General features: G+C 64.6%; 109 protein-coding genes, 1 tRNA gene and 2 riboswitches (1 of these 112 cut by a window edge). Of the genes, 37 read left to right on the top strand and 73 right to left on the bottom strand.

The window, feature by feature from the left end:
- The 3 genes from E1809_RS13915 to E1809_RS13905 form a co-directional block, all read right to left on the bottom strand.
- Nucleotides 1-41: the 5' portion of an AEC family transporter gene (locus E1809_RS13915; RefSeq protein WP_133204831.1), read on the bottom strand. The gene continues 886 nt to the left of window position 1, outside the view; only the first 41 of its 927 coding nucleotides appear in the window; its start codon is at nt 39-41; its stop codon lies off the left edge, out of view.
- 147 nt (nt 42-188) lie between these two features.
- Complete coding sequence (panD, locus tag E1809_RS13910) at nt 189-617, bottom strand: aspartate 1-decarboxylase (protein WP_205754191.1); 429 nt, start codon at nt 615-617, stop codon at nt 189-191.
- A gap of 55 nt (nt 618-672) precedes the next feature.
- The gene (locus E1809_RS13905) at nt 673-1,029 is read right to left on the bottom strand and encodes a hypothetical protein (protein WP_165962316.1); all 357 of its coding nucleotides are present in this window, start codon (nt 1,027-1,029) and stop codon (nt 673-675) included.
- A 99-nt stretch (nt 1,030-1,128) separates the two neighbouring features.
- Here E1809_RS13905 and E1809_RS13900 point away from each other — a divergent pair, with 99 nt between their 5' ends.
- Nucleotides 1,129-1,725 carry a TetR/AcrR family transcriptional regulator gene (locus E1809_RS13900; protein WP_133204829.1) on the top strand — a complete coding sequence of 199 codons (597 nt, stop codon included), beginning with the start codon at nt 1,129-1,131 and terminating at the stop codon, nt 1,723-1,725.
- Between the two features lie 30 nt (nt 1,726-1,755).
- Here E1809_RS13900 and E1809_RS13895 read toward each other — a convergent pair whose 3' ends face one another.
- Entirely contained in the window at nt 1,756-2,610 is an 855-nt protein-coding gene (locus E1809_RS13895; protein WP_133204828.1) for a LysR substrate-binding domain-containing protein, read from the bottom strand.
- Between the two features lie 151 nt (nt 2,611-2,761).
- Between E1809_RS13895 and E1809_RS13890 the strand changes: the two genes are divergently transcribed.
- Entirely contained in the window at nt 2,762-4,162 is a 1,401-nt protein-coding gene (locus E1809_RS13890) for an MFS transporter (protein WP_133204827.1), read from the top strand.
- Nucleotides 4,163-4,229: 67 nt separating this feature from the next.
- On the opposite strand, the gene E1809_RS13885 is transcribed toward E1809_RS13890, so the two are convergent.
- A tRNA-Gly gene (locus E1809_RS13885) sits at nt 4,230-4,300 on the bottom strand.
- Between the two features lie 260 nt (nt 4,301-4,560).
- On the opposite strand from E1809_RS13885, the gene E1809_RS13880 reads away from it, so the two are divergent.
- Nucleotides 4,561-5,007: an SRPBCC family protein gene (locus E1809_RS13880; RefSeq protein WP_133204826.1), complete on the top strand. Its 447-nt coding sequence runs from the start codon at nt 4,561-4,563 to the stop codon at nt 5,005-5,007.
- Between the two features lie 3 nt (nt 5,008-5,010).
- On the opposite strand, the gene E1809_RS13875 is transcribed toward E1809_RS13880, so the two are convergent.
- Complete coding sequence (locus tag E1809_RS13875; protein ID WP_235835594.1) at nt 5,011-6,786, bottom strand: CAP domain-containing protein; 1,776 nt, start codon at nt 6,784-6,786, stop codon at nt 5,011-5,013.
- A 147-nt stretch (nt 6,787-6,933) separates the two neighbouring features.
- Here E1809_RS13875 and dcd point away from each other — a divergent pair, with 147 nt between their 5' ends.
- A complete protein-coding gene (gene dcd, locus E1809_RS13870; RefSeq protein WP_133204824.1) occupies nt 6,934-7,509 on the top strand; it encodes a dCTP deaminase in 576 nt (191 codons plus the stop codon).
- 67 nt (nt 7,510-7,576) lie between these two features.
- Here the strand turns inward: dcd and E1809_RS13865 are convergent, their stop codons facing one another.
- The 7 genes from E1809_RS13865 to E1809_RS13835 form a co-directional block, all read right to left on the bottom strand.
- A complete protein-coding gene (locus E1809_RS13865) occupies nt 7,577-8,782 on the bottom strand; it encodes a cation:proton antiporter (protein WP_133204823.1) in 1,206 nt (401 codons plus the stop codon).
- A 5-nt stretch (nt 8,783-8,787) separates the two neighbouring features.
- Nucleotides 8,788-9,270 (bottom strand): cation:proton antiporter regulatory subunit, encoded by a 483-nt coding sequence (locus E1809_RS13860; RefSeq protein ID WP_133204822.1) that lies wholly within the window; start codon nt 9,268-9,270, stop codon nt 8,788-8,790.
- A 125-nt stretch (nt 9,271-9,395) separates the two neighbouring features.
- Complete coding sequence (locus E1809_RS13855) at nt 9,396-10,181, bottom strand: glucosamine-6-phosphate deaminase (protein ID WP_133204821.1); 786 nt, start codon at nt 10,179-10,181, stop codon at nt 9,396-9,398.
- A gap of 46 nt (nt 10,182-10,227) precedes the next feature.
- Nucleotides 10,228-11,724, bottom strand: coding sequence for a glycoside hydrolase family 3 protein (locus E1809_RS13850; RefSeq protein ID WP_133204820.1), 1,497 nt, complete (start codon nt 11,722-11,724; stop codon nt 10,228-10,230).
- A gap of 49 nt (nt 11,725-11,773) precedes the next feature.
- Nucleotides 11,774-12,955 (bottom strand): ROK family transcriptional regulator, encoded by a 1,182-nt coding sequence (locus E1809_RS13845; RefSeq protein ID WP_133204819.1) that lies wholly within the window; start codon nt 12,953-12,955, stop codon nt 11,774-11,776.
- Nucleotides 12,956-13,115: 160 nt separating this feature from the next.
- Nucleotides 13,116-14,519, bottom strand: a complete 1,404-nt coding sequence (locus E1809_RS13840) for an MFS transporter (RefSeq protein WP_133204818.1) — start codon at nt 14,517-14,519, stop codon at nt 13,116-13,118.
- A 46-nt stretch (nt 14,520-14,565) separates the two neighbouring features.
- Nucleotides 14,566-15,987, bottom strand: coding sequence for an MFS transporter (locus tag E1809_RS13835; protein ID WP_133204817.1), 1,422 nt, complete (start codon nt 15,985-15,987; stop codon nt 14,566-14,568).
- Between the two features lie 131 nt (nt 15,988-16,118).
- Between E1809_RS13835 and E1809_RS13830 the strand changes: the two genes are divergently transcribed.
- The 7 genes from E1809_RS13830 (at nt 16,119) to mnhG (ending at nt 23,180) form a co-directional block, all read left to right on the top strand.
- A complete protein-coding gene (locus E1809_RS13830; protein WP_133204816.1) occupies nt 16,119-16,667 on the top strand; it encodes a TetR/AcrR family transcriptional regulator in 549 nt (182 codons plus the stop codon).
- Between the two features lie 141 nt (nt 16,668-16,808).
- Nucleotides 16,809-19,883: a Na+/H+ antiporter subunit A gene (locus tag E1809_RS13825; RefSeq protein WP_133204815.1), complete on the top strand. Its 3,075-nt coding sequence runs from the start codon at nt 16,809-16,811 to the stop codon at nt 19,881-19,883.
- Nucleotides 19,880-20,335, top strand: coding sequence for a Na(+)/H(+) antiporter subunit C (locus E1809_RS13820; RefSeq protein ID WP_133204814.1), 456 nt, complete (start codon nt 19,880-19,882; stop codon nt 20,333-20,335). The genes E1809_RS13825 and E1809_RS13820 overlap by 4 nt, the downstream gene beginning before the upstream one ends.
- Nucleotides 20,332-21,921 carry a Na+/H+ antiporter subunit D gene (locus tag E1809_RS13815; RefSeq protein WP_133204813.1) on the top strand — a complete coding sequence of 530 codons (1,590 nt, stop codon included), beginning with the start codon at nt 20,332-20,334 and terminating at the stop codon, nt 21,919-21,921. Before E1809_RS13820 ends, E1809_RS13815 begins: the two co-directional genes overlap by 4 nt.
- Nucleotides 21,918-22,484, top strand: a complete 567-nt coding sequence (locus E1809_RS13810; protein ID WP_133204812.1) for a Na+/H+ antiporter subunit E — start codon at nt 21,918-21,920, stop codon at nt 22,482-22,484. Before E1809_RS13815 ends, E1809_RS13810 begins: the two co-directional genes overlap by 4 nt.
- Complete coding sequence (locus E1809_RS13805) at nt 22,481-22,759, top strand: monovalent cation/H+ antiporter complex subunit F (RefSeq protein ID WP_133204811.1); 279 nt, start codon at nt 22,481-22,483, stop codon at nt 22,757-22,759. The genes E1809_RS13810 and E1809_RS13805 overlap by 4 nt, the downstream gene beginning before the upstream one ends.
- Entirely contained in the window at nt 22,749-23,180 is a 432-nt protein-coding gene (gene mnhG, locus E1809_RS13800) for a monovalent cation/H(+) antiporter subunit G (protein WP_133204810.1), read from the top strand. The genes E1809_RS13805 and mnhG overlap by 11 nt, the downstream gene beginning before the upstream one ends.
- Here the strand turns inward: mnhG and E1809_RS13795 are convergent.
- Together E1809_RS13795 and E1809_RS13790 are read right to left on the bottom strand one after the other, a co-directional pair.
- Nucleotides 23,177-23,437, bottom strand: coding sequence for a DUF4235 domain-containing protein (locus tag E1809_RS13795; protein ID WP_133204809.1), 261 nt, complete (start codon nt 23,435-23,437; stop codon nt 23,177-23,179). The two genes, mnhG and E1809_RS13795, sit on opposite strands and share 4 nt — an antisense overlap.
- Nucleotides 23,438-23,497: 60 nt before the next feature.
- Entirely contained in the window at nt 23,498-24,217 is a 720-nt protein-coding gene (locus tag E1809_RS13790) for an NUDIX hydrolase (RefSeq protein ID WP_133204808.1), read from the bottom strand.
- Nucleotides 24,218-24,348: 131 nt separating this feature from the next.
- Nucleotides 24,349-24,487: riboswitch (TPP riboswitch) on the top strand.
- A 73-nt stretch (nt 24,488-24,560) separates the two neighbouring features.
- Between E1809_RS13790 and E1809_RS13785 the strand changes: the two genes are divergently transcribed.
- The 4 genes from E1809_RS13785 to E1809_RS13770 all read left to right on the top strand — a co-directional run bounded on the left by E1809_RS13785 (nt 24,561) and on the right by E1809_RS13770 (nt 29,203).
- A complete protein-coding gene (locus E1809_RS13785) occupies nt 24,561-25,190 on the top strand; it encodes an ECF transporter S component (RefSeq protein ID WP_133204807.1) in 630 nt (209 codons plus the stop codon).
- On the top strand, nt 25,190-26,779 hold the full coding sequence (locus E1809_RS13780; protein WP_133204806.1) for an ABC transporter ATP-binding protein: 1,590 nt from the start codon (nt 25,190-25,192) through the stop codon (nt 26,777-26,779). The genes E1809_RS13785 and E1809_RS13780 overlap by 1 nt, the downstream gene beginning before the upstream one ends.
- Nucleotides 26,776-27,579, top strand: a complete 804-nt coding sequence (locus tag E1809_RS13775; RefSeq protein WP_133204805.1) for an energy-coupling factor transporter transmembrane component T family protein — start codon at nt 26,776-26,778, stop codon at nt 27,577-27,579. The genes E1809_RS13780 and E1809_RS13775 overlap by 4 nt, the downstream gene beginning before the upstream one ends.
- 100 nt (nt 27,580-27,679) lie before the next feature.
- Nucleotides 27,680-29,203, top strand: coding sequence for a UDP-N-acetylglucosamine 1-carboxyvinyltransferase (locus E1809_RS13770; RefSeq protein ID WP_133204804.1), 1,524 nt, complete (start codon nt 27,680-27,682; stop codon nt 29,201-29,203).
- A gap of 84 nt (nt 29,204-29,287) precedes the next feature.
- Here E1809_RS13770 and E1809_RS13765 read toward each other — a convergent pair whose 3' ends face one another.
- From E1809_RS13765 to E1809_RS13755, 3 genes are all read right to left on the bottom strand, one after another.
- Nucleotides 29,288-30,373 carry a DUF6282 family protein gene (locus E1809_RS13765; protein ID WP_133204803.1) on the bottom strand — a complete coding sequence of 362 codons (1,086 nt, stop codon included), beginning with the start codon at nt 30,371-30,373 and terminating at the stop codon, nt 29,288-29,290.
- Between the two features lie 59 nt (nt 30,374-30,432).
- Nucleotides 30,433-31,104, bottom strand: a complete 672-nt coding sequence (locus tag E1809_RS13760; RefSeq protein WP_133204802.1) for an aspartate/glutamate racemase family protein — start codon at nt 31,102-31,104, stop codon at nt 30,433-30,435.
- A 61-nt stretch (nt 31,105-31,165) separates the two neighbouring features.
- A complete protein-coding gene (locus E1809_RS13755; protein ID WP_133204801.1) occupies nt 31,166-32,533 on the bottom strand; it encodes an MFS transporter in 1,368 nt (455 codons plus the stop codon).
- 258 nt (nt 32,534-32,791) lie between these two features.
- Here E1809_RS13755 and E1809_RS13750 point away from each other — a divergent pair, with 258 nt between their 5' ends.
- Nucleotides 32,792-33,658 carry a MurR/RpiR family transcriptional regulator gene (locus E1809_RS13750; RefSeq protein WP_133204800.1) on the top strand — a complete coding sequence of 289 codons (867 nt, stop codon included), beginning with the start codon at nt 32,792-32,794 and terminating at the stop codon, nt 33,656-33,658.
- Nucleotides 33,659-33,750: 92 nt separating this feature from the next.
- Here E1809_RS13750 and E1809_RS13745 read toward each other — a convergent pair whose 3' ends face one another.
- From E1809_RS13745 to E1809_RS13705, 9 genes are read right to left on the bottom strand one after another with little or no spacing between them, the layout of a single operon-like run.
- On the bottom strand, nt 33,751-34,992 hold the full coding sequence (locus E1809_RS13745; protein WP_165962315.1) for a M24 family metallopeptidase: 1,242 nt from the start codon (nt 34,990-34,992) through the stop codon (nt 33,751-33,753).
- A complete protein-coding gene (locus E1809_RS13740) occupies nt 34,973-36,061 on the bottom strand; it encodes a sugar phosphate isomerase/epimerase family protein (RefSeq protein WP_205754189.1) in 1,089 nt (362 codons plus the stop codon). Before E1809_RS13740 ends, E1809_RS13745 begins: the two co-directional genes overlap by 20 nt.
- 6 nt (nt 36,062-36,067) lie before the next feature.
- Nucleotides 36,068-37,510: an FAD-binding oxidoreductase gene (locus E1809_RS13735; RefSeq protein WP_133204798.1), complete on the bottom strand. Its 1,443-nt coding sequence runs from the start codon at nt 37,508-37,510 to the stop codon at nt 36,068-36,070.
- Nucleotides 37,511-37,525: 15 nt separating this feature from the next.
- A complete protein-coding gene (locus tag E1809_RS13730) occupies nt 37,526-38,593 on the bottom strand; it encodes a sugar phosphate isomerase/epimerase family protein (protein WP_133204797.1) in 1,068 nt (355 codons plus the stop codon).
- The gene (locus E1809_RS13725) at nt 38,590-39,414 is read right to left on the bottom strand and encodes an ATP-binding cassette domain-containing protein (protein WP_133204796.1); all 825 of its coding nucleotides are present in this window, start codon (nt 39,412-39,414) and stop codon (nt 38,590-38,592) included. The genes E1809_RS13730 and E1809_RS13725 overlap by 4 nt, the downstream gene beginning before the upstream one ends.
- Nucleotides 39,407-40,297 carry an ABC transporter ATP-binding protein gene (locus tag E1809_RS13720; protein WP_205754188.1) on the bottom strand — a complete coding sequence of 297 codons (891 nt, stop codon included), beginning with the start codon at nt 40,295-40,297 and terminating at the stop codon, nt 39,407-39,409. The genes E1809_RS13725 and E1809_RS13720 overlap by 8 nt, the downstream gene beginning before the upstream one ends.
- Entirely contained in the window at nt 40,294-41,235 is a 942-nt protein-coding gene (locus E1809_RS13715; protein ID WP_133204795.1) for an ABC transporter permease, read from the bottom strand. Before E1809_RS13715 ends, E1809_RS13720 begins: the two co-directional genes overlap by 4 nt.
- Nucleotides 41,232-42,251 carry an ABC transporter permease gene (locus E1809_RS13710; RefSeq protein ID WP_133204794.1) on the bottom strand — a complete coding sequence of 340 codons (1,020 nt, stop codon included), beginning with the start codon at nt 42,249-42,251 and terminating at the stop codon, nt 41,232-41,234. The genes E1809_RS13715 and E1809_RS13710 overlap by 4 nt, the downstream gene beginning before the upstream one ends.
- A gap of 5 nt (nt 42,252-42,256) precedes the next feature.
- On the bottom strand, nt 42,257-43,828 hold the full coding sequence (locus E1809_RS13705; protein WP_133204793.1) for an ABC transporter substrate-binding protein: 1,572 nt from the start codon (nt 43,826-43,828) through the stop codon (nt 42,257-42,259).
- Nucleotides 43,829-44,288: 460 nt separating this feature from the next.
- Here E1809_RS13705 and E1809_RS13700 point away from each other — a divergent pair, with 460 nt between their 5' ends.
- The 3 genes from E1809_RS13700 to E1809_RS13690 all read left to right on the top strand — a co-directional run bounded on the left by E1809_RS13700 (nt 44,289) and on the right by E1809_RS13690 (nt 47,301).
- Nucleotides 44,289-45,275: an ornithine cyclodeaminase family protein gene (locus E1809_RS13700; RefSeq protein ID WP_133204792.1), complete on the top strand. Its 987-nt coding sequence runs from the start codon at nt 44,289-44,291 to the stop codon at nt 45,273-45,275.
- Between the two features lie 55 nt (nt 45,276-45,330).
- Nucleotides 45,331-46,002, top strand: coding sequence for a GntR family transcriptional regulator (locus E1809_RS13695; protein WP_133204791.1), 672 nt, complete (start codon nt 45,331-45,333; stop codon nt 46,000-46,002).
- A 72-nt stretch (nt 46,003-46,074) separates the two neighbouring features.
- Entirely contained in the window at nt 46,075-47,301 is a 1,227-nt protein-coding gene (locus E1809_RS13690) for a glutamate--cysteine ligase 2 (protein ID WP_133204790.1), read from the top strand.
- Nucleotides 47,302-47,308: 7 nt separating this feature from the next.
- Here E1809_RS13690 and E1809_RS13685 read toward each other — a convergent pair whose 3' ends face one another.
- From E1809_RS13685 to E1809_RS13655, 7 genes are all read right to left on the bottom strand, one after another.
- Nucleotides 47,309-48,517: an O-succinylhomoserine sulfhydrylase gene (locus E1809_RS13685; protein WP_133204789.1), complete on the bottom strand. Its 1,209-nt coding sequence runs from the start codon at nt 48,515-48,517 to the stop codon at nt 47,309-47,311.
- Entirely contained in the window at nt 48,518-48,928 is a 411-nt protein-coding gene (locus E1809_RS13680; protein WP_133204788.1) for a rhodanese-like domain-containing protein, read from the bottom strand.
- Complete coding sequence (locus tag E1809_RS13675; protein WP_133204787.1) at nt 48,925-49,191, bottom strand: DUF1737 domain-containing protein; 267 nt, start codon at nt 49,189-49,191, stop codon at nt 48,925-48,927. Before E1809_RS13675 ends, E1809_RS13680 begins: the two co-directional genes overlap by 4 nt.
- A gap of 12 nt (nt 49,192-49,203) precedes the next feature.
- Nucleotides 49,204-49,316: riboswitch (SAM riboswitch) on the bottom strand.
- Between the two features lie 97 nt (nt 49,317-49,413).
- Nucleotides 49,414-49,773: a hypothetical protein gene (locus tag E1809_RS13670; protein ID WP_133204786.1), complete on the bottom strand. Its 360-nt coding sequence runs from the start codon at nt 49,771-49,773 to the stop codon at nt 49,414-49,416.
- A 103-nt stretch (nt 49,774-49,876) separates the two neighbouring features.
- A complete protein-coding gene (locus tag E1809_RS13665; protein WP_133204785.1) occupies nt 49,877-50,389 on the bottom strand; it encodes a cupin domain-containing protein in 513 nt (170 codons plus the stop codon).
- Entirely contained in the window at nt 50,382-50,807 is a 426-nt protein-coding gene (locus E1809_RS13660; RefSeq protein WP_133204784.1) for a PAS domain-containing protein, read from the bottom strand. Before E1809_RS13660 ends, E1809_RS13665 begins: the two co-directional genes overlap by 8 nt.
- Complete coding sequence (locus E1809_RS13655; protein WP_133204783.1) at nt 50,804-52,552, bottom strand: GMC oxidoreductase; 1,749 nt, start codon at nt 52,550-52,552, stop codon at nt 50,804-50,806. The genes E1809_RS13660 and E1809_RS13655 overlap by 4 nt, the downstream gene beginning before the upstream one ends.
- 192 nt (nt 52,553-52,744) lie before the next feature.
- Between E1809_RS13655 and E1809_RS13650 the strand changes: the two genes are divergently transcribed.
- Entirely contained in the window at nt 52,745-53,245 is a 501-nt protein-coding gene (locus E1809_RS13650) for a DinB family protein (RefSeq protein WP_133204782.1), read from the top strand.
- A 7-nt stretch (nt 53,246-53,252) separates the two neighbouring features.
- On the opposite strand, the gene E1809_RS13645 is transcribed toward E1809_RS13650, so the two are convergent.
- The gene (locus E1809_RS13645; protein WP_133204781.1) at nt 53,253-54,194 is read right to left on the bottom strand and encodes an aminodeoxychorismate lyase; all 942 of its coding nucleotides are present in this window, start codon (nt 54,192-54,194) and stop codon (nt 53,253-53,255) included.
- A gap of 154 nt (nt 54,195-54,348) precedes the next feature.
- Between E1809_RS13645 and cls the strand changes: the two genes are divergently transcribed.
- The 3 genes from cls (at nt 54,349) to E1809_RS13630 (ending at nt 58,674) form a co-directional block, all read left to right on the top strand.
- On the top strand, nt 54,349-55,821 hold the full coding sequence (gene cls, locus E1809_RS13640; protein ID WP_133204780.1) for a cardiolipin synthase: 1,473 nt from the start codon (nt 54,349-54,351) through the stop codon (nt 55,819-55,821).
- 61 nt (nt 55,822-55,882) lie between these two features.
- A complete protein-coding gene (locus tag E1809_RS13635) occupies nt 55,883-56,980 on the top strand; it encodes an NAD(P)/FAD-dependent oxidoreductase (RefSeq protein ID WP_205754187.1) in 1,098 nt (365 codons plus the stop codon).
- Between the two features lie 113 nt (nt 56,981-57,093).
- Nucleotides 57,094-58,674: an NCS1 family nucleobase:cation symporter-1 gene (locus E1809_RS13630; RefSeq protein WP_133204779.1), complete on the top strand. Its 1,581-nt coding sequence runs from the start codon at nt 57,094-57,096 to the stop codon at nt 58,672-58,674.
- Here the strand turns inward: E1809_RS13630 and pabB are convergent.
- The 7 genes from pabB to uriH all read right to left on the bottom strand — a co-directional run bounded on the left by pabB (nt 58,671) and on the right by uriH (nt 67,468).
- A complete protein-coding gene (gene pabB, locus E1809_RS13625; RefSeq protein WP_133204778.1) occupies nt 58,671-60,761 on the bottom strand; it encodes an aminodeoxychorismate synthase component I in 2,091 nt (696 codons plus the stop codon). The genes E1809_RS13630 and pabB overlap by 4 nt on opposite strands.
- Entirely contained in the window at nt 60,758-61,324 is a 567-nt protein-coding gene (locus tag E1809_RS13620) for a low molecular weight protein-tyrosine-phosphatase (protein WP_133204777.1), read from the bottom strand. Before E1809_RS13620 ends, pabB begins: the two co-directional genes overlap by 4 nt.
- A 121-nt stretch (nt 61,325-61,445) precedes the next feature.
- A complete protein-coding gene (locus E1809_RS13615) occupies nt 61,446-63,038 on the bottom strand; it encodes an ABC transporter permease (RefSeq protein WP_133204776.1) in 1,593 nt (530 codons plus the stop codon).
- A complete protein-coding gene (locus tag E1809_RS13610) occupies nt 63,035-63,994 on the bottom strand; it encodes an ABC transporter ATP-binding protein (RefSeq protein ID WP_133204775.1) in 960 nt (319 codons plus the stop codon). Before E1809_RS13610 ends, E1809_RS13615 begins: the two co-directional genes overlap by 4 nt.
- Before the next feature lie 43 nt (nt 63,995-64,037).
- On the bottom strand, nt 64,038-64,976 hold the full coding sequence (locus E1809_RS13605; protein ID WP_133204774.1) for a ribokinase: 939 nt from the start codon (nt 64,974-64,976) through the stop codon (nt 64,038-64,040).
- Nucleotides 64,973-66,400, bottom strand: a complete 1,428-nt coding sequence (uriT, locus tag E1809_RS13600) for a uridine transporter UriT (RefSeq protein ID WP_133204773.1) — start codon at nt 66,398-66,400, stop codon at nt 64,973-64,975. Before uriT ends, E1809_RS13605 begins: the two co-directional genes overlap by 4 nt.
- A complete protein-coding gene (gene uriH / locus E1809_RS13595) occupies nt 66,401-67,468 on the bottom strand; it encodes a uridine-preferring nucleoside hydrolase UriH (RefSeq protein WP_133204772.1) in 1,068 nt (355 codons plus the stop codon).
- Nucleotides 67,469-67,643: 175 nt separating this feature from the next.
- Here uriH and E1809_RS13590 point away from each other — a divergent pair, with 175 nt between their 5' ends.
- On the top strand, nt 67,644-68,717 hold the full coding sequence (locus E1809_RS13590) for a LacI family DNA-binding transcriptional regulator (protein WP_133204771.1): 1,074 nt from the start codon (nt 67,644-67,646) through the stop codon (nt 68,715-68,717).
- A gap of 51 nt (nt 68,718-68,768) precedes the next feature.
- Here E1809_RS13590 and E1809_RS13585 read toward each other — a convergent pair whose 3' ends face one another.
- The 7 genes from E1809_RS13585 to E1809_RS13555 all read right to left on the bottom strand — a co-directional run bounded on the left by E1809_RS13585 (nt 68,769) and on the right by E1809_RS13555 (nt 73,184).
- Nucleotides 68,769-69,392 (bottom strand): LysE family transporter, encoded by a 624-nt coding sequence (locus tag E1809_RS13585; RefSeq protein WP_133204770.1) that lies wholly within the window; start codon nt 69,390-69,392, stop codon nt 68,769-68,771.
- Between the two features lie 43 nt (nt 69,393-69,435).
- Nucleotides 69,436-69,828 (bottom strand): type II toxin-antitoxin system VapC family toxin, encoded by a 393-nt coding sequence (locus E1809_RS13580; RefSeq protein ID WP_133204769.1) that lies wholly within the window; start codon nt 69,826-69,828, stop codon nt 69,436-69,438.
- Nucleotides 69,825-70,049, bottom strand: a complete 225-nt coding sequence (locus E1809_RS13575) for a type II toxin-antitoxin system Phd/YefM family antitoxin (RefSeq protein WP_133204768.1) — start codon at nt 70,047-70,049, stop codon at nt 69,825-69,827. Before E1809_RS13575 ends, E1809_RS13580 begins: the two co-directional genes overlap by 4 nt.
- Before the next feature lie 83 nt (nt 70,050-70,132).
- Nucleotides 70,133-70,513: a hypothetical protein gene (locus E1809_RS13570; RefSeq protein WP_133204767.1), complete on the bottom strand. Its 381-nt coding sequence runs from the start codon at nt 70,511-70,513 to the stop codon at nt 70,133-70,135.
- Between the two features lie 127 nt (nt 70,514-70,640).
- Nucleotides 70,641-71,906: an RNA polymerase sigma factor gene (locus tag E1809_RS13565; RefSeq protein WP_205754186.1), complete on the bottom strand. Its 1,266-nt coding sequence runs from the start codon at nt 71,904-71,906 to the stop codon at nt 70,641-70,643.
- Nucleotides 71,907-71,909: 3 nt separating this feature from the next.
- Nucleotides 71,910-72,269 (bottom strand): YciI family protein, encoded by a 360-nt coding sequence (locus tag E1809_RS13560; protein WP_133204766.1) that lies wholly within the window; start codon nt 72,267-72,269, stop codon nt 71,910-71,912.
- Between the two features lie 99 nt (nt 72,270-72,368).
- Nucleotides 72,369-73,184, bottom strand: coding sequence for a methyltransferase domain-containing protein (locus tag E1809_RS13555; protein ID WP_133204765.1), 816 nt, complete (start codon nt 73,182-73,184; stop codon nt 72,369-72,371).
- A gap of 80 nt (nt 73,185-73,264) precedes the next feature.
- Between E1809_RS13555 and E1809_RS13550 the strand changes: the two genes are divergently transcribed.
- Entirely contained in the window at nt 73,265-74,107 is an 843-nt protein-coding gene (locus E1809_RS13550) for a hypothetical protein (protein WP_235835593.1), read from the top strand.
- Nucleotides 74,108-74,110: 3 nt separating this feature from the next.
- Here the strand turns inward: E1809_RS13550 and E1809_RS13545 are convergent, their stop codons facing one another.
- The 19 genes from E1809_RS13545 to E1809_RS13455 form a co-directional block, all read right to left on the bottom strand.
- Nucleotides 74,111-75,352, bottom strand: a complete 1,242-nt coding sequence (locus E1809_RS13545; protein WP_133204853.1) for a pyridoxal phosphate-dependent aminotransferase — start codon at nt 75,350-75,352, stop codon at nt 74,111-74,113.
- Between the two features lie 42 nt (nt 75,353-75,394).
- A complete protein-coding gene (locus E1809_RS13540; protein WP_133204764.1) occupies nt 75,395-76,339 on the bottom strand; it encodes a PASTA domain-containing protein in 945 nt (314 codons plus the stop codon).
- A 93-nt stretch (nt 76,340-76,432) separates the two neighbouring features.
- Nucleotides 76,433-76,897: a hypothetical protein gene (locus tag E1809_RS13535; protein WP_133204763.1), complete on the bottom strand. Its 465-nt coding sequence runs from the start codon at nt 76,895-76,897 to the stop codon at nt 76,433-76,435.
- Nucleotides 76,894-77,424 carry a phage tail protein gene (locus tag E1809_RS13530; protein WP_133204762.1) on the bottom strand — a complete coding sequence of 177 codons (531 nt, stop codon included), beginning with the start codon at nt 77,422-77,424 and terminating at the stop codon, nt 76,894-76,896. Before E1809_RS13530 ends, E1809_RS13535 begins: the two co-directional genes overlap by 4 nt.
- The gene (locus E1809_RS13525) at nt 77,417-80,005 is read right to left on the bottom strand and encodes a baseplate J/gp47 family protein (RefSeq protein WP_133204761.1); all 2,589 of its coding nucleotides are present in this window, start codon (nt 80,003-80,005) and stop codon (nt 77,417-77,419) included. Before E1809_RS13525 ends, E1809_RS13530 begins: the two co-directional genes overlap by 8 nt.
- Before the next feature lie 8 nt (nt 80,006-80,013).
- A complete protein-coding gene (locus E1809_RS13520; protein WP_133204760.1) occupies nt 80,014-80,448 on the bottom strand; it encodes a GPW/gp25 family protein in 435 nt (144 codons plus the stop codon).
- A gap of 13 nt (nt 80,449-80,461) precedes the next feature.
- Nucleotides 80,462-80,800 (bottom strand): hypothetical protein, encoded by a 339-nt coding sequence (locus E1809_RS13515; protein ID WP_133204759.1) that lies wholly within the window; start codon nt 80,798-80,800, stop codon nt 80,462-80,464.
- Entirely contained in the window at nt 80,800-82,320 is a 1,521-nt protein-coding gene (locus tag E1809_RS13510; protein ID WP_133204758.1) for a phage baseplate assembly protein V, read from the bottom strand. Before E1809_RS13510 ends, E1809_RS13515 begins: the two co-directional genes overlap by 1 nt.
- Before the next feature lie 13 nt (nt 82,321-82,333).
- Nucleotides 82,334-83,092, bottom strand: coding sequence for a CIS tube protein (locus E1809_RS13505; protein ID WP_133204757.1), 759 nt, complete (start codon nt 83,090-83,092; stop codon nt 82,334-82,336).
- 1,031 nt (nt 83,093-84,123) lie between these two features.
- Nucleotides 84,124-84,615 (bottom strand): phage tail protein, encoded by a 492-nt coding sequence (locus tag E1809_RS13500; protein WP_235835592.1) that lies wholly within the window; start codon nt 84,613-84,615, stop codon nt 84,124-84,126.
- A 1-nt stretch (nt 84,616) separates the two neighbouring features.
- Nucleotides 84,617-85,876 carry a phage tail sheath family protein gene (locus tag E1809_RS13495; RefSeq protein WP_133204756.1) on the bottom strand — a complete coding sequence of 420 codons (1,260 nt, stop codon included), beginning with the start codon at nt 85,874-85,876 and terminating at the stop codon, nt 84,617-84,619.
- Between the two features lie 13 nt (nt 85,877-85,889).
- Nucleotides 85,890-86,546, bottom strand: coding sequence for a hypothetical protein (locus E1809_RS13490; protein ID WP_235835591.1), 657 nt, complete (start codon nt 86,544-86,546; stop codon nt 85,890-85,892).
- Between the two features lie 54 nt (nt 86,547-86,600).
- A complete protein-coding gene (locus E1809_RS13485; protein ID WP_235835590.1) occupies nt 86,601-87,134 on the bottom strand; it encodes a MarR family winged helix-turn-helix transcriptional regulator in 534 nt (177 codons plus the stop codon).
- Nucleotides 87,135-87,202: 68 nt separating this feature from the next.
- Nucleotides 87,203-87,958 carry an SDR family NAD(P)-dependent oxidoreductase gene (locus E1809_RS13480; protein ID WP_133204754.1) on the bottom strand — a complete coding sequence of 252 codons (756 nt, stop codon included), beginning with the start codon at nt 87,956-87,958 and terminating at the stop codon, nt 87,203-87,205.
- Nucleotides 87,959-87,986: 28 nt separating this feature from the next.
- Complete coding sequence (locus E1809_RS13475; protein WP_133204753.1) at nt 87,987-89,576, bottom strand: hypothetical protein; 1,590 nt, start codon at nt 89,574-89,576, stop codon at nt 87,987-87,989.
- A gap of 6 nt (nt 89,577-89,582) precedes the next feature.
- Entirely contained in the window at nt 89,583-91,340 is a 1,758-nt protein-coding gene (locus tag E1809_RS13470; RefSeq protein WP_133204752.1) for a DUF5605 domain-containing protein, read from the bottom strand.
- Between the two features lie 43 nt (nt 91,341-91,383).
- Nucleotides 91,384-92,271, bottom strand: a complete 888-nt coding sequence (locus tag E1809_RS13465; RefSeq protein ID WP_205754185.1) for a carbohydrate ABC transporter permease — start codon at nt 92,269-92,271, stop codon at nt 91,384-91,386.
- The gene (locus E1809_RS13460; RefSeq protein ID WP_235835589.1) at nt 92,271-93,239 is read right to left on the bottom strand and encodes a carbohydrate ABC transporter permease; all 969 of its coding nucleotides are present in this window, start codon (nt 93,237-93,239) and stop codon (nt 92,271-92,273) included. Before E1809_RS13460 ends, E1809_RS13465 begins: the two co-directional genes overlap by 1 nt.
- Nucleotides 93,240-93,318: 79 nt before the next feature.
- The gene (locus tag E1809_RS13455; protein WP_133204751.1) at nt 93,319-94,587 is read right to left on the bottom strand and encodes an ABC transporter substrate-binding protein; all 1,269 of its coding nucleotides are present in this window, start codon (nt 94,585-94,587) and stop codon (nt 93,319-93,321) included.
- Between the two features lie 225 nt (nt 94,588-94,812).
- Here E1809_RS13455 and E1809_RS13450 point away from each other — a divergent pair, with 225 nt between their 5' ends.
- Together E1809_RS13450 and E1809_RS13445 are read left to right on the top strand one after the other, a co-directional pair.
- Nucleotides 94,813-95,844, top strand: a complete 1,032-nt coding sequence (locus E1809_RS13450) for a LacI family DNA-binding transcriptional regulator (protein WP_133204750.1) — start codon at nt 94,813-94,815, stop codon at nt 95,842-95,844.
- A gap of 118 nt (nt 95,845-95,962) precedes the next feature.
- Nucleotides 95,963-98,176, top strand: coding sequence for an MMPL family transporter (locus E1809_RS13445; RefSeq protein WP_374102698.1), 2,214 nt, complete (start codon nt 95,963-95,965; stop codon nt 98,174-98,176).
- 21 nt (nt 98,177-98,197) lie between these two features.
- On the opposite strand, the gene E1809_RS13440 is transcribed toward E1809_RS13445, so the two are convergent.
- Nucleotides 98,198-99,154 carry an NAD-dependent epimerase/dehydratase family protein gene (locus E1809_RS13440; protein ID WP_133204748.1) on the bottom strand — a complete coding sequence of 319 codons (957 nt, stop codon included), beginning with the start codon at nt 99,152-99,154 and terminating at the stop codon, nt 98,198-98,200.
- A gap of 139 nt (nt 99,155-99,293) precedes the next feature.
- Here E1809_RS13440 and E1809_RS13435 point away from each other — a divergent pair, with 139 nt between their 5' ends.
- The 7 genes from E1809_RS13435 (at nt 99,294) to E1809_RS13405 (ending at nt 106,212) form a co-directional block, all read left to right on the top strand.
- Nucleotides 99,294-100,019 carry a TetR/AcrR family transcriptional regulator gene (locus E1809_RS13435; protein ID WP_133204747.1) on the top strand — a complete coding sequence of 242 codons (726 nt, stop codon included), beginning with the start codon at nt 99,294-99,296 and terminating at the stop codon, nt 100,017-100,019.
- Between the two features lie 37 nt (nt 100,020-100,056).
- Complete coding sequence (locus tag E1809_RS13430; protein ID WP_133204848.1) at nt 100,057-100,860, top strand: oxygenase MpaB family protein; 804 nt, start codon at nt 100,057-100,059, stop codon at nt 100,858-100,860.
- A gap of 11 nt (nt 100,861-100,871) precedes the next feature.
- Nucleotides 100,872-101,780, top strand: coding sequence for a DUF817 domain-containing protein (locus E1809_RS13425; RefSeq protein WP_133204746.1), 909 nt, complete (start codon nt 100,872-100,874; stop codon nt 101,778-101,780).
- A gap of 198 nt (nt 101,781-101,978) precedes the next feature.
- Nucleotides 101,979-103,841 (top strand): molecular chaperone DnaK, encoded by a 1,863-nt coding sequence (dnaK, locus tag E1809_RS13420; RefSeq protein ID WP_133204745.1) that lies wholly within the window; start codon nt 101,979-101,981, stop codon nt 103,839-103,841.
- A 2-nt stretch (nt 103,842-103,843) separates the two neighbouring features.
- Nucleotides 103,844-104,515, top strand: a complete 672-nt coding sequence (locus E1809_RS13415; protein WP_133204744.1) for a nucleotide exchange factor GrpE — start codon at nt 103,844-103,846, stop codon at nt 104,513-104,515.
- 266 nt (nt 104,516-104,781) lie between these two features.
- The gene (locus E1809_RS13410; RefSeq protein ID WP_133204743.1) at nt 104,782-105,753 is read left to right on the top strand and encodes a DnaJ C-terminal domain-containing protein; all 972 of its coding nucleotides are present in this window, start codon (nt 104,782-104,784) and stop codon (nt 105,751-105,753) included.
- 36 nt (nt 105,754-105,789) lie between these two features.
- Nucleotides 105,790-106,212 carry a heat shock protein transcriptional repressor HspR gene (locus tag E1809_RS13405; protein WP_133204742.1) on the top strand — a complete coding sequence of 141 codons (423 nt, stop codon included), beginning with the start codon at nt 105,790-105,792 and terminating at the stop codon, nt 106,210-106,212.
- Here the strand turns inward: E1809_RS13405 and E1809_RS13400 are convergent, their stop codons facing one another.
- Complete coding sequence (locus tag E1809_RS13400) at nt 106,213-109,599, bottom strand: DEAD/DEAH box helicase (RefSeq protein ID WP_133204741.1); 3,387 nt, start codon at nt 109,597-109,599, stop codon at nt 106,213-106,215.
- A gap of 167 nt (nt 109,600-109,766) precedes the next feature.
- Here E1809_RS13400 and E1809_RS13395 point away from each other — a divergent pair, with 167 nt between their 5' ends.
- On the top strand, nt 109,767-110,597 hold the full coding sequence (locus E1809_RS13395; RefSeq protein ID WP_133204740.1) for a DMP19 family protein: 831 nt from the start codon (nt 109,767-109,769) through the stop codon (nt 110,595-110,597).
- A 93-nt stretch (nt 110,598-110,690) separates the two neighbouring features.
- On the opposite strand, the gene E1809_RS13390 is transcribed toward E1809_RS13395, so the two are convergent.
- Nucleotides 110,691-111,242 carry a COG4315 family predicted lipoprotein gene (locus E1809_RS13390; protein WP_133204739.1) on the bottom strand — a complete coding sequence of 184 codons (552 nt, stop codon included), beginning with the start codon at nt 111,240-111,242 and terminating at the stop codon, nt 110,691-110,693.
- 154 nt (nt 111,243-111,396) lie between these two features.
- Between E1809_RS13390 and E1809_RS13385 the strand changes: the two genes are divergently transcribed.
- On the top strand, nt 111,397-111,897 hold the full coding sequence (locus tag E1809_RS13385; RefSeq protein ID WP_133204738.1) for a sigma-70 family RNA polymerase sigma factor: 501 nt from the start codon (nt 111,397-111,399) through the stop codon (nt 111,895-111,897).
- The gene (locus E1809_RS13380) at nt 111,894-112,628 is read left to right on the top strand and encodes a zf-HC2 domain-containing protein (RefSeq protein WP_133204737.1); all 735 of its coding nucleotides are present in this window, start codon (nt 111,894-111,896) and stop codon (nt 112,626-112,628) included. The genes E1809_RS13385 and E1809_RS13380 overlap by 4 nt, the downstream gene beginning before the upstream one ends.
- Nucleotides 112,629-112,700: 72 nt before the next feature.
- Here E1809_RS13380 and E1809_RS13375 read toward each other — a convergent pair whose 3' ends face one another.
- Entirely contained in the window at nt 112,701-113,522 is an 822-nt protein-coding gene (locus tag E1809_RS13375; RefSeq protein WP_133204736.1) for a methylenetetrahydrofolate reductase, read from the bottom strand.
- A partial coding sequence (locus E1809_RS13370) for a lipoyl synthase (protein WP_133204735.1) occupies nt 113,519-114,223 on the bottom strand: 705 nt, incomplete at its 5' end. The genes E1809_RS13370 and E1809_RS13375, both read right to left, overlap by 4 nt.

The raw sequence follows: 114,223 nt of genomic DNA, 5'->3' as shown, positions 1-114,223 counted from the left end.
ATGGCCCATACGACGAAAAACCCGTAAAGCACCCCCAGCATTTACAGTTTCCGGAAGGTACGGGGAGCGCAGTTGGGTGGGTTCACGCTCCCAGCCTAAATCAGCTTTATTTGCGAGCAGTGCCCGACGGCGGGAAGTTCCGCGATGTGGACCGCTGCGGACCCGCGTGGGCTGGGCCGGGAGCGCGGTTAGTTCAGGGCAGCGTTGTTGAGGGCGTGCGGCGGACGCATGAGTCCCGGAGTGTGGCCCTCGGCGGGATCGTCGCCCAGTTGGATGATCTGGTTGTTCTTATCCACGTGGACGACCCGCGGACGGTATGCCTTGGCCTCTTCGGTGGTCATTTCGGCGTACGTGATGAGGATGACGACATCGCCCACGTGCACCAAATGAGCGGCTGCGCCGTTGATGCCGATAACGCCGGAGCCGCGTTCGCCCGCAATGGTGTAAGTCTCCAGGCGTGCGCCATTGGTGACGTCGACAATCGAGACCAGCTCGCCGGGCAGGATATCCGCGGCATCCAGCAGGTCAAGGTCGACCGTCACTGAACCCACGTAGTGCAGGTCAGCATGGGTGACCGTGGCGCGGTGGATCTTGGACTTAAACATTGTGCGGTTCATAACGTGACAAGTTTAGCGCGTGGCTGTTCGATCGCCGGGTGATACCGGACACAGGCTAGCGCTTGCTTGCCTGCCGCCGCTTCAGGGAGCTATGGGCCGCGAGGAGCCGGGGGACCACGAAATAGACCGCGGTGGGAACCGCCAGGAGCGTCAGGACCAGGGCGCGGAGGGCAGGGTGCCAATCCCCTGTGAGCGGAGCGAGGGCCGTCATCCCGATGGCGACGAGCGGGAAAATGGCCAGCCAGGTAATGACTGCGCGCACGTGGACGGAAGGAACATGCGGCAAATGCGCGTGCACGGAGGCTGCGTGGGCGGGACCGGTTGGCGCGGGCGCCGTGGCCGGAGTAGGCGCGGAAACCGGCGTGGATGCGGCGCCGTCCACGGGCGCAGCAAGCGGGGTTTGGGTGCTCATGCAATTCTCCAACTGATTAGTTGCTTTCGGGGTGCGTTCAGACTAGCCAGCACTCAAGCAAACTGCAACTGTTTAGTTGGATTCTGTTAATATGGGGACATGGCATGGGATACGGATCGAACCAAAAGGCTTCTCCTTGAGGCGGCCACGGCCGAGTTTTGCCAATTCGGGCTCGCCGGGGCCAGGGTTGACCGCATCGCGACGGCGGCTGGAGTCAACAAGGAGCGTATCTATCAGTATTTCGGCAAGAAGGATCTGCTCTTCGATGCCGTCATCTCGTCCCAGCTCAGCAAGGTCGTCGACGAAGTCCGTGTCGAGGGCGATGGCCCCGAAGCCTTGGCCGACTATGCCGGACGCCTCTTCGACCACCACCACCAAGACGCCACACTGCCAAGGCTGCTGTTTTGGGAAGGGCTCGAACGTGGCGAGTACGTCGTGAACCGCCCGGACCGGGCTGCGAACTGTAGCAACAAGGTTGAAAGCGTCATTCGGGCCATGCCCGGCACTTCCAGGGAAGACGCGGCGGACCTGATGCTCACCATCATTGCGCTCTGTGATGCCTGGCCGGTGCTGCCCGAACTGGATGGCCTCATGGCCGGTAAGGAGCCCAGCAGGGTGGAGCGGCGCCGGAAGGCGATCGTCCAGACGGTCCTCGCGACGGCGCAGGCGCTGGTTCCCGACCACAGCAGCGTTTAGCGGCGTCTGGGAGCACTCGGCTCCTCGAACTCAGGCCTGTTTGTTGAGCGTCCTGCCGATGATCGCCTGTGTCAGGGCGTCCACGACCTCCGCGTTCGCCAGCGGGTTTCGGATCAGGGTGAAGTCGACGTCGCCCACGGGCGGGAGGTCGAACCGCTTGGTGATCACCGTGAGGTCTTCGGGAACCAACGACGACGGCATGACGGCGACGCCGATGCCCGCCCGGACCGCTGCCAAGACTCCGGCAATCTGCTTCGTCGAGCACGTGACGCGCCACGTCCGCCCCATTGCCTCCAGTGCATCGATGGCAAGCTTCCGGCTCACGCTCGGTGCCGGGTAGCAAATCAACGGAACGGGATTGGCCGGGTCAAGCACCGTCTGTTCCACGCCCACCCAGGCAAATTTGTCGTGCCGGACCACGGTTCCGTCCTTGGCCTCGCCTACCCATTTCACGAACACGAGATCCAGTTGACCTGCGTTGACGCGCTTGTAGAGTTGGTCGCTCTGGCTGACCGTGAGCTCAAGGTTGATCTGCGGATACAGTTGCCGGAATTCGCGGAGGATGCGCGGCAGCCCTGTGATCGCGAGGTCGTCCGCAGTGCCGAAGCGCAAACGGCCGCGCATCGCCGAGCCGGAGAAATACCTCGCCGCCGAATCGTGGGCGGCCAGGATGTTGCGGGCAAAGCCTGCCATGGCGTCGCCATTGTCCGTGAGCCGCACGTCCCTGGTGTCCCGTGCGACGAGGGCCCGCTTGGCTGCCATCTCCAGCTTCCGGACGTGCTGGCTGACGGTGGGCTGGGCCAGGCCGAGGCGCTCGGCTGCCTTGGTGAAGCTCAATGTCTCGGCGACGGCCAGGAAGGACCGCAGCTGCACGGGTTCGAACACGGCTCTCCTTTGATGAGGGGTTCTTTTGAAGAGGATTCCAGCATATTGCGCTTTGTAATGCTAGTTATACAGGCAATTTGCTTCCATAATTACGCGGCCCAACCCTAGCGTTAAAGCCATCCCAGTGAAACCTTCTATCCGAGGAACAATTTTGGCACCCCCACCGCCCGCAGCGGCAAACGTCAGCCAACCAACCATCGATTCACTCACCGCAAGCAGCCGAATTCCAGATGCTGCTGACCCTTCGGACGCCATTACCCAACCAATTGCCGTCGTCAGTGAACGGCTGCCTTGGCGCCACACTTTCATTGCGCTCAAGGTCCCTAATTTCCGCATATTCGCCAGTGGCCATTTCGTTGCCGTAATTGCGCTCTGGATGCAGCGGATTGCCCAGGACTGGCTGGTTCTCCAGCTCTCGGGCTCCGTCACCGCCGTAGGGTTTACCGTGGCATTGCAGTTCATGCCTTCCCTCTTCCTTGGCCCGTGGGGCGGCATGATGGCGGACCGTTTCCCGAAACGGCGCATCCTCATCGGGTGCCAGGGCGTGGCGGCCGCGCTCGCCGCTATCCTCGCCACCTTGGCGCTGAGCCACCGCATCGAGGTGTGGCACGTCTACGTGATCGCCTTGGTCCTGGGGCTGGTGACGGTCCTTGACCAGCCGGCACGCCAAGTCTTCGTCAACGAACTCGTGGGACCGAAGTACCTTCGCAACGCCATCAGCGTCAACTCCACTATTTTCCAGCTGGGCGGCTTGATCGGCCCTGCTTTGGCGGGCGTGCTGCTCACGGCGGTCGGCGCGGGCTGGGCCTTCGCCGCGAACGCCGTCGCCTGCTGTTCAACGGTGAGCATGCTCCTCATGCTCCGCAAGGACGAGCTGTACGTCAGCACTCCCGTGCCCAAGCGCAAAGGGATGCTCAAGGAAGGCCTGCATTACGCCCTCAGCAAGCCCACCATTTTCTGGCCCTGGCTCATGGCAGGGTTCGTGGCGGTCTTCGCGATGAGCTTGCCGGTCCTCCTCGCAGCGTTCGCGGACAACATCTACCGTGCGGGTGCCGGTGGCTACGGACTGCTCAACGCCCTGGTGGCCGTCGGAGCGCTGACGGGGGCGATCACCTCGGCCCGCCGACGCCAACTGCGGTTGCGTTCCGTGGTTTTCTGCGCCGGAATGTACGGACTGATGCTGTGCCTCGCCGCCCTCGCACCTTCCATGGCATGGTTCGGAGCCGCCATGGTGCTCGCCGGCTTCTGGTGCCTCATGTTCCTCACCGCCGCCAACCAGCTGGTCCAGGTCAGCGCCAACATGAGCATCCGGGGGCGCGTCATGAGCCTCTACATCATGGTGCTCATCGGTGGGCAGGCCATCGGTGGCCCCATGCTCGGGTGGCTCGCCGAACACCTCAACCCGCACACGGCGATCCTGGTCTCCGGCGGGGTGCCGGCCCTCGCGGCGGCGACGGTCGCCGTCGTACTCGCCAGGAAGTCCGCGCTGCGCCTCAAAGTGGACGTCAGGGACCGACGGCGGATGGTGCGGATCGTCGCGCAATCGGCCTAACGATTCGGGCCTGATAAGAAACGCAAAACACCCCGGTCAATGACCGGGGTGTTTTTGCTGAATTGCGAGCGGGCGACGGGAATCGAACCCGCGTATCGAGCTTGGGAAGCTAGCGCTCTACCATTGAGCTACGCCCGCATTGCCCCGTCATCTTGCCGGAGCAGATCCCAGCTTAGCGTAGAAAGCCGATGGGTCCAGACCAGACTCACCGGCACGGCATTTTTGAATACCTGCCACGTCACGGTCGCATCAAATATTCGGCGGTACTCGTAAAGATTCGGTTAAGGCTCGACGCAGGTGTGTCCCGCCGCTCCGGGGCTGATTATTCTGTAGCAGTTAGCTGCTGTGTCATGGGGAACCGGGCTATGTCCGTGAGTCGTACGCCGAAAGAGGTTGTAGTGGCATTTGCACAGCACGAAGTGCTCATTGGTCGTGACGCCATGACGGTCTACCGCTTCCTCGTGGATGGTCTCAATAATCCTTTGTGGCGCAGCGGTGTCCGCAGCATTTCCTTGCGATCCGGGCAGGCGGGCGAGAAGGGTGCCGTCTACCAGCAGACCCTTTCCGGCCCCGGCGGGCGGCCTGTCGCGGCCGACTTCCAAATCACCGAAGCGCGGCCGGGCGCCGAAGTCCGTTTCGCCGTCGTCGCCGGCCCTGCTCGCCCCACGGGCGGCTACTACCTCAGCACGGAAGGGCCGAATACGCGCTTGCGTTTCGCCCTGGAGTTCCACCCCAAGGGCCTGAAGAAACTCATGAACGGAATGATCCAGAAGACCATGGAAGGCGAAGTGGTCCAGCTGGAGCAGCTCAAGTCGGTCATCGAGGAGCAAGCTCCGGAAGAGTAAGGCCTATTGCGCCAGCTTGAGTCCGGCCAATCCTGTCAGGGGAGTAGTCGGCGTCGTGAGCTGTCCGCTGCTCAGGTCCCAGTACTCAATTGTGCCATTGCCCAGCAGGCCGGCGATGCCCGTGGAGTTGAGCCCGGTCACGTTCCGGAGCGAGCGCAAGTCCGAATAGTCCGTCCAGCTCGTCCCCACGATGGGACGCGCCTCGGCCACGGGTGCGGGCATTCCTGAACCGCGGTAGAGGCGAAGGTTGCCGCCCGGTTCCACCGCCAAGAGGTCCTGGTAACCGTTGGCGTCGTAGTCCACCATGCTGAGCCGTAGGGCGCTGACCCCGGAGGCCACTTGCGTCCGCGGGCCCAGGGGACCAAGGCCTCGGTTCGGGTAGAGGTAGAGCACGCCGCTCGGGTCCGTCGCGAGGACCTGGGGGAGCCTGTTGCCGACGCACCACAGGCCGACTGCCATGGTCATGGGCTGCCAGCCAAACTGTCCCAAGGTCACGGGTGCGCTGAAACCGCCGCCCAGAAGGCCCGGATAGAGCAGGAGCCTGCCGTCCTGCATTTGAGCCATGACATCGTAAACGCCGTCGCGGTCCCAGTCCGTGACCATGAGCTCTTTCGAGCCGCCGAATCCGGATCCAACCGCCCGCGCGGGCCCGTACGAGCCGTTCCCGAGGGCCGGGTAGTCCTTCAGGTTTCCGGCGGCGTCGACCGCGACGATGTCTCCCGCGCTGCGGATCGCGGCTGCGTTGAGGTTCAGCGTTGGCGGCTGGACTTTGGCGATGGGATCGCAAACGCTCGGGTCCGGTTGCTGCGGCGGCGTGGTTCCGGCGCCCGGGCTGTTGACGGTGCCGGCCGGAAGGGTGGTGTAGCCGAAGAGGTTGACGACGCCCCACATCGTGTAGCTGGTGGGGGTTGTTTGCCAGTTGCCGTCCGTGAAGGTGATTCCGACGCCGATCACGTTGAATCGCGGGTCCTTCAGCAGGGCGTCGTGCGCCGGTGAGCTCTTCCACCATTCGACGAGTTGCGCGGCGTTCCTGTCCCAGCGGACGGCAATGACCTCGCCTGCGCCGTTGTTGGGGTTCAAGGCCCGGGGGTCGGTCCAGAAATTCGGCCGGTGTTCAATGACCTGGCGCGTGGCGATGTTGTCGGACCACTCTTGCGAGAGCGTGGAAACTGTGGGGTTGTACTTCACCGGATTCAGGCCCAGCGAAGTCCGGTAGGCGTTGATCGCGTTGAATACTGCCAGGACTTGGGCGGAGTTGTCGTCCTTGACCAGCGCTTGGGCCGAGACCTGGGATACCGCGGCGGGGCCTTTGTTCGACGATTGGCCGTTCGTGGCCGCGGCCGGGAGCGGGTCCGGTCCCAAGGCCGGCGGGATGGAAGGCACGGGAGGAGGTCCGACTGCTTGCGGCGACCCGACTGTTCCGGTCCCGACGGCGGGGCTGGAGGCAGCGGGGGCTGCCGGGGTTTGGGCGGACGCGTCCGGGGCAGCCGGGGTTTGGGTCGTGAGAACTGTGGCCGCGGGGATTTGGGCCGTGTTTGCCGCGCCGGGTGCGGTCCCGACGGCGGCAGGTGCGCTGGGCGAAGGTTCGGCCTGCGGGCGGGTGGATCCCGACGCCGGTGCGGGCGTCGTCGTCGTACTTTCAGTTCCGGAGGCGGAAGGTGCGCCGGGGCTGGTTGGAGCGGTTCCGGTTGCCGCGAGCGGAACCGGGAGGGGCTGCGGGCCGGAGGCAGGGGCCAGGACCGTGAGGAGGCAAGCCACCAGCACGGCGATGGGCACCACAATTCGTCGCAACGTATCCCCAGATTCCGGTTTTGCCGCCGTTTGAGACCAAAAAGCAAGAGCAACGGCAGTCTATGTTCCGCACTATAGTCCCATGCGCCACTCCTGCACCATGGCTTGCACGGCGCATGCGGTATTTTTGAACCTGTGCTGATCTCTGACCGCGACATTCGTGCCGAAATCGACTCCCGACGCATCGTCCTGGAGCCCTATGAACCGGAAATGGTTCAGCCGTCCTCGGTGGATGTCAGGATTGATCGCTTTTTCCGGCTCTTCGACAACCACAAGTACGCCCACATCGACCCCGCCGAAGAGCAGCCGGAACTGACCCGCTTGGTGGAGGTGGAAGGCGACGAACCCTTCATCCTGCACCCGGGCGAATTCGTGCTCGGTTCAACGTACGAAACTGTGAGCCTGCCGGACGATATCGCCGCGCGGCTGGAAGGCAAGTCCTCCCTTGGCCGCCTCGGTTTGCTGACGCACTCCACGGCCGGCTTCATCGACCCTGGCTTCTCGGGCCACGTGACCTTGGAACTGTCCAATGTGGCCACGCTGCCCATCAAGCTGTGGCCGGGCATGAAGATCGGCCAGTTGTGCTTCTTCCGCCTCAGTTCGGCCGCCGAGTTCCCCTACGGTTCCGGTAGCTACGGCAACCGCTACCAAGGCCAGCGCGGGCCCACCGCCAGCCGAAGCCACCTCAACTTCCACCGGACGGCAATCTAGGCTTTCTCGCAGCGGCGCGTCGAGACGTGAGATCTCGGCCTTTTGGGAACGCGAAAGGGCCGAGATCTCACGCCTCGACGGAAGTCCTCGGCTCGGCTGGGGTTGGTTTCCGCGAAGACTTGCGGAAGGCCTTGACCACAGGCTCCACGAAGCGCGCCGCGAGGGGTCCCGTGATGGCCATGAGGAGCACGTAGGCCGTAGCGAGTGCTGCGAGGTCGGCCGGAACTGCGCCCGAGGTCACGGCCAGGCCTGCGATGACGATGGAAAATTCGCCGCGGGCAATCAGGGCCGCTCCGGCGCGGAAACGGCCGGGAACGGCGATGCCGGCCCGTTTGGCCGCCCAGATCCCGGTCAGCATCTTGGTGGCGGCCGTCAAGACCGCCAAAAGCAAGGCCCATCCGAGCACCGGAGGAATTCCCGAAGGATCCGTGTTGAGTCCGAACGCCACGAAGAAGAGCGCAGCGAAGAGGTCCCGCAAGGGTTCGAGGATGCGCGTCGCGGTGTGGGCGGTGGCGCCGGAAATGGCGATCCCGAGCATGAACGCTCCCACCGCGGCTGAAACCTGCATGGCGGAGGCGATGCCTGCCACCAAAAGCGCGGCCCCCAGGACATTGAGCAGGAAGACCTCGGAGTTTTCGCTGTGCACGGCTTGGGACACGCGATGACCGTGCTTGAGCGCCACCACCAGCACCAAAGTGACCACGGCCAAGGCGATACCCACAGTCTGGAGTCCACCAAGGAAACCGACCCCGGCCAGGATGGCCGTAAGGATCGGGAGGTAAATGGCCATCGTGAGGTCCTCGAACACCAGGATGGCCAAAACCACGGGAGTTTCGCGGTTACCGATCCGTCCGAGGTCGGTGATCACTTTGGCGGCGATCCCGGACGAGGAGATATAGGTGACGCCGCCCATGACGATCGCGCCCACCACCCCCCAGCCGAGGAGGAGCGCGATGCCCGCGCCGGGAGCGAAGTTCAGGACGAGGTCCAACACGCCCGCTTGCCATGAGCGCCGCAGCCCATTGACCAGCTCCGCGGCCGTATATTCCAGGCCAAGCATCAACAAAAGCAGGATGACGCCGATTTCGCCGGACAGGTGCGCGAACTCGTGCATGCCATCGAGGTTCACGAACCCTCCGGCGCCAAACGCGAGTCCGCCCACGAGGTAGAACGGAATGGGGGACATGCCGATCCTGCCGGCCAAGCGAGCAAGGAGGCCGAGGCAGAAAACGACTGCACCCAGCTCAATGAGGGTCAGGGCCAGGGGATCCATCGCCGTCAGCCGTTGCGCAGGATGGCAGCCGCAGAGTCAAGACCTTTCTGCGTGCCGACAGCCACCAGCAGGTCGCCCATGTGAAGGACGACGTCGGGTGCGGGCGAGGGAACCACCTCGCCTTCGCGCATGATCGCCACGATCGAGACGCCGCTGCGCGTGCGGATCTGGGCCTTCCCCATCGGTTCGTTGTTAAATGGCGAATCGGCAGTGATGGAGAACTGCCGCGTGGCGATGCCGGGAACGTCCTTGTGGGCTTCAGCAAGGCTCATGGCGAGGTGCTGGCCGCCCAGGAGGTTGCCCAGGCAGGAAGCTTCGTCGGCGGTGAGCGGGATGGACGCCTGGCAGGTATCGGGATCGTCCCACGTGGAGACGAACAATTCCGTTTCACCTTCGCGCATCTCGACAACACCGATCCGGCGTCCCGAGGCTGTGACGAAATCCTTGCGGACCCCCAAGCCTGGCAGCACTGTCTCATCCACGTTCATAGCTACACCCTAGTCCTCGGGGGTTGCCGGCGGAATGCCGTTGTTCACAGAGGTGTCACAGGCGCATCGCAGAAAACTTTCAGGCGACGCCCAGACGCGCGGCAGCTCGAAGCAGCCCACCGGTACTAAGGTGTCAACGCCAGTCCGCGCGCGGCATCGTCGTAATATTCACGGTTCGAGAGCCTGGCAGCGGCCGTTTCGTCGACGACCACCACGGCGTCCGAGTGCCACTGCAGGATCGAGCCGGGGCAGGACGCGGAGAGCGGGCCTTCCACGGCGGCAGCGATCGCCGCGGCCTTGGCGGAACCAGTGGCGATGAGCACGAGACGCCGAGCGTCCAGGACGGTGCCGAGCCCCTGGGTGATGCAATGGGTGGGAACATCGGCGTCGTCGGCGAAGAACCGGGCGTTGTCCCGGCGGGTGCCGGCGGCCAGGCGCTTCACCCGGGTTCGCGAGGACAACGACGATCCTGGTTCATTGAAGCCCACGTGGCCATTGGCCCCGATCCCCAGGATCTGCACGTCGACCCCGCCGGCCTCTCGGATCGCGGCATCGTAAGCTGCGGCCCCGGCCTCGAGCGCCGCGTCCGTGGCCCCAGTGCCGTCCGGAACATTCAGCCCGGTCAAGGGAAGCCCGATGACGTCGCACACTTCGTGGATCAATACCTGGCGGTAGGACTGGGGATGCCCTGCCGGGAGTCCCACGTACTCGTCGAGCGCGAAGCCCTTGGCCGCAGAGAAGTCCACGCGCCCGGCGGCAGCCGCGGCGGCGAGCTCGGCATACAGGCCCAGCGGCGAGGAGCCAGTGGCGAGGCCAAGGACAGGCGGCTTACCCGCGGGAAGGCCCGCAAGGACGGCCTGGGCGGCAGCCGAAGCGGCTGTTTCAGGTGTGGGCGTGACAATGACTTCCAAGGCGACTCTCTGTGGATGGGTAGTGGCTGCGGACTCGGACCTGCTGCTAGGAAGCGGAGCCGCCCCCTAAAAGCAACGAGGTCAGGGCCTGGGAAACCGCGAGGGACGCACCGTACGTCACGATGTCAGCCCCGCCGCGCGGCAAGCCGCACTCGACGGCGATCACGGCGTGCCCTTCCGCGCGCAGCCGGGCGAACGTGGTCCACAGCGGGTGCTCGGCGTCCAGTCCGCGCCCGACGACGGCGACCCGCGCGCCGTCGGGCACCTCGCCTTCGCTGACAATCGCCCGGGTTGCTGCCGCAGGTCCCCACGGCACGTGGCCCACCGCGAAGTTGGCCCCGGTTTCCACCTGGACGATGGCCACGGGCTCTTCGCGTGCAAGCCACTTTTCGGCCGCGGGCGAGACTTCGAAGGCCTCGGCGATGCGCTCGCCGTCGAGCAGTTCGGTCTCTTTCAGGCCGCCCTGGCCCCTGACCGCCGCTTCCTGGATTTCCGCAGCACTCGCGGCAGGGAACCGCCCGGCCAAGGTGGCCGTGCGGGCAGCGGCGTCGGCGAGGCGCTCAAGGGGCAGGCGACCGGCCTGGACGGCACGGGTGATAGCGGCAAGGGTTTGTTCGAACAAGGCCGGCGTTGTGTCGGATCCAAGGCAGAGCAGGTCCGCTCCCGCCATCAATGCCCGCACGGCAGCTTCGGGAACGCCGGTCTGCGCGGATGCCCCGGCCATGTCCAAGGCATCCGTGATGATTACGCCCTCGAATCCCATGCGGCCCCGCAGCAGGTCTTGCAGGATGCGCGAAGAGAAAGTGGCGGGGTGGTCCGAGTCCAAAGCCTCCACCAGGATGTGGCTCGTCATCACGGTGGCGCCGCCGGCCGCAACGAGGGCGCGGAACGGGGCGAGTTCGCGGACATCGAGGGTGGCCGCGTCAGCCGTGACCTTGGGCAGGGACAAATGCGAATCCGTGGTGGTATCGCCGTGCCCCGGGAAGTGCTTCGCGCACGATGCCACGCCCGCATCTTCGAGGCCGCGAATCCATGCTGCAGTGTGCCGGGCCACCAAATCCGGTTCGGCCCCGAAGCTGCGCACGCCGATCACCGGATTGTCCGCGGCGGAGTTCACGTCTGCATCAGGGGCCAGGTTGAGGTTGATGCCCAACCCAGCGAGCTCGTGGCCAATGGCGGATGCGCTCGCGGCCGTCAGTTCGACGTCGTCCAGGCGCCCGAGCACGGCATTTCCGGGCTGGTTGGATCCCGTGCGGTAGTGCAGCCGCGTAACGTCCCCGCCTTCTTCGTCGACGGCGATCAACGAGTTCGGCGCATGGGACCGGAGTCCCGCGCACAACTCGCGCAATTGGACGGGGGACGCCACATTGGTGCCGTAGAGGCACACAGCCGCCAGTCCGGCGTCGTACGCGTCCAGGATCCACACGGGAACGGCGATCCCGGTGAAACCGGGCATGAGCGTGCCGGCGGCCATGCGACGAAGACGGTCAGGGTCGGCGGGACGGGTTGTGACTTCGGTTGCGGAGGACTGAATCGTGTCCATATCCGGCTCCTTCTTCAAAGGACGCTTGTGGGGTTGGTGGGAGCGGTCATCAGGACACACCCAATTGGTTCCAAAGAACCATCACGGCGGCTCCGCGCAGGACGATGTCCTCCGCGTCATCCGCGAGGCGGACGGAGACCGGCGACGGGTCTCGGTGCAGCAAACGCGAGAGCAACGTTTGCCGGACGGCATCGAGGAGGGGTCCCGCCAGGAGTTCCCGGGGTCCGCTGAGGACCAGTTCGGAGAGGTCGAGCGCGCCGACCACGGGCGCGAGGGCGATCGCGAGCCGCTCGCCTGCTTCCCGGAGTACGACGCCGGCCGCCGCCTCCGGTTGGGGACTCGCCGCTGCTTCGGCGAGGGCCCGTTCGAGGCTGGGGACGGACATCCACGTTTCGAGGCAACCGGTTTTTCCGCATTTGCACATGGCGCCGCCGTCGGTCCCGACGGTGACATGGCCGATTTCGCCGGCTGCGGAGTGTGCGCCCCGGGCACGGCGGCCGCCCACGATAAGGCCCGAACCCACGCCGCGGCCGATCTTGACGAGCACCGTATCGTCGCTGCCGCCACCGAAAGTGTGGTGCGCGTGGACAGCGGCATCGGCGTCGTTGGAGACGAGGGTCGGGAGTCCCGTGTGATCCTCGATGAGGCTGCGGAGCGGGACGTCCTTCCACTCGAAGTTGGGAGCGGTGGTGACGACGCCCTCGGCATTGACGATGCCGGGAGTGCCGACGCCGATCCCCAGGAGCGTAGCGGTGGCGCGTTCCGCCGCCTCGGAAGCGAGCTCGAGGACCTGCCGGATCACTTCCTGCCCGGTTTCTTCGGCGAGTTCACGTTCCATCCGGTGGAGGATGTTGCCGTCGAGGTCCAGGACAGCCGCGCGCAAGACCGAGTTTTCGGCGAGGTCCATGCCGATGACTTGGAGGCCTTGGCGGTTGATATCCACGAGGATGGCCGGTTTGCCGGGGCGGACCTCATCCGATTGGCCGAGCTCAACAACATGGCCCCGCTCGATGAGCTCCGACACGAGGTCTGAAACAGTGACGCGGGTCAGGCCGAGGGTACGGGAGAGCTCCGCGCGGCTCATTGCCCCGGCCGAGTGGAGGGTTTGGCGTACCAAGGACAAGTTGTGGGCTCGTCCGTCTGAGGGCAAGGTGGCCGCGCTGGTCCGCTGCGTGCGCCGGGAACCGGGCCGGTAGCGATCGCTGACTTGACGGTCACGAATGGCTTCCATGGAAGTTAGTAAACTCTACTAACAAACAATATTCAAGGGGTTCGACGGATTTTTGTGGGACGGCGGCCCCGTTGATGACGTCTGTACCCACTAAGGACCCACGCCCCCGTTGTACCGGGTGCGTGGGTCCTTTGCGGGCGCCAAATCCGGTGCCGAGCAGTCAGCGAACCGGCACCACGGCGATGTCTGCTTTGTCCGGCGACTTCACCGGGAGGATCACCAATAGCCCGGCCAGCAGGACCACCATAATGCCCAGGATTCCCCAGCGCTGCGCTGCCCCCGCGGCTACAAAGGGCGTGGCGATGGTGATGCACAGGGTAAAGAGGGCAGGGGCGAGGAAACTCACGGCCCTGCCGGTGGTGGCGTACAGCCCGAAGAGTTCGCCGGATTCGCCCTCAGGGGCCAAGCGCGCGAGGTACGCCCGGGATGACGCTTGCGCCGGTCCGACGAAGAGGCAGAGGAACAGGCCGAAGACCCAGAAGGTTGTGCTGCCGGCCCAGTGCGCTCCGAAGAAGACGTAGTCTCCGTTGCCCAGGACCAGGATGGAGGTCCCGGCTATGAGGAGTCCTATGAGTGAAATGACGATGACCGACTTGGGGCCGATCCTGTCGTCCAGGAAACCGCCGATCATCGCCCCAACCGCGGCAACGACGTTGCCGAAAATCGCGAAGAAGATGACTTGAGTCAGTTCGAAGCCGAAGGTCCCGGCGGCGATGACTCCGCCGAACGTGAACACAGCCGCAAGCCCGTCGCGGAAGATGGCGCTCGAGAGGAGGAAATAGATGGTGTGCGGACTCGTTTTGTAGATGGCCGAGATCCTGCGTCCCAGCAGGCGGTACGAATCGAAGAATCCGAGACGCCGATCCGTTTTCGGGACCGAGAATTCCGGGACGGCGAAGAGCAGCGGCAAGGCGAAAATGAACAGCCACAGGGCGGAAAAGACAGCTACGAGCCGGATGTTCAGGCTGTCCTGGGTAGAAGCGCCAAACCATTCGAAAGATGGCTGGACGAACAACTTCAGCACCACGAGCAGCGCCACAATTCCGCCCAAGTAGCCCATGCCCCAGCCGAAACCGCTCACCTTGCCGATGTTGGCCGGCGTCGAAATCTGCGCGAGCATCGCGTTGTAGTTGACGCCCGCGAACTCGAAGAACACATTGCCGAGGGCGATCAGGCAGACGCCAAGAAGCAGGAACTCGGGCCTGGGAAAAACGAAGAAGCACAATCCGGTGAGGATGGCCACGAGGATTGTGTTGACCCCGAGCCACAGCTTACGCCGGCCGCCGGCGTCGGAGCGTTGGCCGGTAACCGGTGCCAAGACGGCAATCGCGACGCCGGCAATCGCCAGTGCGGCACCCAACGTCGCAGAGGCCTTGTCTCCGCCGCCGAAGGCTTTGGATGTCAGGTAGACGGTGAAGACGAACGTGGTCATGACGGCGTTGAATGCCGCGGAACCCCAGTCCCAGGATGCCCAGGCAATGATCTGGCCTTTGTTGGACACCGCGGGACCGGAGGCGAGCTCGGACGCGGGGTGCGGGGCTTCGGACTGAGCTGCCGTGTTCATGGTCTGAATGGTAACCGCCCGAAGCGACAGTTAACTTCGCTTGCGGCTAACTTTCCCGTGAAGCCATCTTGCGCGGCCTGATCACGAGTCCCATGACGGCGGCCAGCGCGACAGCCGAAAGGATGGTCGCGGACCAGAACCCGGCCCGGCCACCCACGAGGAAATCGCCGGGGGTAGCGAACGCCGCATAGGTCGACGCCACGATGGCGAGCCCCACCGCTCCGCCGAGTTGCTGCATCGTCTGGAAAAGCCCGGACGCGGACCCGGCATGTTCGGGCTCTACATTGCGCAGGGCGAGCGTGGTGAGCGGCATGAAGGTCAGGCCGGCCGAGATTCCCGTGAACAGCAGGGCGGCGACCACCACCGTGAAGTTCGTGTGCGGGCCCAGCTGCGTAAGCGGCAGGAAGGCGATGACGCGAAGCGCGGCGCCGAGAATGGCCAGTCGGACAGCGCCAAGCCGTTCGACAAGCCGCGGCACGATGCGGGACATCGCGAAGATGCTCAACGGCATCGGGAGGAATGCAAGCCCCGTCACCATGGGGCTGAGGTGCAGATCGTCCTCGAGGTATTGGACCATGAGGAAGAACATTGCGAGCATTCCGCCGTAAGTTGCTGCCATTGCGGCCAGCGCCGCCACGCGGCTAGGGCTGCGGAGCAGTTGAGGACGCAGCAGGGGGTGGGGCACCCTACGCTCGGTGAAGGCGAGGACGGCAATCAACACTCCGCCGACCACCAGGCCGCCGATCGTGCGGGGACTAGACCATCCGTCGTCGCCCGCTTGGATGAGGGCCCACACGATGGAGACTGCGCCGCCAGTGGCGGTGACGGCCCCGACTATGTCGAAGCGCCCGGGCCGTCGCGGAGTTTCCGCCACAAGGCGGGGCACGGCGATGAGGATGACGACGCCGATCGGCACGTTGATGAAGAGGGTCCACCTCCAGCTGGTGGTGTCCGTGAGAAATCCGCCCAGGATGAGGCCGAGCGCTCCACCCATTGAGGCGATGGCGGAGAATAGGGCGAGGGCTCGGTTCCGCGCACCGTCGTCCCGGGCGCTCGTTGTGATCAGGGCGAGCACGCTGGGTGCCGCGAAGGCAGCGCCGAGGCCTTGGAGGGCGCGTGAGACGACGAGGAGGAGCGGCGAGGTAGCGAGGCCGCCGAGGAGCGAGAAGACCGTAAAAGCCGCGACGCCGATCAGGAAGGTGCGGCGTCGGCCGACGACGTCTCCGATCCGACCGCCGAGCAGCAGGAGGCCGCCGAAAGCGACGGCGTAGCCGTTCAGGACCCAGCTGAGTTCGGCCGGTGCGAAGTGGAGATCCGAAGCGATGTGGGGGAGCGCGACGTTTACGACCGTCGCATCGAGGACGAGCATGAGTTGGGCGAGCATGACCAGCCAGAGGCCGATGCTGCCCGTGCGGCGGCCCGAGAGCGCGATCCCGCCAGGGGCACGTGTGGCGGTTGAAGATGTCATGGGGGTGGTGTCCTGTTCTAGCCGAGGGGCTGACGTACACTAAGAGGAGAGATGCTCCGCTTAGAACTATACGGAGACTCTCTCCGCTTTGCAACAGGCTCTATTTTGATTACTTTGACGAGGTGTTTCCTGTGCGCGCTGACGCCCAACGCAACCGCGATCGGATCGTGGAGGTTGCGCGCGCGCTCTTCCGCTCGAAAGGCTTCGACGCCGTGTCGATGGACGAAGTCGCCAAGGGCGCCGAAGTGGGCGCAGGCACGCTGTACCGGCACTTCCCCACCAAGGAGTCGCTCTACGACGCCGTCCTCGAAGCCTGGGCGGACAGGGTCAATGCCGCCGTCGACCGCGCACTCACCCTCGATGGGCCCGCACGGGAGCAGTTGTTGAGTTGGCTGAGCGACTATGCGGCAATGCTGACCGAACACAAAGGTGCGGCTGCGCGTATCACGGCTGCGCTGGGCGACCCCGGATCTCCGTTCGCGGCGAAGTGCCAGACCTACCTTGGCGCCAATCAACGCGTGATCGAAAAGTTGGACTCGGCCTTGCGCCCCGGGGTCGAGGCCATGCAGATCAGCAGGCTCGTCGGCGGCGTGGCCGCAGTAGTAGACAACAGTGAACTTCCGGCCGACGCAGCAGCGTCGATGCTGGCGATCGTCGCGGACGGACTGCTCGCTTCCTAGCCCGCTCTGTGGGGCCGTTCACGGCAGCGCAGCCGGACATTATTTGTCACATGCGATTGATAAACTATCTGCACCGAACCCAACGTTTGACCGCTTGCTCCAACTTTTGACAACTTATTCCTGACTTTTGCGGAGATACCAGTGATCGCAGTTCTTGCCGTGACCTTTGCAGCGGCAACTGTGGCGCCCTGGATCTTCCGGAAATTCCAGCGGAATGCGTTCTATGTCCTGGCGGCGGTTCCGGCCGGAGCGTTTGTCTGGCTGCTTGGGCAGTATGGCGCAGTCTACGGAGGCGGCCATGGTTCCACCGGTGGCAGTTCCACGGGCGGGGCCATCGAAGAGACCATGCCTTGGATTCCCGACCTCAAGCTGGAGTTCGCTTTCCGCATGGACGTCCTGGCGTGGGTCATGTCCTTGCTGGTGTTGGGCGTCGGCACCCTGGTCCTGGTCTATTGCGCGCGGTACTTCAAGAACAAGGACGCCGACCTCGGAGGATTCGGGGCACAGCTCCTCGCCTTCGCGGGCGCGATGTTCGGCCTGGTGACAGCCGACGACCTCTTGATGATGTTCATCTTCTGGGAACTCACCACGGTCCTGTCCTACCTCCTGATCGGCTATGCGCGGACCCGCCTCGCGGCCCGGCGCTCGGCCCTGCAGGCCCTCATAGTCACTACTGCCGGCGGCCTCGCCATGCTCGTCGGGCTCATCATCCTCGGCCAGACAGCCGGGACCTACCGGATTTCGGCGATCCTGGCCGAAGCCTCCACGTTCGCTACCGGACCGGCGCAGGCGGCTGTTGCGGCCGCCGTCGTACTCATCCTGGTGGGGGCGATCACCAAATCCGCGCTGGTTCCCTTCCACTTCTGGCTCCCGGGCGCCATGGCGGCCCCGACGCCGGTGAGCGCCTACCTGCACGCCGCGGCGATGGTGAAGGCGGGCATCTACATCGTGGCGCGCCTGGCGCCGGGTTTCAGCGACAGCCCTGCATGGTTGCCGCTAGTGCTCGGCCTTGGCCTCGCCACGATGCTGGTGGGCGGGTACCGGGCGCTGCGTCAGACCGATATCAAGCTCATCCTTGCCTATGGCACCGTCAGCCAGCTCGGATTCCTCACCATGGTTGTCGGACTCGGCAAGCCCGACGCCGCCCTGGCCGGGCTCGCGCTCCTGCTGGCGCACGGCCTGTTCAAGGCGGCGTTGTTCCTGGTGGTGGGCATCATCGACCATCAGTCCGGTACCCGCGATATCCGCAAGCTTTCAGGGGTGTACCAGTCCTCGCGGGCCCTCGCCATCGTGGCTGCCGTTGCCGCCGCCTCCATGGCAGGGGTTCCGCCGCTGGCCGGTTTCGTGGCCAAGGAATCCGTGTTCGAGGCGTTCGTCCACTACGGCGCGGATCCGGCGTCGGAACCGTGGGGGCCCGTTCTCCTGGTGGGCCTGGTGCTGGGATCCATCCTCACCTTCGCGTACAGCGCCCGTTTCATGTGGGGAGCTTTCGCTACGAAGCCGGGCGTCGACCGCACCCCGTTCAAAGCCATCAAGCCCTCTTTCCTGGCCGCGCCCGCCGTCTTGAGCTTCCTCACTGTGGTTTACGGCCTTTGGCCGGATCCCGTGGACAGCTGGATCCAGCCGTACGCCGCAGTTTTCACCGGTAGCCACGACGGCGGTACCACCGCTTCGAGCGCAGGGCACCTCGCGCTGTGGCATGGTTTGACGACGGCGCTCGGGCTGACCGCAGTCACGTTTGCCGCAGGTATCGCCATGGTTTACGCCCGGAACTTCGTGTCCCGCGCCCAATCCCGCGTCCCTGACTGGATCGACGGCGACCGCGCCTACCAGCGCACCATCGGTGCCTTGGACGACGTCGCAGTGTGGGTGACCGGACGCACGCAGCGCGGTTCGCTCTACTTCTACTTGGCGGTCATCCTCACTGTCGCCTTCGCCGTGCCGCTCACGGCCCTCATCATGGCCAACAAACCCATTCCGGGCGGCCTCTACCTGATTGATCCGAATTCCCCGCTGCAGGTCATCGCCGCGGCCGGAATCATTGTCGGTGCCCTGGCGGCCGTCCGTGCCAACAAGCGCTTCCTCGCAGTGCTCATGGTGTCCGTGACTGGGTATGGAATCGCCTTGTTGTTCGCGTTCCAAGGCGCGCCGGACCTCGCCCTGACCCAGATGCTCGTCGAGACCATCATCCTGGTGGCTTTTGTCCTGGCGATGCGCAGCCTTCCTCCGGAACTCCGGGACCGGACCGGCGGCAAGTACCGCGTGGTCCGCGTCATTATCGGCGTCGCGTTCGGCGTGACCATGATCTTCGTTGCGATCTACGCCATGGGGGCGCGGATTTCCAATCCCGTCTCGCTGTCCTTCCCGCGGCTCGCCTACGAAGGCGGCGGCGGCCTCAACGTCGTCAACGTGACCCTCGTGGATATCCGGGCGTGGGATACCTTCGGCGAGATCTCGGTCCTCGCGGTCGCCGCCACCGGCGTCGCGAGCTTGATCTTCGTCCGCAGCCGGGGTGAACGCATCGTCAAGTCCGCATCGGTGCCCGAAGGCAGCGTGGGGCGGCGCCCCGCAGTCGGGGGCAATTCGCGCGAGGAAGCCTCCCTGGCGATGGTCCGCAAGTTCGCCGGATCCCTTGCCGATCCCTGGCTCGTGGCTGGCCGGACCCTTGCACCGGAGCGGCGCTCGATCATTTTCGAAGTGGTCACCAGGCTGATCTTCCACTCGATGATCGTGTTCTCCGTCTATTTGCTGCTCGCAGGCCACAACCTGCCGGGCGGAGGCTTCGCCGGAGGACTCACTGCAGGCCTCGCGCTCACCATCCGCTACTTGGCGGGCGGCCGTTTCGAGCTCCGCGAAGCCGCGCCGATCAGTGCCGGCATGTTGCTCGGAACAGGCCTCGCAACGGCGGCCGTCGCCGGGTTCGTGCCGCTGATTTTCGGCGGCCAGGTCTTCCAGAGCGCCATCTTCGAGTTCTGGCTGCCGCTGTTCGGCAACATCAAGTTCGTGACCTCGACGATTTTCGATATCGGCGTGTACCTCGTGGTGGTCGGGCTTGCCCTGGACGTGCTGCGCAGCCTTGGCGGCGAGATCGACGAGCATTTCGAGGAAACGGCCAGCGCGGACGCCAAGCGTTCCTGGGCTTCTACGGCCGGTTCGGCCGGCCCGGTATCGGACGAAACCGCGACCACCGTGCCAACGACAAAGAGGACCCCATGAGCGTCAACTTGACCTTGTTGATCGTCATGGGCGTGCTGTACGCATGCGGGATCTACCTCATCCTGGAGCGCAGCCTGACCCGCGTCCTGCTTGGCCTCATGCTCCTCGCTAACGCGACGAACCTGCTGATCCTGGCCACCGGCGGTTACGCGGGACTCGCGCCGCTGTTCAGCAAGTCCACGGACCCCCACGATTACAACGATCCCTTGCCGCAGGCCTTGATCCTGACATCGATCGTGATTTCCTTCGCGGTCACAGCCTTCATGCTCGGAATCATTTACCGGACCTGGGCACTGGCGCGGCAAGACGACATCCAGGACGACGCCGAAGACCGCCGCGTCGCAAAGACCCCCAGCTTCGACGCCGAGGACGACTCCGTGGTTCCCGAAGAAACCTCGGAATTCCCCGTTACCGAAGTGCCCGCCGCCGCCAAGGAAGGAGCCACCGAGTGAACATCGCCAGCCTGGCACCGCTCGCCGTCGTCCTTCCCATCCTCGGCGCCGCACTCACCTTCGCCCTGAACCGGAACCCCCGGGCGCAGCGCGTAGTCAGCATCGGCCTGTTATCCCTCACGTTGCTCTTGGAATGCTGGCTCCTCGCCTCGGTGTGGACCACCGGGACAGCATCCGTCACCCTGGGCGGCTGGCTCCCGCCGTTCGGCGTAGTGATGGTGGTGGACCAGTTCTCCTCGCTCATGCTGGTGGTTTCCTCCGTGGTCAGCCTCGCCGTCTTGGTCTACGCGACGGGACAAGGCATGGCGGACGGGGACAGCGAAGCGCCGGTATCGATCTTCCACCCGACCTACCTGATCCTGGTTGCCGGGGTTTCCAACGCCTTCCTCACTGGCGACCTCTTCAACCTCTACGTAGGCTTCGAAATCCTGCTCACGGCGAGCTACGTGCTCATGACGCTCGGCGGGACCGGTCCGCGCATCCGAGCCGGCGTCACCTATGTTGTGGTGTCGGTGGTGTCCTCGGTGCTGTTCCTCATCGCTATCGCCATGATCTACGGCGCCACTGGAACCATCACCATGGCCGACCTCGCAGTCAAGCTGGCCGGCATGGATCCGGGAACCCGGAACCTGCTGCACGTCATGCTCCTCGTGGCCTTCGGCATCAAGGCCGCCGTCTTCCCGCTCTCCTTTTGGCTGCCCGACTCCTACCCGACCGCGCCTGCCCCGGTTACCGCCGTGTTCGCGGGCCTGCTCACCAAGGTGGGCGTCTACGCCATGGTCCGCACCGAGACCTTGCTCTTCCCCGGCGATACCCTCAACGCACCCCTCATGGTGGTGGCGTTGTTGACCATGGTGGTGGGGATCCTCGGCGCGATAGCCCAGAGCGATATCAAACGTCTGCTGTCGTTCACCTTGGTGAGCCACATCGGTTACATGGTGTTCGGCTTGGCAATGTCCTCCGTCGCCGGGCTGGCCGCTGCTGTCTTCTACGTGGCCCACCACATCACCGTCCAGACCAGCCTCTTCCTGGTGACGGGCTTGATCGAACGCCGTGGCGGAAGCTCATCCATGGACAGGCTAGGCGGGCTCGCAAAGTTGTCCCCGCTCCTGGCCCTGCTGTTCTTCATTCCGGCAATGAACCTCGCCGGAATCCCGCCGTTCTCCGGATTCCTCGGGAAACTCGGCCTCCTCCAGGCCGGGATCGCGCTCGGGACGCCGCTGGCCATCACCTTGGTAGTCGGAGGCGTAGTCACGAGCCTCCTGACCCTCCTGGCCGTTGCCCGCGTGTGGAACCGGGCATTCTGGCGCAAACCCGAAGATGCGGAATACCCAGATCGCGTCCTGAAGGACACGGCCGGCGTGGGCCTGCTTCCGAGGTCCATGGTGGGAGCCACCGCGGCCCTGGTGGTGTTCGGCGTCGCGTTGACGGTGTTTGCCGGTCCGCTCTTCCATTTGGCGAACAACTCCGCCGAGCAGATGCTGGACCGGACGGCGTACATCCATTCGGTGCTCGGCGACAACGCCCACATTCCAGGAACCGCGGCGCCGAGTGTCCAATCGGGTGTCCAGGGGAGCGGCAAATGAGCCGCAAACGGATCTCCTTCCGCACCGAACTTCCCCTCCTCATTTGGCTCGTGGTGGTCTGGGGCGCGCTCTGGCGCGACTTCAGCCCCGGCAACCTCGTCTTCGGCGCCATGGTGGCAGTGGTGGTTGCCCGGGTGTTCTACTTGCCTCCCGTCGAGCTCAGCGGGCGCTTCAACGTGCTTCGAGCCATTCCTTTCGCCATCGTGTTCCTCGGCAAAGTGGTGGCAGCGAGCTTGAACGTCATGTTCCTCGCGATATTCCGGGGACCCGCCGTGACCAACGCCGTCGTCGCTGTTCCTTTGCGGAGCCATTCAGACCTCATGGTGACCGCCACAGGCCATGTGATCTCGCTCATTCCGGGCTCCCTCGTGGTGGAAGTGGACCGCTCAACGTCCACGTTGTACATCCACGGACTCAACGTCCGGAACGATGCCGACCTCGCCAAGCTTCGGCGAGAAGTCCAGGACACGGAGGCTGGGCTGATACGCATCATGGGAACCCGGGCCGAAATGGAAGCACTCCAGGCCGAAGGATGGCCTGCAACGAGGGGAGCCCGATCGTGAAAGACCTCGTCCTGATCGTCACAGCGGTGATCCTGAGCCTCGCGGCGGCTGGCGCGATCTACCGGATCGCCGTCGGGCCTTCCCTGTTGGACAGGGTCCTCGCGTCAGACGTGCTGCTCGCCATCCTGGGCGCGGCCCTCGCGATCGATATGGCCGTCAACCGGCACCTCAACAACCTCGTGCTGCTGGTTGCCTTATCACTCATCGGATTCATCGGTTCCGTAACCGTGGCCCGCTTCGTCGCCGACCGCAGGGGGCAGGTCAATGACTCCTGACGCCACCGGAATGGACGCCGTGATCGACGCCGTCACCGCGGTCTTGCTGATAGTTGGCGCCCTCATGTCGCTTGGGGCCGCGATAGGCCTGTTGCGCTTTCCCGACCTCATGAGCAGGATGCACGCGGCCACCAAACCGCAGGTACTGGGACTGTTCCTGGTCCTGGCCGCCATCGGCCTGCAAATGCGCGAATTGTGGGTGTGGCCGGTCCTGCTGGTTGCCTGGATCTTCCAGCTGCTAACCGTGCCCGTCTCCGCCCACATGGTGGGACGCGCGGGCTACAGGACAAAGCACCTCCATCCCGAACTGCTCAGCGCCGACGAACTCGAAGCAGTGGTGCTTCGGGCTGCGGGCGAACAAGCGTCTGCCGGCGAAGAACCAGCCGAAGAAAAGGACGAAGAGGCCGGCAAGCAGCCCTAGACGATGTCCTGGGTCTTCTGGAAGCGGACGATCGCGCGTTGCGTGCCGCGGTTGGCCAGGACCTGGATGATTGTGCTGACGGTTGAGGAAATCAACGCGAAGGTAAGCGCCGAACGAAGGCTCTGAGGGGTTTCGTCCTTGTCAGTCGGCGGCTTGTTGCCCGTGGTTTTCTCCCAGACGGTGTTCACGATCTTCGTTCCGACCAAGCCTGCGACGATGCTGATGGCGGTGCCCATGAGCTTGATGAGCATGTTCATTCCGGGACTCCTTCGTTTGGCGAAACTGGGGCCGTCCCCCAGCCTAACCCCACCATCGGCTCACGCGTCCGGCCAGGCCTGCTGCCGGGCCTGGCGCCGGAGCCGGAAGAACTCTTCGAGGGCGCCGGGTTCCGGCCGGACGGGGAAGATGTCCCGATCTTCGGCTTCCACAGCGTCCATCGTGCCGAGCTTGAGGAGTTCTTCCAGCAGGGCCAAGGTGGGAGGCATCAGCTTGAGCGTACCGGCGGCCTCGGATTCGAGGATTCCCTGCACGGGCAACCAGACGGAAGACGACGCCTCCGTGGTCTGGTGCTGCGGCTCGGACCCGCGATCGGGGAAGGCCAAGTAGAAAAACGTGTCGAAGCGCTTGGGCTGGTCTGCGGGAGTGACCCAGTTTGCCCAGGGGCGAAGGGCCGTGGCCGGGAGCTTCAGCCCGGTTTCTTCGAAGACTTCGCGCTGGGCGGCGGCCAGGACCTGCCCGGCGTTGTGCAGGGCCGACGCGGGATCGGCGGCAAGGCTGCTCCGGTGCCACGCGGACGCGTGCCGCTCGACGACGTCGTCCGTGAAGTCCCAGCCGGAGCTGTCCACCTGGTCGACGCGCCCGCCCGGGAAAACCACCATGCCGGCGGCGAAGTCCATGGTGGATACCCGGTGCTGGACAAAGACCTCCAAGCCGGAAAGTCCAGTCCCTTCGTCCTCCGGAATAGCCGCGTCCCGGACAAGGATCACGCTTGCGGCGAGCCTGGGTTCTGCCACCTTTGGGCTGTTCGCTTCGCTCATGCCTGTCACGATACCGGGGCCAGCCTAGGCCGGGGCCTCCGGTGATCCGGCAGGTTGAGACGCAATCGGGTCGCAAAGGGTCCAAAAACAAGCCGAGGTGTAAACTGAACCACGCCCAGAAAGGGTGTATTTGATAACGACAGGGGAGCGCCGGCCGTCGTGCCCGCAGCAGTGCGGACGCGGAGGATGGGCGCTGAGAGTGCGGATTGCCGCAGACCCTCGAACCTGATCCGGCTAGTACCGGCGCAAGGGAGTCGAGTTCTCAAAGTGTCCGGAAACCGGCGCGGCGGAAGCTGCCAGGAAGCCGCAAACACTTTCCCCTCCTGTTCCTCAGGAGGACAAAATGACTGGTGTTTCTGCAAGGCCGGGCATCAAAAAGCCCGGTTACAGCTGGCGCGTCGTCGACATCGTCGTGGCTGCGCTGATTTCCATCGCCGGCGGCGTGATCTTCTGGGCATGGGACCAGATGGCCTTGGTTGCCACACCGATGAGCGCTTCCTACCCGCCCCTGTCCGGCATCATCGCCGGCGGCTGGATGATTCCGGCCATCCTTGGCATGCTGATCGTCCGCAAGCCCGGCGCGGCCATCTTCTGTGAGACAGTCGCGGCCACGAGCGAACTCTTCATGGGCTCCCAGTACGGCACCACGGTGCTGATCTCGGGCGTCCTGCAGGGTCTCGGCGCCGAGCTGATTTTCCTTGCCTTTGTGTACAAGAAGTTCAACTTGCCCGTTTCGTTGCTGGCCGGGGCAGGCGCTGGCCTGTTCTGCGGACTCAACGACTCCTTCCTCCCGTGGGGTTGGAACATTGCCTACGAACCCGTTGACAAGCTCGCGTACATCGCGTTGTGCACGGTCTCCGGTGCGGTAATCGCCGGCGCCCTGGCCTGGATCGCCACCCGTGGCCTGGCAAAGACGGGCGTCTTGAGCGCCTTCGCGTCCCGCAAGGCCGCTTCGGAGTCCGTCTTTTCCTGATGCCCAGTCCTGATTCCGGCACCGCTGCCGTGGTGCGACCCGCCGCCATTTCCGCACAAGGTTGGGGTTGGCGGCATTCGGGCCGCGCCACGCAGGCCATCCACGCCCTGGACCTGGACATTCGTCCGGGCGAGCGGGTCCTATTGCTTGGACCATCGGGTGCGGGCAAATCGACGCTCCTGCACGCCCTTGCCGGTGTCCTTGGCGAGGAAGGCGACGACGCCGACGAAACCGGCTCGCTGCTGGTGGACGGCGAGTCGCCGCGCGCCCGTCGCGGGAGGGCCGGGCTCATGCAGCAGGACCCGGAAACCCAAGTGGTCCTGTCCCGCTTGGGTGACGACGTCGCCTTCGGTGCGGAAAACCTCAGGGTGCCTCGGGGGGAAATCTGGAAGCGCGTCCATGAAGCGCTCGACGACGTCGGGCTGAAGAGCAGCGCGGGCGACGGTTTTGCGCTGGACCACCCGACGTCGGCCCTGTCCGGCGGGCAGAAGCAGCGGCTCGCGCTCGCCGGGATCCTCGCGATGCGCCCCGGGCTGATCCTCCTGGACGAGCCGACCGCCAACTTGGACCCGGCCGGCGTGCTGGAAGTCCGGGATGCAGTGGGCCGTTGCCTGGACAAGACCGGAGCCACCCTTGTGGTGGTTGAACACCGGGTGTCCGTATGGAAAGACCTTGTGGACCGGATCGTGGTCCTCCAGCCAGGCAATACTTCCGAAAGCGGTTCGACGCCAGCCGTCCTGCTCGACGGCGCGCCTGACGCCGTGCTGGCGCAAGCGAGGGACATGCTCATTGCTGCCGGCGTGTGGGTGCCCGGCTACATTCCCGCCACCCGTGCGCGCTCGGCATCCGTGGGTTCCGGATCGACGGCAGGGGACGAAGTCCTGCTGAGCGCCCGGGACCTCGCGGTTTCACGTGAACCAGCACGCCGCCGCGGATTTAAGACCATTCCGCCTGTCCCCGTGCAGTCGGGTCTCGACGCCGATGTGCTGGCGGGCCAGGCGCTCACCGTCACCGGCGCCAACGGCGCGGGGAAATCGACCTTCGCCTTGACCCTGGCCGGTCTGTTGGCGCCCGTGTCCGGAACCCTGAGTGCCGCCGTCGGGCTCAGTGACGGTGCCGGCACCGATCCGTTCAAATGGAAAGCCCAACAGTTGATCTCGCGGATCGGGACCGTGTTCCAGGAGCCCGAGCATCAATTCGTGACCGGTCGCGTGCTGGACGAGCTCATGTTCGGGCCAAAGCACCTGGGCCACGGCGAGGACCGCGTGGACGAATTGCTCGAGCGGCTGCGTTTGGGCCACCTCGTGGACGCCAACCCATACACGCTCTCCGGGGGCGAAAAGCGCCGGCTGTCCGTCGCTACCGTGCTCGCCGCGCACCCCCGCGTCCTGGTGCTCGACGAACCGACCTTCGGCCAGGACGCCAACACGTGGGCCGAACTCGCATCCTTCCTCTCCGAACTGCTCGACGCCGGAACCTCGGTGGTTTCCGTGACCCACGACCGGGAGTTCACGTCCGTTCTGGGCGGAACCGAGATGCGGCTCGAAGCTGCCTTTCAGGGGCCGCGACAGAAAGCTGGAGCGGCATGAGGCAAGAACTGAACCTGCGCGGCAACAACGCGCTCCTGACCCGAGCGAACCCGCTGGCGAAATTCGTCGCCGTCTTCCTGGTGACCCTCGTGCTGGCGTTGTCCATCGACTTGGTTTCGGCGTCAACCGCCCTCCTCGGTGAGCTGGCGTTGTTCCCTTTGGCGGGCCTCACTTTGCGCCTCTTGTGGCAGCGCGGATGGCCGCTCATCATCGCGGCGGCCTTCGGTGGCTGGAGCACAGCGATCCTTTCGGCAAATAGCGGCAGGGTGTTTCTCGATGTCGGAATCTGGTCGATCAGCGAAGGCTCGCTCACGCTGGGCCTCGGGTTCATGCTGCGGGGCCTGGCGATCGCTTTGCCGGCCGTCCTCCTTATGAGCTGCACCGATCCCACCGACCTCGCCGACGCTTTGGCGCAAAAGGCGAAGCTCCCGCACCGTTTTGTGCTGGGGACCTTGGCCGCGCTGAGGCTGGTCGGCCTTGTGGCGGAGGAGTGGCAGACCATCGGCATGGCGCGTCGCGCGCGTGGTGTCGGATCGCATGGAAGTCCGGTCCAACGCTTCAAGGCGATGCTTGGCCAGAGCTTCGGGTTGCTGGTCCAGGCGATCCGGCGGGCTTCCCGCCTGGCGGTGACCATGGAGGCGCGCGGATTCAGCGGCGGCCAGCGGACATGGGCCCGCGAATCCACGTATAGCCGCCTGGACGCGTGGGTCCTGGTGGGCGGGGCAGTCCTCGCTGGTGCCGCCATGCTTGCCGCCCAATGGGCCGGGACCTGGCACTTCGTGTGGCTTAAGCAGGGATAGGGCCTCAGTTTTATCGCACGAAGTGACTACGGTCCGGCTGTATCGGCGTGTTAGATCACATAATGCCGGGCGTGTAGATCATTTATGATATTCCTTGGTTATGACGCAACCCACTGCTGAACACGTAGGCCTCCTTCTTCGCGATGCACGGAGCGAGAAAGGCTGGACGCAGGGACAGCTTGCCTCGGAGCTGGGCACCAGCCAAAGCGCGATCGCCCGGATGGAGCAGGGAAGGCAGAATTTGAGCCTGCGCATGATCGAACGCCTTGAGACGATCTTCGGCCGGACCATCGTCAAGGTCGGCCGGCCGCAGATGACCCACTTGCGCGTCGAGGGCGGACGGACGTTGTCCGGATCCGTGGACGTCAACAGCAGCAAGAATGCCGGCGTCGCCCTGTTGTGCGCGAGCCTCATTAACCGCGGAACCACCACACTCCGCAAGCTCGCGCGGATCGAGGAGGTCAACCGGATCGTCGAGGTACTGACCTCCATCGGCGTCGAATGTACGTGGCTCAACGGCAACGACCTTCGGATCCGCCGTCCGGAAATGCTGGACCTCGCTTCCATGGACGTCGAGGCTGCCCGCCGCACGCGCAGCGTCATCATGCTGCTTGGCCCCCTCCTGGACGAGGCCGCCTCGTACCGCTTGCCCTACGCCGGCGGATGCGACCTCGGAACACGGACCGTGGAACCGCACATGCAAGCGCTGCGGCAGTTCGGGCTTTCGGTGGAAGCGAAATCCGGCTTCTATTCCGTGCAGGCACCACCGGCCGACGGCGACAACCGCACCTTCGTGCTCACCGAGCGCGGAGACACCGTGACGGAAAACGCCATCATGGCCGCCGCGCACCGCAGCGGAACTACCGTGATCCGCAACGCCAGCCCGAATTACATGGTTCAGGACCTGTGCTTCTACCTGCAGGGGCTCGGCGTGGTGATCGACGGCGTCGGCACCACTACGCTGCGCATCACCGGAAGGCCGGCGATCGACGTCGACATCGAGTACTTCCCGTCCGAAGACCCGATCGAGGCCATGAGCCTCATCACCGCGGGAATCGTGACCAATTCGGAGGTCACCGTTTGCCGCGTCCCCATTGAGTTCATGGAAATCGAGCTGGCCACCCTCGAGCAGATGGGCCAGCAATTGGACATCTCCGGTGAGTACTTTGCCCGCAACGGGCGCACGCGCCTCGTGGACGTCACCACCAGGCCGTCACGTCTCCACGCGCCGGAAGACAAGATCCACCCGATGCCCTTCCCCGGGCTCAATATCGACAACCTGCCGTTCTTTGCAGTGATCGCCGGCAACGCCGAGGGCCAGACCATGATCCACGACTGGGTCTACGAGAACCGGGCGATCTACTTGACCGAACTCAACAAGCTCGGCGCCCAGGTGCAGCTGCTCGATCCGCACCGCATCTATGTCAACGGGCCAACCAAGTGGCGTGGCGCGGAAGTCGGCTGCCCGCCGGCCCTCCGCCCCGCCGCGTGCCTCTTGCTCGCGATGCTGGCAGCCCGGGGTACCTCCGAGCTGCGCAACATCTACGTGATCGAGCGTGGGTACGAGGACCTCGCCGAGCGGCTCAACACCATCGGCGCGAGGATCGAGTACTTCCAGGACTGAGGAGGGCGGGCGCGACCGGTGCCGCGCCGCGCCGGCGTGCCCGCGGAGGGTGTGGGCGGGACTGCGGCGGCCGCCAAGCCGCCGTCAGTCCAGGTCGAAGAGCCAGTCCGCGTTGGACTTGGTCAACGTGTGGATTTCCTCGGACGTGAACTCCAAGTCGAGCAGCGTGCTGATCAGGGTGCGCATTCCCTCCACCGGCGTGGGCCCGGAGCGGATTCCGTAGTCCGTGCCAAGGAGGAAATGTTCGACGCCGATGTCCCTGATTTGCTTTGCCCAGGGAACCACGCCGGCGCTGAGTTCCGGGGTGCTCGCGATGCCGGCGATCTCGTCCGCCAATTCACGCTCCACGTAGTAGTTGGTCCTCCGCAGTCCCCGGTGGAACATCCAGTCGGAAACTGCTCCTTCAAGAAGCACGCCTTTTTGTGCGAGTTCTTTCTGCTGCTCCGTCGTCATGCGTGCCCGGCAAGGGTGCGCCACCACGATCTTCTTGATTCCGAAACCGATGGCAAGGTCGACCAGGCGGATCGCTTCATCCACGGACAAATGGCCCGTGTTCAAGTGCACATCCGGACGTTCGGAGATCAATCCAAGGATTTCAACCAGTTCCGACGGGACGGATCCGTCAAGCGGGATCCGGATTGCACGTGGCAGCTCGTCCTGCGCGAATTTGGGGTATTGGTCCACGAACCGCACTGGTTTGCCGTCAACGAAGCTGCCTTCGTGCGTGACCATGTAGTGGGTGCAGTGAGCGCCGAAGTGGACGAATTTCGCTCCGGAACCGTAATGCAGCGCTGTTTTCACGGCGCGCGGATTGAGTCCGCCCAGGACGCTCGTGAGGATGATCCCGCCGAAGATGTTGATTCCTGTAACCTGCCGGCTCGCCAACTGGGCCGTGCCGGTACTGATGCCCAGGGTGTGATCGTAGAAGACCAGGGACTTCATTCCGGCGGCTTTGGCCTGTTCCGCGATCTGGAAGGGATCGAGCCGGCCGGGGCAGGACTGGAGCCATGGACCGCTGTGGACGTGGACGTCGCTGGTTCCCCGGATCAGTTCATCCGGAAGTTCCATCGATCTGTGGTCAAAGGTCTCGCGGGGAAGCGATGCTCCGATGCCCAGGCTTTCGGCTGTCCCTTCGGCGAGGCTCGAGATGGGTTCGCTTGTGATCGTCACGTAGCTTTCTCCTCTTTCTTGGGTTGGTTGATGCGCTGGGAAGGCGCTCAGGGGTTGGTCTAGATCATTAGCGATTCGTGCCGCGCCGCCCTGGCCAGAGCCAGGCGCACGGCTGCAGGGACCGGCTCGATGATGGGAACGGGGAATCGTCGCCGCAATGCGACAGCGGACAGCGCCAAGGGGCCCCCGCCAATGACGATCGCTTCGGCGGCGTCCTCCACCAAGGCGATCTCGCAGGCCTGTGAAAGGCTCTCTTCCAGCAGAACGGCATCTTTCATGATTTCGGCAGGATTCCCTTCGGTCAGGCGCAGGCCCGTGTAGAGGTCGCCGAAGCCGTACTCGGCCACTCTTCCGTTGATGGCGGAAGCCAGCCTGGGCGTGGTGGTGACGATGGAGAAGCGTCGGCCTTCCCGTGCGGCTTCGAAGATCCCGGCCTCGGCGATTCCGGTGACGGGCACCGGAACCCGGCGGCGAAGCTCTTCGACGCCGGGATCGCCGAAAGCCGAAACGATGATGCCTTGGTATGGCGCGAGTTCCAGCGACTGTGCGAGTTCGACGACGGCCTCGGCGGCGGTTGCCAGCTTGCCGTCGTCGTCGATCAGGTCAGAGCCTCGAAGCGCTGTTGCGCCGATTATCGCCTCGTGGTTGGTCGCGGCGGCGCGGGCGACGTCCACCATTTCGATGGTTGTTGGCTTGCTGGTGTTTGGGTTGATCAGGAGGAGTGGACCCACTACTCGATCTACCTCCTTTCCTTGATGACGGCGGTTTGGTCTGGACGCGGTTTCGGCTCGCTTAGGAGCCGATTTCTGATGGGATGGTGGCGTTGACCCCGCCGGGGATGCCGGGAGACTGCTTGCGGATGCAGAGCAGCACGAGCACCACGGCTATGGACTCGACGGCCGCGATGATGTACAGGCCCGTTGAATAGACACCGGTGGTTGTCTTGATCACGCCGAGGAACTGGGGAGCGAAGTAGCCGGCCAGGTTTGCGATGGAGTTGATGAGCGCGAGTCCGGCGGCTAGTGCCGTGCCGGACATGAAGCGCGGCGGCAGGCTCCAGAAGACGGGGATCGAGCCCATGGTCCCTGCGGCAGAGAGTGCGAGGGCGAGGACGACCCCTACGGGGCTTGCGGCTTGTTGTGCGATGGCGGCGAGGATCAGGCCGAGGGCGCCCAGGGCGGCGGCGCAGGCGGTGTGCCAGCGTGATTCCTGGCGTCGGTCGGACAGCCAGCCGTTGACCATCATGCCGATCCATCCGAACAGGAAGATTCCGGACATGATCCATCCCACCGAGGTGATGTCGGTGAAACCGGCTGCGGTGATCAGGCTTGGACCGTAGAAGGAGAGCGTAGCGTTTCCTGTGATGATGCAGAACAGTGTGAGGATGAGTATCCACACGGATTTGGAGCGGAGGGCGGCGCTGAACCGGTGTTCACGGTGGCTTTGTTCGGCGGATTCCTTGTCCAGTTCGTAGGCGACGTGGGCCTGTTCTTCCTTGCTGAGCCACTTGGCGCTGCTTGGTTTGGCGGTCATGACGAAGACGGCGAGGATGCCGAGGATGATTGACGGGAAGCCTTCGATCATGAAGAGCCATTGCCAGTCCGCTGCCCCCAGCATTCCGTTAGTGCTTGTCATGATGTAGGCGGCGAGGGGGCTGCCTACCAGGAGGGCTATGGGTGAGGCGGACATGAATATGGCTATGGCCCTGGACCTGCGATGTGCCGGAAGCCAAAACGTCAGATAGAGGATGAGCCCGGGGTGGAGTCCGGCTTCGAACGCGCCTTGCAGGAACCGGAGGACGTAGAAGTGCCAGGCCTCGGTACAGAAGGCCATGAGAACGGAAACCACGCCCCACCCGATGCCGATCCGCATGATCGTCTTGGGTGCCCCGATTTTCTGGAGCAGCAGGTTGCTGGGAACTTCGAACAGGAAGTAGCCGAGGAAGAAAATTCCTGCGCCGGCGCCGTAGATGGCCTCGTTCCAGCCGAGGTTGTCGAGCATGGTCAGTTTGGCGAATCCGACATTGACCCGGTCAAGCCATGCCAGGACGTAGATGAGTGTTGCGAAGGGGAGGATTCGTAGGACAACCCGCTTGAAGGTTCGGTTGCGGTCTTCGAGGGTTGAGGTTTCGGGGAGGGGCGAGGGATCGGGGTGGGGCATCGTTGCTCCTTGATTTCCATGAATTGGAACGCATGTTGGTGTGGCCGGGAGGGGTGGCCGGCCGGGGGATCCGGAAGCGGAGAGAGCTGAATGATGAATGGTTTTTTTCATCTAAATCAAAGATGATCAATTTGTTTCATCAGTCTGGCAGGGTGGAGTCGATAGCGCAAGCCCTCGGCGTGGCCGGGGTCCGGACGGGTTCACCCTCGATCGTGGGCTATTGTTGATCGGCATATGGGGCAGGGGAGGAACAGGGCGATGCAGGATCCGGCAGACGGGAACGACCAAGGCTCGATCTACGCCAGGATCGATTCGGTGTATGCGACGCTTCCACCCCGTGCGCAGCGGGTGGCGGACATCGTGCTGGACAACCTGGGAGACATTGGAACGTATAGCGTTTCCCAACTCGCCCGGATGAGCGGCACTTCGCCGGCAACAGTGAGCCGGCTGTTCTCCGCTTTGGGCTTCGAAGACTTCGCCGAGGTCAAAGACCACCTTCGTACGCTCCGTGGCCGCGGCATCCCCCTCGGGGTAGCGCCCTCGCCCGTTGACGGCACCGAGAGATTCAAACTGGAAGTCGAAAACCTCCGGCGCGTCAGCGAGCAGCTTCAAGGGAGCCTGCTCACCGACATCAGCGAAGCGCTCGCCTCCGCAGGGAACGTGCTCATTATCGGCTTCCGCACCGGGTACCCCGTTGCCATGCGCCTGCGGGAGTCCCTCGCCCAAGTGCGTGCCAGGGTGGTGCTCGCACCGCAGCCTGGCCAGTCATTGGGCGAGGAACTTGTCCACGTGGGCGCCGGAGACGTAGTGGTCGTCGTCGGCTTCCGACGGCGGGTGTCCGGGTTCGGCGACATCATGCGGTTCCTGCCTACTACGGGCGCGAAGAACATACTGATCGCCGATTCCACCGCTCGCCGGTACGCGCAATTCGCGGACATTTGGGTCGATTGCCCGATCGACGGCGTGGGCGCGTTCGACAGCTATGCGGCGGCGATGAGCGCATGCACCCAAATCACCGACGGGGTGCTCGAACACCTCCACCCGCGCGGGGAGCGCAGTGTGTTGAAAGTGGCCGAGGCTTACGAAGTTCTTGGTGAAATCGACAACGGAGACCTGGGCCGCTAGTCCGGAGTGCCCCAGCCTGCCCAACACAGCGCAAAGCCCGCCCGGCCGCCTCGAATAGGGCTGCCGGACGGGCTCCCGAACACGTGGTTCGGTCAGATGACATTCAGGCGGTTCGGGATGCTGTTGAGTTCTTCCGGACCGTTCGGCCCAAGCAGAACGGTTCCGCCAATGCACACGCGCTGGCCGTCGCGGAGGGCGTTCGGTTCGAAGGCGAATGCGTGCCCTTGCTCGATGACGAAGTCCCCGTCCAGGCCTACGCCCGACGGCAGCTGTTCCAGGCGGGACAGTGCGGGATCCACTTCCGGATGGAGGCGGGTTGCGCTGTTGTAGATGGGCGAGACGGTCTGGACCATCGGTCCCGTGTTCCAGGTCTTTGAGCTATGCAGGGGCTCCTCCATGATCTTCGCGAGTTCAGAGAAACGCATTCCTGGTTTGAGCGCAGCCAGACCGGCTTGGTAGGAGTCCACGCACACGGACTCGAGTTCGCGGAGCAAAGCGCTCGGCTCGCCGACGCAAACATCGATCTGCTGCTGGGACTCCATGCCGCCGTAGAACGCGAAGATCTCGGCCGCGATGGTGTCGCCAGGCCGCAGGATGCGCGGAGCCCCGCCACTCTCGAACCATTCCGGGACCGACCAGGCGAACATGCTCTCACCGGCGCGTTCGAGCATGAACGGCCACCGGACCCAGCCTCCGCCGGCAATGATCGCGTGGAACGAGGCTGCGGCGATCTGGTGCTCGTTGCCACCTGCCCTCGCGGTCTCGACGAACGCGCGGCAAGCCTCCTCGCCCAGGGCCGCAGCTCTCCGCAGCAAGACCTGTTCTTCCGGGCTCTTGATGATAGCGATGGATTCGTAGGCGTCGGCGACATCGGCCCATTCGACGTCGGGCAGTTCAGAGAGGACGCGCGTCCACGTGGTGTGTGAGATGGTGCCCGCCCATTCGCCGACCATGCGGCTCGTGAGGCCGACGACGCCGAGCCGCGCCTTCCCGAGGCCCCGTTCCCTGATGCGGGACGCGAGTGCCGAGATCGGCTCGCCGTGCACCCATTCGTCCACCCACCGTTCCCACCGGGAAGCCTGGGCGTCGAAACGGTTGAGCGGTACGTCGCCCAGGAAGAGGACGGGGTCGTCCTCCGGGGTAAGGAGCACGATCGCGCCTTTGGCCTCGTTCGTGAGGTACGCGTCCGCATTGTCGCGCCCCGAACCGAACACGACAACGCCGTCGAGCCCTTCGCGCTCGAGCAGCCCGCGGACCGAGGCCCACCGGCGGTCCCGCTCCTTGAGGCTCAAAGTGGGGTAGCCCCGCAACGCTTCACTGAGGGTATTTTCCATTTTCTGGTTCCTGCCTTTCCGTGTTTTGTGATGGTGTGAGCCGCCCGATGACCTCGCGGAGGTGCCGGGCGCTGCGCTCGATGAAGTGAAGTGATTCGTCCGGACCGAGCGGCGCATGGAGCTCGTCCCAGGTGGGAAGTTCGCCCGATGCCGCCCGGGACTCGTAGGTACTCGCGAGCCGGATGACCTCAAACGCTTCGGCGAGCGCCAGGTCCGGGTGTCCCCGTTGCCAGCGCTCGTCGTAGATGTTGAGGGTCATCTCGCCGCGGGTGCTTTCGACGATGCCTTCGATGGAAAGCATGAGGTCGTGGTCCAGGATGGGCTCCAGGAACAGCTCCCAATCGATGACCCCGTCGCCCACGGGTGCCAGGATGCGCGCGATCCCGTCCGGCCTGAACAAAAGTGCGGCGTCCCTGATGTGGCTCGAGCGGATGTAGGGGGCCGCGCGGCGCACCGCGGCTATCGGGTCTTCGCAACGGACCAGGACGTTGGCCGAGTCGAAGGTGATGCCGAGGACGTCAGGACCGACCTCTTCGACGAGGCGGACGAGTTCGAACGTGGTGATTTCCTCGTGGGTTTCCAGGTTCAAGTGCGTCGCGTTGTCGCGGAGGATCGGGGCGAGCCGGTGCAGGAACTTCGCGGTTGCGGTGAGTTGTTCGCTCCAATCCACGTCCGTTCTGAACCGGTCGCACGCGTAGAGACCCGATAGCCGGAACTGGTAATTTGCCGTGGCGCTCCACAGTTCGTGGATGCCGCCCTTGGCAGCGGCTTCGATCATTTTCCGCATTGCCAGCAGGTAATCGCCGTCGCCCAATGCCCGGATCCGGGGCGCTTCCGGGGTAGCGAACGGGTTCACTTTCCCCACCCCGGCTTCGACCCGCTGGCCGAGCTCGCGGGCTGCCTGCATCGACTCTTCGATCTCGGTTTGGTCCAGGGTGGGGCTGAGTTCCAGGATGGACCGGAAGAAGACGCCGTCGAGGCCTAGCCCGGCCGAACGCTCCAGCATTTTGAACGCTGGTTCGTCGCCGGCTTCGGAGAACTTGGTGCTGTCAACTCCAATGTGGAGCACTGTGGGCTACTCTCCCGCCAGGTCGCCGTCGGCCGCCGCAAGGTCAAGGTCGACGAGGCCGTGGTCGAAAACGTTTGCGGGATCGTAGGACGCCTTGATCTCGGCGAGTCGCCGATACTTCGGGCCGTAGATGTTCCGCGCACTCCGGGCGTCACTGTGCTCTGAAGTGAAGTTGATGTACGTTCCGTGCTCCCACTCGCTCACCGCTGCCGTGAAGCGTTTGACCCAGTCCACCAGATCGGAGCGTTCGTCCGCGAACTCCCAATCGGCGCCGATGTTGCCGGCCCATCGTGAGTGGATGTCGGTGGTGGAGTCGTTGCTGTGGTCCCGTGGCACGAGCTTGCCCGCGATGAGTTCGAACGGGCACATCACCTGGTGGCTGATGAAGGAACTCGAGTTGAGTGAGCGGCCTGGGTAGGCGTCAGCGTGTTCGATCGCGATGTCCAGGAGTTCGTCCGGAAGTTCGCGGAAGGCGACGTGGCGCCAGTAGTGCGAGATCCCGTAGCGGAACTCGTCGTCGGTTGAATGCTGCAGCGTCACATGGGGAATGGTGCGCACGCTTTGGTAGATGGGCGTCCCTGATCCGAACATCGGCCCGCTGAGCTGCGGCTCGAGTTCCGGGTCTCCGTAGGTGACGGTGGCAACGGATATGATCGGCTGTCCCCGGTACTCCCGCGGTACTTGGGACCAATACTCGGGGCAGCGGTAGAGCCGGACGTAACTGCCGACGTTGTCCGGCAGGGCGGGGCCGGTGTCCCGGAATCGCTGGAGGATCTCTTTGCGGTACTTCGCGGGGTAGAGCGCGAGGCGCACGGTGGCGAGTCCGGGGAGGTCCACATAGTCGAAGACGAATTCAGTGGCGATGCCGAAGTTATGGCCCGCCCCCTTTAGCGCCCAGAACAGGTCCGGCTCATTCACCGCGTTCACGCGCCGGATGGTGCCGTCGGCTGTGACGATCTCGACTTCGCGGAGGAAATCGACGGTCGAACCGAACATTCGCGAAAGGTAACCCATTCCTCCTCCGAGGGTCAGTCCGGCCACCCCTGTGTGGGAAACGACGCCGGCAGGAAGGGCTATGTTGAAGGGTTCCGCGGCCCGGTCCACGTCGCCCCAACGGCAACCGGCCCCGACCGTGATGGTCCGGGCTTTGGTGTCGATCTCCACGTTCTTCATGAGGCCGGTGTCGATCAGGACGCTGCCGTCGGAAACGCTCGTTCCGGCCAGGTTGTGTCCGCCGCCGCGGACCGTGAGCGGCATCCCGTTCTCGACGCACCAGCGCAGGGCGCTCGCGGCGTGTTCGGCAGTGGTGCAACGGACGATCGCGGCGGGATGCCGGTCGACGTCGGCGTTCCACACATGCCGCAGCGATTCGTAGCTCGGGGCGCCGGGGAAAACGACCTCGCAGTCCACTGCGGCGGCGAGACCAGTGAGTTCAAGCGTTTCTTGCATGGGTTTTCTCTTTCCTTAAGGTGCAAGGGATGAAGTAGCGCGGCTGTCGAGGGCTGCCTTCAGCGCGCGGAGGGAAGTGGCCAGGAAGTCCGTGTAGTCGGGACCGACAGGAGGCGACGCCCGGAGCTCGGCCACGGTGGGAGCCCGCCCGAGCAGCGACTCGGCGTGAAACCACGAAGCGAGCTTCGTCAGCCCCTCCGCGTCCGCCTCGTCCATGTCCGGATGCATGGCCCTCCACCGGGGGTCGTCCGGCTGTACGAGCATCTCGGCCCGTGAACCGCCGATTCCCTCGATGACGAGGTCGAGGCCTGGATGGGCGCCGAGCACGTGGTCGAGCAACCGGCTCCAATCGATCGCGCCCTGCCCGATCGGTGCGAGGAATCTCGAGAGACCGTCCTCCGTCGGCAGGATCACGGCGTCGCGCAAGTGCGTCATGTTTACGTACGGAGCGACCCTCCGGACGGCGTCGTCCACGAGTTCTCCCCGCACCATGAGGTTGGCCGGATCGAGGCAGACTCCCAATACGTCGTCGCCGATCTCATCGATAAGGCGGAGGAGTTCGAACGTGGTGATTTCCTCGTGTGTCTCGAGATTGAGCCGCACCCCGTGTTCCCTGAGCATCGGGGCAAGCTTGCGGAGGAACCTCGCCGTTGCGTCGAGTTGGTCCTGCCAGTCGACGTCGGTCCTGAACCGCTCGAAGCAGAACGGGGCCGGCAGGTTGTGCTGGTACGCGCCCGCGGCGGTCCAGGCCTCGGTCCATCCGTACTCGGCGCAGAGGCCGACCATTCGCTCCATTCCGCCGAGGTAGCTTCCGCGTCCGAGGTCCCGGACCCGCGGGAGTTCCCCTGTCATATAGGGGTTGACCTTGCCGAGCCCAAGCTGGACAAACATGTCCTGTGCCTTTGCCTCCGCGGCGAATTCCCGGATCGCCCCGGAATCGAGCGTGGGAAAAGCCTCGTCAACCGTGCGCAGCAGTATTCCCTCGAATCCAAGGTCCCGCGCGATCGAAAGGGTTTCGAACGGGTCCTCGCCGATGAGCGAGCGGCCGTCCTCGAACTTGACGTCCACTCCAATCCTGTTCATCGCGCCACCGCCAAGCCGAGCCTGCGCGCACGGCGTTCGCGTTCGGCGGCGGGGTTCGGCACGGGAACCGCTTCAAGCAACGCCTTCGTATAGGCATCCTGCGGATTCTCGTAGATCTCCGGCACGGACCCCTTCTCCGCCACCCGCCCGCGATTGAGCACAACAAGGCGCGTACAGAGGTATTTCACCACCGCGAGGTCGTGCGAGACGAAAAGCACCGTGAGGTCCAGCTGACGCTGCATGTCTTTGAGGAGGTTCAGGACTTGGGCCTGGACGGACACGTCGAGCGCGGACACGGGTTCGTCGCACAAAAGGACCTTTGGTTCGACGACGAGCGCCCGCACAATGGCGATCCTTTGCCGCTGTCCGCCGGAGAAATCCCGCGGATAGCGGTCCAGGTGTTCGTCCCGGAGGCCCACAAGCCGAATTAGTTCATGGATGCGCTCACGCCGCTCGCGCTCCGAATAACCGCCCATGACCAGCATCGGTTCTTCGATTATCCGCCGCACGGTCATCCGCGGATCGAGGCTCGAATACGGATCCTGGAAGACCATTTGCAGGTCGCGCCGGTAGCGGTGCAATTCGCTTTTGCTCGCCGCCGCGGGATTGATCCCCTGGTAGCGGATGCTCCCGGACGATTCCTTTTCGAGGCCCACGAGGCAACGGATAATGGTCGACTTCCCGGAGCCCGATTCCCCGACCAGGCCGAGGATCTCTCCTTGCCGCAGTTCGAACGATACGTCATCGAGCGCTTGGTGGGCGCGCCGGCCCGAGCCGAAGGTTTTTGATAGCCCCTCCACGCGGAGCAGGACATCATTCATGGTGTGCACCTCCCTGGAGGACGAGGTAGTCCTCGACTGTTGTGAGCCGGGTGTCCGGATCGAGGTCGATGCGGGGGATCGAGCCGATAAGCCCCTGCGTGTACGGATGGTCGGGATGGTCGAAGAGCTCGTCCACCGGCTTCTCCTCGACGAGCCGGCCCCGGAACATGACAGCCACCCGCTGGGCAAGGCCGGCGACGATTGCGAGGTCGTGGGTGATGAACAGGACCGCGAGATTGAGTTCCCGCGATTGTTCCTCGAGGAGATCGAGGACCTGTTCCTGGACACGGACGTCGAGGGCCGTCGTCGGCTCGTCGGCAATCAACAGTTGCGGCTGCGCCACGAGCGCAGCAGCCATAACGACACGCTGCCGCATGCCTCCGGAGAACTGGCCGGGATAGGCACGCATCCGTTCCTTGGCCTTCGGCACGCCAAGCCGGTCCAGCATCTCCACCGCGCGGGCATATGCCTTGCGCCGCGGGACCCCGCGTACGAGCAGCGGCTCCGCTACCTGCTCGCCGATCGTGAGCACAGGGTTGAGGGCAGTCATCGGATCCTGGAAGATCATCGAGATCTCCGCGCCACGAACCTTTTGGAGCACGCGGCGCGAAGCCCCAAGGAGCTCGCACCCTTTCCACGTGATAGATCCCTCAAGCTTGAGCGCGGGATCGAGCTGGAGGATCGAACGCGCCGTCAGGGACTTCCCGGAGCCCGATTCGCCCACGAGCGCGAGCCGCTCGCCCGGCCGGATGTCGAGCGAAAGCCCTTCGACCAGCGTGAGATCGCCGCTCCCGGTGATCGTGCGCTGCCGTTCGGGCAGCGACACGGTGAGGTTCGCGATGCTGAGGAGGGCACCGCCGCCGTGCACTAACGGCTCCTTCACGAGGACCTCCTTGAGGACGGATCGACGAAGCTGCGCACCGCGTCACCCACGAGCCCGAACGCGATCGCGCCGAGGCTGATCGCGAGGCCGGGGAACAGCGAGATCCACCAAGCAGTGGTGGTGTACTGCTGGCCTTCGGCGATCATGGAGCCCCAATCGGGGCTGGGAGGCGGAGCGCCGACGCCCAGGAACGCGAGCCCGGAGATCATGACGATCGTCCCGGAGATTTCCATGCTTGCCTGGACGTAGATCGCGTCGAGCGAATTGGGGAGGACATGGCGGAGCATGAGCCGCGGCCGCGACATGCCGAGAATCCTGGCGGATTCGACGTACGACGACGACATCGTCTCGCGCAGGATGCCGCGCATGAGCCGTGCCGTGCTCGGCCACGAGGCAGCGACCATCGCCACGATGATCGAGAGCATCGAGGGACCGAGTGCGGCCGCGAGCCCCAGCGCGAGGACGAGGGAGGGAATCGACATGAAGATGTCGCACGCCCTCATGATTGCTTCGTCGGCGCGTCGCGGAAGCAACGCCGCGACGCTCGCGACGACGATCCCGACGGCGGCGGCGAGCACAACAATCGCAGCTGCCGAGAGGAGGGTGAGGCCCGCGCCGGCGAGGAGCCGCGAGAGAACGTCGCGTCCGACGTCGTCCGTTCCCAGCAGGTGGGCGGCGCTCGGCGGGCGGAGGGCTTCGGACGTCTCGACGGCGAACGGATCGTACGGTGTAACGAAAGGTCCGACGACGGCGGCGATCGTGAGGAGGGCGACGAGCCCGAAGGCCATCCGGTCCACACCGGCCGTCCGCCGGCCGAACAGCCTGCGGCCCAAGCGAGCCGCCGCTCCGCCGATTGATGCGGCCGACACCGCGGCGCTTATCGCCGACGGGGCGTCAGCGAGCTTGGCGGACGGAGCGCCCGCTGTTTCGGATTTCATGCTGCTCCTAACTGGGCGTGCCGTACCCGTGGGTCGATCGCCATCTGGAGGAGGTCCACGATGAACGACGTCGCGATGAACACGAATCCGATCACGACAACCGATGCGAGGACGGAAAACGTGTCCTGGTTGATGATGGCCCGGTACAAATAGCTGCCGATGCCTGGGAGTCCGAACACTGCCTCGACGAGCACCGCGGCGCTGATCATCCAGCCGAACTGCATGCCGAACACGGTCAGAACGGAGCCCAGCGCGGACCGGAAGGCGTGGCGGAGGATAACGCGCCGCCGCGGGACTCCCTTGGAGATCGCGAACGTGATGTAGTCCGCCTTCAGGGCCGTCATCATGTTGGACCGGATCAGGCGTGCGAGCGTCGACACGAACGGTGCACTGAGCGCGAGGGCCGGAAGGATCAGGTGGAACACGGAATCCGCAAGGTTGCCGATGGTGCCGAACAAAAGCGAATCCAGCACCGTGAAGCCCGTGACCGTGGGTGGCCCGCCGTCGACGCTGTTTGTTCCGGAGATGGGGAACCACCCGAGGACCGATCCCAGGATCCAGCGCATCATGATCGCGAGCCAGAACACCGGAACGCCGCCGCTCGTCACGAGGACGATCCGGGCTGCGACGTCCGCGGCCTTTCCCTCGCTCACGGCTGCGGCGATGCCCACAGGGGCCGCGATGAGCACCGTGATGAACATGCCGAGGAGCACGAGCTGGATAGTGGTGGGCAGCACCGCGCCGAGATCACCCATGACGCTCTGGCGGGTGATTGTGGACGTGCCGAGGTTTCCCTGCACAAGGCGTGAAATGTAGCCCGTGTATTGCAGGAACAGCGGATCATTCAGTCCAAGGACCTCGCGCATGTGGGCTACCTGGTCGGCAGTGGCGAGCCGCCCGGCAGCGACCCTGGCGACGTCGCCCGGGATGAGCTTCGAGATGACGAACACGATGGTCGCGACGCCCCAAAGCGACAGGGCGGCGAAGCCGAGCCTGCGAAGTACGAATTTGTACATTCTTCCTACTTGGCCATCCGAAGGGTGCCGACGTTGAAATCCTGCTGCGTCGGGGAGAAAGGAATGGGACCGACCCTCTTGTCGGAGACCATGGTTACCGCCGGGTACGCGATGTAAAGGAGTGCGTGGTCGGCTATCACTTGCTGCTGGACTTCCTGGAAATCGCTGCACGCCTGCTTTTGGTCCGCGGCAGTGAGGCCGTCCTTGAGAAGCGCGTCGACCTTCGGATTCGAGTAGCGGGTGAAGTTGGTCTGGCCGGCCAACGCCGAGTTCCATTCACGGTTGAGCATGGGACCCGCAGCCGGGAACGCCGCGAAGTCCCAAGCGAGGGCGACGTCGGGCATGGTCTCGGGCTTCGACACAAGGGCCGAATACTGGGGGAACGTGACTGCCTTGAGTTGGGCGTTGAGGCCGATCTTCTTGAGCGAGTCCTGCAGGATGGTTCCCGCCGCGTTGAATTCACGCACGGAGGGTTGGTATGCGACAGTGATCGAGGCACCCTCGACGCCGGCCGCCTTGATGAGCTGTTTGGCTTTCTCGAGGTCCTGCTGGGGCTTGCCGGCGTCCACGCGGCACGCGATCCCTTCGGGGAGGATGGAGTTGGCGATGCTGCCTTGGTTGCCGAGCGCGCTTGCCAGGTGTCCGTTGTAGTCATAGGCAAGCTGGATTGCTTCCCGCACGCGGGCGTCCCCGGTGATCTTGCCCTGCATGTTGAGCCATGCGTACGTCTGGCGGGGTGCCGGGATGTTCACGATCTCGTACTTGCTGTCCTTCGAGATGTTGTCCACATCCACCGAGGCAAGGCCCATGGTGATGTCCAGGTTTCCGGCGAGGAATTCGTCCCGGTTGGCGCTCGAATCGTTGATCATGCGCAAGACGATCGACGTCGGGCGCTTGTCGTCGAAGTCCCAGTAGTCCTTGTTGCGGGTGAGGTCGAGCTCTTGGTTCGGCTTGTAGGTGCCCATCGCGAACGGTCCCGAACCTGCCTCGTGCGTTCCGAGCCAGCCCTGCGCATTGTCAGAACCCTGGTTGGGCTTCACGAGGTTCGAATCCAGGATGTAGATCTGGCTGAGGGCGCCGATGAAGTCGAGGTCCGTCTTCGACAGGGTGATGACGACGTGCAGATCATCCGTGGCCTTGGATGACGCGTAGTCCGAGAGGAAGGAAGCCGCACCCGAACCGATCTTCTTCGCCCGGTCGAGGCTGTACACGACGTCTGCGGCTGTAAACGAGTTCCCGGAATGGAACTTCACGCCTTTGCGCAGCGTGAGGGTCAGCTGGGTAGCGTCCCCGTTGAAGGTCCATTGCTCGGCAAGCTTCGGAACCATCTCGCCCTTTGCGTCGAAGTCCACCAGCCGGTCATACATCGGTGCGAGGTTGAAGTCATTGTGCGCGTCCGACGACTGGAGCGGGTCCAGGGTTTCCGCGGTGTTGGAGCTTCCGATGACGATGGTGCTTTGTTTGGCGGAGCCGCTTCCGCCCGAGCTCGCGCCGGTAGGGAGCTGGCAGGAGGACAGCGCCATTGCCGTCGTGGCCGAGAGTAGCGTGAGCGCCAGTTTCCTCTTGTGGAGATTCATTTCTTTCCTTTCGGAGCTGAACCATTCGGTGAAGTTCTCGAAACGTGGCCGGGCGGTGCATCCGACCCGTTCGAAGGGGGTGGGCGGTCGTTTGACCCGGCCGCCCTGGCAGGGGGCGCCGAGCGGATCCTTGGGCGAGAATCCGTTTGGGGGAGCTCGGCGTCGGTGGTTGGTATGCAGAATCACACATTCAAGGGATTAAGTCACCCCTTTTGGCGAAAAATATGCAATTTGGCATGCCAAATTGAGTTTTGATAGCAGAGCTTTGGTATACAAAAAATAGGACTTAAGGATTGTTGCTGGCGGTTTTGCCGCGAGATTTCGGGATTTTTTAGGTGCGCGGCCGCGAGGATCTGCCTAGTACCCTTCACTTGGCATGCCAAAAGTCCTATGATCGTCTCCACTGACGCGGTCCGCCTGGCCGGTCCCCCCTCAGCACCCCACAAGCAAAGGAAAACACGTGACCCTGATCCTCTCGGCCTCCGAGCTCAGCTCCCTGGCGAACATGGCTGCCACCATCGACACGATCGAGAGGGCATTCCACAGCCTCGCAACGGGAACAGCGCACCAACCGGCCCCCGCATCCCTCCACCTGCCCTCATCGGATGCCAAGTTCCTGCCGATGGCCGCACTGTCCGACGTCGACCGCTTGGCTTCAGTGAAACTGCTCGCCGACATTCCCTCCAACCACGAGTCCGGGCTGCCGACCCAGCGGTCCACCATTCTGTTGAGCTCGCAGGCAACGGGGGAGACGCTGGCGATCCTCGACGGCCGTGTCCCGACGCGCATCCGTACAGCCGCGGCAAGCGCTGTGGCCAGCAAACACCTGGCCAATCCGGATTCCTCGGTCCTTGGCCTCGTCGGTGCCGGTGCCCTCGCGGTGGCCCACGTCGAGGCGATGGTGGAGGTCCTGCCGATCGAGAAGGTCGTCGTCTGGTCCCGCACGGAGGCAACCCTCGAGAAGTTCCGTGCCCAGACGGCCCACCACAAGCTGGATATCGTGGCCGCTGGTTCTGTGCAAGAGGTAGTGGAATCGGCGCACGTGCTCTGCACACTTACTCCCGCTACGGAGCCGGTAGTGTTCGGAAAATGGTTTGCCCCCGGCCTTCACGTGAACGCCGTCGGTTCGCGCCCGCGCCCCGAGCACCGGGAAATCGACTCGGAAGGTGTGTTGAAATCGCGGGTCTTCGTCGACAGCCTGGCGACCGCCAAGGAAAAGTCGGGAAACCTCATCATCCCGGTTTCAGAAGGCACTTACGGCTTTGACCGGGTGGAAGCGGAGTTGGGCGAGGCGATTGCCGGAAGCAAGCCGGGCCGAACGGCGAAAGACGACATCACGCTCTTCAACTCGGTCGGAATCGGCCTGCAGGATCTGGCAATCGGGCGCTTGTTGTACGACCGCGCCCTAGAATTTGGCCTAGGACTTCGCGTGGATCTCGCCCGCTAGGGCGGGGCGCCAACTTGGGGCGAGGCGCAAACCGGGCCAGCGGAAGGAAGAACACATGTCGGCGGAAGTGCTTGACGAGAACTCCGTAGGGTCGCCGTCGCGCGCCACGAGTGCCTACGAATGGATCCGCGAACGCATTATCGACGGAACGCTTCCGCCGGGAGAAAGGATCCGCGAGCGCGAAGTGGCCGAGAAACTGCAAGTATCCCGGGTGCCGGTGCGAGAAGCGTTGCCCCAGCTCGAAAGCGAGGGCTACATCACCACGACTCCCCGTCGCGGCGCAGTGGTGACGCACGTGACGCTTCGGGCCGCCACCGAGCTTTTCGATGTCCGCTCAAGCTTGGAGGTCCTCGCCGCAAGATTGGCTGCCGAGGCGTGTTCGAGGGGAGCATCGGCCGACCGTCTCCGCGAGGTACTCAACGAGGCCCTCCAAGCGACGGAAGCTGACGAAGCCGTCCACATTGCCGACGTGAACTCCCGGCTCCACGAAGAGATCCTGGCCTTGAGCGGGAACAGCCTCCTCCAGAAGCTGATGACCCCGGTCAACGGCCACGTCCGCCGCCTCTTCCATATAGCCGCCGACCGGGACCAGCACGAACTGCACCGCGAACACATCGCGATTGTCGAGGCCATCCTGCGTGGCCAAGGCGATCTTGCGGCCGCCCTCTCCTATGCCCACGTGGAGCAAAGCCGCAACGAGTGCCTGGCCATTATTGGAGGTTCCTGAACGGGGCCCTCCCCGAAACACATGCCGGACCGCCTCTGTCTCGGTGCCGCCGCGATGGCGCACAATTGAGGCGTGCGCACTTTTGGGGTGGAAGAGGAGCTGCTGATCGTCGATCCTGTGACCGGCGAGCCGCTCGCCCTTGCCGACGCGCTCTTGTCCGGCATCGCCCAGGACCCTCATGACGACGAGAATCCAGACGACGCCGACGGCCCTGACACCGGCCTCAGCCATGAGCTCAAGCTTGAGCAGATCGAAACCCAGACCCGCCCGTGCCGCAGCTATGCCGAGCTATTGCACCAGATCAGGAGGGGACGGGGGCTCGCGAGCCGCGCTGCCCGCCGCCACGGCGCAGGGATAGCGGCCTTGGCAACATCGCCGGTGGATTCGGCGACCCACACCACCCCGGATCCGCGGTACGCCATCATGCTCGAACGGTTCGGCATCACAGCGCATGAGCAGCTCACGTGCGGATTCCATGTCCACACGGCCATTGAGTCGCCCGAGGAAGGCGTGGTTGTCCTTGACCATATCCGGGACAAACTCGCGGTCCTGACGGCGATCAGCGCGAATTCGCCCTACTGGCGCGGGCTGGCAACAGGTTTTGAAAGCTACCGGACGCAGGCTTGGAACCGCTGGCCTTCGTCGGGTCCCTCGCCTATTTACGGTTCCCTGGCTTCGTACCGTCGAGTGGTCAGGAGGTTGATCGAGACCGGGGTGTTGCTGGACGAAGGCATGATCTATTTCGACGCCCGCCTGTCCCGGCACGTTCCCACTGTCGAAGTGCGGGTGGCGGACGTCTGCCTCCGTGCGGAGGACGCGGCCCTCATTGCAGTGCTCGTTAGGGCCCTTGTGGAAACCGCGGTGCGTGAACACCATTCCGGCGTCGAACCCGCGTCCGTTCCCACCGCGCTATTGCGGATGGCATCGTGGCAGGCCAGCAATTTCGGTCTCCGCACGGAACTGCTGGATTTTGGCACGTTCCGGCCGGAACCCGCTGCCGACGTCGTCTGGTCGCTTGTGGAGTACCTCGAACCTGTCCTTGCCGAACAGGGCGAGTTCGATCTTGTCCAAGCCGGCGTGGCGGCCCTTTTGGGCCGCGGCAACGGCGCGATTGAACAGCGCACCGTCGCCGGGCGCTGGAGCCGGAACCACAACGGCAGGCCCGACGCCGCCGGGCTGGCCGCCGTCGTCGAGCACGCCGTGCAGATTACGATGGGTTCCGAAAAGGACGAGACCGACACCAAACCGCAACCCGTTCTTACGTGGGTGCGGCAAGACTGGCGCGAGGCCCCCTCCTAAGCCGGTACTACACCTGCTTGAGGGCCCGTTCCAGGTCACCGATGAGGTCGTCCACGTCCTCGAGTCCCACTGACAAACGCACCACGCCGTCCGCCAGGCCGATCGCAGCGCGGCCTTCGGGTCCCATGGCACGGTGCGTAGTGGTGGCCGGGTGGGTGATAAGGGACTTCGAATCGCCCAGGTTGTTCGAGATGTCGATGACGCTGAGCCCGTTGAGGAGCGCGAAGGCGGCTTCCTTGGCGGTGCGCCCGGCCGACGGCAGCAGCTCGAAGGTCAGCACGGTTCCGCCGGCCTTCATTTGCTTCGCGGCGAGCTCGTACTGTGGGTGCGACTTCAGGAGCGGGTACTTGACCCAGCTGATGGCCGGCTGGTTTTCGAGCCATTCGGCGATCCGCAGGGCCGAGGCCGAGGAGTGGTTGACGCGCAGGCCAATGGTCTCCAGGCCCTTCGTCAGTACCCAGGCGTTGAACGAGGAGAGCGACGGACCCGTGTGGCGCATGAGCTGCTTGACGGGGCCCTCGATGAACTCCTTGGTGCCCAGGATCGCGCCACCCATCACGCGGCCCTGCCCGTCGATGTGCTTGGTGCCCGAGTAGACGATGACGTCGGCGCCGAGGTCGCCGCAGCGCTGCAGCAGGGGAGTGGCGAAGACGTTGTCGGCGACGACGGTCGCGCCGGCCGCGTGGGCGAGTTCGCTCACGGCCGCGATGTCCACGATTTCCTGCATGGGGTTCGACGGCGACTCGAAGAACACCGCGGTGGTGGGTACCGACAAGGCGGCACGCCACTGCTCAAGGTCCGGGCCGTCGACGAAGACGGTTTCGACTCCCCAGCGGGGCAGGATCTCGTTGAGGATGACGAAGCAGGAGCCGAACAGCGAACGGGCCGCGACCACGCGGTCGCCCGCGCCGAGCAGCGCACCGAGGGCGGTGAAGACGGCGGACATGCCCGACGCCGTCGCGAAGCAGGCTTCCGTGCCTTCCAGCAGGCGGAGCCGCTCCTGGAAGGTGGCCACGGAGGGGTTGCCGTAGCGGGAGTAGACGAAGCGTTCGTCCTCGCCGGTGAACGCGCGCTCGGCGGCCTCGGCGGATTCGTAGACGAAGCCCGAGTTCAGGAAGACGGGCTCGGAGGTCTCCTGGAAATTGGTACGGTCAAGGCCGCCGCGGACTGCCTGGGTGTCAGCACTCCAGCTTGCGGCGTCAGGATTGAAGGTCACTTAGATTTTCCCCAGGTTCGTCGGAAGTCCACGGTTTTTCCAGCCATTCACGGTTCGTTCGCCGTAACGGTCCGGTTCCCCCTCAAAGCCTTCGAGGACGTTGTAGGAGGTGAAGCCTGCCTGCGTCGCGGCGATGGCGGCGGCGATGGAGCGCTGGCCTGAGCGGCACAGGAAGACAAGTTCGGTGCCTTCAGCGTCCGGGGCTTGCTGCTTCAGCTCTTCGATGAAGCGAGTGTTGGGGATTCCCCCGACCAGGTTCCACTGGATGAACAGGGGATCGTTTTCGGTGGCTTTGGTGTCCGGGATGCCGATGTGGGCCCATTCGCCTTCGGTGCGGACGTCCACCAGGATGGCACCTTGTTCCAGCTTGGCCCAGGCGTCGTGCGGGCTGAGGTCGCCTGCGTAGCTCATGCGTGGCCCTCGCCGTCGAACTCTTCGTCGGCCTGGTCGAGGGCGTCGACGGCGGTGGCAACCGCGGCGTCCGCGCTGGCGATCGCCGCCGGCAGGATGATGGCCTGTGCCACGATCACGTCGGTGCCGTTAAAAGTGGCGGCGGGGCTGCCGTGCAGCACGTATCCCTCGGCCAGGGCAGCGGAGATCCGCTCGCAGAATTCCCGAGTGTCGGGACCCGTGATGAGGCGGTAGGAGAGTTTGTCTTCAGTCGGTTCAGGCATTGCGGTGCTCCTCAGTCACGCTTGCAGTTCGAAAGTGTCGATACGCCGAGTAGTCACCTGAGGCACCCCGCCGGAGAGAGGGTTGCCGACCAGCAAGTCAGGGCTTCGCGCTGGCGCTCATTACTCAATAAGAAAAGTAACATCCACGACGGCGGCCTGCCTCACCGGGCGTCGTCATGTTCCGTAACCGGCCACGCGGCGGGCTACAGACCCCGAATTGCCTTAGCCGTCCGATTCATTTTGGAGCGGTTCCAGGCTCGCTTGGAGACCCGGTGGCAGGCCATCGAAACGGGAGGCTACCCCGGACGGTGAGTGATGGAAGGTGGATCCCTGGTGCCTGCGCATTTCGAGCAGTTCGTGGACTGGGATCCCGGTTGCGGTGGCCAGCGCATGAAGCGAAAGGCTGTGGTGGTGGGCCAGGGCGAAAACTACGCCCGAGAGGGCATCCACGCCTTCTGTTTCGTATATTTCCCGTACGAGGTTGGCCATTGCATGCACATCTTCGATCGATCCTGCCGAAGCGGCAGCCGCCATGGATGTTAGCGACCATGCCGCGGAGTCAGGACTGATGTAGATGCTCATGTCGATACCTTACGGATTAGGGGCCTCCTGTGGAATGGGAGGAGCGGTTCGTCGTACAGGGAAGCCTGATGCGCCGGCCCCAGAACCGGCGCATCAGACGTTGTTAGCCGGCCGCCAGGCGCATGATCAGCGCCGCGTGGCCGGGGAACATCGAGACAAGCGACTCGACGTCCTCGTGCGTGGGTTTTGCGGAGTCTGCTGCCTCATAGCCGGGTGACAGGCTGCAACTGACCAGGGCGAACCCTTTTCCAGCGAGCTCGGCCCCGAACCACGTCGAGTGCGGAGCGATGCCCTGCAGGCTCTCGCCGGCCTCCGGGTCCGCTCCAAGGAGCGCCTCGGAATAGCCGCGGTCCGGGGAGAACACGTGCATCCTGATGGGCGCCCCGAGGTGGAAGAACCACAGCTCGTCTTGCTTCAGGGTGTGCAGTTGGAGGATGTCGCCGGCTTGCAGCAGGTACCAATTGGAGCTGTAGAGCGGGTGGCTGCCGCCAAAACGCGGGGGCAGGCCGGAACCCGGGATGTCCTCGTCGCTCACGAGTGCCGGTGCGAACCAGCCGCCCACGCTGGCGGGGGACATGTCCAGTCGCTTGATCCAGTCCTCGGCCGTGTCAGTCATCGACCGGATCCTTCAGCGAGAAGCACACGGTGATGCCGATGATTTCGTCACTTCCCAGGGCGCGGAGCAGTCCTTTTTGCGTCACGATGTCCACGTTCACCATGCCGCCGTCCTTGGTGGGGACGGCGATCGTCTCATGGAAGTTCAGCAGCGGCTTCCCGCTGGCCATGACTTCCTTGTCGTGCGCGACGTGTTCCGCCCGCGAGTCCTGGTGGCCGATCAGCTCCGACTTGCTCATGCCCACGAGGTCGGCGAAGTTCTGGTTGACCCACAGGAAAACCGAGTTCGCGTCCTTGACCACCCAGTACACGCCGTCCTGGCGGTCAAGCACGTCGGCCACGCTCATCGGCGGGACCGTGGGAAGGATGACCGGGTCCGCGGTGGCGCCGAGTCCCGGGGCAACCGGGGTGGAGGTCATCGCGCAGCCTCCGCTCCGCCGTCGGCCTCCAGCTTTTCGGCAAGATCCTGGGCGAGGGCCACCATGGTCATGGTAGGGTTCCACGACCCGCCAGTGGGCCACAGGCTGCCGCCCGTGATGAACACGTTCTCCACCCCGTTGAGCCGGTAATCGGTCCCGACGACGGCGCCCTCCTCGTCGCCGATCGGCAGGCTTGAGCTTTCGTGGACGAGGCCCGGGACGCGGCGCTCCGGGATGGTGGGCCGCTCGCCCGACCACGTGCCGTCGTCGGGATCTCCGTGCCAGTATTCGACGCGCTGCGCGCCTTCCGGGGACAGGACGCGCTCGAGCATCTGGAAGGTGCCCTCGTCCATCGTGTCCCACGTTTCGTCATCGGTGGCGTTGGCCAGCACCTTCAAGGTGACGTTGCAGGTTGGGTCCGCGCCGCCCGACAAGCGCAAATGGTTCTCCGGGTTACCCTCGTCCAGTTCGCCAAGGACAGCGCAAACGAAAACGAGGTAGTCCTCCGAAGACCGCAACTGTGCCAGCGAGGCCGTGGCGACGACGTCGGGCGCGTAGCGTTCGGACTTCTGGGCGTTCTTGTCCGGGCAACGGTCGGACAGGACCGAAAGCTGCACGTGGTACTGCATTCCGGCCTTGCTCTTGCCGGCCAGGTAGATCGCCGCGAGCTCGAGTTCGCCGAGTTGCTCGCTGAATTCGAAATCCTTGCGCGGAACGCGGGCCACCACCGAGGTGATGAAGTGGGCGCTGAACTGCTCGCCGGCGCCCTTGACCTGCGGGAAGGAATTGAGCACGAGCGTCGCCGGGGGAAGGGTCCCCATGGCCAGCACGAGGTTGGCGTCGCCGACGTTCACCACGCCCCGGTTGGTGTTCAGGGCAGTGGCTTTTCCGTCCTGTTGGAGCACGCTCAAGACGGTGCAATCCGTGACGACCCGGAGGGCCGAGCCCTTGCCTTGGGCTTCGAGCGTCGCTTGCCGGTCCGACAACTCCAGGAGGACTGCCGGCGTCGAGAACTTCGCGAAGTCCACGCCGGAGCTCGTCCCTGTTGCCGCGGCGAGGGGTGCCGGCATGCTGCGGGTCGCCGAATCGATCTTGTCCAGTCCGGCTTCAAGCCGTTCCTGGAGGGCTTTCTGCATGATTCCGTAGACCGGCCGGGTGTCGTTGATGAGGTTGACGACGTCGGCGGACCGCCCGGCGTCGATCTTGTCGGCGGACACCACGTTGAGGAGGTCCTCGGCGGTAGTGAAGTGCGACTTCGCCGCGTCCATGACGGCGCGCGGCCACCCGCGCATTTCGTCTTCCTCGGGCCGCGGGCACCAAGCGCTCCACATGATGCTGCGGCCGCCGTAGAAGGGGACCATGCCGTGCTGCCAGGAAATCTTGCCGGGCGGCTGGGTGGCGGTGGCGGCCGCCAGCGTCCAGGGGAACGTTTCGGACAGGCCGCCGAGGGTCTGTTTGTAGGGCAGGGGCAGGTTCTGGAAATGCTGGGGAAGGAAGAACGGCCCGCGTTCAATGATCAGGATCCGCGCGTGCGGGTTGACCGTCAGTGTCCGCTCGGCGAATGCATAGGCGCAGAATCCGCTGCCGATGACGATATGGTCGAATTGTTCTTCTTCACGGACCTTTTTCCATTCGCCTTCGGAAAGGAAAAACACGTGGTCCATGACTTTTTGCGGCGAGGGGTCCTGTGGCCCCGGCGCGGGGAAACCGTGGTTGAAATTCTGGGACGAAGAAACAGCACTCACTTGTTTGCCTCCATCTGCTTGCTGACCCCACGACTCCGTGAAATCAGGTGCCCACTGGGCTTCGAAGCAGATCACCCTCCCCCAGCAGGTTCACAAAACTAGTTAACTACTGGTGTTTGGGCGGCACAATAGGATTCGGCTCCCAGTTAGGGCCCGTTGCCTCCCCGGCGGCCGCCTTGAAATACTCCACCCATGCCTTCCCTTCCCGCGAGCAATGTGGACGATTTCATCAACCAGCCGATCCGTGCCCAATTCGAAGCCTTTATCGACCAGCATCGACGCGCCCTCAACGACTGCCTGAACGGTCTGACGGAGGAAGAAGCCCGGAGATCGTTGGTGTCTTCCCGAACCACTTTGCTGGGCTTGGTGAAGCACGCGACCTTCGTGGAGAAAGTCTGGTTCGACGAAGCGGTCACGTGCCGCTCCCGGGCTGAAATCGGCATCCCCGCGACGCCGGACGAATCGTTCATCCTCGAGGACGGCGATACCGTCGCCGGCATCCAGTCGGCGCACCGCGAGGCGTGCGAAGCGTCCCGGCTTGCCACCAGCTCATTGGGCCTGGACGACCTCCTTGAAGGAAACCGGCGCGGGCCGCTCCCGCTGCGGTGGGTCTACCTCCACGTCTTGCGCGAACTGGCTCAACACTGCGGGCACGCCGATATCCTGCGGGAGCAAATCACCCGCCCAAAGTAACTCGCTTCTACTCGATGCCCGCGAACAGTTCGTTGAGTTCGGCCGTGAGCTGCTTACGCAGGGCCGGGGTGCCGATTTCCTTGCCGTCGATGTGGTTCACCGGCGCGATCAAGCGAATGCTCGAGATGAGCCACACGGCGTCGGCGTCGAACAAATCGTCCGGGATCAGCGGGCCATAGCCGAGTTCCCAGCCTGCCGCCTTCGCCTTGGCGAAGAGCGCGTCCTGGGAGGTCCCGGGAAGGATTCCGCTGTCCAGTTGGGGAGTGATGAGGCGCTTGACGGTGCGCGCAGACCCCGCGCCGTCGTCGAGCGTTTCAACGTGCGCCAGCAGCACGGTGGACGTTGGCCCTTCCAAGACGCGACCGTCTGTGGAGGTGAAGATGGCATCATCGGCGCCCTGTTTGTGCGCGTAGCGCAGCGCCGCCATGTTGACGGCGTAGGAAAGCGTCTTTGCGCCGAGCAGCAGCCAGGGCGCGCGCTCACTCGCCTCGGTGTCGAAACCGCGGTCCAGGAGTACGACGTCGATACCCGTCTCGCGCTGCCGGCGACTGCCCGCGGGGGACGGCGAGGCTTGGATCCAGCAGGTGGGAGAGGCCGCGCCTTCTACGCCGCGGGTCACGAGGAGCTTGACGACCACTTCGTCCTCGGCCGGGCTCGGAGCGGGGTATGCCTCGCGGAATTCGGCGATCGCGGTGCCGATCGCTCGGCGCCAGGTGTCCTGCTCCGGGATGTTGAGGTCCAGTGCGCGCGCCGAACTGCCGAGCCTGTTGAGGTGGGCCTGCATCTTCCTCGCCTTGCCCCCGACGGCGAGGAGCGACTCGAACACGCCGTCGCCGCGCGTGGCACCCAAATCCGTGGCCATGAGCTGGGGTTGGCTCGAATCGGCGACACGGCCGTTTTCAAACGCGGGATCGAGGAAAACGAGGACCGTAGGAGCAGGAAGAGTCATGCTTCCAGCTTAGTGCGGCTCCCCCTCCCGAGTTTGTGTACAGATAATGCCCTTATTCGGGCGTTTTAAGGGCGTGAGGTGTACACAAACTCGAGTTGGTTGCGGGGCGGATAGGCTGGGCAGAACTTAGTTCTTTGACCGTGGGGGTTGTCGAGTGCTTTTCCCGTTTCAACTCGGGATCGAATGGACATGGCTGCTCAGTGCGTGGGCCATCGTCGAAATTGCCCTGCGCATCGTGCTGTTGGGCATCATCCCGGGAAACCGCCGGCCCACCACGGCTATGGCCTGGCTCCTGGCGGTCTTCCTCGTCCCCTCCGTCGGCTTCGTGTTGTTTCTCTTGTTCGGCAATTTTCGCCTGTCCCGCCGTCGTCGGGAACAACAAGAGCAAGTCAACGAGAGGGTGCGGGCCGGAATCTCGGCGCTCGCCGCCGTCGTGAGCAAATATTCCGGGCCCGAATGGGTGACCTCGGCGGGTGAACTGAACCGGCGGCTCGGTTCGCTTCCCATGGTGGACGGAAATTCCGTCGAGCTGATTCCCGGCTACGGGGAATCGCTCAAGGCAATGGCGGAGGCCGTGCGGCGTGCGGAAAACTTCGTCAACGCGGAGTTTTACATCATGAGCAGCGATTCGGTCACGGACGAATTGCTCACCGAATTGGAAAACGCGGCAGCGCGTGGAGTCACAGTCCGGCTCTTGTTCGACCACATCGGGACACTCCGGATCCGCGGTTACCGCAGGCTCGTCCGCAGGCTCAAGCGTGGGCACATCCAGTGGCGGCGCATGCTGCCGCTACTTCCCATCCACGGCCAGTGGCGGCGTCCGGACCTGCGGAACCACCGGAAAATCCTGGTGATCGACGGCAACGTCGCCTTCACGGGTTCGCAGAACCTGATCGAACCTTCGTACAACAACCCGAAGCACCGCCGGGCCGGGCGCAAATGGGTGGAGCTCATGGCGCGGTTGGAGGGACCCATCGTGACCACCCTCAACGTGGTGTTTGCCACCGATTGGCTCAGCGAAACGGACGAATCCCTCGAAAGCCAATTACAGATTCCCGCCCAACCGACGCCGGGGCGCATGACGGCCCAAGTCGTCCCCAGCGGGCCCGGATTCGCCACGGAAAACAACCTGCGTTTGTTCAATACCCTGATCTATTCGGCCCAGCACAGGATCTCGATTTGCAGTCCGTATTTCGTCCCCGACGATTCGCTTCTGTACGCGATTACGACGGCGGCGCAACGTGGCGTCGAGGTCGAACTTTTCGTCTCGGAAAAGGGGGACCAGTTCCTCGTGGACCATGCCCAGCGCTCGTACTACGAGGCGCTTCTGGAGGCAGGGGTACGGATTTACTTGTATCGCGCCCCGTATGTACTGCACGCCAAGCACTTCACCATCGACGACGAAGTGGCGGTCCTCGGCTCCAGCAACATGGACATGCGCTCGTTTTCGCTCAACATGGAGGTGTCCGTGATGCTCCTCGGTGCCAAGGCCGTGGACAAAATGCGTTCGGTGGAATCTGCGTACCGCGAGATGTGCCGCGAGCTGACCCTCAATGCCTGGACCCACCGGCCGATGCTCGCCAAATACGTGGACAACGTGGCCCGATTGACGGCAACGCTGCAATAGTCGGGAAATGATTGCCTGGCCGAACTTGTTGTCATCGGTATGGGACAAAGGACGGCATGCCATGAATGAGCACATCGTGAAGCCGACGGTTGTGGTGGTCGGCGGAGGCTACGGCGGGATCGGCGTTGCAAAGGCACTCGACGAGGCGGCCGACGTCGTACTCGTGGAACCCAAGGACGCATTCGTGCACAACATCGCGGCACTCCGTTCGGTGGTCCAACCGGACTTCCTTCCGCGGATGTTCCTGCCTTACGACCACCTTTTGAAGAACGGCACCGTGCTCCGGGACCGGGCAACCAGGGTGGACGGCCATACGGTCGAACTGGCTTCGGGGACCCGCCTCACGCCGGACTACCTCGTCTTGGCGAGCGGATCCAGCTACCCGTTCCCCGCGAAGAGCGACCAATCGGCCACGGTCGACGCCGTCGCGAAGTATCAAGCCGCGCATGACAACCTCAAACGGGCGGACAGCGTCATGCTTTTGGGCGCCGGTGCGGTTGGCCTTGAATTCGCCGGCGAGATCGCCGCGGCGTGGCCGGACAAGGACATCGTGCTTGTGGACGTGGCGCCGGACATCCTGCCGGGGCCCTATGACCCGAGGCTGCGCGAAGAAATCACCAGGCAGTTGGACGAACTCGGGATCCGGCGAAACCTCGGTAGTCCGCTGGTTCAGCCGGCCCCGACGCGGGCCGGAGAATTCGGCCGGTTCACCGTCGCTACAAGCGACGGTACGGTGATTGAGGCCGACATTTGGTTCCGCTGCTACGGCATCGCGCCCCAGACAGACTATGTGGCGGGCGAGCTCTTGGCTGCGCGGACCCACGACGGATACCTCGAGGTCACGCCCGAACTCCGCGTGGCGGGCTTCGACAATGTTTACGCCCTCGGCGACATCTCGAACATCGACGTCAACAAGGCCGGCGTGGCAGGCCGCCAAGCCGCAGTGGTCGCCACCAATATCCAGGCCCAAATCAACGGTTCCGGAGAGCTGGCGGAGTGGTCGCCGTCGCGCCCGGTGATTATCCTCCCCTTGGGTCCGCGCGGCGGTTCGGGGCAACTGCCCGACGGCGAAATCGCCAGTTCCGAGGCGATCTCCAGGATCAAGGGCCAAGACATGATGGTGGACCGATACGTGCAGATGCTGAACCTCGGGGGATGAGCAATCGAGCGTCGCCACCCAAAGAGCCCACCGCCGTCGGGGTCTTTCCTTCCCGGTGTAATGGGGCGATTCTGTAAGCAAAGCCTGCATCGGAGGAATTGTTCGGAGGCATCATGGCCCGGAAAAACCAGACCCAAGCTACGCAGGATCGTCCCGAGCCCGGCGAGGAATATCCAGAAAAGGTCCGGATCCTGGCCGAAGGTCGACTTGTCAGCGATCGGCTATGGAACGCGGACCTCGCTCCGGCCAGGCAACGCAATTGGCGGGTCAGGAGCCTCTTCGCCCTCTGGATGTGCGATGTCCACAGCATCGCCGGGTACACGTTCGCCGCAGGGCTCTTCATTACCGGGCTCGTGGGATGGCAAGTGTTCCTGGCACTCGTGGTGGGCATTACCTTGGTGTACTTCCTCATGAACTTCGCCGGGACCGCGGGGCAGAAGACCGGTGTCCCGTACCCGGTCCTCGCGCGGATGTCGTTCGGGCTGTTCGGCGCCAACCTCGCTGCCTTGATCCGGGCGCTGATTGCCATTGCCTGGTATGGCATCCAGACCTGGCTCGCGTCCGAAGCCGTGTTGGTCCTGGTGTTTTCCGTCTGGCCCCAACTGACGCCCCTCGACGGCCAGGACGCACCTCACATCCTCGGCCTGACGCCGCTCGGCTGGGCAGCGTTCCTGGTCCTGTGGGCGGTCCAATTGCTGGTGATCCGCCGCGGCATGGAGACGGTCCGGAAATTCCAGGACTGGGCTGGCCCGGCGATTTGGGTGGCCATGTTCGCGCTCGCGGTGTACATCCTGACCCAGGCAGGCGACAAATTCAGCCTCTCGATTCCCGGAGTCGCGCCCCTCGACGGCCCCGCCGCGGTGACGCAGTTCTTCTCGGCCATCGCCTTGACCGTCACGTACTTTGCTGCGCTGCTCCTGAACTTCTGCGACTTCTCCCGCTTCTCGCCGGACCGCCGGACCATCCTGCGTGGCAACTTCCTGGGCCTTCCCGTGAACTTCATCGCCTTTGCCCTGGTGACGGTGGTTGTCACGGCCGGTGCTGCGTCCTACTTCACCAAGGACCAGTACCAAGGACAGGACATGTTCAAGGTCATCACCGATCCCGTGGCGATTGTCCAGGCGATCAGGAATCCGTGGATCACCATCATCGCCGCCGTGACTTTCGTGGTGGCGACCATCGGCATCAACGTCGTGGCCAACTTCGTTTCGGCTTCCTATGACCTCGCAAACGTGGCGCCGCACCGGATCGATTTCCGCCGCGGCGGCCTCATCAGCGCACTCCTCGCGATCGTGATCCTGCCGTGGAACCTCTTCAGCAGCCCGGTGGTCATCGTGTACTTCCTCGGCGGACTGGGTGCGCTCCTTGGTCCGTTGTTCGGCGTCATCTTCACGGATTTCTTCCGCATCCGGCACCAGCGCTGCAAGGTTTCGGACCTGTACCACGAGGACGAGAAGGGCCTTTACTTCTATACGAAGGGCTGGAACCTCAAGGCGGTGGCCGCTTTGGTGCCGGCTGCCGTCGTCGCGGGCATTTTGGCGCTGGTTCCGGCGCTGCAGACGTTCCTGCCGGGAGGCTCGGGCCTGGGCCCGTACTCATGGTTCGTCGGGGCGATTATCTCCAGCCTCATCTACTACGCGATCACGCACAACGATGTCCGGACAATCCGAGCCCGGACCGAAGAACACGACTAGGGGGAGGGGAATTCCGCGCCGAGGGCCGAGAGTACGCCGAATGCCTTGGTCCGGATTTCCTCGTACTCCTCGAAAGGCCGGGAATCCGCGGTGATGGCGCCCCCGACGCCGAGGCTCAAGGTCCGGCCGCCGTCGCCGTCGGGACTCATCACCAGGGTCCGGATCACGACGGCGAGATCGGTCGCCGCGTTGAGCGAAAAGTAGCCGATCGCACCGGAGTAAACCCCGCGCGGACCCGACTCCAGCTCGTCGAGGATATCCATGGTGCTGATCTTCGGCGCCCCAGTCATGGAGCCGGCGGGGAACGCCGCCGCCACCGCCTCGGCTCGCGGAGCGCCGGGGCGCAAGCGGGCGTCGATGGTGCTCACCATTTGGTGCACCGTCGCGTAGCTTTCCACCGCGCACAGCCGGCTCACCGTGACCGAGCCCGGGACAGCGAAATGGCTGAGGTCGTTGCGGAGGAGGTCCACGATCATGATGTTCTCGGCACGGTCCTTGACCGAGTTTTCAAGCGCCCACCGCAGCGCTTCGTCGATGCCCGGATCGGACGCCCTGGCCCGGGTCCCCTTGATCGGTTCGGCCCGCATGGCGCCGTCGGACGTCATCCTCAGGAATCGCTCGGGAGACGTGCTGGCCACCACCAGCTCACCGAACCTCAGGTAGCTCGCGAACGGTGCCGGGTTGCGGCGGCGCAGCGCGAGGTAGCTTTGCCACGGATCCAGCCCGGGATCCACGGCGCTCACTGTGGTGGTCAGGCAGACTTCGTAGGTGTTGCCCTCGGTGATCTGTGCCTGCGCGTCGCCGATCTTCACCTTGTATTCGTCTTCGGTATCGCGGCTCGCGAATTCGGGCACCAAACCGTGTTGCCCGACGGCGGGATCCCCGGCCGGGTGGTCTTGCCGGCCGCCCGCTTCGGGCGCCGGAGTCCGGGCGGCCGAGTGCACGGCTTCCTGGGCGAGCTCCAACCATTCGTCGGCATCGGGAGCTTCGAGGGCAAGCAACCACACGACGTTGTCGCGGTGGTCGATCACTGCGGCACGGCCGGCGAAAAGCAACGCGGCATCCGGGGTTGTTGAGTGGACGTCGTTGCCGCCGGTCTCCCGCTTGAGCTCGTAGCCAAGGTAGCCGAGCCAGCCGAGCGTGAATTCGCACTCGTAGCCTTCCGGCGCCCTGAGTGCCTTTCGTCCCCACACGGTGTCCAGCCAGCGGAAGAAGGGACCGGTGGTCTCCACAGTGGCGCAACCGGCGCTGAGCCGGGTGGCACCCCAACTGTGCAGGACCGATTGGCCGAACGATCCGCCGTCGTCCGCCAGGATGCTGAAGCGGCTGCGCTCGGCGGCGTTCGCGATCTCGGGGTTGGCGTAGGCGCTCGCGTCGGAGGCCGCGTTCGAGGAATCGAGCCAGACGGCGTTGGCCGATTCGCCGTACAGGGTATGGAAGAGCTCGGCGGCGCAGGGGGCGGCGTCGAGGCGTTCGGCCCGGAGCTGCAAACCGCGGCGTGCCGAGAGTTCGGGGGCCAGTACGGGGGAGAGCGCGGGAAGGTAGTTCAGCGCCTGCAGGACATCTTCAGGCGCATGGCCGTCGGCCCGGTTGAGGACGTGGATGTCGGCGTTATCCAGGACGTCGTCGGCATCCAGCCACTCGTCTTCCTGCGCCGCCCATGTGTCCCAATAGGGCTCGTAGCTGCTGCCGTCCCGGACCAGGGCGCGACTCTTGCGGTCGTCGTCCGGAGCGTCCACCCAGATCACAGCGTCCAGCATGGGCCGCGCGGTGTCGGCAGCCGCGCCGACGCCTTCCACGATCACGATCTCGGCGGGCAAGGTCACGTGGGTCCGGCCGTCGTAGTGGTTGGCCCAGTCCCAACTCACCCATTCCGCGGCGTCACCCTGCCGTAGCGGCGAAAGGACCGTGGTGACGTACCGCTCGATTCCCGCCGCAAGCCCGTTCCAGCCGGGATAGATGTCCTCGAGGTGGAATAGCGACACCTTGTGATGCATGCGGAGTCGGGCGGCGAGTTCGACGGCGAGGGTTGTCTTTCCCGCGCCGGAACGGCCATCGATGGCGATGATCACAGGTGCTGGGGTCATGAAATAGAGCGTACCTGCTGCGGGTCGAGTAGCTGTCCGGCGCCCTGCTGCCGTTCGGCGATGACGCTCCTGGCGTGCGCGACAATGCCGGGGACAGCCGCGCTGATCAGGTTCCACGTAATGTCGAAATCGTCGTGGCCGCCGTACCAAGGATCCTCGATGCCCAGGTCCAGCGTGCTCCGGCCGGCCGCCGAGGGGTCGAAGCTGCGCAACATCCGGATCTTGCCGAGGGCTTCGGAGTCCGGGGCGGCTTCATGGAGCCAGCCGTAATGGTCGACGTCGAGGGCCAGGATCAGGTCCCGCTCGCGGAACCACTCGGGCCGCCAGCTCCGGGCGATATGCTTCCCGGACCGAATGCGGTTGGCGGTCAGGACCCGGGCCGCGCGCGGATCGATGGGATGCCCGACCTCGTACGAAGTAGTCCCCGCGGAGTCCACAACCACAGCGCCACCCAGCCCTCCGGCGTCGAACGCTTCGGTCAACATCAGCTCAGCCATGGGGGAGCGGCAGATGTTTCCCGTGCAGACGGTGATGATGCGGTATGGGCTCGACGCTGAGTACATGCAGCAAGCATGAGGGATCCCACCCCGTCTTGGCTAGTCGAACGGGTAGTTGCCGGAAGAATTTGTAAAGACGCTGGCGAAGGAGTAAAAGCGGCGCGGCCTCAAATGCCCGCGAACGGCCTTAAGTGCACACCAAATCCCGACGCCGGTACCCGTCAAGGCCGGCAGCGACCAGGGCCGCTGCGATCACCAGGCTCCACCAGGCCGCACCCCAATCGGTGCCATCCGAAAACACGTGGGGCACCACGTGGAAAGGGCTCGTGTCCATCAACCATTCCGGAACTTTCAACACCTGTCCGAAGAACGTCAGGAGCAGCCAGTAGACCAGGAGGAGCCAAGCGAGCGAGCGTAGTTGCGGGGCCCACCCGACCAGGGCCACCGCGAATCCGACGGCGAGCCAAATGGCCGGGAGCTCGGCAATCCCCTGCAGGACGACCTTCCAGACGTCGAGCGGCGAGCCCGAAATATTGGAAGCGATCCCCAAGGCCAGCGAACAGAGGATCATTCCCGCGGCGGGCGCGGCGACCGACACTACGACGGTCGGGGCGACATGGCTCAGCCGCGACAGCGGCGCCGACAAGACCCATTCCGACCGGCGCTCCTCCTCTTCAGCATAGAAGCGCAAGGCGAGTTGGATGCCCACCACTGCCCCGATGATTCCCAGGAGCAGCACCAGGACTTCAACGAATGCGTACGCCAATTGCTCCTCCGTGGCCACACGGAACGCGATCATTTGCTTGACGAACGGATTGCTGGCGAACACGCTGCTCAATGCCCCGGTGACCAGTCCGAACACCGAGCCGAGGATCAAGAGGTTCACGCCCCACGTCCACAAGGGGAGCCGGTTCAGCTTGGCTGTCAGACCCCACATGCCGACTCGGCCGCGTGCAGGACCCGGCCTCGTGGGGATGAGCCCGAGGCCGAAGTCGCGTTGCGAGGAGAGCCACGCCGCCCACAACGCCAGGCCGATGCTTGCCACAAGCAAGAGCAGGAAAGGCCAAGGGTTGTTTTCGGCGGACGGCCGGATGCGCTCCGCCCATCCCATGGGGCTGAACCAGAGGATCCAGTCCGCGCCGGGGAACGTGTCGCCGAGCCCGCGCACAAGGTAGGAGATGCCGAGCACCGTTGCCGCGAGCGTGTTGGCGACGCGTGCCACCGAGCCCAATTGGGCCGTCACCGCAGCGACGCCGGCGAACACGAATCCGGTGCCCGTCAGCATGCTTCCGAGGGCATACGCGGACGACGGCGGCGCACCGGCAAATGCCAACGTGACGGCCACCAGGACACCCACCGCGGCGGAAGCAAGCCATGCGAGAACGAGAGCCGAGGCAAGCCGTGCGTGCCGGCCGACGACGCCGGAGTCCAGCAGTTCTGCTTGTCCGTTGTCCTCGGTCGCCCTCGTGTGCCGGGTTACCGTCAGTATCGCCATGAGGGCAGCGAAGAACATGCCGAACATCTGGATTCGCCAAGTAGTGAAACCGATCGCCGTGCTGAGGTCCGTCGCTGGCCCGAAGAGGAGCGAGAAGGCCGGATTGGCGGACAGCGTCGATTGGAGCACCACCGCATCAGCCTGCGATGGAAACAGCGACGGATACGCCGAAAAGGCAATCAAGGGGAACACCGCGAAGATGAGCAGCCACGGGAGCAGCTTCCGGAAGTCCAGGCCGATCGCGTGCCGGAGCAGGGGCCCGGTTCCCGTCAGCGCCTGGATCATTCCGCGCGCCTGCGGCCGTGCCTGTCGAAGAACGATGGAGCCATCTGTTCGTCGTCGTGCTCCACGGACAGGTCGGACGGGTCGCCGTAATGCTGGAGGAACAAATCCTCAAGGCTCGGCGGCGAAACCGTGAGCGCCGACATTCCATGGTGGGAAAGGACGCTCATCGCATCCCCGAGGTTCTCCGAGTCCACGCTGAAATGCACGCGGTGCCCTTCAATCCGCAGGTCAGCGATGCCGGGAAGGGTGGTCAGGAGGGCCGCGTTGCCGTCGATCGTCGCGGAAACGTTGGTGCGGGCGCGGGAACGCATCTGCTCGAGGCTGCCCGTCTCCACCACTTTGCCCTTGCGGATGATGCTGATGCGGTCCGCGAGGGCTTCCACTTCGGCGAGGATGTGGCTCGAAAGCAGGACGCTGCGGCCCAACGACCGCTCCCAGCGGATTTCTTCCCGGAAAGTGGCTTCCATGAGGGGGTCGAGGCCCGAGGTGGGCTCGTCGAGGATCAGGAGTTCGGCGTTGGAGGACAAGGCGGCAATGATGGCAACCTTCTGCCGGTTTCCCTTTGAATAGGTGTGTCCGCGCTTTGTCGGATCCAGTTCGAGGGCTTCCAGCAATTCATCGCAACGTTTGTCGTCCAAGCCCCCGCGGAGCCTGCCCAGAAGGTCGATCGCCTCGCCGCCGGTAAGGCTGGGCCACAGGCTCACATCACCGGGGACGTAGGCCATGCGCCGGTGAAGCGGAACCACATCGCGCCAAGGATCCGCCCCCAGGACCTTCACCGTTCCAGCATCTGCCCGGAGGAGGCCTAGCAGGATCCTGAGCGTTGTTGATTTGCCCGCGCCGTTCGGGCCGAGGAAGCCGTGGACTTCGCCTTCCTCGACCCCAAGGTCCAGTCCGTCCAGGGCCTTGAACCGACCGAACGATTTCACGAGCCCGGAGATGCTGACGGCACTCATGGACAGAGCTTACCCCCGGGCCGTCCGGGCGGACAGGGGCAGGCTAGGACCGGTGCCGAACTACATCTTCGACGCCGGGATAGGCCGCCTGGGTGCCTTTCCTGGTGGTCGCCAGAGCTGCGGCGACGGAGGCGAACGCCGCTGCCTCGGCGAGGGACTCTCCCGCGGCAAGGCGGGCAGCCACAGCACCCGTGAAGGCGTCGCCGGCTCCGGTGGTATCCACGGCCTGGACCTCTGTGGGCGCGATCCGGACCACCTGTTCTCCCGTTGCGGCTTGCGAATCCAAGACCACCGAGCCTTGCGAGCCGAGGGTAACCAGGACCCGCTCCAAACCACGGTCCGCGAACTGGCTGCGTACGCCCTCCCACTCGCTCGCGGGCGCCGTCGGGAGGGGCATCTCGGCCTCGCCCAGGAACAGGGAAGCCTCGTGCGCGTTGACCAGCAGCACGTCGCTCAAGGCCGCGAGGCTTTCCGGTATTTCCGCGTATGGCGAGAGGTTCAGCAGGACTGTCGCGCCGGCGTCGTGCGCTGTTTTGGCGGCCGCCTCGACAGTCTCCAGGGCCACCTCGAGGCACAGGCACAGGACCGAGGCGCCGTCGAAGGCTTCAGTTGTTACGTCCGCGGGTGCGAGGGTGCCGTTGGCGCCGGCCGAAATGATGATGTTGTTCTCGCCGTGTTCGTCCACCGCGATCACCGCGACGCCGGTGGCTACCTCCCCGGAACGGCGGACGCGGGAGACATCCACTCCCGCGCCTTCCGTGGAAGCGATGAGCATGTCCCCGTTCGGGTCCTTCCCGACGGCGCCAATGAGGCTGACATCGCCGCCCAACTTGCTTGCCGCGACAGCCTGGTTGGCGCTTTTGCCGCCCGGGTTGACGGAGAAGCCGTTGCCGTGGACGGTTTCGCCCGGGAGCGGGAGGCGCTCGCAATAGATGGTCAGGTCGGCATTCAGGGAGCCGACGACGACGATCCGGCCGTTCACTTCGCTACCTCGGCTTCCAGCGGCTTGGGAATCAGGAGCGACGCCGCAAACGCGGCGACCGTGATGACCAAGCCGACGATGACGTCGGTCAAGTAGGACGTCTTGACGTCGCCCGCCGCGGTGGTGGCCACGAGGACGGCGGGCAACACGAGGAAGCTCAAGCCCGCGCCGAGGTTGAATGCCCCCGCGTTCATGCCGGGCAGGAAGCCGGGGTTGCCGGCAGGGGAGAGGACGACGCCGAGTCCGTTGAGCATGATGTTGACCGTACCGGCGTACATGATGCCGAGCAAGGCGGTTCCAACGATCATGAGCGGCAGGCTGTTGAGGCCGAAGAACGCGATGAACGCCAAGGCCGCGATGCTGCCGATCATGCCGATGCGAAGGACCTTCGTGTAGCCGAGGACCGGTGCGAGCCGGCCGCTGATCGGCCCGAAGACCCAGCCGAGGAGGGCGTAAGGGGTGAGGATCATGAGGGACATTTCGGTGGGGCCGACGCCGAACCCGGGTGCTGAGGCCTGGACGTAGGCGGGCACGATTCCGTTGATGACGGCGAAGATGCCCGTCATGGCAAGGGTGGTGGTAAGGAGCGGTGCCCACGTGGAGCGCTGGCGCAAGTGGACGGTTTCCACCATCGGTTGCTTGGCCCGCGTCTCGGTCTTCCAGAAGGCGGCGAACGCCACCACAGCTACAATGATCAGTCCGATCGAGAGCATCAGAGTGCTGGCCGAGTAGCCGCTGACCAGCTTGGATCCTTCGTTGAGGGCCGTCAGGAGGGCGCCGACTGCCACCACGATGAAGAACACGCCCCACCAGTCCATGGTGGTGCCGGCCGCCGGCTTGCTTTCGTCGGCCAGGAACGCAATCAGGGCCGTGGCGATGAGGGCGAGGCCGACCATGAGCCAGAAGATGCTGCGGAAGCCGAAGTGTTCGGCGAAGTAGCCGCCCACGAAGGAGTCAACGCCAGCCACGCCGCCGTTGACGGCGGTGATGAGGCCCATCAATGCGCCGTACTTACGGGGATTGTCGACGGCGGAGCGCAGCATGATGAGGCACAGCGGCACCGTGGGACCACTGACGCCCTGGATGATGCGGCCCACGAAAAGCCATGTGACGTCCGGGGCGAGCGCCGCGATGACGGAACCCGCGGCCATCAGGATCATCATGCCGACGAGGATCTTCTTGCGGCCCACGATATCGCTGAGCCTCGGCAGGAAAAGGGAGAACAAGGCGGCGGCGGTGAAGAACCACGTCTGCGAGAGCCCGATCACGGCCTGGTCCGTGTGCAGTTCGTTGCCCATGGTGACCAGGGCGGGGCTGAGCATGGACGCGTTGAGCTGGAACGCCACGCATGCTGCGAGGAGTGCGACCATCAATGCCGTGACGTTGCCGCGGCTGGTTTTGCTGGTGTTGGTCAAGGTGGTCATCTACTTCGCCTCTCCCGCGATGCTGCCCGCTACGGCGGGTTCGAGAACTTCGCCGGCGGCAGCTCCGCCGTCGTGCGCTTGTGTGTCCGGCTCGCCTGGTTCAACTGGCTCGCCGATCCGGATGATCGCGTCGGTGACGAGGTTCCAGAACTTTTCGTGGTCGAGGTCCACGGCCACGGAGGTGTGGCAGTCCGCCGGGGCGGGGGCGCGGAAGTCCGCGACAGTCATGCCAAGGGTGAGCTTGCCTTGCAGTTCGATGTCGACGGGGACTTTGCGCGTGGTCATCACACTGGGATCGATGACGTAGGCAACGGCGCAGGGGTCGTGGACCGGCGGGTAGTCGAAACCCTGGGCATCCTTGTAGGTCTTGGTGAAGAACTCCATGAGTTCCATGACGAACTTGGCAGGCTTGGTGCCGATGGCGGCGATCTTCCCGACAACTTCGGGGGTAGCGAGCGCCTGGTGCGTGAGGTCCAGGCCGACCATCACAACGGGCCACTTTTCGTTGAAGACGATGTGCGCGGCCTCGGGGTCGATGATGATGTTGAATTCGGCGACGGCGCTCCAGTTGCCCACGTGGTAGCCGCCGCCCATGAGGACGACTTCCTTGACGCGTTCGACGATGCGCGGCTCCTTGCGTGCTGCCATCGCGATGTTGGTCAGTCCCGCCGTCGGGACGAGGGTCACGGTGCCCGGCTCGTGCGCCATGACGGTCTCAATGATGAGGTCGACGGCGTGCCTCGGGTCCAGCTCGATGGCGGACTCCGGCTGGTCCGGGCCGTCCATGCCGGTCTCGCCGTGGATGTCCGGTGCGGTTTCGATGGAACGGACCAGCGGCCGATCGCAACCGGCGGCGAAGGGAACACCAGTGATGCCAGCGATGGTTCCGACGGAAAGGGCGTTGCGCGTGACTTTTTCGAGCGTCTGGTTGCCGACGACGGTGGTCACCGCGAGCAACTCGATGTCCGGATTTCCGTGCGCCAGCAAGAGGGCAACGGCGTCGTCATGCCCGGGGTCACAGTCCAGGATGATCTTCTTGCGTTCACGGGTCATGGTGTTGGGATCCATGGTCATCTCCACGTCATTGGGGCCTGCCGAAGTTTTTGCCCCGGCAGGGCGCTAAAGCATTTAACGGAATTCTGGCACCGGATTGTGGTCTGCGTCAAGCGCTTAACGTGAATTGCGTCAAGCGCTTGATGCCTTGCTGCGACTGTGACCCCGAGATTCCGGCTACGATCGATGTATGGAATCGGCGGAACGAGTACAAACGCCGCAGGGTCGAGCCCAGCGCGTCACGGCGGCAATGGTGGCTTCCCGGGCGGGCGTTTCCACCGCAACCGTGTCCCTGGTTGCCAACGGGAAAACCCAGGGCAGGGTCTCCGAGGACAACATCTCGCGTGTCCGCCAGGCGATCGCCGAACTGGGCTACGTGGTGGATGGCATCGGAAGCTCCCTGGCCAAGGGTGTGAGCTCCATCGTGATCCTCGTGGCGCCGGATATCTCCAACCCCTTCTTCGCCAAGGTCATCGCCGGGGTCCGCGAAGCCCTTGGTTCCGACTACCAATTGCTGCTCTCCGTGACCGACGCCGGCGAGTTCCCCCAGGCGGACGACGTCCGGAAGCTCCTCGCGCTTCGCCCGGCCGGTTTGCTCGTGGACGCACCCAATGCGTTGTTCCTGGAGGAACTGTCAGTTACCGGGCCTTTGGTCCTCCTTGACGCGCCCGGGCTGGAAGCCTACGCCCCTTCCGTGAACCTCGACGTCGCGCACGGTGCCCGCGAATTGGCAGCCCACCTCGCCGAGTCCGGCCACACCCGGGTTGCGTACATGGACAGCGTGACCGGGACAGCGACCTTCGACGTCCGCCGCGCTGCGTTCCTCGACGAAGCCCGCGCCCGCGGTGTTTCCGTTGCGGACGATCACACCGTCAGCACAACCATCGACGTCGGAGCGGCGGCGGCTGCTTTCGCCGCGGCTTGGCCGGTGTGGCAGCGGGCCGGGGTCACCGCCGTCGTCTGCGGAACCGATACCCATGCCTACGGTGTGCTGCAGGAAGCCCGGGTGGCCGGTGTCCGGATCCCCGAGCAACTGGCCGTCGCCGGCTTTGATGACTTGCCCTATTCGGCCACGAGCAATCCGAGCCTCACGAGTGTGCATTTGCCCGCCACCCCTTTGGGACTCAAAGCCGGCGAACAATTGCGCGGCCTGATGGAAGGGCGGGTGCTGGAACAACCCCAAGTGACGCTTGAGAGCTCACTCGTGGTCCGGGGCTCGACGGCACAGGTCGCAGGCAACGCGGGGTCACTTAGCGCCCATTAACCGGCCCGACATGGGCCGTAAGTGACCCCGCGTCGGAATCGAGCGTGCGCCCTAGTGGATGACCGCGAGGAGGGTGCCCATCACCATGAAGAGCAGCCCGAAGGCACGGTTGAGGACCTTCTGTCCGTGCTCGTTGTGGGTGAAGCGTTGGAATGAGCGAGCGGCGAGGGCGAAGAAGAACCACATGACGCAGATGTCGATGAAGACCACCGTGCCGCTGAGGATCGCGTATTGCGGAACGAGGGGTTGCTCGGGGCGGATGAATTGCGGCATGAAGGCCAGGAAGAAAACGATCGCCTTCGGGTTGAGCAGGTTGACCCACACACCGCGCCGGAACATGGACCAGGCCGGTTCGTTGCGTCGGGCCTGAACGGCTTCCTTGTCCAGGTCCGGCTTATGGATGAATTGCCGAATGCCCATGTAGACCAGGTACGCCGCTCCCGAGTAACGGATGATGTTGAAGAGCAGGGGCGAACTTGAAACCAGGACGCCCACGCCGAGGGCGACGACCAGGATATGGACGATCAGGGCAGCCTGTTGGCCGAGAACACCCCATATGGAGCGCCGGAATCCCGAGTTGAGCGAGTTGCTCATCGTGGAAATGGCGCCCGCGCCCGGGGTGAAACTGATCAGGGTGCCGGCGCCAACCAACGCCAGCCAAAGGGAAATTTGCACCGATCAAGCTTACGGCCCAGCCGTCAGTGCGGCTTCACTGGAGCTACCAGATTGTGCTGACGAGTTTGAAATCCTGCAGTGCCCGGTCGGACGTGACAAGCGTCAGGCCTTCGACAGCAGCCTGAGCAGCGATCATTCGGTCGAAAGGATCTCTGTGCAACCACTCAAGCGACGCCGCAGCCAGGGCATGCTCCGCAGAAAGGCTCAATTCCTCCGTGACCACGCGTTTTACGTGCTGGCGGTAACCGGTCATGATCGGATCCAACACCGCAAGGCGGCCTCGTGAGTACTTGTATGCCAGCTCATATGCCGAAGCGGCCGAAGCGAAAGTTCGGATTTCGAGATCTTCAATGATCAATCGCGCTGTGTCGGACAGCCGGTCCGGGCTAGTCATGGCAAGCACTAACGCGTTCGAGTCCAGAAGAAATTCAGTCATTCCCACTCCGCCAGCTCTTGCTCAGTCAGGGGATCGAATAAGTTGTCAGGTAGATCGACCTGCCCCAGAAAGCCCAGCTCGCGCTTCCGAGGAAGTTCAACACGGACCAGCCTTGCAACGGGTTTTCCAGCCTTGGCGATCACTACTTCCTCTCCGCGCTCCACCATGTGGAGAAGTTCGGACAAACGGGTTTTTGCTTCCTGAACGTTGTATTGGGCCATGGGACTCAGTTTACCGGGGTTGACCAAGCATGGTTGGTCAACCCCGGATAGCCCGGATACCCCGGATTCTCTGTAGATTTCCATCATCCGCTTTTGCCGAACTTCGAATGCACCCAGTGGGGCATGGTGCTGGGGAGATCGTCACCCAAGGGATACTGGTCAAAATAGGAAGGCGGCCCGACGGATCTGTATCCGGTTTCGTCGATGCCAAAATGGCCGATCATCCGAAATCCGCGCGCGGAGGCCGCTTTTGCCAGTCGGTTCCCTTCCATGACGACTGGTTGGTGATCGAAGCAGTGGTCTTCGTCCCAAATCCCGGGGTGGGCGATCGCAAAGAATCTGGTGCGGTCAGGATACAGGCCGTCCAAAATGGCCAGTTGGAAGGGCTCCAAGCTGCCTTCAAAACAATCGGTGACAACCCCTATGCTGTCCAACTGCATGTCCGCATCAAGGCCAATCACCACGAGCCTTGGATAAAGCCGTCCCTCTTGAACGACGAGCGGACGCGGGAAGCTTGAGTTCGAAGCCTGCTTGAATGATCATGGTTCGAGGCTATGCAGAGCCACTCGGCGCCGGCAGGGGTTATCTGCGCTATGTGGAAAACTGCCCAAGTTTCGCCGCTTTCCAGAGCAAGTAGCGACGCTCCGGGAGGCTTCCGGTCTTTTTCGCGGCGGCGAGGAAGCACTCGTGGGCACGTACAGGGTCGCCGGACATCTCAAGCAGGTGCCCACGGACGGCGTCGACCCGGTGCCACCGCGCCAGCCCGGAAGCCTGCGCCGGCCCGGAAGCCTGCGCCAGCCCGCCGTCGAGCCCGTCCAGAATCCTGAGTGCTGCTTCAGGACCGTTCACCATCGCGACCGCGACGGCACGATTCAAGGTCACCACCGGACCGGGCGCGATCGCCTCGAGGACGTTGTACAACGCAAGGATTTGCGGCCAATCGGTCTGCTCGGCCATAACCGCCTCCGAGTGGACGGCTGCGATGGCCGCTTGCACTTGGTACGGCCCCGGAGGCCCGGCGCCCAGGACCTGGGGGAGCAGTTCGAGCCCCTCGGCGATCTGTGCCGAGTCCCAGAGTCCGCGGTCCTGCTCGGCGAGCGGAACCAGCATGCCGTCGGGCAGCGACCTCGCCTCGCGCCGGGCATCGGTGAGCAGCATGAGGGTCAGGAGCCCACCCACTTCCGGCTCTCCCGGGAGCAGTCCCCAAAGGAGCCGCGCCAGCCGGATCGCCTCGGTGGTCAGGTCCTCGCGGTGCATGGACGGGCCCGAACTCGCGGCGTAGCCTTCGTTGAAAATCAGGTACAGGACGTGGAGTACGACGCCGAGCCTCGCCTTGCGCTCGGCCGGTCGCGGAAGCTCGAAATGGGCTCCCGCTTTCTTGATGCCCTGCTTCGCCCTGCTGATCCGTTGGCCCATGGTGGCTTCGGGGACCAGGAACGCACTGGCGATTTCCGCCGTCGTGAGTCCTCCGACCGCACGCAATGTCAGTGCCAGCTGCGAAGGTGATGAGAGCGACGGGTGGCAGCAGAGGAAAAGGAGCGTGAGGGTATCTTGGTCAACGGGAACCTCGGGCGGCGGTGGTTCAAGGGCCGCGGCGCGCAGTTCACGGGCTTGCCGCGCGCTTTCGCTGCGCCAATGGTCCACCAAGCGGCGGGTGGCCACCGTGGCCAGCCACGCGCGCGGATTGTCCGGGATGCCTGCGTCCGGCCATTGCAACGCGGCGTCAAGGAGGGCCTCCTGGACGGCGTCTTCGCATTCGGCGAACTGGCCGTGCTTTCGTGCGAGCACGCCGAGGACCTGCGGCGCGAGCACGCGCAGCAGGTCCTCGATCGCGGGTTCCCCGGCTGGCCGAGCCAAACGCTAGACCTCCGGAGGCGCATCCTGGACGCGGCGGAGCTCAACCACCGGCGCGTACTTCACAATGCTGGAACAGATCTCGACGGCCCGTTCCTCGCTTGCCACGTCCACCACCCAGTATCCGATCAGGGATTCCTTGGCTTCGGCGAAAGGTCCGTCGGTGGTGATGACCCCGTTGCCCGTTTGCTTCACCAACTTGGCAGTGCCGGGGTCGGCCAATCCCGCGTTGAAGACCATCTCGCCGGAGTCGCTGAGGTCCTTGTCGATCTGGATCATGAAGCCGATCATTTCCCTGATCCATTCGGGGTCCGCGGTTTCCATCATTCCCTCGGCGGAACCGAACATCATGATCATGTATTTCATCTCAAACTCCTTCTGAAGGGCGCCCTGTTTGGGTGCTTTCACGTGGGGGTCGGAACTGCGCGCGGGATTTCGACATGCGTTGCGCTTACGACGTCGACTTTATGCCCGCGCGATGACCTCGCCGTTCGGGATCAGGAAGAAACCGTCGTCCGTGGACCCCCAGCGGTGCCAGCCGGCGGCGATCCGCGCCAGGTCCGCCTCGTTCGCGAGCCCGTATTCGAGCGCTTGTTCGGCAAACGCCGAATGCAGGACGCGCTCGCTCCAGACACGCGACTGCCAGCGTCGCTGCTGGGCGGTCGCGTAGAGCCAGTTGCTGCTGGAGGGCGCGACGTCGGTGAAGCCCGCCTTTTGCGCCCACGACACAAGCCGCCGCCCGGCGTCGGGCTCCGCACCGTTCCGGCGCGCAATCTTCTGGTAAAGCTCCATCCAGTCGTCGAGCTCGCGGACTTCCGGATACCAGCTCATGCCATGGAAGTCGGCGTCGCGCACCGCGACGATCGCGCCCGGTTTGGCGACGCGGCGCATCTCGCGCAAGGCTGCCACGGGGTCGGTCAGATGCTGCAGGACCTGATGCGCGTGGACGAGGTCGAAGGTTTCGTCTTCGAAATCAAGGTCGTAGATGTTGCCGGTCGCGAATTCCACGTTTTCCACGCCGCGCTCGGACGCCAGTTCAGATGCCTGGGCCACGATCTCGGCCGAACGGTCGAGTCCGATGACCTTTGCTGGAGCCACCAGTTCCGCGAAGTCGCACGTGATGCTCCCGGGTCCGCATCCGACGTCGAGCACTGACGTCCCGGAGGTGAGGTGCGGGATGACGAACGCCGCAGAATTCTCGGCCGTCCGCGAGGCGTGGGCGCGTACTACGGACTCGTGGTGGCCGTGTGTGTAAACGTCTTCAGGCTTCTGCTCGTTCATAGGGAAACGCTACCCCCAAGGAGTGGAAAGCGGTCGCAACGGGACATTGTTTTCAGGCCGTGAACTGCCACAATGGAGCCATGGCCGCAGCGTGGTGGGGTCGGGGGTCGCAGCTGGGGCGCGGATCGGGCCTCGGCGAGCTGCGTGGCGGACCATCCCCGGATGCCCTCCGCCGGCCGTTCTTCCTCGCCGCCGTGATCGTGTTCGCCGTGGCGGTGTTGGCAGAAATCGGCCTGTCCATTCTTTTGGGAGGGACCGCCGTCGACCCCGTTTCCGCCGCCGACGCGAACAAGCTTGGCGTTCCGGTCGATGTCTTCGTGAAGACGCAGCGAGCCTCGTCCGCGCCGCCCGGAGCGGGAATCGGGTTCCTCGCGTTCGTGGATGGCCTGCTTCTGTTCACCGTGGTGATGCTGGGACTCAGCCTCATCATGGAACTCCGGATCTATGGCAGGGTCCAGGGACTCGTGACATTGATTGTCACGTTCCTGTGGGTGGTGGGCGCGTTCTTCACGGCACTCCTGGCGTTGGCGAAGCTCTTCCTGATGTTCGGCCTGTTCGTGGCTGCGCCGTTCGGGACGCTTGCTTATTTGGCGTTGTGGGGGAGCTTTCCCACGAGCCAGGCGGCCGCCGTCCTTGGGCTATTGCTACTGCTGAAGATTGTCTTCGCCGTGCTGCTGGTCCTGAGCCAGCCCAAGTTCCTGAAGGTCACCGGACTCGTCGTCTTGCTGCTCGTCTCGGTGGTCCTGCAGATTGTCCTGGGCCTGATCCACGGATTCCTCCCGGGTCCGCTGGTGTCCATCGGGGACCAGTTTTGGGCGCTCATCACCGTGGTTGTCGCCCTGATATGGGCGCTCGTTATGCTCATCGGCTCCATTCCCGCCATCGTCAACGCCCTGCGCGTCAGCGGCTCGGCAAGCGACTGAAAGCTAGCCCGCGGCTACCGGGTCCGGCGTCCGGGTCCGGTACGTGGCGAGGAAGGTCGCGATCCTGCGCACGGCTTCTTCGATGTCACGGACCGAAGGCAGGATGACGAACCGGAAGTGGTCCGGGGTGGGCCAATTGAACGCCGTGCCGTGGGACACCAGGATCTTCTGGTCCTGCAGAAGGTCGAGCACGAACTTCTCATCGCTCGTGATCGGATAGATCTCCGGATCCAGGCGGGGGAACAAATACATGGCCCCGGCAGCCGGAACACAGCTCACGCCCGGTATTGCGGTGAGGAGCTTCCAAGCGAGGTCACGTTGTTCCCGGAGCCTGCCTCCGGGCCTGATGAGTTCCTCGATGCTTTGGTACCCGCCGAGGCACGTCTGGATGGCGTGCTGGGCCGGAACGTTGGAGCAAAGCCGGAGGGAAGCCAGCAGTTCCAGCGCTTCGCGGTACTCGGCGGTGGCAGCGTGCGGGCCGGTCACGGCAACCCAGCCGGCGCGGTATCCGGGCATGCGGTAGGCCTTGGAGAGTCCGCTGAATGTCAGGACGCAAACATCGTCCGCGACCGATGCCGTGTGGATGTGCTTGGCGTCCTCGTAGCGGATTTTCTCGTAGATCTCGTCCGAGAACAGGACGAGGTTGTGCTTCCGGGCCAAGTAGGCGAACTGCTCCAGGATGTAGCGGGGGTACACCGCGCCCGTGGGGTTGTTCGGGTTGATGATGACGATCGCCTTGGTGCGCTTGGTGATTTTGGCTTCGACATCGGCCATGTCCGGCCACCAATTCTGGTTCTCGTCGCAGAGGTAGTGCACCGGCTTGCCTCCCGTGAGGGTCACGGTGGCCGTCCACAGCGGATAGTCCGGGGCCGGGATGAGGACTTCGTCGCCGTTTTCGAGGAACGCCTGCAGCGTCATGGAAATCAGTTCGCTCACACCGTTGCCGATGAAGATGTCCTCGACGCCGATATTCATCAGGTTTTGGGTCTGGTAGTACTGCGAAATCGCGGTCCGTGCAGTGAAGATGCCTTTGGAGTCGCTGTACCCTTGGGCGCCGCGAAGGTGGTGGATCATGTCCACCACCACTGACTCGGGTGCCTCCAGTCCGAACGGCGCGGTGTCCCCGAGGTTCATCTTGAGGATCCGGTGCCCTTCGGCCTCCATGGTCTTGGCTGCCTGGAGGATGGGGCCACGGAGTTCGTAGCGGACGTTCTGTAGTTTGCTGGAGTGCTGCATCGGACGCATGGTTGATCTTTTCATGAGCCGTGGCTTTTTTGGCACCAACACCTATTGCTTGATCGCGCAAATCTGCGGATTGGTCTTGCAGATGTTGATCGGGTTGGGTTCGATGATGATTCTGGACCGCAGTTCCGTCCGGACCAGGACCAAAGCGTTGATGTTGACCTTACTGCCGACATCCGGGTTCACGCCGGTCACCACGCAGCTTTGGATGAAACCGGGCGGTGAAGCGGTGCAGGCCGAGCCCTGGGTGAAGTCCAGTTGGATCTTCGCGCCCTGGAATGCGGTCCTCGCGTCTTCGATGCGCATCCCCAGCACAGCCGGAACCACCGCTTTGACGGGCGTCGCTATCTCGAGGTTGACGTTCGAGCCCCGCCCCGCGGCCTTGTTGGCTTCCGGGTTCTGGGTGACTACGGACCCTTCAGTCGCCGAGCTTTCCGTTTCCGTGGTGGTAGAGGAAAAGCCCGCGTCCTTGAGGATCTGCACGGCATCCGTTTGGGACTTCCCGACGACGTCCGGCACCGTGACATCCTTCAGCAAGAACCAGACCACCCCGCCGATCGCGGCCAACAGCACCACGCCGCCGACGACCACCCATAACCAAGGGAACCCGGGCTTCGGCTTGGGCGATTCTGCGGGTTGGGCGACGGTCAGCGTGACTACGTGTGCTTGGTCGGCGTAGTCCTCGGGGGCATCGTCGGCGGAGTAGGCGATGAGCTTCACGGGATATGAGCCGGGAGCCGCGCCGGTGGTGTCGAAATTGACGAGGTACTGCTCAGTAGCCCCGGCGGCAAGGGTCCGCAGCGGATTCGGAACCGTCGTGAACGTCGGGGTCGCGGCGGAGCCCGTACCCGCTGAGCCCGTGCCCGGAAAAGCCCCGAGCACCACCCGTTCGGGGCCCGGCGCTCCATTGGTGACGGAGGCCGTAAGGGAGCCCTTGCCGTCTTTGAGTTCCACAGTTGGAGAACTCAGCGTCATGGTGATGGTGCTCATGCAACAGCCGCCTTTCGTGGGTTCGTGGGGAATGGGTCCTTGCGGAACGGGTCCTTGGGGTGCGGGTCCTTGCGGAACGGGATCAAATCCATGTCATCCTCCTGCGTCCAGGAGCGCGAGCGAGCACGGGCCCACGACGCGGCACGCGATGCCCAGCTGCCCACCGGACGTGCCGAAGGTCAGGCTGACGGTATCTCCGCCGGCGACGTCTTGCTCGATCCGGCTCCCCTCCACGACGACGGTGACGGTCACCGCCTGCTGGGGAGCGAGCCGGGCACGCTTGGTGGGGTTTCCGAGATTGAACAGGCCACCGAACGTCTTCACATCGAAAACGCAGCTTCCCGCCACCAGTAATTGCGCGCCGGACGCCGAGCATTGCCCGCCCGGGACCACGAGGTCCGACGCAGTGAGGCTTCCTCCCTTGGCGACCTGCGAGAACGCCGATTGCCAGCCCGCCGCCGCGTTGTTGTTCCCGCCGCCGCAACTGACGCCGAAGACCAGTACCAGGGCGGCAATGATGCCGCATGCCACCACCGTGATGAGGGGCTTCCGGTTCACGCGCCCGCCACCTCGATCTCGTCCGTCACGTGTGCTGGTTTGATGCCCTTGACGATCCGCCGGACCAGTTCGAGCTGCCCTGCCGCGGCGGACGGCACCACCACTTTGATGTGGAACTCGCCGGGGACCGACTCGATCGTGAACCCTGGGACTCCGGTGGCGAGGTGGAGGAAACGGGTGAGGCCGTCCACGGTGCCGCGGCGGGCAGAGAGAGTGGCCGCACACGCGATCAGGTCGCGCTGGCGGGCAACCGGGACGCCGGCTGCGGCCGAGCCCACGGACTCGGGGTTTGGCAGGGTCAGCCAGTCAAGGTCCACCCAGCGGGACAGGAACGGGATGAACGACGACGGCGCGCGGCCCGGATCCGGAACGGTATGGATGCGGTCCAAGACTTCCCGGACGGGACGATGCATGTCCTCCGCCACAGCAAGCAGGGCCTGGAGCGGGAGGCTTGTTTCGGCCGCAACTTGGTAAATCTCGGGCAAGACCTTGAGGATGGGAGCACTGAGCGGCCCGGAATCAGCCATTGCCGTGCACCACCTCGATGCGATGTTCTCCCGAGCAAAACAGCCAAGTATCCGGGAGCGTCACCACGTCGTCCACGGTCCGACGCGAACAACTCGCCCAGGAAACCGTGTTGTCCATGCTCCGGTAGACCCCCTTGGGCCCGGCCGCGAGCACGAGCCGCGTGCCGTCGTCGCGCACTACGCCCGAAACCGCGCGGACCGGTTCGAAGCGCGTCCGGTCACGCAGCGGCAGCCCGCAATTCACGTCCGGGACACTCCATTGCGCGGACGCCTGGCCAAGGTCCAGGCGCAACACGCCGCCACTTTGCGTCGCGGCGTAGGCGGTGTTTCCCACCACGTGGACGCCCCAGCAGCTTCCACCCGTCCAGCCGCTGCCGAACTGTTCCCAGGAGTTCATGAGCGCGGCGTCGAACGTGGTGCGGGAGAGCTCGTCGATCTTCAGGCGCAAGCAGCCCGTCCCGGTGCCTTCGGGCACGGACCGTCCGAGCCAGACATAGCTCGAGCCGCCGTCGTACTGGATGCTCATGCAGCGGATGTCCTCGCCGGCCACTTTGACCTGCTTGAAGCTGCCGGCGGCGCCGGCTTCGGGGGAGAGCCAGACGCCGGCGGAAGCTTCGGCGGCAACCACCACGCCGGTGCGGCCGCGCACGTCCACGAACGCGTCCACCGCATAGAATCCGCGGTCCGGTTGGCTCGCGTCCACCACGTTTTGGACCGGAATGGCCCCCTCGCCCACGGGCAGCTCGTACAATCCGCGCTCGCCGGCGAGCAGCAGCACCGGCACGTCGTCGCGGTCCACCCAGCACAAATCCGCGACGACGAATCCCAGTTCCGCGGCACGGCGCCAGGATTCACCGAGATCGTCGCTGACGTAGATGCGCGAGCCGTTTCTGGTGACCGTGCTGACAGCCACCGTGCCCGGATGCTGCCCGGCGCTGAAGCGACCGGGTGCCGGCGAGCGGAAAGGCGCGATGGACCGCACCGCCTCGCCGGACGAGTCCGTTCCGAAGTCGGCGCATGCCTCCCATCCGTCGCCCGCGTTGGTCGTGCGGAAGAGGGTGCCGTCCTGTGCGACGAACCAGGTATTGTCCTGGCCTTCCGCTTGGACCAGGGCCAAGGCGTCGGTGTCCGGGACTTTCTCAACTTCGATCCGGACGCGGTCCACGTATTGGACGCCGGGCTCGTCCTCCTCCATGGCGCGGTAGAGGTTGGAGACGCGGAGGGGCTTGCCGAAGCCGGAACCGTAGTTCGACGATCCCGGGCTGAGCGGGCTGATCCCCCCGGCGAGACGGCCCACGATCCTGGACTTGACGGCGTCGGCGTCCTCATCGGGCCGGACCACGATCCTGGCGTCCACCAACACCTGTTTGTACAGCCCCCAGCGCACCACGGGTTCCGCGCCCACGGTGGATCGACGCCGCAAGTACTGTTCGACGTCGATCCGGACGCTTTCCCGGGACTGCGCATTCAATTCCGCCGCCCGGATGGGCGCTCCCGTTCCGGCCTCGGGCACGAAAGGGACCAAGGCTATTTCAACTTCGCCGGGCTTCGCGAAGGCCCAAATGTCCCGCCGGGTGAAGGCGCGCGCCCGGAAAACCCCTCCATGCCGCATGGCCAGCACTTCGTAGTCCCGCACCGTGACGGCCCGGTCCCGGGCCTGGAAATCCTGCGGTGCACGGCGTAGCGCGTTCTCAAGGGATTCGCCGTCGCGGCCACCCGTTGCGGGCTCGGGATTGCTGACTTTCACGCCAGGAACCGGCGTGCGCATGACGGTCAATTGGCCCGCGCCGACGTTCCCGCGCAGCCCTCCGCCGCCCCGGTACCACGCGCGTACCTCGGCGCCCGGCCCGGGAACGACGGCGGTCCGCTCTATGGACTCCTCGTCCCACCAGGCGAACATCACGACGCCGGCACTCCGGTCGATCCGTACCGGCACCTCATCGGGGCTTGCGTCCGCGAACGCCTCCACCTCCCGGCAATACCTAAAGGGTTTGCCGTCCACCAGGACGGCCTCGCCGCTGCTTAACTGGGTGCCCGCCGGAACTTCGATCGCGATCGATAAACCAGCGCCGGACACGATCGGCGCGTTAGGAATGACAAAGCTCTGGCCCGGGCGGCCTGTGCCGATGCCGATCGGAACGGCGTCGTACAAAGTGACGTCGGACGCCGCGACCTGGACGCTGGCCTGGCCCGCCTGCAGGACGGCCGCCGTCGTCGTCGTGAAAACCGGCTGGGGCGCGCCGGGTACGCCGGGCGGGCAACTGACCTGGGTTCCGCGCGGAATGCGGATGTCCTGGCTGTCGCCGCCGGCGCTGGACGAGCGCGTGAATTCGAGGATGGTCTCGGCCGTGCTTGGCGGGTACAGGCTGGTCCCGAGCAGGTTCAGGTACACGGCGTAGAGCTTCTCAGGGACGCGATTGAGCCGGTACATCAACGTATCCGTGAGGTAGGCGAAGGCCTCCAGGATAGTGATGCCGGGGTCATGCACGGACAAATCCGTCCACTCCGGGGCGATCTGCTGGATCCTTTCCCGGGCACCCGCCACAAGGTCCGCGAAGTTGCGGTCGTCAAGATTCGGCACGGGGAGACTCACGCTGCACCTCCGGAATCGACGGGCAAGGCAATGGCGAGCTGGTCTTCAATCTGCGTGGACCGGACACGGTAGCGCAGCCGGACTTCGAGGATTTCCGGGTTTTCCGGGTCCCGTGATGCGTCAAGGGAGAGGACCGTGATCCGCGGTTCCCACTGCTCCACGGCCCGCGCCACATAGTGGATGGCCAGGCCCGCCGTGGTGTCGTCCGCCGGCGCGAACGCGAGCCGGAACAAGTGGCACCCATAGCTGGGACGGTTGACGCGCTCGCCGGGCCGTGTGCTGAGCAACAGGAGGAGTGCCTGGCGTACCGAGGACGCATCCGTCACTGTCGCGAGCCGGCCATCGGGCGTCAGGCGTAAACCGGGCAGGCCGATGTCTGCGTCGAAGTCGGGATGGACGAACGCCACCGATTTGTACCTTGGAGCGCTCATGCCAGGACGCCGTTCACGATGCCGCCGCCACGAAGACCTGGCCGGGACGCCGGACCGTATATTTGACCGCGCCCGGCGGTGTACCGTCCGTGTAGCCCTCCACAGTGTCCAGGCAGATCCGCTTGCCGCTGATCCGGACGAACGTGGAATAGCCCTTGAGCACCGGAAGCGTCTTGTTGCACGGCTTGATGTTGATGCCGATGTTGGGGCACATGCTGATGTCCCGGCCCTGGGGATCGTTGTCCACCAAGATCGGCGAACCGGCTACCCTTACCCACTCCTGGGAAGGGACGTTTTGCACTTTGCCGTCGTGTCCGCAGCGCAGGATTGCCTCCTTGACCAGGGCTTTCATCACGCCTCCTCGAAATCGACAGTCTTGGCCCGGATCCTCATGGCCTTGCCGGGCGCTTCGAGGAACATGTCCGTTGCTGAGGTGATGCGCAGCTTCTCCGGACCCAGTTCCACCGTGGAGCCGTGGCCGTCCGTGAAACTGACGGTGCGGGCACCGCCGTCGAGCACTATTTGCTGGCCGTCCGCGCTCCGGAAGGTGTAGCGGCTGTCGCGGGGCGAATTCGCGCCCTTGTCCGGCGTCTGCTCCCGGCCGTAGAGTCCGCCGAGGATGATCGTCTGCGCGGGGTCGGTGGCGGGAAGCAGGACCAGTACGGTGTCATCCAGGGCGGGAGTTACCACAAGGCCTTTCCCAGGCCCGGCGCCAAGGGCGAGGATCGGCGCCCACGCCGATTCCAGCGGCGGAAAGGCCGGGAGCCGGACGCGCGCCCGCCCTCGACCTTCCGGATCGTCGACGTCCAACACTGTGCCGAGGGTGAAGACGTCAGGTCGTCGTGCTGGCGGGGGATCCGGTGGCGCGGTGGTGATGGTTGTTTCGTAGCCGGTGCCGTCAAGGCGATGGGTGGCCGTGCCGATCGCATAAGTGCCTTCGAGTGACGCAGCGAGGCCCCGCACCCGGACCCGGCGGCCGGCGCGGAGGCGGGGATCGCCGTCGGCCACGAAGACCGCGGTTACCTGGCCGGCCACGCGGACGTCCAACTCGGCTTGGGCCAGGCTGTGCGCCTGCGCGGACGAGCTCATGGGCTCGTTGTCGCGCAGGAGATCGCCGCCCGCGCCGACGCTTGAGAGCACGGGATCAGCCGCGACGTTTGCCTTGGCGTCGCTGGTCCTTGCTGTCGATTCTTGCACCGAGGCGTCCTCCGACCGCCAACCGGTCGCCTTGGCCCCGAGATACGCCGGCTCCTGGCTCACTTCCACTTCGGCCGAATGCAGGCTGCTGCCCAGTTCCAAGTCCATCGGCTCGCCCTCGCCGGCCAGGCTCGTGAGCCGCAACGCATCGCCGTCCACTACGGGATAGGTGCCCGCGCGTGCGCATTGCTCCACGAGGAGGCTCAGGTCCGAGCGGGCGCACTGGTACACCTCGCCCAGGTGCATCGCCCCGCCCACCACTTGAAGGCCCGTGCCCTCGCAGAGCGTACGGGCCAGGCCGGCGAGGTCGACGTCGGTGTGCAGCCGGGTGAAATGGCGCTTCCGCAGCCGGTGGAGGGCATCGTAGGCGCGGACCCGGACTTCCTGCGAAAGGTCCGCCCCGTACGTGTGCTCCACCACAGTCACTTCGCCGATGAAAAGCGGCTCGCGCCGGCCACCGAGTTCCACCCGGAGCGCGTCTCCCGGCTCGGGATCGACGCCACCGCGGCTTGCCGCCGAACGCCCGGGACCGGGACGCCAACTGATGAGGCACTGACCCGGCCTCGCCAAGGAACTCAACACCTGCACAGAGACAATCGCGGCGGTTTCGGCCGGAGAAAGCCGACGCCGCCCCAAAGTGACGATGAGTTCCGGGAGGCCTTGGAGTTGCCTCATGGGGCTGTGTCTTTCACGGCGCTTCGCCAACCGGAGGAACGGCAAGGGGGCCGTTGAAGTGCGAAGGGTCATCAATGTTGTTGTACTCAAGGAGCAACTTCCACAGCAGCGGCGTCCCGAAGGCGGCCAAGCTGAGGCGCCCCAACTCGCCGGGAGGGACCTCCGGAACGGGCTCGCCGCCGTCGGGCGCTAATGCGGACCGGTCCGTGCTGCCATCGCCGCCCACCGCGAGCGTGTCCACCGGCGGGGCCGTCAGGTCCACAGTCGGTAACCGCTGCGCGAGCTCGTAGTTCTCCCCACCTTCCTGATCCGCGCTTTGCCCGACGCGCACGAACACCATGCGCATCCACGACCGCAAGGGCGAGCCATCCGGTGAAAAGCGGTCGAAGCGCTCCGCCACTTCGGTCACGATCCCCGGAACGTTCCACGCCCGCCCCCACACGAAACGGACCGACGGTGGCCGTCGCTGCCGCTCCACCTCGGCTGAGTTCTCTGCCAGCGCCCAAATCGGCCGCGTCATCTGGCGAACGTCCTGTACATAGAGCGACGCCGGCGCGAGGTCGACGTCGAACAGGAGATCCAGGCGGAGTTCGGTGTGGCCGCCGCCTGTGAAGAGGAGGGGATCGTCGGCGAGGCCCGTCCCTGTCAGCTTGCCGCCCGCCGATCGCCGCGGTTCCACGCCGGCTGTGCGTTGCATCACCACCGTTTCGGGATTGAGCAGGCAACCAAGGTGCTCACCGGTGTCCTCGATGAGGAAAGCCACCCGTTCCATGTCACACCGCCAGCCGTTCGTTGCTTAGGCGGGCTGCCCGGGCAAGTGTGCTTTCGAGGTGGGCATGGTTCTGTTCCGCGGATTGCTGGGGCGCTTGTTGCCGCGCGAGCTCGGGCCAGGTTCCGGTGAGGGCTTGAGCGGGCTCGTTCTTTGGCGAGGTGCTTGGATGCGCGGCTGTCGGAGGTGGGGTTTGCGGTGCGGTTTGGGGCGGGGCCGGTTCGCGCGGTGCGGTGACTGGTTCGTGCGCCGCGCGGACGACGACGGCGGGCGCGGTTTGGGCGGGCGGTTTTAGTTCCTGGGGCCGCGGCTTCGCCGTGGGCACCCTGGATGGTTCGGCTGCGTGCGCTGTGGTTTGCGCTTCGGTTTGTTTGGGGACCGCAACGCGAGGCGGCACAGTCTGGGCAGGACGCGCAGCAGCGCAGTCAACGCCCGGGCGTTCGGCAAGAACCGTCGGGAACCGCCTTGCGAGCGACAGTCGCGGTAAGGGCTGAGGTGAAGATCCTGGCGGCGCAGTTACGGGTGCAGCGTCGGCTGGAGGCATGGCGGGATGTGAGCGGGCGTTGGGTGGGGGTGTGGCGGGATGTGAGCCGGCGTCGTGATCAGCGCGAGCGTTGCGTGTGGGAGCCACGACATGTGAGCCGGCGTTGGGTGGGGGAGCAACGGGATGTGAGCCGGCGTTGGGTGGGGGAGCAACGGGATGTGAGCCGGCGTTGCGTGTGGGAGCCACGACATGTGAGCCGGCGTTGGGTGGGGGTGGGGGAGCAACGGGATGTGAGCGGGCGTCGTGCGACTCGGGGTATGTTTCCGGAGTGAGGCCGGCGTCGCGGAGCAACTTCACCCAATGCTCGGGTGCACCGGACATGTCCAGTGTTCGGACCGGCGTCGGGCGCATCATCCCGACTGTTGCGGCACCTTCGGTTCCCGACGCACCGGGCCGGGTCCCGCCGTCGGGCACGTCCGATGCAGCGTGACCCGGCGACTCGAGCCGTTCGGCGAAATCCCGCAGGCGCCGGGCGGCGGAACGGCGCCAGTCAGGCCACGGGAGCGCGGGCATCGTCGAGTTCCAGGCGGTCGTACGCGATGCTGAGGGATTCAATCGCCAGGTCCTTGCCGAGGGCGTCCAGCGGTGCGCCGAACCAATCGCACGGCCAGGCTCCCAGCAGGTTCCAGCGGCGGACTTCGGCTGATCCGGCGTCGTTGAGCATGGCGATGGACACGTTGCGCCGCTCGACGCGTCCGTCGACTGCCTTGAAGAGCCACTGGAGCATTTCCGTGGAGTCGGTGAGCCCGAAGCGGAGGGTCACCGGAGTGTATTCGACCTGCCCGGGAATGACGCGGACCGTACTGTTCTCGCCGCCGGAGCGGTAGAGGATGCGGTCGATTTTCAGCCCGAGCCCTTCGACCTTGGTGAAGTGCCCTTGGACCACGCCCTGGATGACGAGTTTGAAGTTGTAGGCGCGGTAGGGGTCCACGACGTTTCCGGGTTGGGCGGCAGGGGCCGGGGTGCTTGGCTGCATGCTCATTTCAGGCTCCTGCGTTCTCGGTCTGTGTGTTGTCGGCCGATTGCATGAGCTTGAAGACCACGAATTCGGCGGGTTTCACGGGGGCTATTCCGATCAGTGTGACAACCTGGCCTGCGTCGCGGACTTCGGGCGGGTTGGTTTCTTCATCGCATTTCACGAAGAAGGCCTGTTGAGGAGTAGTCCCCAGCAATGCCCCGTCACGCCAGACGTTCGTCAGGAAGGCTCCGATGTCGCGTCGGATCGACTTCCACAACGTGTGGTCGTTGGGTTCGAAAACCACCCAGCGCGTGCCGTCGGCCACCGATTCCTTGATCATGTTGGTCAGCCTGCGGACATTGACGTAGCGGTACTCGCTGGCTTCGGGAGCCTTGGTCCGCGCGCCCCAGACACGGATGCCTTCGCCCGGAAAGTATCGGATGCAGTTCACGCCGGCCGGGTTGAGGACTTCCTGCTCGCCGCGGCTGACCCGCCGGACCAGGTCCAGCGCGCCTTGGATGGGCTCGTTCGCCGGAGCCTTGTGGACGCCACGTGTCGCGTCAACGCGAGCCCACACCCCGGCGAGATGGCCCGACGGCGGTTGCGTCACCTTCTTGCCGGACACCGGATCGGTCATGACAATCCACGGGAAGTACAAAGCCGTGTACCCGCCGGGGGACTGCGGGGCGCCGAGTGATTCCTCCCCGGCGGCTCCATCCGACTTCCCGTCGGTTTTGTCGCCGGACTTGCCCTCCCCGGCGTCGCCACCCGGCTTGTCTCCACCCGGCAGGCCGGAGGTCGCCGCCCGGGTGAGGGATCCGACGTCGTCCACTTTTTCGGGCGTGTCCAGGATCGCCATCCGGTCCTGCCGCAGCGGGTGCTCGACGTGGGCCTGCAAGGCCGAGTAGGCATCGGCGTCGGAATATCCTGGGGCGGCCACGATGGAAATGTCGTCGATCGCTTCGAAGAGGGTCACGCCGGTGGGCTTGGCCGCGGTTCCCGTGAGGCTGCCGCCCGTGCCGATGTTGACCACGTAGCAGCGGCTTCCGCCGTTGGTGAAGAAGCCGAAGACGGCGTTGGACAGCGGGGTTCCTTGCGTGGCTTTGCCCACGTATTGGTCGACGAACTGGGTCCAGTTGTCCAGCACGCGAACCTCGTCGGGATAGGCCGTGGCGTCCGGGGAAACGCCGATGAATCCCGCGATGCTGGTGCTGACCTGGCCGATCGAGCGCGCACCGCTGGGCACCTCCTGTACATACACTCCCGGCGCTTGGTAGTTCACCATGGTGTGTTCCCTTTCACTCCCACCGGATGATGACCGGCAGGCTGCTCGTGTCGGCGGAGACTTCACGTTCAGAGCCGCGGACGGCCACGACAAAGTGCTGGAGGTCGTCCGCCGAGGCCAGGACCTCGAAGTGGCCGGTGGGATCGCTCACGACGGCGGTGGCGGACGAATGGGCGCGGATGTAGGCATCGGGGATGCCCTTGTTGTGGACGTCGACGAGCCGGCCGCGGATCCTGCGGGCGATGGCGGTGCTCGCGATAAGTGGTTCGGTGACGAGCGGCCCGGACGGCTCTTCGAGGCTCAAAGCGACAGGTACCCGGACCAGGAAGCCGAGTCCGCCGCGGATCGCCGAGGCATAGTCGTCCGGCTGTACGTCGCTGCCCGACACCACGGTGTACCTGCTGTTGTGTTCAAGGGCAACGAGGAGCTTTTCCATGTTGTCCAATTGGGTGGGTCCGTGGCATTCCACGGCCACTTTGAGTTCGAGGTCCAGCAGCGGGCCTTCACGCCGGGAGCGGCCCACCCGGTTGACGGCGAGCGCGTGGACGGTGACAGGGACGTCGGCGGTGGACTCCGGCGTAGCGGGGTCGGAGCCGTCGTCGAAACGGAGGCGGTCCGGCGCGACGGCGTCGGAAAGTACCCCGAGAAGATCGGTCAACGATGATCGCACAACACCCACAGTGACACCCCGCAAAAAGGTCCAGCACAGCAGATGTGCTCTAGGTTACTCCCGGAGTGGCCTGTCAGTCACTGGGGCCTCAGGAATAACTCCATTCGCTTGAAGATCGGAGGCCTGCTGCCCGGCTTGTTCGGTGGCGAGGATGGCCTGCCGCATGAAGGTTGTGACGGTTTGCAGTTCCGCCGGCGACAACCGGGCGATGAGCGGGGAGATGGCTTGGGCGAGCGGGAGGAACATCGATGCTCCCGTGGAGCGCGCGGTGTCCGTCATCTCGAGGTGGACCTGGCGCCGGTCGGAATTGCTGCGGGAGCGGGTGACGTGGCCGGCCCGGTCCAGCCTGTCGACGAGTGCTGTAGTGGCGGGCGAGCTGAGGTTCAAGGCATGGCGGAGCGAACTGGGTGTCACTGTTTGGCCTTCGCGCTCGGCCGCTGCCATGACTGCCAAGGCGTTCAGGTCCGTGCGGTGCAGTTCGGTGCGGTCGCTGACGGCGTCGACGTAACGGTCCGTGGCAACGGTGAATTGCTGCAGGAGCCTCAATAACTCGGGTGCCCCTTGCGGCGGCATTCCGCCCTCACTCATGTCCGCCTCCTTCTGCTGGGCAATTATCCCACCATTGGAACGGCGGCAGTCCCCGCCCGGTTGAGGTACTAGAGCGCCGTCAATCCGCCGTCCACCGTGAAGAGTCCGCCCGTGGCGTAGGCGGAATCGTCGCTCGCGAGGTAGATCATGATGCCTTCGACGTCCTCGGCACGGCCGGGACGGCGGAGCATGGTGGCGTCGACGAGTCCGGCGCGTTGTTCGGGGTTGTCGGCGATGGTCTGCACGAGCGGGGTTTCGGTGTAGCCGGGGATTACCGTGTTTACCCGGATGCCCTCGGCGGCGTAGTCGGCCGCGACCACGCGGGCCAGGCCGTGCACTCCCGCTTTGGAGCTGGTGTACGCGGTGAAAGTCTGCCCGCAGGCGACGACGGCGGTGGGGCTTCCCGTGCAGATGATCGACCCGCCGTGGCCGGCCATGGCACGGACGGCGTGCTTGAGCGTCAGGAATGCGCCGCGCTGGTTGATGCGCACGGTCTTCTCCCACACCTCCAGGTCAAGGTCGCCGACGCGGGCGTCCTGGCCGAAGAGCTGGACTCCTGCGTTCGCGACCACGACGTCGAGGGGGCCGGCGGCGAGGGCCGTGGCGTAGGCGGCTTCGACGCTTGCCTCGTCCGAGATGTCCATGACCACGGCAGTGGCGTTGGCTGAGCCGGTTTCCTTCGCGGCGATGACGGCGGCTTCGTAGTTCAGGTCGGCGAAGTACACGGTGGCGCCTTCGGCGACGAAGCGCGTGGCAACGGCCCGGCCGATGCCGGATGCGGCTCCCGTGACGAGGGTGGTCTTGCCTGCGAGGCGCTGGGACATGGGATTGTTCCTTTCTGGAGAACGGGGTTCAGGGGAGTTGGACCGTTGCGGTCTGCCACGCTGACAGTTCGAGGTCGCGGCCGGCGCCGGGACTGTCCCCGGAACCAGAAAGGCGGACGACGGCGGCCCGCGGGGTCAGGTTCGCAACGAAACAGCGCGTTCCGTCACCGGTCCGGACGGGATAGACGGCGATTTCGGTGCTTCGAGTGGCTTTGAGGACATCACAGCTGTGGAGTACCGCGAGCTGTTGAAGCAATTGCCGTGCTGGCTCGACTTCAGCCAGGTCGCCGTAGTTCAGCGACGCCACTCCGGGAATGGACAAGGCGGCGATGCTGCCAAGGAGCCAGGCCGCGGCGAAGGGGCTGGGTTCCGGCGCGCCGCCCGGGGTGAGTTCGGCCGCCGTCGGGGGTTCCGTGGACACCGCGTTGAAGCGCGGCGCGAGGGTGATCGGCCCGACATGCAGCGGCCTGCCGTTGCCGATGCGGAGCGCTTCTTCCGCGGTGAGCCGCTGCATCGGCAGGGTCTCCAAGACGGCTTCGGTCTCGACGGCATGCATCTGCGGCGTGATGGAATACGTGATTCCCGCCGCTTCGGGCAGGGCGCTGCCAGGGTTGCGGTTCAGTTCCGTGAAATGGCTGCGCGCCCCGGCCATGAGTTCCCCCTGGAAGCCCAACTTGGCGGCTTCCTCCGCCACGGCAACCCAAAGTTCCTTCTCCGTCACGTGCGTGCCCGCGCCGTATACACCGAGCCGCCGGACGCGGTCCAACGGGAGTTGCCGGACGAGTCCGACGGCGTCATCCGCTGAATCCGCGACGATCCGCGCGTCGAGGGGCTGCTTGAGCGGGGCTGCCCGTTCTGCCGCGGACGACGCCGGCACCGTGCAGGAGGCTGCACTTGGCGAGGAGGAAATCTCGGCCAGGATTGTCGCGCCCAACTCCGGCACCTGGCCCGTGACCTCATCGAGGACGCGGACGCTGTGCCGGGCACTGAGCCGGATGGACTGCCGGACTTCGTCGCCGGCCCGGTAGCGCACGGGGAACGGCTTGGACAACGGTGTGCTGTACGTCTTGAAGGAAGCGTCGGTCCAATTCCGTTGGTCCTCGGTTTCGAAGACGTCGCCCTCGAAGTCGAGGCGGTAGGACATGCCCTCCCGTTCCCACGACATCGCGGCGATGTCCCTGAACGGTTGGTGGGGGCTGATCCGTTCCGGGAACACCGAAACCGTTGTTCCGCCGTCGGGAGCTGTCACGGTGACCGCCGTCCCGGCGTCGTCCGGCCGGTGCAGCACCACCAGGCCGATCCGGTTGGAGGAGAAGTCCTCCATAGCGGTCCCCCGGAAGGCGACGGCGAGGCCGTCCGGTTCGAACCGGAAGGTCACCTCGCCCGCGTACCGGGCACCGAGGCCGCCCCAGCCGAGGTCGAGGACCAGTTCCAGGAACCCGGGCGACTCGGAGGTCCTCGCGGATAGCACGGTAGGGGTGAGCGTGAGCCAATTGTGGTTGCGCACCACGGCCCGCAACCCGCGCAAGACGGGGGAGCCGTGGTGTCGGATGTCCACGAGTTCCTCGCCCCTGAGCGTCGCCGACCACGGGCCGAAGAAAAGCGTGTTGGAGTCCATGGTTGGCTATGAACCCACTGCCCGCAGGCGCAGGGCGATGAATTGGCGGCCGGGAAGTTCCACGCGGAAACGCCCCGAATAAGTCCCTTCAAGGGTCTCGACCGTCATGTTCCAGGTATCGATGATGTCCACCTCGAATGCAACGTCCTGGGGCTTCACGAAGCGCCGGTACGTTGGCTGGTTGAAACCGAAATAGATGATTTCATAATCGTCCTTGACGCCGGCGCTCACCGCATCCCAGTGTCCGGGCAGCGGCTCGAGGCGGCCGCCCGGGCTTTCTTCGAGGATACGGCGCAGGAAGCCGATGCGGTCCGGGCTGGTTCCCTTCAACTCTCCGCCTTTGGCCCACCAGAGCACGTCGGCCGGATCCATATAGGTTTCGCCGTGTCCGACGTATCCGCCCCGCATGGCTCCTTCCCAGAAACGGCGGGTCATTTCCTCTCCGGTGATGTTGCCCCAGCCCTGGTCGATGTTGCCTTCGTAGGCGCATTCGTCGATGACGATCGGCTTGCCGAACTGCTTCCGCCATTCCGTGGTCATCTCGGCGGTCTTGTAGATGTCCTGGCGCTGGATGCTGCAGTGCGTCACCCAAGGCCGGGAGTGGTCGTAAAATTCGCGGCAATTATGGATGGACAGGAGGTGGCCATTGGGATCGTTGGCCGTGACGATGTCCGCGAAGCGTTCCCAGTCCGCGGTGTCCTTGTCGAAAAGGAGGTCGTATTCGTTGGCGAGCGACCACCAGATGTTGCGCTTGGAGGCGAGCCGCGCCACGGCGTATTTGACGAAGAGGTCGTCGGCATCCGGGCCCATGGTGGAGAAGCCCCAACGGTCGTAAGCGTGGAAAAGGATCAGGTCCGCTTCGATGCCGAGTTCCTCGAGCTGGTCGATGCGGTGCTCCAGATGCGCCCAGAACGCCGGGTTGGGGCGAAGGTAGTCGAAGCCTTCGTCGAGGGAGCCTTCGTAGGGGTAGATTTCGGGTTCGTTCTCGTTGAAGAGGTACGACTTGGGGAAGACGCACATCCGCATCTTGTTGAAAGGTCCGTTGGCCAGCGATTCGAGGGTCTTGTCCTCGAGGGCGTCCCCTTGGTGGTTCCACACGTAGGAAGTCGTACCGATCGGAAGGTGCGGTGCGCCGTCGTCGTACGCGAAATGGAACTGTTCCGCCACCCGCACGATGCCGCGCGACGCCGCCGCGCCCGCCTCGAAAGTGCCCGTGATCCCTGCGAGCGAGCGGGCGTTGCTGAAGGTTGTGAAGGACCACGTCCCGGACTCCGGGACGAACAGCCGGATCCGGTAGCTGCCGTCGCCGTCGTAAAAGCCCGGAACCTTCAGCGTCTCGCCATTGCTGGTGAATTCAGCCCAAAGTTCGACGTCGGTGAACGGGTTCCCGTGGTCCGGTCCGTCGAGCTCGATTTCGAAAGCGGCCCACTTCGCTGCGGTGTCCGGGAAGCGTGCGGGTGCCGAACCTGCCGGAACCGAGCCGGTTTCGTAGTCGGCCCGGGGATGGTTCCGCACGGGCTTGTTGTTGGCGTGCGTCGCGTGGTCCGGGTCCACGGCCGTGATCTTGGCGAGGATTTCGGCGCGTCGTGCCGCGTCCCCCAAGAGCCGTTCTTCCGTTCCGAGGATGAGCCCGAGGGGGTAGTGGTAGAGGGTGTGCAGGATCGGGTTGGCCGCGAGCTCGGGAATCTCTTCGCTGATGATTTCGTGGGCTGACGGATCGCGCATGACTTCGAACAACGGGGTCAGCGGGGTGAAAGTTGGCATCGGTTCTCTCTAGTGTGGTGGGTTTCAGCGGGCGTGTAGTTGCTCAGCCCTTGACGGCGCCGGTGAACATGCCTTGGACGAAGTAGCGCTGGAAGAGCAGGTAGATGATGACCACAGGAAGGATGGACATGATCGTGAACGCGTTGAGCGGGCCGTAGGAACTGGTGAATTGCGACTGGAAGCTCTGGATGGCCAGCGGAATGGTCTGCGACGCCTTGTTCTGCAGGACGACCAGGGCGATCGCGTATTCGTTCCACGTGGACACGAAGTCCAGGATGAACAGTGCCGCGAGGGCCGGCTTGGACAGCGGCAGGATGATCTGGAGGAACAATCGGAGGTTTCCGCCGCCGTCGACACGGACGCTTTCGTCGATCTCCTTCGGTACCGCCGTGAAGAAGCCGTAGAGGATGAAGACCTGGTACGGCAGGCCGAATCCGATGTACGGCAGGATCACGCCGAGCGGGTTGTTGAGCAGCCCGAGGTCAAGGATGGTGCGGAACAGGGGACCGAGGGCGACCTGGATCGGAACCATGGAACCCAAGGCGAAGGCGGCCAGCAGTCCGCGGCTGAATTTGAACTTGATGCGTGAAAGGGCGAAGGCCGCTGCTGCGGAGATGAACAGGCCAACGGGGACCTTGATGATCGCGATCAGGAGGCTGTTTCCGCCGGCAGTAAGGAGGTTGCCCGTCTGCAATGCTTTGGCGTAGTTCGCCCATTCGGCGCTGCTCGGCAGTGAGAACGAGGACGTCGAGAAGATCTGGTTTTCGGACTTCAACGAGGTCAGCACCACGAAGATCAGGGGCATGGCCCAGACCAGCATGGAGATGGCCAAGGCGATCCAGAGGCCGATCCGGATGTAGTCGACATTCCGGCGCGGGCGGGCTACGGCGTCGGCCTTGTTGGTTCGACGGCTCATGGTCAGGGTGGACATTAGTCTTCGTTTCCTTTGGTGGACCAGATCATGTAGGGGATCACCAGCACCAGCGTGATGAGGAGCAGCACTGTTGCGGTGGCGTTGCCGAGGCCGAAATCGTGGTTCAGGAACGACTGGCTGTAGGACCACAGCGCCAGCACTTGGGACTTCTGGGCCGGGCCGCCACCGGTCATGCCAACCACCAGGTCGAAGACCTTGATGGAGTTGACGATCGTCAGGACAAGCACGACGACGACGGTCGGCCTGAGTGCCGGAAGGGTCACGTTGCGGAATACTTGCCACGCGTTCGCACCGTCCAGGCGGGCCGACTCCACGAGTTCCTTCGAGACGCTTTGCAGGCCGGCGAGGAACAACACCATGTTCAGCCCGGCGACCTGCCACACGAATGCGGCGAAAATCGCGTAGATGGCAACCTTTGGGTCGCTGAGGAACGTGACCCCTGAGCCGTCGCCGAAGTGCAGTGCCTTGGAAATGTCCGAGATAACGCCGTAGTTGGGGTTGTACATCCAGCGCCACATGTTGGCGATGGCGATCGGGGCCAGGACGCCGGGTATGTAGAAGACGGAGCGGAAGACGTTGCGGCCGAAAACCGGGCGGTTCAGTGCCAGCGCCATCAGGAGTCCCAGGGTGGTGGGAATGACGAGCGACAACAACACCCAGACGACGCTGTTCTGCACTGCCGTCCAGAAGACGGGGTCCTTGGTGAACAGGCGGACGTAGTTCTGGAAGCCGACGAATACCTGCTTGTCCGTGGTGAAACCGGACCATTTGTAGAGGCTCAGCCGGACCGCGCTGAACATGGGGCCGATGACGAAGACAACATAGGCTGCCAAGGCCGGGGCCAGGAAGGGGAGGGCGGCGACGAAGCCGCCTTTCGCGATGCGCTTCAGCAGCGGTTTTTTGGGCGAAGGCCGCGTCTTCAGCCCCGGTGTTTCGGAGAGCCGTGTGGCTATGAGCTTGGTCAAGGGTCTGCCTTTGGTTCGTGAAAACGGTGTGGAACGAAGGGTGCGGCCGCGGCTGGCGGCCGCACCCCGCCGTCGTCGGCTAGTTGTTCGAGTCCAGGAACTTCTGGAACTCGGCGCCGGCCTGGTCAGGTGCCATGCCCCCGGTGGCAACCAGGTTCTGGATCCGCCAGTACTCAGTGGTGCTGGACAACGAGAGGTTCTGGTCGTTGTTCATGTACAGGCCCTTGGCGTCCTTGAAGATGCTGTCCCACGACGTGCTCAAGGCATCCCCGCCGGCCTTCGGAGTCACGGCCTTGTTGACGGACTGGGTGGCGAACGTCCCCAGGACCTCCTGCTGGACCTTGGTAGAGGTCAGATAGTCGAGGAACTTCGCAGCGGCATCCTTGTGCGGGCTGTCCTTGCTGATGTACTCGGCTTCTTCGAATCCATAGAGGCGTCCGGTGCCGGTGGGCAACGGGAAGACACCGAAGTCATTCATGTTGACCTTCTGGTCGCTGATGTTCTTGTCGAACCAGTCGCCTTCAAGGGCCATCGCGGCTTTGCCGTTGTAGAACAGGGCCGAGGATTCATCGTTGTTGATCCCGATGAAGCCCGGGTTCAGGTAATCCTTGGACCACGTGGCCAGGTTCGTGAACGACTTCGTCACGCAGTCTTCCTTGCCCCAGTTGGCCTTGTTGGTCACCAATTGGTCGAACTTGGCGGATCCGCAGTAACCCTCGAGGAAGGTGTCGAGCAAGCGCATGAGGTGCCAGTTGACGGTCCCGCCGAACTCGATCGGCGTGATGCCGGCGGCCTTGAGCTTGGCCGCGGTGTCGTTGAGTTCATCGAGGGTAGTGGGCAGTTTGGTGATGCCGGCCTTCGCGAACAAAGCCTTGTTGTAATAGAGGGCTTCACCGTTGAGCTTCCACGGCACGCCCTGGAATCCGCCGTACTGGGTGACCGGATTCAGGGCCGCTCCCGTGAAACGGTCCTGCCAGTTGTATTGCTTGTAGTAGTCCGTGAGGTCGGCGCTCGCGTTGGCCTTCACCAGTTCGCCGCCGAGGCCCGGGCCGGCCCAGTAGTTGTAGATATCGGGGGCGGCGGACGTGCCGATGGCGGTGCGCAGCGCGTCCTTGTGGGCGTCAACCGCACGGGCTGTCCGCTCGATCTTGATGTCGGGGTTGGCTGCTTCGAAGTCGGTGATGATCTTGTCGAGGGCAGCGTCCGCACTGGGGGAGCTTTGGTTGATGGTCCACCAAGTGACGGTGGTCTTTCCGGAATCGTTCGAAGTGCCTGAGGCATTGGCGCCGCAACCGGCAAGCAGTGCGACGGCGGCCAATGCTGCTACGCCTTTGGCAAGCAAACGCATCTTCGCGTCCTTTCATAGGTTTTGAGTGGAGGGTGCTGTCGTCACTGACACCTCGGCCGGGGCTTCCCTGAAGCGCCGCGTGGATGTGATCTAGCCCATAAAAATTATGTAGGTTTACGATAACCCAAGTCAACCGGTTGACCAATATTTCCTGAAAGTGAGGGCCTCTTCGTGGTTGAACATAGACTGCAAGAGTGGATTGCCGATCCAAACGGAGGTAGACCCTTGGCGAAAGCGAAGCCGACGCGGCCCAGCATGGCGGACGTCGCAAAGCTGGCCAGTGTCTCGGCCCAAACAGTGTCCCGTTACTTTACCGGCGTCGGATATGTCCGGGCGGAGACGCGCGAACGGGTCGCGGCCGCCATCGAAGAACTGGGATACGTGCCCAACCAATCCGCGCGCACGCTACGAACCAGCAGGACCAACTCCGTAGGCGTCTTGAGCATCGGCGCCCTCAATTACGGAAGCGCGAGCGTACTCACCGGATTGGGACTCGCGGCACGCGAAGCCGACGTCACCCTGACCATCGCCCAACTTGACCTCGACTTCGAGGCCAGGAACTGGGAGGGCGAAGCCCGGCGGGCCCTTGACCACTTCAAGTCCGTCCAGGTCGACGGGATCGTACTGTCCACTCCGATACCCGGCGTCGACAAACTGCTCGATGGCTGGGACCAGTCCACTCCTTTGATGACGGTCTCCGAGCTTCCCTCAACAGGCGGCGGGTCCGCCGGCGCGCATTCGCATGCTGCTGGCTGGCAAGCGACGCGCCACCTCATTGGACTCGGCCATCGCGACATCCTCCACGTCGCCGGGCCGTCAACGCGAAACGAAGCCAAAGAGCGCGAGCGCGGCTACCGGGATGCCATGGAAAATGCCGGCCTGAGCCCCCAGGTGATCGATGTCGCCCACGACTGGTCTTCGATTTCCGGATTCAAGGCCGGCGAACTGGCCGATCCGGCGACGTTCACCGCTGTTTTTGCCAGCAATGACGAGATCGCCCTTGGATTCATGAGCGCGATGGAGCGGCGGGACGCCAAGGCGCCCCGGGACTTTTCCGTCGTGGGTGTGGACGACATGCCTGCTGCCGCTTACTTCTCGCCCCCTCTGACAACCATGCGCATCGACTTTCGAGCTCTCGGCATTGCCACTTTCAAGATGCTCCGCCACCAGATACTCACGGGTGAACGCGCCGAGCATTACGTCGAGGAGCCCGAACTCGTAGTCCGGGAGTCGACGTCGGGCGTTACGCGGCGATAGCGCCCCTCACCCCCCGAGTTTGTGTATAGGGGGAAGGGAATCTAGCCAGATTAGTTCCATGGGTTATATATTCCATGATGGAACTAAATGCTTGGGGCTAAAGGCAAGGGGTGGGGTCGTGGACGCGCAGAAACTTGGAGAGATCGACCAATCAACTGCGGACCGTCGGGCGCGGAGGCCTCGCCGGGCCCGCTGGGTCCTCCTGTCGGCGATGGCGCTCCTCCTTTGGTTGGCGGTCGGAGGAATCGGCGGGCCGACCTTTGGAAAGCTGAGCGAAGTCTCCAGCAACGACCAAGCGTCGTTCCTTCCCGCGAGCGCCGAATCCACCGAGGCGAGCGCCTGGCAAGCCAAGTTCGCGGCGGGCGGTACGGTTCCCGCCGTCGTGCTTCTTTCGTCGCCCGAGCAATTGCGGCCCACCGACCTTAAGTCGATTGCCGCATTGGGCGCGAAACTCGCCGACGCGCGCGGAGTCGTGAAGCCAGCCTCCGCAGAAGCAGGAACGGGTACGACGGCGGCACAGCCTCCCGTGATCGGCCCGGTTCCGTCGGGGGATGGAAAGGCGGTGGAATTCCTTATCTCGGTGCAGTCCGGAAATGGAGTCAAGGACAGCATCGCGTCCCTGCGCGGGGTCATGGCCGACTACCTCTCCACAGCCGGGCTACCCGCTGGAACCGCTTCCTACGTGACCGGTCCGGCCGGATTCCTCGCCGACTTGGTGACGGCGTTCGGCGGGATCGACGGCATCCTGCTTTTCACCGCTTTAGGGGCGGTCTTGATCATCCTGTTGGCTGTCTACCGCTCCGTGATCCTTCCCTTCGCAGTCCTGCTGACCGCGGTTTTCGCGCTGTGCGGTTCCATCGTGGTGATTTTCGCCTTGGCGAAGGCGGGCGTGGTCCCGCTGACGGGGCAGAGCCAGGGGATCCTTTCAATCCTGGTGGTCGGCGCCGCCACGGACTATGCATTGCTCTTTGTATCCCGCTATCGGGAGGCCTTGAACCATGTGCAGAACAAGTGGGAAGCGATCGGCCGCGCCTATCGTGGGAGTTTCGGGGCGATCCTCGCATCCGGCGTCACCGTCGCTTTGGCGCTCTTGTGCCTCTTGTTCTCGGAATTGAATTCAAACCGCGGCTTGGGGCCCATCGGCGCCATCGGCATTGTCTTTTCGATGATCGCGAGCTTCACTTTCCTTCCGGCGGTCCTGGGGCTGCTGGGGCGCGCCGCGTTTTGGCCCCGTGTCCCGCACGAACATCCCGGGTCCGCTCCCGGGTCCGCCGCGGACGACGTGCCACGTTTGTGGCGGCGATTGAGCGGGATGATTTCGAAGCGGCCGAGGACTGTCTGGATCGGCACCGCCGTCCTCCTGCTTGCCTGTGCCATGGGGCTTCCGCAGCTCAGTGCGAGTGGTGTTCCCCAGTCCAAACTCATCCTCACCAAGTCCGAAGCTGTTGAGGGACAGTCGGAGCTCGGGCGCCATTATCCAGCCGGCGCCGGCAGCCCGATCGTGATCGTCGCGACGCAGGAGAACGCCACCAAGGCGGTCGCCGCGGCCAAGGCGCAAAACGGAATTTCCGACGTCGCGCTCCTCACTTCGGCGGGGCTCGCCCCCCGAACGCAGGGCCCTGCCGACCCGTTGGTCCGCGACGGCCGCGTGCTCATCAACGCAACCCTCCGTTTCGAGGCGGACTCCGCGGATGCCGAAGCGACGGTCGCCTCCCTGCGCGATGCCCTTCGAAGCGAGGCGCCCGGTTTGCTGGTGGGCGGTGTGACCGCGACGGCGATTGACACCAACTCGAGCGCGCAAGCCGATCTGTGGCGGGTCATTCCGATTGTCCTCGGCGTCATTTTGGTGGTGTTGGTGGTGCTCCTGCGGGCTGTCGTGGCTCCGTTGCTGCTGATTGGAACGGTGGTTTTGTCCTACGCGGCAGCACTGGGCGTTTCCGCCATGGTGTTCAATCACGTCTTCGGGTTCCCGGGGGCGGACGCATCGGTGCCGCTGTTCGGGTTCGTGTTCCTTGTGGCGCTTGGCGTGGATTACAACATCTTCCTCATGACGAGGGTGCGCGAGGAGTCCGCATTGCAGGGGACAAGGCCGGGCATCCTCCGCGGCTTGACCGCGACAGGCGGGGTGATCACGTCGGCCGGAGTTGTCCTTGCGGCCACGTTTGCGGCCCTCGGCGTGATCCCGATCCTTTTCCTCGCGCAGATTTCCTTCATCGTGGCGTTCGGAGTATTGCTCGACACCACCATTGTCCGTTCATTGTTGGTTCCTGCCCTGGCCTACGACCTCGGCCATCGCATCTGGTGGCCGGGTCGCCTGGCAAAACTCCAGTAGTTTGTGTACAGCTCCCACACCTTAAGAAGCGTTTTGCCGGGTGTTTTGAGGGGTGTTAGCTGTACACAAACTCCACCAGGCGACGGTGGCGGCGGAGGCTTCCTTGAGTGGCGTCGGCCCGAAGCCCAGGAGCCGCTCGCTCGCGCTCGAGTCCATGACGAACGGCCGCTCGAACTGGTACAACATCTCGGCAAGCTCGCGCATGTCCGTCGAGGCCAGCCCGAGCGTCCGCAGCAGCCACCCCGGCACGACGCTGAGTTTCGGCGCCGCCACCCCAGCGGCGGTGGCGAACGCCGTCGCGATTTCCCGCATCGTCAGCGGAGGCAAGGTGGGCGCGTGAAGTACCGAGTTCCAAAGCTCCGGGCGTTGCGCGGCGGTGACCATGGCCGCTGCGAGGTCGGGGACGTAAGTGAACGAATGGGGCTGGTCGGCGCTCCCGAGCACTTGGACCGTCTTGCCCGAAAGGACCAGCGGGACCATGCGCTCGCCGGCGTGGGCCAGCCGGGCGCGCGGCCCGAAATAGTCGCCGGCCACCACGCTGACGGTGTCGGCCGGATGTGCCGCCCGGGCCTTCAGGAGCGCGGTCCGGATTCCGCGCTTGCCGCCTGCGGCTTCCCGCGGGCTGCTTTCGGTGATGACCCTGTCCGGCTCGCTATAGGAATACAGGCTTTCGGGAAAAACGACGACGGCGCCCGCGGCCGCCACTGCGTCCATCACCACCCGCTCCGCTTCCGGGAGTTCGGCGGCCCAGGCCTTGGCCCTGTAGGCGGAGCCGTGGATGCAGTGGAAAACCGCCGAAGCGCCGTCGAACATTTGTCCCAAGGCCACCGGGTCCGAAACATCCACGCGCAGTTTTTCGACCAGCGGGTGGTCCGGACCGCTTCCCGAGCGCGTCAGGATGCGTACGTTCTTCCCTTGGCCGGCAAGGTGTTCGGCAATGGTCCAGCCGATGGGGCCCGCTCCGGTGACGACATACATGGCAACGCTCGCTTCCTGCTCGATTTTCGAATATGGAGAGCAGTGCTCTCTGTATTCAGAATGGACCGTGGGTGGGCTGCAAGTCAAGAGCACTGCTCACATTTGTTGCTGCTGCTCTTTCTTGTGCCATGCTTGGTGCATGACCCGGACACTTTCCACCCAAGAAAAGCCCCCGACTCCCCGCGAGCGGGCCCGGGCACAGACCGTCGCGGACATCATTCGGCTCGGCCGCGAACACTTGGCCCTGCATGGTGCCGCCGCGCTCTCCCTTCGCGCCGTCGCCCGGGATCTCGGCGTCGTATCCTCCGCTGTGTACCGCTACGTCGAGAGCCGCGACGAACTCCTGACCCTCCTGCTGATCGACGCCTACGGCGAGTTGGGCGACCAGGTCGACGCTGCCGTCGATATCCTGCCCGAAGGCGACTACCGCGGCAGGTTCCTTGCCCTCGGTCGTGCGGTTCGCGACTGGGCGCTGCGCGAGCCCTCCAGTTATGCGCTGTTGTTCGGCAGCCCCGTTCCCGGATATCAGGCGCCGGCCGAACGCACTACCGGCCCCGGGACGCGCGTCATCTACCGCCTGGTCGGGATCTTCGACGCCGCCCACCGCGCAGGTGCCATGGCCGCCGAGCCGCCGTCCGCCGTCGTGATTCCGCCCGCCCTGGCGCGGGACCTCCACGCGATCCGCCACGAACTCGGCCTGTCTGTTCCGGAAGCGGTCCTAGCGCGAGGCGTGCTCGTGTGGACGTCCCTTTTCGGGGCGATCAGTTTCGAGGTTTTCGGGCAGTACGGGGCGGACACCTTCGCCGCGCGCGATGAGCTTTTCGAGCACCAGTTGGCGGTCCTGCTCGGAATCGTTGGCTTGTAGCCGCCGACGGTACATTAACTGGATGGCGCAGTATTCCATGATCCGGGGATTGGCGGATATCGGAGCGGAAGGCGTCCTGCTCGCTGGAGCCGGACGGGCCATCCTCATGCAAATCGCCAACCCGGCAGTAGGCCACGGAGTGGCGAACCATAGTGATTTCGCCGACCGGCCGCTCGACAGGCTCCGCGCCACCATGACCTACGTCTACGCCGTCATCTACGGATCCGACGAGCAACTGGCCGCCGTCCGCCGGGCGGTGAACCGTGCGCACGCGCCGGTGCGTCGGGAGGCCGACGGGGAATCCAAGGGCTACAACGCGTTCGACGCCGAATCCCAGCTTTGGGTCGTGGCGACCCTTTACGACACGGCGGTCACCGTTTACGAAATGGTCCACGGAGCGCTCGACGACGACGCCGCCGACCGCATCTACGCCGAGTACGCACGGATCGGGACGGCCCTCCAGTTGCCTGCCGATCTCTGGCCGGCGGACCGTGCGGCGTTCGCGGAGTACTGGAACGAATCGCTCCGGAAGCTCCAGCCGGATGCTGCCGCCCGAAGGATTTCGCGCGACCTCCTGTATCCCACCAAGGGTCCGATCCTCCTGAAGCTGACCATGCCCTTGGCCCGGTTGCTCACTGCCGGCCTGCTGCCCGAGGAACTGCGCGAGGGGTTCGGCTTGCGGTGGAGCGGGCGCCATCGGGTTGGCTTCGACGGAACCATGCGCTTGCTGTCCGCGACCTACCCGAGGCTGCCGCGGAGGGTCAGGCATTGGCCGAAGGACCACTACTTGGGGCAACTCGTTCCGGCTGAGGTTCGTCCTAACCGCGGCGCGCGCGGGTAGGGAGGCTGCCGGTGCGTGATCTCACCGCCGTTGAGGCACGTATTGACGCGAGTGCCGCGCGGTTCCTTGGCTCTGCCGCCGGGGGACTCCGGTCCGGGCTGGTCGAGTTCACGGTCTTCGGAATCAAGCAGGCATGGGCATGCATCTTCGGCGCTTCCCTTCTGGCTGTGATTCTTGGCGCGCACCTTTGGTACCCCGCCGGTGCTGCCCTGGCCAGGAACGACTTCCTGACGATTGCCGCCGTCGTGATCCAAATCCTGATGGTCGCCACGAAGCTGGAGACGGTGCGCGAGCTCAGGGTGATCGTGCTTTTCCACCTCGTCGGAACCGTCATGGAACTGTTCAAAACCGATATCGGCTCGTGGTCCTACGAGGCCGAGGGGGTTCTGAGGGTCGGTGCGGTTCCGCTCTTCAGCGGCTTCATGTATGCCTCCGTCGGCTCATACATGGTCCGTGTCTACCGGGTGTTCGACCTGCACTTCGACCGGTACCCGCCGCGGTGGATCACCGCGATCCTCGCAGCCGCGATCTATGTGAACTTCTTCTCGCACCACTTCATTGTCGATGCCCGATGGGTCTTGCTCATCGCCGTCGGAGTGCTCTACGGCCGCTGCGTCATGCATTATCGAGTGTTTCGCCATCGATTCCGGATGCCCTTGGTGGTGGCGTTCCTGCTGGTGGCACTGTTCATCTGGATCGCCGAGAACATCGCCACATGGTCCCATGCCTGGCTGTATCCGAGCCAGCTCGACGGCTGGCGTATCGTGTCCGCGGAAAAACTGGTTTCCTGGTTCCTCTTGATGATCATTTCCGTGGTGCTCGTGGCGTGGGTGTACAAGCCGATGCCGCTGGTCCTCGCGGCGGGGCAGGGGAGCGGGCGCACCGCACCCAGGTGGGCGGACCGCCGTCGGGCTCTCTAAGGAACTGTGCCTCACTAGCGTTCCGCGCGCCGTTCTCCCACGGCGAAAACCGCTCGAAATCCTTGTGTTTTAGGGGTTTTTGCGAGTGCTTGAAGAGAAGTTGAGCGTAGCTGACTCAACTTTGGATTGACTTTGAGTGAGGCCTGAGTACAGTTGAGTGCAGATCGCTCAATCCGGTTCATTGAAAGGAAGCACCACATGTCCCGCGCTGTAGGTATCGACCTCGGTACCACCAACTCCGTCGTCTCCGTCCTCGAAGGTGGCGAGCCCACCGTCATCGCGAACGCCGAGGGCGGCCGCACCACCCCGTCGGTGGTTGCATTCTCCAAGTCCGGCGAAGTCCTGGTCGGCGAAATCGCCAAGCGCCAGGCCGTCAACAACATCGACCGCACCATCGCCTCCATCAAGCGCCACATGGGCACCGACTGGAGCGTCGCCATTGACGACAAGAAGTACACGCCGCAGGAAATCTCCGCGCGCATCCTGATGAAGCTCAAGAACGACGCCGAGGCCTACCTCGGTGAGAAGATCACCGACGCCGTGATCACCGTTCCGGCCTACTTCAACGACGCCGAGCGCCAGGCCACCAAGGAAGCTGGCGAAATCGCGGGCATGAACGTCCTGCGCATCGTCAACGAGCCCACCGCGGCTGCCCTCGCCTACGGCCTGGACAAGGGCAAGGAAGACGAGCTCATCCTGGTCTTCGACCTCGGCGGCGGCACCTTCGACGTCTCCCTGCTGGAAGTCGGCAAGGACGAAGACGGCTTCTCCACCATCCAGGTCCGTGCCACTGCCGGCGACAACCGCCTCGGCGGCGACGACTGGGACAACCGCGTCGTGGACTACCTGCTGAATCAGCTGAAGCTCAAGGGCATCGACCTCTCCAAGGACAAGATTGCCCTGCAGCGCCTCCGCGAAGCTTCGGAGCAGGCCAAGAAGGAACTGTCCTCCTCCACCAGCACCAACATCTCCCTCCAGTACCTCTCCGTCACCCCCGACGGCCCGGTGCACCTCGACGAGCAGCTCACCCGCGCCAAGTTCCAGGACCTCACCAAGGACCTGCTGGACCGCACCAAGAAGCCGTTCCATGACGTCATCGCAGAAGCCGGCATCAAGGTTTCGGACATCGACCACATCGTGCTCGTCGGCGGTTCCACCCGTATGCCCGCCGTCTCCGACCTCGTCAAGGAACTGGCCGGCGGCAAGGAGCCCAACAAGGGCGTCAACCCGGACGAAGTTGTTGCCGTTGGCGCAGCACTGCAGGCCGGCGTCCTGAAGGGCGAGCGCAAGGACGTCCTGCTGATCGACGTCACCCCGCTGTCCCTCGGCATCGAAACCAAGGGTGGCGTCATGACGCACCTCATCGAGCGCAACACGGCCATCCCCACCAAGCGTTCCGAGACCTTCACCACCGCTGACGACAACCAGCCGTCCGTGGCTATCCAGGTCTTCCAGGGCGAGCGTGAATTCACCCGCGACAACAAGCCGCTGGGCACGTTCGAACTGACCGGCATCGCCCCCGCGCCTCGTGGCGTCCCGCAGGTCGAGGTCACTTTCGACATCGACGCCAACGGCATCGTCCACGTGTCCGCCAAGGACAAGGGCACCGGCAAGGAACAGTCGATGACCATCACCGGCGGCACCGCGCTCTCCAAGGACGACATCGACCGCATGGTCCGTGAAGCCGAAGAGCACGCTGCCGAGGACAAGGCCCGCCGCGAAGCGACCGACACCCGCAACACCGCCGAGCAGCTCGCCTACTCCGTGGACAAGCTCATCGCCGAAAACGACGACAAGCTGCCGGAAGAGATCAAGACCGAGGTCAAGGCCGACGTCGACGCCCTCAAGAAGGCCCTCGAAGGCACCGACGACGCCGCGGTGAAGACCGCTTTCGAGAAGCTGCAGCACTCGCAGTCCAAGCTCGGTGAAGCGATCTACTCGCAGGCCGGTTCCCCCGACGGCGCAAGCAGCGCTGCCGGAGCCGAAGGCGCCCACGCCGGTACGGCGGCCGACGAGGACATCGTCGACGCCGAGATCATCGACGAAGACGAAAAGAAGTAATCATGCCCCACCACGGCAACGAAGCAGATCACTCACCTTCCAACGAGGGCAACGAGCAGCAGAAGCCGGTCATTCGGGACAACCGCAAGGTTGACCCGGAGACCGGGGCCGCGCGCCCCTCACAGGGATCGGCAGCTGGTTCCAACGATGCCGCAGGGTCCGACGCTGCCACCGCGGATGCGTTGTCCCAGGCCGAGGAAATCCTCAACGGCGTCGAGGTTCCCGCGGAAGAGTCCGTAGCGCCCGGCGCGTCGGCCGCAGCAGAGGCCGCGGAACTCCGCAACGACCTCCTGCGCCTGCAGGCCGAGTACGTCAACTACCGCAAGCGGGTCGAACGCGACCGCGCCGTCGCAGGGGAAATGGCCGTCATCGGCGTCCTCAACTCCCTGCTCCCGGTGCTCGACGACGTCGACGCCGCCCGCCAGCACGGCGACCTCGCGGACGGCCCGTTCGCCGCGATCGCCACTAAGCTGGAGAGCGCGCTGAAGACGTACGGCCTCGAACGCATCGCGGAAACCGGAGTCGAATTCGACCCCACCATCCACGAAGCGCTCATCCAGCAGCCGGGCGAGGACCTCGAAGTAGATACCGTCAGCCAGGTGCTGCGTTCCGGTTACCGGTCCGGAGACCGCGTACTGCGCGCAGCCCAGGTGGTCGTGGCGGTGCCGGCGTAGCTGGTCACCGTGTCACCGGTGGTCACCTTTGCCGCGGTCACCGCGCCTTCCCGGATGAGGGGGCCCCGCCCCTTCGCCGGGTGGCTGACGATCTCCGATCGTTAGCCACCCGGCTTCGGCAGCGGATATTGGCCTTCCCAACACTCGCAAGCTCGTGTCGGGGCCCTCGGCCAGATCCTTAGATGCCACTCCCGGGCCCCCTCATCCGCTACGGCTCGCGCGGTATTCTCGCCGTAGCGCTTTTGTTGATTTGAAAGGAAACGCCCTTGGCCAGCCAGGACTGGGTTGAGAAGGACTTTTACGCCATCCTTGGTGTCGCCAAGGACGCCTCTGACGCTGATATCAAGAAGTCTTACCGCAAGCTTGCGCGGAAGTATCACCCGGATACCAATGCCGGGGATGCTGCCGCGGAGAAGAAGTTCAAGGATATTTCCGAGGCGTATTCGGTGCTTTCCGATCCCGAGGAGCGCCAGCAGTACGACGCCATCCGTGCCATGGGTGGGGCGCGCTTCGCTCCGGGTGCGGGACGTGGGGCCGGCGGGCCGGCGAATGGTGGCTTCGAGGACTTGTTCGGCGGGCTTTTCGGCGGCGGCGCCCGCCAGCCTTCCGGCGCGGGCGGACTTCCTCCGGAGTTCGCTGACCTCTTCGGTGGCGGTTTCGGCGGCGCCCAGCCCGGTTACCAGCGCGCCCCGCAAAAGGGCAGCGACCGGACGGCGTCCACGTCCATTTCGTTCGCCGGGTCCATCCACGGAACCACGGTCAGCCTGCGCGAAAGCAACGGCAACGTCATCGACGTCAAGATCCCCGCAGGAATCAGGGATGGCCAGAAGGTGCGCCAGCGCGGCAAGGGAAACCCCGGGGCCGCGGGCAATGGCGACCTCATCGTCACGGTGAACGTCAAGCCGCACGATTTCTTCAACCGCGACGGCGACAACATCCGCATCCACGTGCCGGTCACTTTCGCTGAGGCCGCCTTGGGTGCCAATATCCACGTTCCAACGCTCGACGGCGATTCTGTCACCGTGCGCGTTCCGGCCGGCACTCCGTCCGGTCGCACGCTCAGGGTCAAGGGCCGCGGCGTGAAGACCGCTAAGGTCACCGGCGATCTTTTGGTGACAATCGACGTCGCCGTCCCCCAGAACCTGAACAAAGAAGCGGAAGAAGCCGTCAAGGCGTTCGCCGCCGCAACTTCCGACGCCGATCCCCGCCACGATCTCGCCGCGAAGGCACGCTTGTAGCGGCAGGAACACAGCACCAGCAGAGAGGACGTAGTCATGGCCATCGACATCAACCAGCCGATCTTCGTCATCTCAGTCGCGGCCGAACTCGCGGACATGCATCCGCAGACGCTTCGCCAATACGACCGGCTCGGCATCGTGTCGCCTAGCCGTGCTCCCGGCAAGTCCCGGCGTTATTCGCAGCGGGATGTCGATCGCCTGCGGGAGGTCCAGAGGCTCTCCCACGAGGGCGTGTCGCTTGAGGGCATCAAACGCATCCTCGAGCTCGAGAACCAAGTGGCCGCCCTGCAGTTCCGGGTGGCCGAGCTAAGCGAGGAACTCCAGCGCCGGCGGAGCCCGGTCGAAGCCCGCATCTTCGCCGCAGGGGCCGCCGGCGACGTCGTCAGCCTGGCCCGCGGACAGCGCCCCCGGGCCCGGTCGCAAGCCCTCGTGGTGTGGCGCCCCACCCCCGAAAAATAACTACTCCGCGAACAGGCCGGCCAGGTCCTCGGCCGTCAGGGCACCGCCGGAGAGGGCATCGCCTTCCATGACATCGGCGAACAGCTGGGACTTCTTCGCCTTGAGCGCCATGACTTTTTCCTCGATGGTGTCCTTGGCCACGAGCCGGTAGACCATGACATTCCGCGCCTGTCCGATCCGGTGCGTGCGGTCCACAGCCTGCGCTTCCGAGGCCGGATTCCACCACGGGTCCAAGAGAAACACGTAGTCCGCCTCGGTCAGGTTCAGCCCGAAGCCGCCGGCCTTGAGCGAAATCAGGAACACAGGCGCCGCGCCGTTCTTGAATTCGCTGACGACGTCGGCACGGTTCCGGGTGCCGCCGTCGAGATAGCAATACTCGACTCCCTCTTCCTCAAGCTGCGCCCGGACTTTGCCCAGGAACCCGGTGAACTGGCTGAAAATGAGCGTCCTGTGGCCTTCGGCGAGAATGTCTTCAAGTTGCTCGAACAGCACATCGATCTTCGACGAGCGCACAGCGGACAGGGATTCGTCGACGAGCGAGACGTCGAGGCTGAGCTGTCGAAGCAGCGTCAACGACTGGAAGATCGTGAACCGGTTCTTGTTGATGTCGTCGATGAGTCCCAGGATCTTCTGCCGCTCGCGCTGGAGGTGCGTCTGGTACACCTTTTGGTGCCGCGGGTTGAGCACCACTTCCAGCACTTGCTCCTGCTTGGGCGGCAGGTCCTTGATGACCTGCTCTTTGGTGCGGCGCAACATGAGCGGACGGACCCGACGGCGGAGCTTGGCCAGCTGGGCTTTGTCGCCGTTCTTTTCAACGGGCTTCTGGTAATACTCCGCGAAGCGGCGCGGGCTGGAAAACAGCCCGGGCGCGACGATCGACGTCAACGCCCAGAACTCCATGAGGTTGTTCTCCAGCGGGGTTCCCGTGATGACCAGCTTGAACCCGGCCGGCAACTTCCGGGCACATTGGTACGCCTTGGATTGGTGGTTCTTCACGAACTGGGCTTCGTCGAGCATCAGCCCCGCCCAATCCTGGGTCTCATACGATTCAAAGTCGATCCGGAAGAGTGCGTAGGAGGTGATGACGACGTCGGCCTCAGCCAGCGCGTCGACCGGATCGGCGCCGCTTTTGGCAAAGGTTTCCCCGACGGTCTTCACGCGCAGCCCCGGAGCGAATCGCTGCGCCTCGGCCGCCCAGTTGCCCACGACGCTCGTGGGGGCGACCACGAGGAAGGGCGCGCCGCCCCCGCCAGAATGCGCATGTTCCTTCGCCGCGCACATCAAAGCAATGGCCTGCACCGTCTTGCCGAGGCCCATGTCGTCGGCGAGGACCCCGCCAAGGCCGTGCCGGTACAGGAAGCTCAACCAATTGAAGCCCTCGAGCTGGTACGGACGAAGCTCGGCATTAAGTGAAGCCGGCAACGGGAGGCCGGTCACGCCGTCGTCGAGCAATCCGCCTACCGTTTCGCGCCACGCGGCCGCTTGCTCATCCACGATCCCCAGGTGCGCGAGCTCGTCCCACAAGCCGGCCTGGAACCGGCTGATCTGCAGCGTGCCGTGCCGGTCCGGGTTGTCCTGCAGGGACCTGGCTTCGTCGATGAGTGCGCGCAGTTGGTGGAGCTCGGGCAGGTCCAGCGAGAAGTAGGCACCGCTTGGCAGCAGCATGCGGGTCTGGCCCGCCGCGAGCGCGGAAAACACCGCGGCGAAGGACACGGGTTCGCCTTCGAGCGTGATGACGATCCCGAGGTCGAACCAGTCGCGGTTGTCCGTGGCCTTGGTGGAAATGGACACGACCGGGGCTTCGGTGGCTTCGCGGTAGTCGGCGATGTCGCCGGAGGTCTCAACGACGACGTCGGGCAGTTCGCTGAGCCGGGGGAGCACCTCCTCGGTGAAGGCCAAGGTGTCCAGGCCGTCGAGCACAGCGGACGCTGCGAGCCGCGGCGCACCCCATCCTCCGCCCGACGATTCGCCGAGCACCGCAACGACGTCCCACGGCCGGCCGACGGTTTCGAGGATGCGGGCTTCTTCGGCGTCGTCGCGGTAGCCGTGGTCGTCCGGATGGCGCCAGAGGGGTTGGGCTGTGACGAGGGTTCCGGCTTTGTAGTGCCATTCCCAGTGGAGCCGGACCCGGTGGTCCGCGCCGTAGTTGGCCAGCAGGGAAAGCGTAGGCACGGCCAGGACAGGCAGCTCCACGGAATGGTCCGCTGCCGTGACCCGGGTGGATTGCTTGAGTTTTGGATAGAACGCGGTGAGGAAGCGTTGTTCGTCCTGTGCCGGGATCCGGAGCCGGGATGCGCCCATCGCGAAGTCCAGGAGTTGTTCCGACTCCCCGCCTTCGAGCCGTGCGAGCGTAATCAGGTTCTCGGGCGCCACAACTCCAGGCAACCCTTCCTCAACAGGGCCGGTGAAGAACAAGCCGTGCGCGGGGCGCCCGATCAGCCCTACTGTAGCGGGGTCGATGTCGTCCTCCGCGATGGTGACCGACGCCGCCAACTCGAGGCCGCCGTCGGGCTCGCTGCCGCCGTGGCGGCTCAAATCGAGGCCGACGACGGCGGGCTCCGCGGCAAGGCGGACCGGTTCCGTTCCGCCGGAGTGGATGAGTTCGACGCCGGCCTTTGCGGCATCTTCCAAGAGGCTCCACAGGTTCTTGCCGGCGAAATCGTTGAGCAACAGCCACATGCTTGAGGTGAGCTGGCGATGGTCAGTGTTGGAGTGTGCCGCGAGGAAGGCTTGCATCCACTCGATATGCGCCTCGTTGAACTCGCGTTTGTACCCGAGGTAGCTCAAGTTGGTCCACGAGACGTCGCCGCGGATCCACTTGCCTTTGGCTCCCATCATGACGGGCCGGGCCTTCAATTGCCGGATGCTGCGGACAGGATCGCGGCGGCCTGTGTAGGAGAAGTGCGGAGCAGGCTCTTCGACCTCGAAGGCGAGGGCCAGGGGGAGTCCCTGCCGTTGCGGAGCACCCCCGGGAACGGCGATCAGCTTGCTGAGCGCCTGCTCCCACTCCGGACGCTGCACGGATTCGCCCGGCCGTGCTGTCTGTCCGACGGCGGGAGCGCTCAGCAATTGGGCCCGCACCACCGGCTGGTCCTCGGCCGCGAAGAGCAGGGCGGCCACATGCTTGCAGTCCTTGCGCACCGGGCAACTGCATACTCCCACGGTGCAGCTCCAGCCGCCCGGCTTGCGGACAAGCTTGGCCGAAGTCGAATACGGCTTGGCGGCGTTTCCTTGGATCTTGCCCAGCATCAAGCCAGTGGCCGGATCGAAGCTGATCCCGCTGACCCGGCCACCCATGGCGTAGGCAAGGCCGGCCGCGAGGGAACGGTCGTTGATGGCGGGTGTCTGAATCGCCAGTTCCCAAGAGTCGTCGGGGTGGGAAGGCATTCGGTAACGCTACTTTCGGCAGGAGGCTATCTATGAATCCTAGCCAGCCGCGACCAGCCCTGAAACTTTGCCGGACGTTCACCTGCCCCTAGCCTGCCCGGGCGCCGCCCCCGCGTACGTTGAAAGGGTCCGGAGCAGCAAAAGCTTCCAAGCAGTGAGGAAATCCCATGACCATCAATGAGCAGCCCGTCATTCTGACGAAGGACAGCATCGAGGCCTCCGACGCGGACGTTGTGGACGCGAACGTCAACGTGGTCAACGAGATGTACGAGGAACTCCTCAACCACGAGGAAATCGCAAGCAACGCGCTGCGCAGCTACTTTGTGGACTACTACCTGACCCAGGCACTCTCGGGCGGCTTCGCCCAGTACGTCTTCACCGTTCCCGAGCGCGAGGAAGTGGACACCTTTGTCCGCGAAGGCCTCGAAGCCATGGGAGCCACGCGCCACCTCGAACTGTTCAACCGCACTGCCGCGGCGTTCGATGCCCTGAGCGAAGAGGACGCGGAAGCCTACCTTGACGGCGACCTCGACGAATCCGACGAAGCTTCCGAACCCGTCGCGGAACTCGAAGCCCTCGACGGCGAATTCGAATCCCTCCTCGAAACCGAGGACATCATCGCCCTCAGCGCGGCATGGCTCCGCGGCCAGGAAGGCCTCCTCTACCTGGACGAGGACGAACTCAAGGCCCACATCGCCGAGCGCGTTGCGCTCATCCCGGACCTGGAGGAGCGCAAAGCCGAGGCCGCCGAAGCCGAGCTCGAGAACGCCCCGGAATTCGAACTCATCATCCGCGAGTTGTGCGACGTCGCCGGCTACCAGCTGGACAAGATCACCATGGGCGATCCCAACTTCGAGCACGACGGCGAAACGGTCCTCGCCTGGCACTTCTCCACCGATCACGGCAACTACATCATGATCGAGGAGGACGAGGAAGCCTTCATGATCCACCCGGAGACGAAGGAAATCATCGCCGCCGTCGAATTCGAAGACGCCTAGGACGCCAGCTCACCTTTGCCGCCTCAAGCGCGAACGCTCTTTCAGGTCATCTGAAAGAGCGTTCGTCGTTTGGCGGCCAGATGTGAGCGAGCGTCAGTAGGAGGACGGGCTGCTGCTCGTGGCCGTCATCATGGAGCCGGAGGGGCTGACCAGGAACCAGATGCCTAACACGCCTTGGCCGTAGGTGTCACCGGAGTCCTGGTCCTTGGAGTAGAAGTAGATGGGCATTCCGTTGATGGTGATCTGCATCTTGCCATCCGCCGTCGGGATGGTGCCGATGGTTCCCATCACCCCGTCAACCGCCGGCATGGTCGAAGTCGTCGTCACGGGAGGCCACGTGGTGGCGCAGGCGCCAGTGCAGGCGCTCTTGCCTGAATCCTTGACGTCCTTGGTGAAGAAGTAGACGCTCTTGCCGTTCGCTCCGACTACCCTCACGCCTATGCTTGACGACGCCGTCTTCAGGTCCACCATCCCGGTTGAAGAGCTCGACGACGACTCCGAACTCGAAGCTGTTGGGCTCGCCATTGAGGCACTAGGGCTGGAGGTGCTCGACGGACTGCTTGATGACCCGGAACTTCCCCCACACGCGGAGAGCGTGACGGCCAGAGCAAGGACGCCGAGACCGGTGATGAGTTGCTTCTTCATGGTGTGCTCCTTCGCTGGACCGGCCGTCGGACAAGCCGGGTGCTAACCCCTACGACGCCACCAGGTGAAGAATGGTTCACAGACTTGAACTTTTCCTGCTGCGGGTACGTCGTATGGCAAGAGAAGGGGAAGTCGAAGCACACAGGAGGCGTGGATGCCGCTTGACGAGGACGTCGTCGCCGCGATTTACCGCGACCACGGCACAGCCCTGCGCCGCTTCGTGCTGAGCTGCATGCCGGACGCCCACTTGGCTGACGACGTCGTGCAGGAAACCATCCTCAGGGTGTGGCAGCATGCGCCGCAGATCACCGGGAGCCTGCGAAGCTACCTGTTCCGCACCGCGCGCAACGTGATCATCGACAATTACCGCAAGGCCCAGAGACGCCCGATCGAAGCGGCGGAACACGACCTCGCAGACCCGGCGGAAGCCGCCGAACGCGTGGATGAACTCCTCAACCGGGTCCTCATGGAAGAAGCCCTCCTGCGGCTCAGCACCGAACACCGGGAGGTCCTGGTTGCCCTGCATTATGAACGTTTCACGGTGAATGAGGCCGCGCTGAGACTCAACATTCCCAGCGGCACCGTGAAATCACGGGCCTTCTACGCCGTCAGGGCACTACGCACGATCTTGGACGAAATGGGGGTGCAGCGATGAGCGAGTCAGGACTTCACCAATTGCTGGGCGCCTACTTGCTGGGCGGCTTGGAGCCGTCCGAGGTCCGGGCGTTCGAGGCGCACTTGGAACGCTGCTCGGCATGCGGGCAGGAACTCGCCGAACTGGAGAGCCTCCCGGCCCTCCTCGACGCCGTTCCCGTGCCGGACGCCGTCGCGCTCGCCGCCGTGCGCCCCGCCGTCGTCGAACCTCCCGCGGAAGGCCGCCCCGCCGTCGAACCCGGCTTCTCTTCCGACGCCCGCTCACTTCCCGGGGCTTCCAGCGAAACGCTCGCGCAGCCGATCCTCCTGAAGATCGCGGCACGGCGCCGGAAATCACGACGCCGTTGGGCGGCTGTGGTGACCGCGGTTGCCGCCGCGTGCCTCGGTTTGGGAGTCCTGGCCGGGCCCCTGCTGAACCTGCCGCCCAAGCCGGACGCGAGCTATTCCGTCCAGGCGGGCAACGGCATGCAACTCACCGTGGGGCTCGTGAAGAAGTCTTGGGGCACCGAGCTGGACCTGGAAGGCCGGAGCATGCCGTTGCAAGGCACCTTGTACCTCTGGGTCAAGGGCCGCGACGGCAAGGAGGAACTCGCGTGCGGCTGGACGGCGACTCCCAGCGGCCACATCAAGGTGACGGGCGCGACGCCGGTCCAGCTCGCCGCGATCTCGGGCGTGGAGCTCCGGGATGACAACCAAAAAACGGTCGCGGCGATTTCCGTCCCGGGGCCCTGATTTCCGTCCCGGGGAGCTAGGGGGTCCCCGGGCCGGTTTGGGGGCGGAACCGGGTCCGGGTGCAGCGAGCGCCTAGGCCGTCGCGCGATCGTCGGCGTCAGGCGCTGTGCTCCACGACGGCCTGTCCAGCCGGTTGAAGCTGTATAGGTGGATGCCCGAAATGCTGCCCGGCTGGGCCACGAGCTCGGAGACAAACGGCGCCGGCGAGTACTTGTCGCCGCTCAGGAGGCGCTTGGCCAAAGCCCCCTTGCTGGTGAGGAACTTCAGCGACGTACCCACGCCGATTTGGGTGGCCAGGCTAAGGAGCTTGGTACGGGGAACGGCGCCGGCCACGCCGGCCCACACGGGAAGCTCGACGCCTTCGCGCCGCAGGAGCGAGACGTAGTCGAGGACTTTCGGAACGGAGAAGCACATCTGGGTGACCACATGCGTGGCGAGGTGCTGCTTTGCGAGCAGGGCTTCGAGCAGGTCCAGCCCGGTCACGGAGGGATGTCCTTCGGGATAGCCTGCAATGCCCGCCGAAATCCGTCCGCCTGAGAGTTCCGCGATGTCCTCAAGCATCGGCAGGCAGGAGCCATATGGCCCCGAGTTCCGGGGACCGTCGCCGCCGATGGCGAAGACTTCCGTGATACCCGCGGACTCGCAATCCCGCAGGATTCCCGAGAGTTGTGCCCGGTCCTGCAACCCATGCGCCGTGAGATGCGGCAGGACGGTGTATCCGAGGAGGCTCAGCTCAACAGCAACCTGCACGGTCCGCGCGATGCCATGGTGGGGCAGGCACGTGACCGTCAGCGGCGTGGACAGGGGAACCGACGCCCGGACCTTCTCGACAATGCCTTCGGAGGGAATGATCTCGATCCGGGTGGGAATCATGGCGCGTTCCTGGGCGGTCATGCCGAAGCTCCGTGGTTGAGGAGGGTGCGGGCTTCCTGGCGGGCGGTGCCGGAGTCCTGGATGCCTTCGGCGATGTGGGCAATGTGCTCTAAATGCGACGGGATGTCGCGGCCTTTTTTGCGCATGGCGGTGGCCCAGAGGCGTCCGGCGCGGTAGGAGGAGCGCACGAGGGGTCCGGACATGACGCCGAGGAAGCCCAGTTCTTCGGCTTCGGTGGCGAGCTCGACGAATTCCTGGGGTTTGACCCAGCGGTCCACGGGCAGGTGGCGTTCGGAGGGGCGCAGGTACTGGGTGATGGTGATCAGGTCGCAGCCGGCAGCGTGCAGGTCGGCCAGGGCTTCGGAGATCTCTTCCCGGGTTTCGCCCATGCCCAGGATGAGGTTGGACTTGGTGACCATTCCGTGGTTGCGGCCCTGGGTGATGACGTCCAGGGAACGCTCGTACCGGAACGCGGGGCGGATGCGTTTGAAGATGCGCGGCACGGTTTCGACGTTGTGGGCGAACACTTCCGGGGCCGAGTCGCAGATCGCCTTGATGTGCTCGGGGTTGCCGGAGAAGTCGGGGATGAGCAGTTCCACGCCGGTGCCGGGGTTCAGTTCGTGGATCTTGCGCACAGTTTCGGCGTAGAGCCAGACGCCTTCGTCGTCGAGGTCGTCGCGGGCGACGCCGGTGACGGTGGCGTAGCGCAGGTTCATGGATTG

Source organism: Arthrobacter terricola (genome assembly GCF_004354015.1).
Taxonomy (GTDB): domain Bacteria; phylum Actinomycetota; class Actinomycetes; order Actinomycetales; family Micrococcaceae; genus Arthrobacter; species Arthrobacter terricola.
The sequence above is the reverse complement of the archived record's forward strand: the minus strand, read 5'-3'. Positions and strand labels throughout refer to the sequence as shown.

Excerpts from the sequence above, each read along its gene's own strand:
- panD (WP_205754191.1), bottom strand. The coding sequence starts at position 617 with ATGAACCGCACAATGTTTAAGTCCAAGATCCACCGCGCCACGGTCACC.
- E1809_RS13905 (WP_165962316.1), bottom strand. The coding sequence starts at position 1,029 with ATGAGCACCCAAACCCCGCTTGCTGCGCCCGTGGACGGCGCCGCATCC.
- E1809_RS13900 (WP_133204829.1), top strand. The coding sequence starts at position 1,129 with ATGGCATGGGATACGGATCGAACCAAAAGGCTTCTCCTTGAGGCGGCC.
- E1809_RS13865 (WP_133204823.1), bottom strand. The coding sequence starts at position 8,782 with ATGGATCCCCTGGCCCTGACCCTCATTGAGCTGGGTGCAGTCGTTTTC.
- E1809_RS13860 (WP_133204822.1), bottom strand. The coding sequence starts at position 9,270 with ATGAACGTGGATGAGACAGTGCTGCCAGGCTTGGGGGTCCGCAAGGAT.
- E1809_RS13850 (WP_133204820.1), bottom strand. The coding sequence starts at position 11,724 with ATGGACACGATTCAGTCCTCCGCAACCGAAGTCACAACCCGTCCCGCC.
- E1809_RS13845 (WP_133204819.1), bottom strand. The coding sequence starts at position 12,955 with ATGGAAGCCATTCGTGACCGTCAAGTCAGCGATCGCTACCGGCCCGGT.
- E1809_RS13840 (WP_133204818.1), bottom strand. The coding sequence starts at position 14,519 with ATGAACACGGCAGCTCAGTCCGAAGCCCCGCACCCCGCGTCCGAGCTC.
- E1809_RS13835 (WP_133204817.1), bottom strand. The coding sequence starts at position 15,987 with ATGACATCTTCAACCGCCACACGTGCCCCTGGCGGGATCGCGCTCTCG.
- E1809_RS13820 (WP_133204814.1), top strand. The coding sequence starts at position 19,880 with ATGAGCGTCAACTTGACCTTGTTGATCGTCATGGGCGTGCTGTACGCA.
- E1809_RS13810 (WP_133204812.1), top strand. The coding sequence starts at position 21,918 with ATGAGCCGCAAACGGATCTCCTTCCGCACCGAACTTCCCCTCCTCATT.
- mnhG (WP_133204810.1), top strand. The coding sequence starts at position 22,749 with ATGACTCCTGACGCCACCGGAATGGACGCCGTGATCGACGCCGTCACC.
- E1809_RS13795 (WP_133204809.1), bottom strand. The coding sequence starts at position 23,437 with ATGAACATGCTCATCAAGCTCATGGGCACCGCCATCAGCATCGTCGCA.
- E1809_RS13790 (WP_133204808.1), bottom strand. The coding sequence starts at position 24,217 with ATGAGCGAAGCGAACAGCCCAAAGGTGGCAGAACCCAGGCTCGCCGCA.
- E1809_RS13785 (WP_133204807.1), top strand. The coding sequence starts at position 24,561 with ATGACTGGTGTTTCTGCAAGGCCGGGCATCAAAAAGCCCGGTTACAGC.
- E1809_RS13780 (WP_133204806.1), top strand. The coding sequence starts at position 25,190 with ATGCCCAGTCCTGATTCCGGCACCGCTGCCGTGGTGCGACCCGCCGCC.
- E1809_RS13775 (WP_133204805.1), top strand. The coding sequence starts at position 26,776 with ATGAGGCAAGAACTGAACCTGCGCGGCAACAACGCGCTCCTGACCCGA.
- E1809_RS13770 (WP_133204804.1), top strand. The coding sequence starts at position 27,680 with ATGACGCAACCCACTGCTGAACACGTAGGCCTCCTTCTTCGCGATGCA.
- E1809_RS13755 (WP_133204801.1), bottom strand. The coding sequence starts at position 32,533 with ATGCCCCACCCCGATCCCTCGCCCCTCCCCGAAACCTCAACCCTCGAA.
- E1809_RS13750 (WP_133204800.1), top strand. The coding sequence starts at position 32,792 with ATGCAGGATCCGGCAGACGGGAACGACCAAGGCTCGATCTACGCCAGG.
- E1809_RS13745 (WP_165962315.1), bottom strand. The coding sequence starts at position 34,992 with ATGGAAAATACCCTCAGTGAAGCGTTGCGGGGCTACCCCACTTTGAGC.
- E1809_RS13735 (WP_133204798.1), bottom strand. The coding sequence starts at position 37,510 with ATGCAAGAAACGCTTGAACTCACTGGTCTCGCCGCCGCAGTGGACTGC.
- E1809_RS13730 (WP_133204797.1), bottom strand. The coding sequence starts at position 38,593 with ATGAACAGGATTGGAGTGGACGTCAAGTTCGAGGACGGCCGCTCGCTC.
- E1809_RS13725 (WP_133204796.1), bottom strand. The coding sequence starts at position 39,414 with ATGAATGATGTCCTGCTCCGCGTGGAGGGGCTATCAAAAACCTTCGGC.
- E1809_RS13715 (WP_133204795.1), bottom strand. The coding sequence starts at position 41,235 with ATGAAATCCGAAACAGCGGGCGCTCCGTCCGCCAAGCTCGCTGACGCC.
- E1809_RS13710 (WP_133204794.1), bottom strand. The coding sequence starts at position 42,251 with ATGTACAAATTCGTACTTCGCAGGCTCGGCTTCGCCGCCCTGTCGCTT.
- E1809_RS13705 (WP_133204793.1), bottom strand. The coding sequence starts at position 43,828 with ATGAATCTCCACAAGAGGAAACTGGCGCTCACGCTACTCTCGGCCACG.
- E1809_RS13695 (WP_133204791.1), top strand. The coding sequence starts at position 45,331 with ATGTCGGCGGAAGTGCTTGACGAGAACTCCGTAGGGTCGCCGTCGCGC.
- E1809_RS13680 (WP_133204788.1), bottom strand. The coding sequence starts at position 48,928 with ATGAGCTACGCAGGCGACCTCAGCCCGCACGACGCCTGGGCCAAGCTG.
- E1809_RS13675 (WP_133204787.1), bottom strand. The coding sequence starts at position 49,191 with ATGCCTGAACCGACTGAAGACAAACTCTCCTACCGCCTCATCACGGGT.
- E1809_RS13670 (WP_133204786.1), bottom strand. The coding sequence starts at position 49,773 with ATGAGCATCTACATCAGTCCTGACTCCGCGGCATGGTCGCTAACATCC.
- E1809_RS13665 (WP_133204785.1), bottom strand. The coding sequence starts at position 50,389 with ATGACTGACACGGCCGAGGACTGGATCAAGCGACTGGACATGTCCCCC.
- E1809_RS13660 (WP_133204784.1), bottom strand. The coding sequence starts at position 50,807 with ATGACCTCCACCCCGGTTGCCCCGGGACTCGGCGCCACCGCGGACCCG.
- E1809_RS13650 (WP_133204782.1), top strand. The coding sequence starts at position 52,745 with ATGCCTTCCCTTCCCGCGAGCAATGTGGACGATTTCATCAACCAGCCG.
- E1809_RS13645 (WP_133204781.1), bottom strand. The coding sequence starts at position 54,194 with ATGACTCTTCCTGCTCCTACGGTCCTCGTTTTCCTCGATCCCGCGTTT.
- E1809_RS13635 (WP_205754187.1), top strand. The coding sequence starts at position 55,883 with ATGAATGAGCACATCGTGAAGCCGACGGTTGTGGTGGTCGGCGGAGGC.
- E1809_RS13630 (WP_133204779.1), top strand. The coding sequence starts at position 57,094 with ATGGCCCGGAAAAACCAGACCCAAGCTACGCAGGATCGTCCCGAGCCC.
- pabB (WP_133204778.1), bottom strand. The coding sequence starts at position 60,761 with ATGACCCCAGCACCTGTGATCATCGCCATCGATGGCCGTTCCGGCGCG.
- E1809_RS13620 (WP_133204777.1), bottom strand. The coding sequence starts at position 61,324 with ATGTACTCAGCGTCGAGCCCATACCGCATCATCACCGTCTGCACGGGA.
- E1809_RS13615 (WP_133204776.1), bottom strand. The coding sequence starts at position 63,038 with ATGATCCAGGCGCTGACGGGAACCGGGCCCCTGCTCCGGCACGCGATC.
- E1809_RS13610 (WP_133204775.1), bottom strand. The coding sequence starts at position 63,994 with ATGAGTGCCGTCAGCATCTCCGGGCTCGTGAAATCGTTCGGTCGGTTC.
- uriT (WP_133204773.1), bottom strand. The coding sequence starts at position 66,400 with ATGACCACCTTGACCAACACCAGCAAAACCAGCCGCGGCAACGTCACG.
- uriH (WP_133204772.1), bottom strand. The coding sequence starts at position 67,468 with ATGGATCCCAACACCATGACCCGTGAACGCAAGAAGATCATCCTGGAC.
- E1809_RS13590 (WP_133204771.1), top strand. The coding sequence starts at position 67,644 with ATGGAATCGGCGGAACGAGTACAAACGCCGCAGGGTCGAGCCCAGCGC.
- E1809_RS13580 (WP_133204769.1), bottom strand. The coding sequence starts at position 69,828 with ATGACTGAATTTCTTCTGGACTCGAACGCGTTAGTGCTTGCCATGACT.
- E1809_RS13575 (WP_133204768.1), bottom strand. The coding sequence starts at position 70,049 with ATGGCCCAATACAACGTTCAGGAAGCAAAAACCCGTTTGTCCGAACTT.
- E1809_RS13560 (WP_133204766.1), bottom strand. The coding sequence starts at position 72,269 with ATGAAATACATGATCATGATGTTCGGTTCCGCCGAGGGAATGATGGAA.
- E1809_RS13555 (WP_133204765.1), bottom strand. The coding sequence starts at position 73,184 with ATGAACGAGCAGAAGCCTGAAGACGTTTACACACACGGCCACCACGAG.
- E1809_RS13550 (WP_235835593.1), top strand. The coding sequence starts at position 73,265 with ATGGCCGCAGCGTGGTGGGGTCGGGGGTCGCAGCTGGGGCGCGGATCG.
- E1809_RS13545 (WP_133204853.1), bottom strand. The coding sequence starts at position 75,352 with ATGCGTCCGATGCAGCACTCCAGCAAACTACAGAACGTCCGCTACGAA.
- E1809_RS13540 (WP_133204764.1), bottom strand. The coding sequence starts at position 76,339 with ATGAGCACCATCACCATGACGCTGAGTTCTCCAACTGTGGAACTCAAA.
- E1809_RS13530 (WP_133204762.1), bottom strand. The coding sequence starts at position 77,424 with ATGGCTGATTCCGGGCCGCTCAGTGCTCCCATCCTCAAGGTCTTGCCC.
- E1809_RS13520 (WP_133204760.1), bottom strand. The coding sequence starts at position 80,448 with ATGAGCGCTCCAAGGTACAAATCGGTGGCGTTCGTCCATCCCGACTTC.
- E1809_RS13515 (WP_133204759.1), bottom strand. The coding sequence starts at position 80,800 with ATGAAAGCCCTGGTCAAGGAGGCAATCCTGCGCTGCGGACACGACGGC.
- E1809_RS13510 (WP_133204758.1), bottom strand. The coding sequence starts at position 82,320 with ATGAGGCAACTCCAAGGCCTCCCGGAACTCATCGTCACTTTGGGGCGG.
- E1809_RS13505 (WP_133204757.1), bottom strand. The coding sequence starts at position 83,092 with ATGGAACGGGTGGCTTTCCTCATCGAGGACACCGGTGAGCACCTTGGT.
- E1809_RS13500 (WP_235835592.1), bottom strand. The coding sequence starts at position 84,615 with ATGAGCATGCAGCCAAGCACCCCGGCCCCTGCCGCCCAACCCGGAAAC.
- E1809_RS13495 (WP_133204756.1), bottom strand. The coding sequence starts at position 85,876 with ATGGTGAACTACCAAGCGCCGGGAGTGTATGTACAGGAGGTGCCCAGC.
- E1809_RS13485 (WP_235835590.1), bottom strand. The coding sequence starts at position 87,134 with ATGAGTGAGGGCGGAATGCCGCCGCAAGGGGCACCCGAGTTATTGAGG.
- E1809_RS13480 (WP_133204754.1), bottom strand. The coding sequence starts at position 87,958 with ATGTCCCAGCGCCTCGCAGGCAAGACCACCCTCGTCACGGGAGCCGCA.
- E1809_RS13475 (WP_133204753.1), bottom strand. The coding sequence starts at position 89,576 with ATGGACTCCAACACGCTTTTCTTCGGCCCGTGGTCGGCGACGCTCAGG.
- E1809_RS13470 (WP_133204752.1), bottom strand. The coding sequence starts at position 91,340 with ATGCCAACTTTCACCCCGCTGACCCCGTTGTTCGAAGTCATGCGCGAT.
- E1809_RS13465 (WP_205754185.1), bottom strand. The coding sequence starts at position 92,271 with ATGTCCACCCTGACCATGAGCCGTCGAACCAACAAGGCCGACGCCGTA.
- E1809_RS13455 (WP_133204751.1), bottom strand. The coding sequence starts at position 94,587 with ATGCGTTTGCTTGCCAAAGGCGTAGCAGCATTGGCCGCCGTCGCACTG.
- E1809_RS13440 (WP_133204748.1), bottom strand. The coding sequence starts at position 99,154 with ATGTATGTCGTCACCGGAGCGGGCCCCATCGGCTGGACCATTGCCGAA.
- E1809_RS13435 (WP_133204747.1), top strand. The coding sequence starts at position 99,294 with ATGACCCGGACACTTTCCACCCAAGAAAAGCCCCCGACTCCCCGCGAG.
- E1809_RS13430 (WP_133204848.1), top strand. The coding sequence starts at position 100,057 with ATGATCCGGGGATTGGCGGATATCGGAGCGGAAGGCGTCCTGCTCGCT.
- dnaK (WP_133204745.1), top strand. The coding sequence starts at position 101,979 with ATGTCCCGCGCTGTAGGTATCGACCTCGGTACCACCAACTCCGTCGTC.
- E1809_RS13415 (WP_133204744.1), top strand. The coding sequence starts at position 103,844 with ATGCCCCACCACGGCAACGAAGCAGATCACTCACCTTCCAACGAGGGC.
- E1809_RS13405 (WP_133204742.1), top strand. The coding sequence starts at position 105,790 with ATGGCCATCGACATCAACCAGCCGATCTTCGTCATCTCAGTCGCGGCC.
- E1809_RS13400 (WP_133204741.1), bottom strand. The coding sequence starts at position 109,599 with ATGCCTTCCCACCCCGACGACTCTTGGGAACTGGCGATTCAGACACCC.
- E1809_RS13395 (WP_133204740.1), top strand. The coding sequence starts at position 109,767 with ATGACCATCAATGAGCAGCCCGTCATTCTGACGAAGGACAGCATCGAG.
- E1809_RS13390 (WP_133204739.1), bottom strand. The coding sequence starts at position 111,242 with ATGAAGAAGCAACTCATCACCGGTCTCGGCGTCCTTGCTCTGGCCGTC.
- E1809_RS13385 (WP_133204738.1), top strand. The coding sequence starts at position 111,397 with ATGCCGCTTGACGAGGACGTCGTCGCCGCGATTTACCGCGACCACGGC.
- E1809_RS13380 (WP_133204737.1), top strand. The coding sequence starts at position 111,894 with ATGAGCGAGTCAGGACTTCACCAATTGCTGGGCGCCTACTTGCTGGGC.
- E1809_RS13375 (WP_133204736.1), bottom strand. The coding sequence starts at position 113,522 with ATGACCGCCCAGGAACGCGCCATGATTCCCACCCGGATCGAGATCATT.